We start from the raw sequence: 113,689 nt of genomic DNA on the forward strand, positions 1-113,689 counted from the left end.
GGATCAACGTGCTGTTCGCGATGCTCCGCGACGGCACCTTCTACGAACCCAGAACCCCACGCCTCGCTTGACGAAAGACATAGAGGCACCCCCCCGGCCCCGCCGGACGCGCACGGGTCGCCGCGCGCGAGGCGGCTTTCCCTGACGCGGCAGGGTTTCCGCTGCTGAAGGGGTGGAACAACGCGGCCGCGCCGGACCCGCCCGTACCTGTCACCGCCCGTGCCCCGGCTCGAAGCCCCCTCTTCACCGGATTCGGGCACATAACTGTTACCGGCAGCGGTTGTCTGTCAACATCGTGCAAAGGCGGAGCGAACGGGGCGCGTGGTGTCGCAGTCGATCGAGGACTCATGGCGTGTGCGGATTCTCGGCGCGGACAACACACCGGTGGGATCGGGTGTTCTGGTGGACGGGGGGCGGGTGCTGACGTGTGCTCATGTCGTGCAGGGCGCCCTGGAGTTGACCGGACAGGAGTCTCCCGGGGGGCGGAGTGTCGCCGTCGACCACCCCGGTTCCCTGACCGGTGAGGTGTCGTACGCCTCGGTGCTGCCGCAGGGCTGGGCGCCGCCCGACCAGGAGCGCGCGGACGTCGCGGTCCTGGAGCTGAGCGGTCCGCCGCCCTCCGACTGCGTCCCGGCCCGGCTGCGCCCGTGCGGTCCCGTACGGGAGCGGGCCGTACGGGCCTTCGGCCAGTCCTCGGCCGCCTCCCCCGGCGTCTGGGTCGCCGCGCGGCTGCTCGGCGCGGGCGGGCTGAGCCCGGACTGGATCCAGCTGGACAGCCTGGAGGGCGCCGACGGGCGGGTGCAGGGCGGCTACAGCGGGGCCGGCGTCGTCGACGGGGACGGGGGTGTCATCGGCATCGTCGTCGCCGTGCGCCGTCCGGCCGGGTCCCGAACCGCGTGGATGATCCCCGTCGAGGCCGTGGTGCGCTACTGCCCGCTGCTGGCCGACGCGGTGCTCGGCGAGCCCGCTCCCGGGCCCGCCTGGCCGCGCGGCGCCGACCGGGAACTGACCACCGCGCTGGTGAAGGTGCCCAGCATGCGCGACCCGCAGCGCCGCGAGAGCGTGCTGCGGGACGCCGGGGACGAGATCTTCGACCTCGCCGAGCGGTCGCCGGTCCTGGTGGAGGACGTGCGCGGGGTCGTGGCGCTGTGCCTGCAGTACGCGGACGGCATCGACCGGCTCGCCGCCGCGCTGCGCTGGTACGAGCGGGGCTCGCTGCCGATGCGGGAGTTCGAACGCGTGGTCCTGCGGCTGCGCGGCGACGCGGGGCCGACGGCGTGACCGGAACCGGCGACACACCGCGCACCGACCTGTTCTGGGAACTGGCCGGCCGCATAGCGCGCATCCCCGGACTCGTGCACCCGCTGCCGCTGCGGCGCGCCGCCGAGGCGTTCGCCGAACGGTTCGGGCCGGTGGACACCGAACACTCCGGCATGGTGCGCGAGGACCTCTACGCGACACTGCGCGCCTGCGACGCCTACCCGGAGGGGCTGCGGTTCTACCTGGACCGGCTGGGCAGCGGACGTACCGGGACCCTGGCGTGGGCGGCCGTCGAGCACATGTACCTGCGGCTGTACCCGGAGCGGCTGCTCACGGCCGCCGAGCACGAGGAGTTGTGCGCCCTGCTCGCACAGCGGTCCGCCGCCACGCCCCTCGGTCCGCTCGCGCTGCGCTTCCTGCCGTTCCTGCCGCGGCCCGCGACGGACGAGAGCACCGGGCCGGAGGCGGTCGCGGACCTGCTCGACGCGCTGGAGGACGCCCTCGTCCTGCCGGACGAGGCGCACCCGCTGCTCTGCTTCGTCGAAGCCGTCGCGGCGGGTCAACAGCGTTCGCCGGCAGTCGAGTTGCAGGCGTGGAACGACAAGGTGGCACACCGCATCGGCTGTCCGCCGGAGCTGCTGCGCCGGGTCCGCTCCCGGGAGCGGACCCGCGTGGGACGCCCGGCCGAACCGTACCGGCTGCTCGTGGAGATCGTGGCGCACCCGGCGGCGCCCGACGAGTACCACGTCCGGGGCTGGCTGCTGGCGCCCGACCCGCAACCGCCCACCCTGCTCGCCGACTGCCGGGCGGCCTCCCGGGCCGCGCTCGAGGAGACCGTCGCCGCACTGCACCAGAGCGCGCTGGAGCGGCTCGGGGAGCTGAGCGCCGGACTGAGGGTGGAGTTCCTGCTGCCCCGGCCGCTGCTGTGGCTGGACGTCGACCAGTTCCCGGTCCGGCCGGCCGGTTCGGTGCCCCGCCCGATCGGCGCCGACCACACGGTGCTGGTGCGCAGCCGCGACCGGTTCCACAAGAGGTACTGGTGGCCCGCGCTGCACCGCCGTCTCGCGTGGCTGGAAGCCCACCCCGAGGGCGTCTTCGAGGCACCGGCCGTACAGTACGTCGCGCACGGCCGCGCCCCTGCGCCGTACGACCTGCTGAGCGAACTGCGCGACGGGCAGACGCCGTTCTGCTACGTACTGCTCGACCCCCCGGCGTACGACGGCGATCTGGCGGCAGACCCGGTCTACGTCCTGCTGGAGGTGGGCATTCCCGCCATCGTCGCGCTGCGCCGCCAGGGCCACCACGCCGACGCCCGGCCCCAGTTGTGGAATCTGCTGGCCGGGAGGTTGGACGGGCTGCCCGACCGGGTACGACATCTGCGGGGCGTCAATCCGGGCGGGGGCGGGTCGGCGGTGACGCTGGACCTGCATCGCCACGTCACCCTAGTGTGGGACAGCCAAGACGGACTGGAGGGGGCGGAGGCCGCGCTCGGGCATCCGCGGACCGGGGGTGGCCATCCATGACCGGGGAGACGACCGATCAGCGTGAGGCACGGCAGCCCCGTCCTCCCGCCTGGTGGGTGTTCCGGGACAACGGCGCGCAGCACGCGCCGTCCGAACCGCTGCCCCCGCTGCCCGCCCCGCCGCCCTGGCGGCGCTTCAGGCCGGGCACCGACAGCCCGCCGCTGGACATTCCCGACCCGGGCGACCACTGGGACGTCGAGCGCAAACTCGGCTCGCGCCGCGCGGGCACTCTGGACCACGCCGTCGTCGATGTCATCAACGCCGCGATCCAGCTGCGCCGTCCGCTGCTGGTCACCGGGCAGCCCGGCACGGGCAAGTCCAGTCTGGCCCATCAGATCGCCGCGGAGCTGGGTCTGGGCCGGGTGCTGTGGTGGCCGGTGGTCAGCCGTACGACGCTGCGCGACGGCCTGTACGACTACGACGCGATCGGCCGGGTGCAGGACGCGCCCGTGGGGGCCGGCCCCGGACTCAAACGCGAGCCGCTGCCCGACGTGGGCCGCTATCTGACGCTCGGCCCGCTGGGCACCGCGCTGCTGCCGTGGAAGCGGCCCCGGGTGCTGCTCGTCGACGAGCTGGACAAGAGCGACATCGACCTGCCCAACGACCTGCTGCACATCTTCGAGGAGGGCGAGTTCCGTATCCGGGAGCTGGAGCGGCTGGGCCAGTCCCGGCGTGAGGCGAGCGTCGGCACGGCCGACCACGGCCTGCCGGTCGTGGTGCGCGACGGGCGGGTGCGCTGTTCGGAGTTCCCGGTGGTGGTGATCACCAGCAACGGCGAGCGTGCCTTCTCGCCCGCCTTCCGCCGCCGCTGCCTCGAGGTGGAGCTCGCCGCTCCGGACGAGGCCCGGCTGGCCGCGATGATCGAGGCGCACTTCGGTGCCGGTGGGGACCCGCGGACGGCGGAGCTGATCCGCTCGTTCCTCCAGGAGCGCGGGGACGGTTCGCTCGCGGCGGACCAGCTGCTGAACACCGTGCACATGCTCACCAACGGCGCCGCCGACGCCGACGAGGCGTCCTGGACGCAGTTGCGGGCGGCGCTGTGGCGCAGCCTGGCTACGGACGCCTCGCCATGACCGCTCTGGCGGGCCGGTCGCCGTCGGCGCGCGAATGGGCGGAGGCCATCTGGCTGGCGGAGCGCATCGGGACGGACGGCGGCCGGTGGCCGGACCGGGCCGGGCCGGGGCGCGGGTCCGCGAGCGGCGCCGGGCCGGGCGACGCCGCGCGGGGTACCGCGGGGGCGGAGGACGCCTCCGGGGCGGGCAGTGCGTCCGGGGCCGCGAACTCCTCGCTCGACGGCACCTCACCGCAGGCGCGCACCGCCGCACCGGTCCCGCCCTCCACCGGCCCTCCCCCCGGGCCGCCCGCTCCTCCCTCCGAGGGGCAGCCCGCCGGTGCCGGGCCGGACGGCTCGCCGCTCCGGCCCGCGACGCAGGCGGCGCGGTCCCGCCGTGACGCGGACGGCGACGGCAGCGAGGCGCGGCCCGGACGCCTCTCCCGGGGGCCGCTGACCGACATGGGGCCTCCGGTGGGCGCCGTGGCCCTGTTCGACGCCGACACCCGCCCGGGTGTGCTGCGGGACCCGCTCCGCCTGGCCCGCGCCCTGCGTCCGCTCAACCGGCGGGTCCGCTCGCGCCGCCGGTTCACCCTGGACGACGAGCGGACCGCGATCAGGTCGGCGGAGCTGGGCCGGTGGAGTCCCGTACTGGCGGACGTGCCGGACCGCTGGTTCGAGGTCGCGCTCGTCGTCGAGCAGAGCGTGTCGATGTCGGTGTGGCAGGGGGTCGCGGACCGGTTCGCCGAACTGCTGCGCCGGCAGGGCGCGTTCGCCGACGTACGGGTGTGGTGGCTGGACACCCGCGGCGGGAAGGCGGCACGGCTGCGCTCGCACCAGGGCGGTCCCGCGCGCGCCCCGGGCGAGCTGTTCCACCCGCAGGGGCGGCGGCTGGTCCTGCTGATGAGCGACTGCGTGGGTGACGCCTGGGCGTTCGGCAGCGTGCCCCGGCTGCTGCACCACTGGGCGCGGCACGCGCCCGTCGCGGTGCTCCAGCCGCTGCCCAGCCGCCTGTGGGACCTGTGCGAGGCGGTGCCCCGGGACGTCCGCGTGCGTGCCCTCGCGCCGGGGCTGCCGAACGCGCTGCTGCTCCTGCGCAGCGGCGCGCGCTGGGTGCGTCCGGGTGCGCTGCCCGTGCCGGTGCTCGAGATGGAGGCCTCCTGGTTCGCGGGCTGGGCGCGCATGGTCGCGGGCGAGGCCCCCGCGCACAGCGACGTGGCGGCCCTGCTGGTGGACGAGCAGGGCCTGGCACCGCAGTGCCTGCCGCCGCTCGCCCCGGAGCACCGGCCCCGGCCGGTCTCCCCGGAGCAGGCGGTACGGCGTTTCCTGCGGCACGCCTCCCCGCAGGCGCGCCGGCTCGCCGCGCAACTGGCGATGGTCCCGCTGCGGCCGGAGGTGGTCGGGGCGGTGCAGCGTCTGCTGGGGCGGGCGGCCGGACCGCTGCCGTTCGCGGAGATCCTGCTCGGCGGCCTGCTCGCGGCGGACAGCGGCCCGCACGGTGACGGTCCGCAGGGCGGCGGCCCGCGCCTGGAGTTCCTGGAGGGCGTGCGCGACCGGTTGCTGTACGGCCTCGGGCGCACCGAGACCCTGCGCACCCTCCAGGAGGTGTCGCAGATCGCCGGGCGGGCCATGGGTGCGCGGTCCGGGCTGCTGGGCACACTGGTGGCCGCGCCCGCCGACCTGGACGCGGCCGCGCTCGGACCGGCCGACCACGAACTGCTCTCGGCGGCGGCACCCGCCCTGGCCGCGCTCGGACCGGCCTACGGAGGCGCACTGGCCCGCGCACGGGCGCATTCGTCTTTGGGCGGGCCCGCGGGTGGGGAGGACAGCGGGCGTCGGTCCGCACCATCCGGCGCGGCCGAAACGCCCGCCACTCCACCTCCCAGGGAACCGGCTCAGCGCATGGAGGACGTGTCGATGGATCCCGCCCCTTCCCGTACGACGCCACCGGCCACCGGCGTCGAGCGGCCCGGCCCGCCCGTGGGGAGCACCCACACGCCGGCGGCCGGGGCCCCCCGGCCGGCCCGCCTGCCGCGGACCATGCCGCTGCCCCAGGCCTCCTACTTCACCGGCCGGGAGGAGGAGCTGGACAGGCTGCGGGCCCTGCTGAACTCGGGCGACCAGGTGGCCGTCCTGCCGTACGCGCTGTACGGGATGGGCGGGGTCGGCAAGACCCGGCTGGCCGTGGAGTACGTGCACCGGCACCACACCGAGTACGAGCGGATCTGGTGGATCGACGCCGAGCAGCCCGCGGTGATCCGCCAGCAGCTCGCCTCCCTGGTACCGGACTTCGGCCCGGCGGCCGAGGGCCCCGGCGACCCGGTGGACCGTGTCCTGGCGGCGATGTCGACCGGTGAGCCGTTCCGCCGCTGGCTGCTCGTGATGGACAACGCGGGGGCGCCCGAGGACGTCGTCCCCTACATCCCGTCGCTGCTCGGGGTGGCGCAGGGCGCCGGGCACGTCCTGGTGACGTCCCGGCACTCCGGCTGGGCCGACCGGGTGCACGCGCTGCACGTCGACGTGTTCTCCCGGCAGGAGAGCATCGGTTTCCTGCGCCAGCGCACGCCGTGGGCCAGCCAGGAGGAGGCCGAGCGGCTCGCCGAGTCGCTGGGCGACCTGCCGCTGGCGCTGGAGCACTCGGTGGCGGCGCAGGCCCAGTCGGGCATCGGGACCGGCGCCTACCTGGAACTGCTCGAACACCGCCGGCAGGAGTTGCTGGCGGAACCGCCGTCGTCGGGCGTCCGGCCGGTCGCGGCGACCTGGCGGGCCTCGGTGGACCTGCTGCGCGCGCAGAACCCGCAGGCCCTCGAACTGCTGCGGCTGCTGGCCTTCTTCGGCCCCGAGCCCGTCGCACAGTCGTTCCTGCGCGACGCGCGGCTGCTGAACCTGCCCGACGACCTCGCCCCGGTCGCCCGCGACGAACTGGCCCGGGGCCGGGCGATCCGGGCCATCAACCAGTTCTCGCTGCTGAGCGTCAACGCCGCCACCGGCACGCTCCAGGTGCACCGGCTGCTCAGCGGCGTCCTGCGGGACGAGCTGTCGCAGGACGAGGCCACCCGGCTGCGGCACCTGGTCCACGAGATCATCGCCGCGCACGACCCGGGGGACTCCCAGCGCCCGGAGAACTGGCGCAACTACGCCGACATCCTGCCCCACCTCGAACCGTCCGGGCTGCTGGACTGCGGGGACGGCGAGGCCCGGGACACCGCGCTGAGCATCCTCGGTTACGTGATCGCGCGCGGTGACTTCCGGGGCGCGGCGCAACTGGCCGGGAAGGTCGCCGGCATCTGGCGGACGACGCTGGGCCCGGACCACGTGCAGACGCTGTGGGCACGCCGGCAGCAGGCCAGCGCGCACTGGCAGCTGGCCGAGTTCGAGGAGTCGCAGCGGATCAACGAGGACGTGCTCGCCCGGCTCCGCGCCACCCTGGGCGACGACCACGAGTTCACCCTGACCGTGGCCGGGGCCACCGCCGCCGACCTGCGGGCGGCGGGCCGCTTCCCCGACGCGCTGGCCCTGGACCGCGACGCCTACGACCGCAGCGTCCAACTGCACGGCGCGCGCAGTCCGCACGTCCTGACCGTCGGGCACAACTACAGCGTGAGCCTGCGCGTCAACGGCCTGTACGAGGAGGCGCTGGCCCTCGACGAACGCATCCACGACGCCCGGCTGGAGATCCTCGGCCCCACCGCCCGCTCCACGCTCTTCTCCATCAACAACGTGGCGCGCGACATGCGCGAGTGCGGCCGGTACGCGGACGCGATGATCCTGCAGAGCAGCACGGTGGCCCGCTACCGCGAGCAGTACGGCGACCGGCATCCGCACACCGCGCGCGCCATCAAGAACTTCTCGGTGACCTGCCGCAAGGCCGGTGACTTCGAACAGGGGCTCGCCCTGGCCCGGGAGGCGCTGGAGCTGTACCGGACGCTGTTCGGCCCGGACCACGTCGACACGCTGGCCGCGCTGACGAACATCTCCAACGACCTCAGGCTGACCGGGGACGCTGAGGGGGCGCGCGAGCACAGCGCCGACGCGCTGCACCGCTACCGGTCCGTGCTGGGCCCGGGGCATCCGCTGACGGGCGCGGCCGGTGTCGACCACGGGGCGGCGCTGCGCGCCTCGCACCAGCACGCGGAGGCCCGCCGGGTCGACGAGGAGACGGTGGCCGTGCTGGCCGCAGCCCTCCCGGACGACCACCCATGGCTGCTGCTGGCCCGGGTCAACCTCGCCACCGACCTGACCCACGGGGGCGAGCCGGAGGCGGCGCGGACGCTGGGCGAGGAGTGCGCCCGCGCCCTGGAGGCCCGCTACGGCGACCGCCACCCGGCGACGCTGGCCGCGCTGACCAACGTGGCCCTGGACATGGCGGCCACGGGCGACACCGAGGCCGGCGAGGAGCTGCTGACGTCGGTGCGGCGGCGCTATCTGGCGACCCTCGGCCCGGATCATCCCGAGAGCCGTGGCGCCGCGGCCGGGGTCCGCGCGGAGTGCGACATCGAGCCGCCGCCGATCTGACGCTCCCCGGGCCGGCGGTGCCGGACGAGGTCCGGCCGCGGCCGGGGTCAGAGCGGTGCGGCCGCCCATTCGGCGAGGACGTCCCGCAGGGCGTGCAGGAGCAGGTGGCCGTTCTCGGTGAGCCAGGCGCCGCGCTCCAGTTCGTCGGCGGCCAGACGGGCGGTGCGCCGCCACCGTTCGTACGGGGCGCGGGCGGCCGGGTCGCCCAGGGCGGCCTCGGTGCGCCAGAACGCGGCCGTCACGAGGAACGCCGAGGCGCCCTGCAGCAGGGCCGAGGGCGGCCGGGGCCGACCGCTCCAGGGGGCGTGGCCGCGCGCGCCGGGCGGCGCGTGGAGCAGCCGGGTGAGGTCCTGCAGCGCGTAGAGCAGCGAGTGCTGGGTCTCGTGGACGAGAGCGGCGGCGAGTTCGGCGGGGTCGTCGAGCGGGGCGAGCGCCACCAGGCCGAAGGCGTCGCTGAAGGAGGCGCTCAGCCAGCGGCCGGGCGCGCCGGCGGGAACGCCCGGGTCGAGCGGGACGACGGCGCGGACGGTGCCGCGTACCGCGTCGGCCCGCTCGGGGTGGCGGGTGGCGAGGTGCTGCCAGGCCGCGCCGAGCCGGGCCCGCCACCGGGCGAGTTCGGGCGGTGGCGGCGGGCCCGGGTCGTTCAGGGAGGCGTGCGTGTCGAGGCGTACGCACAGCCGTGGGCCGGGGCCCGCGAGGGTCAGGTGCGGCAGCGGGGTCCAGCCGGGCGCGGTTGCGTGCCGAGCGTCCGGGACGGTGACGGCGGCAGGGGCGGTGGTCCGGGGGCCGAGGGCGGTCACGGTGGTGCCGTGCGGGCCGTGTTCGACGCGCACGGTGCTCATGTCGGGGGCGAGGGCGGCGTGGCCGAGTCCGGGCAGGTGGAGGGCGCCTTCGCGGACCGGGACGTCCAGGCGGAAGGGGAGGCGGGCGCGGTGCCCGGCGGCCGCGGCGAGGGCGGCGACCGTGTCGGGCCTGCCCTCCCGTACCGCCCCGGCGAGCAGGGTTCCGGCGGCGGGGTCGGTGATCAGCGCGTCGAGGACGGCGGGCGAGCGGTGGCGTACGGCGGTCAGGACGGCGAGGGCGTGGTCGCGGACGGGGCCGCCGCGCGGGTCGTCGTTCAGGGCGCGCAGCAGCAGGAGGTTGCGGCTCGCGCGGGCGGTGCGCAGCAGGCGCACGGTGGCGGGGTCCGGTGTGCCGCGCGCGAGCCGGCGCCACAGGCCGGGGGGCAGGGTCAGCGGGGGTGCGGGCGCGGCGGCCCGGTGATCGTGCGTCAACGGCGGGCCCCGGCTGCTCGGGCGAGGTCGGCGCGCAGGACGTCGGCCACGTGCCCGATCAGTGCCATCAGGTCGGGGCAGTACACGGAGGGGTTGAGGTAGCCGTTGTCCGCGCGGTAGCGGTGCGGGTAGTGGCCGCCGCCGCAGACGGCGCCGACCGGGCAGGCGCGGCAGGGCGGGGCCAGGGCGCGGGCGCCGAGCTGGCGGGCCACGACTCCGGGGTGGTCCAGGAGCGCGTCGAAGGAGTGGCGGTGGACGTCGAGGCCGCTGCGGTCGGCTCCCTCGTAGGCGGACTTGAGCTGGTCGGAGAGGGTGAGGGCGCCGTCCGTGTCGACCACGGCGAGCTGGCAGGGGGCGCCGCCTATGGTCTCGGTGCGGGTGACGCCGCCGAGCAGGAGGTCGAGGACCGACTCGAAGAACGCGATGCGCACCGGTGGTCCGGGGGTGCCGTACCAGCGGTCGAAGACGGTGGCGAGCCACTGGCCGTAGGGGGTGTGGGCGGGGTCGGCGGTGCGGCCCGGCGGGCGGGCCGTCCAGTTGCCCAGCGGCAGCAGGAGGCGGAGCGCGGGCGGGGCGTAGGACAGCAGGTGCTCGTAGGTGGCGAGCGGGTCGGCGGTGACGTCGACGGTGCACAGGAGGCCGGCCCACACGTCGCGGTGCTCGGGGGCGGCGAGGCGGCGCAGGGCGGCGGCGACCCGGGCGTGGCTGCCGCGTCCGGCGTGGTCGCGGCGGGCGCGGTCGTGGGTGCGGGCGGTACCGTCGAGGCTGACGGCGATCTTGACGTCCTCCTCGTGGCACAGGCGCAGCACGGCGTCGTCGAGGAGGATGCCGTTGGTCTGGACGACGACTTCGGCCGTGGTCCCGGCGGGGAGCCGGGCGCGCAGGGTACGGGTGAGGGCGCGCAGCAGGTCGGTTCCGGCGAGCAGTGGTTCGCCGCCGTGGAGGATGACGCGCAGGGACTCGGGGCGGTGGTGCGCGGCGTGTTCGGCGATCCGGTGGCACACCTGTGCGACCGTCTCCGGGGACATGGTGTGCGGCTGGGCCCGCCAGTGCTGGTCCTCGGCTTCGTAGACGTAGCAGTACGTGCAGGCGAGGTTGCAGCGGCTGTGCACCTTGACGACGAACTCCCGGAAGGGCAGGGGGCGGGTCCCGGCGGCGCGCAGGGCGGCGACGTCGAGGAGGTCGTCGGGCCAGCGGCCGTGCGGGGCGCGGTCGGCCGGGGTCACGGGGCGGGGGTGGTGAGCCGGCGCGGCCCCTCGGCGGTGTCGCCTCCGGAGTCGTAGGCGGCCACCGGCGCTTCCTCGCCCGCCAGGTGACCCAGGACGCGGCGCAGTGCCGCGGACAGCGCCGAGTCGGTGCCCTCCAGAATGTCCTCCAGGGGCAGCCCTGTCAGATCCGGCATGTCCGCCGTACGCTCACCGGCCCCGCTCGGCATCGGCCTCAGCCCCCTGTCGCCACCGCCTGCTGACTGTCCGTTGATCCGACTTTGAGGATAACCAGAGGAACGTGGGCAGGTCAGCCCGTGATTCGGGCGCGACCGACCGGTTCCGCTGGGGTGTATTGGACGGTTGTGCGATGGGGTGTCAGTACGCTGATGATCCGTCATCCCCCGTTCGGAGCTGCGAGGTTGACCTTGCGACCGGTCTCCCGTCACCCTTGCCGAGGGGGACGGTGTCGGGTGGCGGGAGTATGCGGGTGAAAGCGGGGGCGCGTGGTACGGAGGAACGTGCACGGCGCTGGTCCTTACGGTCTCTGACCGCTCGGCTCCTGCCCGTGGACGGCGCGGACGACTCGCAGGCGCGCTGGGTCGTGCCCGCCGTGCTCATCGGTGCCGTGGCCGGGCTGGGGGCGGCGGCGCTGTTCGGACTGCTCCACCTGTGCACCGGCTGGCTGCTGGAATCAGTGGCCGGTTACCGGCCCTACCGCACGACGGCGGAGGGCGGATTCCTGGAGCTGGAGGCCTCCGACCGGCCCTGGCTCGTGCCCCTGGTGGCCGGCGGGGGCGCCCTGGCCGCCACCGTCTTCGCCCTGTGGCTGGCCCCCGAGGCTCGCGGACACGGCACGGACGCGGCCATCGCGGCGGCCCACCACGATCCGACGGGCATGCGGGGCCGCGTGACGGTGGTCAAACTCGTGGCGTCGGCCCTGACGCTGGGCTCGGGCGGCTCGGGCGGTACGGAGGGGCCGGCTGCGCAGATCTCGGCGGCGTTCGGGTCCGTCATCGCCCGGCGCACCGGCATGTCGCGGGAGCAGGCCAGGACCGCTCTGGTGATCGGGCTCGCCTCGGGGGTGGGCGCGATCTTCCGGGCACCGTTCGGCGGGGCGCTGCTCGGGGCGGAGATGCTGCACCGGCGCGGCATGGACGCGCGGGTGCTGCCGAAGGCGCTGATCGCCTCCGTCTCGGGCTGGCTGATGTTCGGCGCCTGCTTCGGGTTCACCCCCGTGCTGGGCCACCACGCGGGGCAGGCGGTGGGCGGCATGGGCGGGTTCGCCCTGGTGGCCGTGGTGGGTGTGGTGGCGGGCGGCGCCGGGCGGCTGTACACGGCCTGCTTCTACGCGGTGCACCTGCGGGTGGAGGCACGCGCGCGCGGGCTGCTGTCCCGGCTCGCGGCGCCGACGGTCGGGGCGCTGCTCGTGGGCGGGCTCGGACTGCTGGTACCGGGCGTGCTGGGCACCGGTTACGGGCTCATGGAGGCGGTGACGCAGCGGCAGGTGCTGCTGGACCTGCCGCTGGCCGTGGTCCTGGCGCTGCCCCTGGCGAAGATCGTCGGTACGGCGCTGACGGTCGGTTCGGGCGGTTCCGGCGGCATCTTCGGGCCCGGCATGGTGGTGGGCGCCGGTGTGGGGGCCTCGCTGTGGCGGCTCGCCGAGCCGCTGGGCATCGCCCCGCACAGTCCGCTGGTGCCGGTGGCGGTGGGCATGGCGGCCTGTCTGGGTTCGGTGGCCAACGCGCCGCTCGGGGTGCTGGTGATGGTGGCGGAGATGCTCGGGGACGCCGCGCTGCTGGGACCCGGCATCCTCGCCGTGCTGTGCGCGCAGGCCGTGACCGGCGGCACGACGCTGTACCGAAGCCAGCTGGAGCGGGTCGGGGACGTGCCGGACCTGGTGAAGGAGCCGGTGCCTGTGGTGGGCGTGACGGCGCAGACGCAGCGCACGGTGGTGGCTCCCGTGCGCCGGGAGCCTCCCGAGGCGGATGCGGTGGCGGATGCGGTGGCGGACACCGTGCCGGTCAAGTCGACGGATCCGATGGCGCACTGACACCGGGCGCCTGACTGCCACCGGCGCCCGCGCCCGGCCCCGCAGCACCCGCTCCGGCGCCCCCGTCCCGGCCTTCCTCCCCGTCGTCGTCCTCGTCGTCGTCCTCGTCCTGCTGGTGTTGCTGTCCGGGGGTGCTCTTCTCCCAGACCACCTTGACCTTCACGTGGCCCTCGACGCCCGTGCGGGCGATGACCGCGCCCGCCTCCACACTGAACTTCACCCCGAACTCCAGCTCGACCGTGGACGGCGGGGTCGGCATGGCCGTGATCCGCCGCAGGGTACGGCCCGCGACATCGCGGATCTGATCGAGACCGGACTCGAAGCCGTCCACCGGTTCCGTCCGGGTCCCGCCGCCGCGCCGCCGGGCGCGCTCCACCCCGGGATCGTCGTCGGCCATCTCGACGTACACTCCGGCCGACCCCTCACCCAGGTCGAACCGCACCAGTTCGCCGCTCATCGGCTCCCCCTCCGCCAGGCCCTGCCCACGTCCCTTCTGGGCCGTGTCGTCCAGGCCGCCAGGGCGAGCCCCTACCCGCCGGGGACCCGCCCGAAGCGTCGGCGGCAATCGCCGCGCGGGCCGGCTCACACCGTCAGCAGGGCGATCCCCAGCGCGATCAGGACGCCGACCTTGACGATCTCCAGGGCCACGTAGACCAGATGGTCGTGCGAACGCGGGCCGTCCACCGGCTCCGCGCCGGACAGGACCCGGTCGGACCTGCGGTTCAGCCGGGGCCGGACGAAGAGCAGTTGCACCAGCAGGAGCACGGCGACGGCCGCCGTCAGGGCGATGACCGGGACCGGGGCGCCGCCCACGGCCACCGCGACGATCACCACGACCGCCAGCGCGGCCTCCACCAGGTTCAGCGCCCGGAAGACCATGCGGCCGATGCCCAGGCCGATGGGGATGGTCACGCCCGGCGCACGGAACTTCAGGGGCGCCTCCAGGAAGGAGATGCCCAGCACCATGCCGAGCCAGACGAAAGTGACCGCGCTCGCCGTGGCCGCCGAGGTGGTGTTCATCGATGTGCTGCCTTTCCGCCCGGGCCGACGGGCCCGGGTCTGTTCACGTCATCCGGCGGACGTCACGGCCGGGTGGGCGGCCAGGTGCGCCAGGCAGGAGCCGGGGGCGGCGAAGGGCTCCAGGCCGCTCACGGTCAGCGGAGCACCCAGCTCCGTCAACGCACCCTGCATCAGCCCCAGATGGAGCGGGCACACCACCTGGCCGTGCTCCTCGGCCAGTTCCAGGAAGGGGCAGTGCCGCAGCCGGATCCGTTGCGCAGGGCCGCCCCGGTCGCGCCCCTCGGGGGCCGGGTCGAAACCGAGGTCGTCGAGCAGGGCGACCAGCCGGTCCGCCGAATCGGCAGCCGTCGGCCCCGGCACGGACGGCGGAGGCGGCACGGGCGGGAGGGGAGGGACCGGCGGGACGGGCGAACCGGAGGGCGGAGGCGGCTGGGGCAGGAGAGGCTTCGCGAGGCGGCGGCCCCAGGCCCGGCCCGTCTCGACGGCGGCGTCCCGGGCCTCGGGGCCGCGGGAGGCCAACTCGCCGAGCAGCATCCGCGCCAGCAGGCGGTAGCCGCGGGCGCCACCGCGGTCCATGCCGGGCCGCGCGGCGTACACGGTGCGCGGGCGTCCCGGACCCGGGCGGCGGCGGCCCGAGCCGTCGGGGGCCTCGGTGCGCCGCTCGGCCAGCCCCTCGGCCACCAGGGCGTCCAGGTGGAAGCGCACGGTGTTGGGGTGCACGCCGATCCGCTCGGCGGTCTCCGCCGCACCCAGCGGAACGGGGGCCGAGCGCAGCACGTTCAGCACCTCGCGCCGACGTTGACCCACCCGCCTCTCGGGCACCCGAGCGCACCCCTTCCCACCTGCGGTGATTTTTCACCGGTCGAACATGGAACAATCGTAGGCGATGCATCGAAGCCGCAGGGAGAGGGGTGCACCATGGCGTCGTCCGCCGCGCACGACACCGGTCCCGAGGGGGCCGGGCCGCCCGGGCCGCGCGTCCTGTGCGACGCCCGGGCCCTGGCCGAGGACCCGCAGGCAGCGGCGGGCGTGCTGTGGAAGCTGGCGGAGAGCGGACGTCAGCTCGACGCCAATCTCGTGCGTCTCGCCCCGGGCGCGCGGGTCGCGCCGCACGCCGAACCCGACCTGGACGTGCTGGTGTACGTGGTCTGCGGCGGCGGCACTCTCGGCGCGGGCCCGCAGGAGGAGCCCCGGGGCCTGGCCGAGGGCGCGACGGTCTGGCTGCCGCACGGCTCCACGCGCAGCATCGGGGCGGGCCCCGACGGGCTCGTCTACCTGACCGTGCACCGGCGCCGTCCCGGCATGCGGATCCGGTCGCGGGCGGAAGGCTCCTGACGGCCGGTCGGCTCCCCACTCGACGGCACCACTAGGGTGCCTGCGTGACTGCCTTCACCGATGAACCCGACGCCTCCGGCACGGCCGACTCGTCCGACGCGCCCCCCGTTCCCGGCCGTTTCGGCCCCGCCGCCACGACGGAGGCCGACCCGCACGAGGTCGGCCGGGTACGCACGGAGTACGCGCCGGCGCACGACGGCGACCCGGACCCCGGGGAGATCGTCTGGACGTGGGTGCCCTTCGAGGAGAACGACGGCCGGGGCAAGGACCGTCCGGTGCTCGTGGTGGCCCGGGAGAGCGCGGGGACGCTGCTCGCCGTCCAGTTGTCCAGCAAGGCGCATGACGGTGACCGCGAGTGGGTGGGGATCGGCAGCGGCCCCTGGGACCGGGCCGGGCGCGAGTCCTGGGTGGCCGTCGACCGGGTGCTGCGGCTGCACGAGGACGGTATGCGGCGCGAGGCGTGCGCGCTGGACCGGATGCGGTTCGACCCGGTGGTGCGGCGGCTGCGGGAGCGGTACGGCTGGACCTGACGCCGGAGGCCCAGGGCGCGGCGGAGCCGCCTCCGCCGCACTCTCGGCCTCAGGCGAACGCCCGCGCGAACGCGGCCCGGACGGCGCTGCCCGGCGTACGGTCGAGCACCCCGAACACCACGCACTCGAACGCGTCCGCGAACCGCCCGCCGGGCCCCAGCAGCGCCCGGAAGGCCGCCGCCACCTGCGCGGGGTCGTTGCGGAACACCCCGCACCCCCAGGCCCCCAGCACCAGCCGCCGGTAGCCGTGCGCCACGGCCGTCTCCAGCACCCGCTCCGCACGGACGGCCAGGGCGCCCGGGAGCCGGTCCGCCCGCTCGGGCGTGTCGCGCAGGACCACCCCGGCGTTCGGGGCGGCGGCGGTCAGGAAGCCGGCGGTGTACGGCTCGTCCAGCAGCCCGCCGTGGTCGTCGCGGAAGACGGGCACGGCCGGTGAGTGGATCACCCGATCGGAGTAGAACGGGTCCCGGTGCGTCCGGTGATGGTCGTAGAACTCCCTGGCTCCGAGCAGGCACGTGTGGAGCGCGGAGGCACGGCACAGCGCCTCCTCCTGGGCCTGCGCGCCGTTGAGGTAGCCGCCGCCGGGATTGCGCGCCGAGGCGAAGTTCAGGACGGCCACCGGGCCGGTGAGCCGCCGGGCCGCGGCCAGGCTGCTCTCGCCCGTGACCTCGACGGTCGTCCCGGCCGGTGCCCACGGCGGCACGGAAAGGGGGCCGGGCCCGTGCACGCGCGTGCCCGCGCGGGCGGCCTCGACGGCCGCGGCCAGGCACACCTCGCCGCCGTCACCCCGCCGGTAGGCCCCGGCCATGACGATCTGCTCTGTCTGCTGTGCGATGCCGCGCAGGCGCGCGCTCATGGCGCCACCCCCGTGAGCGCCACGACCGCGCCCCGCGCGGCGTCCCCCGTGTTCATGTACGCATCGTGAGCGATCCGGGACCCCCGGTGCAACGGAATTTCCCCGTCCGACAGGTGCCGAACGGTGCCGCGCGGCATGCGGTGAACGCCGTGAAGCATCGGGAAACATCGCGGAAACCGAGATTCCAGGGCACGATTGTCCCGTTCTGCACCCTTGTGCGAATCGGTCTCAGGGACTTGGGTGGGACGGTGCGACGCCGTCCCGGACCATCGCTCCCGGGCCGGTGGCATGGTGGAATCTCAGGAGGATCCCGACATGTCCGATTCGGCAAGTGGCTGTACGGAGCCCCGTACCGCCGTCTCCGAAGCCGAGGTCGAGGCTCTGGTCAGCGGCATCTGCTTCAAGACCGGACCGCCCCGCACCATCGGCGTAGAAGTGGAATGGCTGGTCCACGAGCTGCGTTCGCCGCGGCTCCCCGTGACCCCCGAACGTCTGGAAGCGGCCTACGCCGCCCTGCGGACCGTGCCCCTGGGATCGGCGCTCACCGTCGAACCCGGCGGCCAGCTGGAACTCAGCTCGCCACCCGCCGCCTCCCTGACGGAGTGCGTCGGCACCGTCTCCGCGGACCTCGACCGCGTCCGTGCCGTACTGGCCGCCGACGGGCTGCGTCTGGTCGGTCTCGGCCACGATCCATGGCACACGCCCCGGCGGTTCCTGCGCGAGCGGCGCTACGACGCCCTGGAGGCCTGCCTGGACCGGGGCGGCCCGGCCGGCCGGCACATGATGTGCACCTCGGCCTCCGTGCAGGTGTGCCTGGACGCCGGCCACGAGGAGCCGGGGCCGCTCGGCCACGTGCGGCGCTGGTGGCTCGCACACCAGCTGGGCGCGGTCCTGGTGGCCGCGTTCGCCAACTCCCCGCTGCTCGGCCGGCGGCCCACCGGATGGCGCTCCACCCGGCAACTGCTGTGGACGGAGATCGGCCCGGGGCGGGCGGGCGCTCCCCCGCTCGACGGCTCCCCCCGCACCGCCTGGGCCCGGCACGTGCTGGACGCGCCGGTGATGTGCGTCCGGCGCGACGACGGGCCGTGGCACGTCCCCGCGGGCCTGACCTTCCGTGACTGGATACGCTCCGGCCGGCCCAGGCCGCCGACCAGGGAGGACCTCGACTACCACCTCACCACCCTCTTCCCGCCCGTCAGGCCGCGCGGCCATCTCGAACTGCGCATGATCGACGCGCAGCCCGGCGACGACGGGTGGATCGTGCCGCTCGCGGTGACGGCGGCGCTCTTCGACGACCCGGAGGCCGCGGAGAGCGCGTACCGGACCGTCAAGCCGCTCGCCGAACGGGCGCTCGGCAGGCCCGCGCCGCACAACCCGCTGTGGATCGACGCGGCCCGCTCCGGGCTCGCCGACCCGGAGCTGCGCGAGGCGGCCGTCACCTGCTTCGAGGCCGCCCTGGCGGCCCTGCCGCGGCTCGGGGCCGCCCCCGCGGTCACGGACGCCGTCACGACGTACCTGGACCACTACGTCCGCAGGGGCCGCTGCCCCGCCGACGACCTGCTCGACCGACTGGACGGCCGGGACCGCCGCACCCACGGGAAGGACCTCCGCTCATGACCGACCCCGCGCTCGACCCCGCCCCCCACGCGGCGCCCGGTCCGACGCCCGGCGCCGGGACCGACCCCGAGGCGCTGCGCGCCCGTGCCCTGACCTCGCTCACCACCGCCCGGGACCGCACCACGCTGCTGACCGGCTGCGTGGAGGAGCCCGACCTGACCGCGCAGCACTCCCCCCTGATGTCGCCGCTGGTGTGGGACCTCGCGCACATCGGCAACCAGGAGGAGCTGTGGCTGCTGCGCACGGTCGCCGGACGGGAGGCGATGCGACCCGAGATCGACAGCCTCTACGACGCCTTCGAGCACCCGCGCTCCGAACGCCCCTCCCTGCCGCTGCTGGCGCCCGCCGAGGCCCGCGCGTACGCGTCGGAGGTGCGCGGCCGGGTACTGGACCTGCTGGAGTCCGCCGACTTCCACGGGACCCGGCTGACCGAGGCGGGCTTCGCCTTCGGGATGATCGCGCAGCACGAACAGCAGCACGACGAGACGATGCTGATCACCCATCAGCTGCGCCGGGGCCCGCGGGCCCTGACCGCGCCCGACCCAAAGCCGGCGCCCCGGTTCACCGGGCCGCCCGAAGTCCTCGTGCCCGGCGGCCCGTTCACCATGGGGACCTCCACCGAGCCGTGGGCGCTGGACAACGAACGGCCCGCACACGTACGGGAGGTGGCGCCGTTCTGGATCGACACCACTCCGGTCACCAACGCGTCCTACCTGGCGTTCATCGAGGACGGCGGGTACGAGGAGGCGCGCTGGTGGGCGCCGGACGGCTGGACCCACGTCAAAAGCCACGGCATCACCGCCCCGCTGTTCTGGCGCCGCGACGGCGGGCAGTGGCAGCGCCGGCACTTCGGCGCCACCGAGGCCGTACCGCCCGACGAGCCGGTCCTGCACGTGTGCTGGTACGAGGCCGACGCCTACGCCCGCTGGGCGGGGCGGCGGCTGCCCACCGAGGCCGAGTGGGAGAAGGCGGCGCGGCACGACCCGGCCACCGGCCGCTCGGCCCGCTACCCGTGGGGGGACGCGGACCCGGCGCCGGAGCACGCCAACCTCGGCCAGCGGCACCTGCGCCCGGCTCCGGCGGGCAGCTATCCGGCCGGTGAATCGCCCCTCGGGGTGAGGCAGTTGATCGGTGACGTGTGGGAGTGGACGGCGAGCGACTTCCTGCCCTACCCGGGGTTCGCCGCGTTCCCGTACAAGGAGTACTCGGAGGTGTTCTTCGGGCCGGAGCACAAGGTGCTGCGCGGCGGCTCGTTCGCCGTGGACCCGGTGGCCTGCCGGGGCACCTTCCGCAACTGGGACTACCCCGTCCGGCGGCAGATCTTCTCCGGTTTCCGCACCGCCCGCTCCACCCGGCGGGGAGAGTACTGATGTGCCGTCACCTGGCCCGGCTGGGCCCCGAGGAGCCGATCGGCCGGGCCCTCGTCGATCCGCCGCACGGCCTGTACCGCCAGTCGTGGGCGCCCCGGCGGCAGCGGTACGGCACGGTCAACGCCGACGGTTTCGGGGTCGGCTGGTACGCCGCCGGCGACCCCGTGCCGGCCCGTTACCGCCGGGCCGGGCCGATCTGGGCGGACCTGTCCTTCGCCGACCTCGCCCGGGTCGTGCGCAGCACGGCGCTGCTGGCGGCGGTGCGCGACGCGACCCTGGCGGGCGCGGACGCGGAGGCCGCGGCGGCACCGTTCGCCGCGGGCCGGTGGCTGTTCAGCCACAACGGCGCCGTGACCGGCTGGCCGGGCTCGCTCGCCGGGGCCGCCCGGACGCTGCCGCCCCAGGACCTGCTGACGCTGGAGGCCCGCAACGACTCCGCGCTCGTGTGGGCGCTGGTGCTGGCCCGGCTGCGCGCGGGCGACGCACCCGCCCAGGCCCTCGCCGACACCGTCCTCGAGGTGGCCGGGGCGGCGCCCGGCTCCCGGCTCAACCTGCTGCTCACCGACGGCGAGACGATCACGGCGACCGCCTGGGGCGACAGCCTCTGGTACCTCGCCGAACCCGGGCACGGGTCGGTGGTGGTGGCCTCCGAGCCGTACGACGACGATCCGCGCTGGTGCCAGGTGCCCGACCGCACGCTGCTGGCGGCGCACCGCGCGGACGTGCTACTGACCCCGCTCAAGGACCTCAGCCTCAAGGACCCCGGCAGCCACGACCACGACCCCGTTCTCCAGGACCCCAGCCTCAAGGACCCCGGCCTCGGCGACCCCACCGGGGGCCTGGCGTCCGCCCGAGCCGAGGAGCCCCGTACGTGAGCCCGTTCCACGTCACCCGCATCCTGCCCGAGGACGCCACGGCGGCCGCACTGCGCGCCGACGTCCGGCACGGCCTGACCAGCGATCCGAAGGCGCTGCCGCCGAAGTGGTTCTACGACGCGCACGGCAGTGACCTGTTCGAGCGGATCACCGGACTCCCCGAGTACTACCCGACCCGCGCCGAGCGCGAGATCCTCGCCGGCCGGGCGGGCGAGATCGCCGCAGCCCTGCCCGCCCGCACCCTGGTCGAGCTGGGCTCCGGCTCCTCGGAGAAGACCCGCTACCTGCTCGACGCCCTCACCGCACTGCACACCTACGTCCCCGTCGACGTCAGCGAGAGCGCGCTGCGCCAGGCCGGAGAGGCGCTGGCCGCCGAACGCCCCGGGCTGACCGTGCACGCGCTGATCGCCGACTTCACCGCCGGGCTCACCCTGCCCGACACCCCCGGCCCGAGGCTGCTGGCGTTCCTCGGCGGCACCATCGGCAACCTGCTGCCCGCCGAACGCGCGGCGTTCCTGACCGGGGTGCGCGCGCTGCTCTCCCCCGGCGACGCGCTGCTCCTCGGCACCGACCTGGTCAAGGACGAGGCGGTGCTGGTCCGGGCGTACGACGACGCGGCCGGGGTGACCGCCGCGTTCAACAAGAACGTGCTGGCGGTCGTCGACCGCGAACTGGGCGCCGACTTCGACCCGGACGCCTTCGACCACGTGGCGCTGTGGAACCCCGACGAGGAATGGATCGAGATGCGGCTGCGCTCCCGCACCGCGCAGACCGTGAAGGTGCCCGCCCTCGACCTCGCCGTCGACTTCGCCGCGGGCGAGGAGATGCGCACCGAGGTCTCGGCGAAGTTCCGCCGGGAGGGGGTGAGCGCCGAACTGGCCGCCGCACGGCTGGACCTGACCCGGTGGTGGACCGACCGCGAGGGCCGCTTCGCGCTGTCGCTCAGCGTGGTGCGGTGAGCGGCGCACGCTGAGCGTGTCCTGCGCTGAGCGTGTCGACCGGTGAGAGTGTCCTGCGCCGAGCGTGCCGTGCGCCGGGCCTCGTGCGCTCGGAGTGGGCTGACCGCCCGGGCGGGCGGTCCCGGGCGGGCGGTCCCGGGCGGGCGGTCCCGGGCGGGCCCGGCAATCAGCCCAGGCCGGGCGCCAGTTGTTCGGTGATCCGCTGGGAGGCGCGGCGTGCCTCGGTGCGCGGGTCGCCGCCGGTGAGCACCTTCGTCATGTACCGCTTGATCGGGTTGTCGGCCTCCACTGCGGCCCACTGCGGGGTGCTGGGGGTCGCACGGCCGTGCGCGGCGCCCGCCGCCATGGCCGCGACCCCCTCCTCGCCGGCGACCGCGGAGGCGAGCGTCGTCTTGTTGGGGACGTAGTTCATGGTGCGGGCCAGCTCGGTGTCCCACTTGGCGCCGGTGAGAGCGGCGACGACCGCGACGGCCGCGTCCCGGTCACCGGTGTTGCGCGGCACGATGAGATCGGAGCCGCCGGTGAAGACGGTGCCCGGCCGGCCCGCGCTCTTGCCCGGCACCGGGAAGAAGCCCAACTTGCCCTTGAGGGCGGGGTTCTTCTGCACGACGGCCTGGGCGACGCCCGGCACGGCCACGATCTGCGCCACCTTGCCCGCTGCGAACACCCCGGCCTGCGGCGGGTGTTCCTCGTCGGCGCCGACGGGCCCGTCGCCGAGCTTCTGCAGCCGCTGGTAGAAGTCCATGCCGCGCAGGGCGGCCGCGGTGGCCAGAGTGCCCTTCCAGACGTTGGAGTTCTCCTTGGCGAGGTCGCCGCCCTCCTCCCAGATGAAGCCGGAGAGCGTGTACCAGTCCTGTCCGGCCAGGTAGATGCCCTGGTTGCCGCCGGTGTCGAGCTTCTCGGTGTCGGCGAGCCACTCGGCGCGGGTGCGCGGCGGCGCCTTGATGCCGGCCTTCTCGAACAGGTCCTTGCGGTAGACGACGACGCGGTTGGCGGCGTACCAGGGGATGCCGTACTGGGCGGAGTTGTCCTGTCCCGGCTCGGCCAGGCCCGGCACCCACTGCTGCATGCCCCAGTCCCGCATCGACTCCAGGGTCAGGTTGGTCAGCCGGCCGCCCTCGACGTACTGGGCGACCTGGGTGTTGCCGACCTCGACGACGTCGGGCCCGCCCTTCCCGTCGCCCGAGAGGGCGGCCTGCACCTTCGGGCCGATGCCGGTCCATTCCTGGATGCGGATGTCGAGGCGCAGGTCCTTGTGGGTGTGCTCGAAGTCCTCCGTGAAGCGGCGCAGGAAGTCCTGCGACGCGCTGTCCTTCATCAGCCAGACGGTGACGGTCTGCCGCCCGCCGGAGCTGCTGCCGGGCAGCGCTCCGCAGGCGCTGGCCAGCGCGGCGGGCACACAGACGAGGGCGAGGAGGCGACGTCTCACGAGGGGTCCAGTTCAGTCAGGTGCACAGGAAAGATCCCGACGTGGGGGGCCGAGCAACGGGCTCGTACGGGCGTCTGGGATTTTGGTATGGACCAATGCGCAGGTCAAGTGTCCGCGGGGTCACGATCCGCACACATCTCGCGCGCGGGCGCCGCATGCGGCACCGTGGAGTGAGGTGTGACGCTCCTCTCACGGAGCGTCACCGCCCGACGTGACGTCCCCGCCGCCCGGCGCCCCCGCCGGCGTCGCCCGCGTAAGGAGCACCCGCACCATGACCGACCACGTTTACCGGGTCACCGAGATCGTCGGCAGTTCGCACCAGGGGGTCGACGACGCCATCCGCAACGCCATCACCCGCGCCTCGCAGACCGTGCGCAACCTGGACTGGTTCGAGGTCACGCAGGTCAGGGGCCAGATCGAGAACGGGCAGATCGAGCACTACCAGGTGGGCCTGAAGGTCGGCTTCCGGATCGAGGAGGCGGGCTGAGGCCGAGGCCCCGCACCCGGTCTCAGGTCCGTCCCTCCCGCTCCTGCGCGTCCGCCAGCTCGCCCGAGGGAGCCGTCCACCGGGCGAGCAGGACCCGGAAGCCCGCCTGTTCGGCGTCCTGGCACACCAGTTCGTCGTCGTCCACGAGAACCCGGATCTCCCGGTCCCGGGCCAGCCGCCGCAGGATCTCCAGCTTGGTGCTGCGGGCGGGCCTGCGGTCGTCGTCACCCCGCATGTGGAGGTGCCCTTCGGGCAGTCCGTGGGCGGCGAGCCAGTCGAGCGTGTCCCGGCGGCACCGCTCGGGCCGTCCGGTGAGGTAGACGACCTCGCACTCGACCGCGCTGTCCCGGGCCAGCCGCACGCCCTCGGCGATCGGCGGGTCCTCGGTCGCGGCGGCGAAGAAGGCGTCCCAGTCGCGGGGCCGCCGCTGCAGGAAGCGCTGCCGGTGCGCCGTGTCGGCGAGGGTGTTGTCCAGGTCGAACACGGCCAGGGGCCGCTTGCCGGTGTCCGTCACGCCGTACACCCTAGGGTCTTCCCGGCGGAACGTGGAGGGGTCGGACGGACCGGTCCGGATGCGGGCCCGCGCCTGGCACCCGATGCTGGGTACATGTCCGGAGCACTGCCCGTGACCGTGCACCCGCCCTCCCCCACGGGCGGGCGGCGCGTCCGTGTCAACGGCGAGATCCTGGGGCTGGCGTACAGCGTCGCGGACGTCGCCGAGTTCCTGCGCCGTGCCGGTCTCGACGTCGACCCCGTGGAGGTCTCGGTCTCCCCGCTGATCGACTGGCGCGGGGTCGGCCCGGAGTACTGGGGCCCGGAGCCTGGAGCCCCGCCCGGCTGAGCGGGAATCACGGGCGCTCTGCCGCGTTGAACCGAGAGTGAATGCCCTGATCGAGTCCACCCGTTTCTCCCTCCTGGACCGCTCCCGCACCCGGGAGGGCCGTCCGGCCGCCGAGGCCCTGCGGGACACCGTGCGCCTGGCGCAGGAGGCGGAGCGGCTCGGCTACCACCGGTTCTGGGTCTCGGAGCACCACGGCGTGCCGGGCGTCGCCGGCTCCGCGCCGACCGTCCTGGCCGCCGCCGTGGCCGCCGCGACCCGCACGATCCGGGTCGGCACCGGCGGGGTGATGCTCCCCAACCACCGCCCCCTGGTCGTCGCCGAGCAGTTCGGCGTGCTGGAGTCGCTGTACCCCGGCCGCGTCGACATGGGCCTCGGCCGCTCCGTCGGCTTCACCGACGGCGTACGCCGGGCGCTGGGCCGCGACAAGGACGACGCGGAGGACTTCGCGGCCCAGTTGGCGGACCTGCTCGGCTGGTTCGAGGGCACGTCCGCGACGGGGGCGCACGCCCGGCCCGCCGAGGGTCTGCGCGTGCCGCCGTTCGTGCTGGCCATGGGCGAGGGCGCCGGGATCGCCGCCCGGGCGGGCCTGCCGATGGTCATCGGTGACCTGCGCGACCGCGAGAAGATGCTGCGCGGCATCGACCGCTACCGCACCGACTTCCGCCCCTCCCCCTGGGCGCCGGAGCCGTACGTGGTCATCTCCGGCACGATCGCGGTGGCAGCCATCGAAGCGGATGCCCGCCGGCTCCTGCTCCCGGAGGCCTGGTCGATGGCCCACGCCCGCACCCACGGCACGTTCCCGCCCCTGCCGCCCGCCGGACGCGTCGAGGCAGCACGGATGACCGCCAAGGAGCGCGACTTGTTCGAGACCGGCCTGACCGGGCACCTCGCCGGCACGGCGGACCAGGTCGCGGACGAGCTGGAGACGGTCCTGAAGGAGACGGGCGCCCAAGAGGTACTGGTCACCACGAGCACGTACGACCGCGAGGCGCTGCTCGACTCGTACCGTCGGCTGGCGAAACTCTTCCGGGCTTGACCCTCGACATGGTCGAGGCATGAAGGTCCTCGTGTGGAGAACGACATGTACAGCATCGGGGAGATGGCCCGCACCAGTGGGCTGAGCGTGAGCGCGCTGCGGTTCTACGACCGTGCCGGCGTGCTGGTCCCCGCCTGGGTGGACCCGGTGAGCGGCTACCGCTGGTACGCCGCCGAGCAGTATGCCGAGGCCGCTGTGCTGGCCCGGTTGCGCCGGGCCGGCATGCCGCTCGCCGACATCCGGCTGGTGCTGGCCGGCTGGTCCAGCGCCGACACGGACCTGGTGCGGGGTCTGCTGCAGACGCACCTGCGCCGCCTCGAAGCGGGCCTGTCCGACGCACGCAGCGAGTTCTCCGCGCTCCGGACCCGACTCGACCACCGGGAGAACCCGATGACCTCGCCGCGCACCACCACCGCCCGACTGGCCGTCCCCGCGCCGGACCTGGCCGCCGCGCTGGACGCGGTCCGCTTCGCGGCCGGCACCGACCCGGAGTTGCCGATGCTCTCCGGAGTCCTGTTCGACATCGAGGGCGCGACGCTCCGCGTCGTGGCCACCGACCGCTACCGGATGGCTGTCGCGCAGGCACGCACCACCGGTCACGAAGGCCCCCGCACGCAGGTCATCGCCCCCCTTCCGCTCGTGGACGCGATGCGGGCGCTGCTCGGCGGCGACGAACCCGCCCACCTCGCCGTGGACGCGGGCCGCCTGACGCTGGAGACGGGCGACCGCCAGACGGCAGGCCAGTGCCTCGAGCACGACTTCCCCGACTACCGCCGCCTCGTCGACCTGCCCGCGGGGCGTCGCGCCGTCGTCGACGTGGCGGACTTCCGGAAGGCGCTGGAGACCGGTCCGGTCCACGCGAGCGAGGTCCGCGAACAGGACGGCGTGACCTACGACCTCAGCGTGCTCGGCATGACGGACGACGGCAAGGTGACCCTCTGCGAGGACACCGACGACGCCCACGACCGCATCGCCTTCAACCGCGAGTTCCTGCTCCACGCCCTCACCGCCGGCGCCCGGGACGAACTGCTCCTGGAGTTCAGCGCCCCCACGGCCCCCCTCGTGATCCGCCGCCCCGACGACGAGGACACGTTCTCCCTGCTGATGCCGGTCCGGCTGGACGACTGACGGTCGGCGGTGCGGGCCGTTGAACTCCGCGGGCTCGCAGCCGTGTTCATGTGCGCCCGGGAGCGGGACCGGTGGTCGTACCGGTCCTGCCCCCGGGCCGTGTCAGCGGCTGCCGCGGTAGTAGGTGACGTCCCAGTGCGAGCCCTCGCGGGCGTAGACGTTCCCCGACGGGGACTTGTACTGCTTCGCGCGGTCGCCCTTGCGCTCACCCACGTACTTCAACTTGTGGGTGATGTAGGAGTTCACGCACGACGACAGCTTGAGGTCGACCTTGTAGCCGTTCCAGTGGCTGTACGTGCCGGAGGCGTGCCCCTTCTCCGTGCCGGCGGTGATGGTCACCGCGCACTTGCTCGCCTTCTTGAAGTCGATCACCCCGGCGACCGTGCTCCTGTTGATCTGTTCGAACGAAGTGCACTTGCTGTTCTTCCGGTTGCTGCACCTGCCCGACGACACCCACGTGACACCCGCCCGCTTCAGCGCCTTCTCGGCCGCCGCCTGCGAGTACTTGGCCGGTGCGGCGGTGGCGGTGGGAACGGCCGCCGCCAGCAGGCCCCCGGTCAGCAGCGCGGCGGAGGCGGCGAGTGCGGCGGGACGGGCCATACGTCGACTCATGAGCAGTCGATCCTCTCGTACGGGGTTGAGTTACGCCTGAGTCACTGCCCGTGCGGCATTTCCGGCACCCCTCCGCAATGGGGCGCACGGTGGTGTTCCCGAGCACCGTGATCGCCACCGCGCGCGGTCCCTCACGATTCGGTCGTGGTTGTACGGGGCCTGTACGGCTGTCGTACGGGTCGCATGCCGTGTCTCCCTCTCCGCGGGCCGCGTTGGGCATGTCCCGGGCGACCGGCGCGGCGTGGGCAGGGAAGGGTGTGGGAGTGTGAAGACGGTACGGGGTGCGCGCAGCGATCGCGGAGTGAAGACGAAGGACATGCAGTCCGACCTGCCGGGGGTGTGGTCGGCCTACGGAGTGTTGTCGCAGTACCTGCGGAAGCGGGCGGGGCTGAGCCAGCAGCAGCTCGGTGAGGCCATCGGGTACTCGCTGGAGCAGGTCGCCTCGGTGGAGCAGGGGCGGCGGCCCGCGAAGGCGGCGTTCACTGCGGCGGCGGAGCGGGTGTTGCAGGCGGGCGGGGTTCTGGAGGCGTTGCAGGACGAGGTGGATCGGGCGAAGTTGCCGCGGTTCTTCCAGAACGTAGCGCTCCTGGAGGCCGAGGCGTTGAGCAGGTTCTCGTACGATCCCCTGCTCATCCCTGGTCTCTTGCAGACCGAGGCTTACGCGCAGGCACTCCTCGAAGCCCACTTCCCGCCCCTGGACGAGGAGGTCGTCGAGCAACGTGTGGCGGCTCGACTCGCCCGTCAGGCCTTGCTGTCCCGTAAGAACCCGCCGGTGGTCTTCGTGTTCATCGTGGAGGAAGGCGCACTGCGACGATTCGTGGGCAGCAGCGCAGTCATGCAACGGCAGTTGGAGCACCTTCTGACGAGTGCGCGGTTCCGCAACATCGAGCTCCAGGTGATGCCGGCCGCACGAGGTGTGCACAGTGGACTCAACGGACCGATGGTGCTGCTGGAGTCGATGGACCGCGGGCGGCACGTCTACGTCGATGCGCAGGGCCTGGTGTCCGTCAGGTCCGATGAGGACGAGGTCAGCGAATTCTGGCTGCGGTATGGGATGCTGCGCACGCAGGCCCTCAGCACCGAGGAGTCCTCTCGTCTCATCGAGCGCATGGCAGGGGAGCTATGAGCACCGACCAGCACGCTGAACTGAATTGGTTCAAGAGCAGTTACAGCGGAACGAACGGTGGCGACTGCGTGGAGGTGGCCGCCGGCCCGGCTGCCGTGTACGTGCGGGACACCAAGGCCGCGGGCCGCGGTCCGATGCTGCGGGTCGGTCGTGGTGAGTGGGCGGCGTTCGTGGCGCTCACCGTGGAGTAGGGGGCGTCCGACCGGTGACGTCTGGGGTGTCCGCGTAGAATTGCGGGGTTTGAGTCCGCCCTGTCGCCTCTCCTCGCCGGAGCTCCGCCATGCACACCCCCCACGATCAGTACGTCCGCGTCCGCGGGGCCCGCGAGCACAATCTCAAAGGGGTGGACGTCGATGTGCCGCGCGATGCGCTGGTGGTGTTCACCGGGGTGTCGGGGTCGGGGAAGTCGTCGCTGGCGTTCGGGACGATCTACGCGGAGGCGCAGCGGCGGTACTTCGAGTCGGTGGCGCCGTATGCGCGCAGGCTGATCCATCAGGTCGGCGCGCCGAAGGTCGGGGAGATCAGCGGGCTGCCGCCCGCCGTGTCGCTGCAGCAGCGGCGATCGGCGCCGACCTCGCGGTCGTCGGTGGGCACCGTGACGAACCTGTCCAACTCGCTGCGGATGCTGCTCTCGCGGGCCGGTGACTATCCGCCGGGTGCCGAGCGGCTGGACTCGGACGCCTTCTCGCCGAACACGGCGGCCGGGGCCTGCCCGGAGTGCCACGGGCTGGGGCGGGTGCACCGGACGAGCGAGGAGCTGCTGGTCCCCGATCCGTCGCTGTCCGTGCGGGAGGGGGCGATCGCGGCGTGGCCGGGGGCCTGGCAGGGCAAGAACCTGCGGGACGTCCTGGACGCGCTCGGTCATGACGTGGACCGGCCCTGGCGCGAGCTGCCCGCCGAGCAGCGGGAGTGGATCCTGTTCACGGACGAGCAGCCGGTGGTGACCGTGCACCCGGTGCGGGACGCCGACCGGATCCAACGGCCTTACCAGGGCACGTACATGAGCGCCCGGCGGTATGTGATGAAGACGTTCGCCGAGTCGAAGAGTCCGGCGCTGCGCGCGAAGGCGGAGCGCTTCCTCACCTCCGCGCCCTGCCCGGCCTGCGGTGGCAGCAGGCTGCGGCCCGAGGCGCTCGCCGTCACCTTCGCGGGGCGCACCATCGCCGAGCTGGCCGCGCTGCCGATTGCCGAGCTGGCCGGCACGCTCCGGGGGGCCGTCTCCGAGGCGGCCCGGCTGCTCACCGACGACCTGCGGTCACGAATCGGGCCGGTCGTCGAGCTGGGTCTCGGCTACCTCTCCCTCGACCGGTCCACGCCCACCCTCTCGGCGGGGGAACTGCAGCGGCTGCGGCTGGCCACGCAGCTGCGGTCGGGGCTGTTCGGGGTGGTGTACGTGCTCGACGAACCGTCGGCGGGCCTGCACCCGGCGGACACAGAGGCGCTGCTCACGGTGTTGCAGCGGCTCAAGGACGGGGGCAACTCGTTGTTCGTGGTGGAGCACCATCTGGATGTCGTGCGGGGCGCGGACTGGGTCGTGGACGTGGGTCCGCTGGCCGGGGAGCACGGGGGCCGGGTGCTGCACAGCGGGCCCGTGGCCGGGCTGGCGGAGGTGGCCGGGTCGGCCACGGCACGGTTCCTGTTCGGCCGTGCGGCCGCTGCGCGGCGCCGGGTGCGCCGGCCGCGCGGGTGGGTGACGGTCGGGCCGGTCACCCGGCACAACCTGCGTGCGGTGACGGCCGGGTTCCCGCTGGGCGTGCTCACCGCGGTCACGGGTGTCTCGGGGTCCGGCAAGTCGACACTGATCGGCGAGATCACGGACGAACTGCCCGGCGTCGGGCGGCTGGTGTCGGTGGACCAGCGGCCGATCGGGCGCACCCCGCGCTCCAACCTGGCGACCTACACCGGCCTCTTCGACGTCGTGCGGAAGGTGTTCGCGGGTACGGAGGCGGCCCGTGAACTCGGGTACGGGGTGGGGCGGTTCTCCTTCAACGTGGCCGGGGGGCGCTGCGAGACCTGTCAGGGCGAGGGGTTCGTGAGCGTGGAACTGCTGTTCCTGCCGAGCACGTACGCGCCGTGCCCGGACTGCGGCGGCGCCCGGTACAACCCCGAGACGCTGCGCGTGACGTACCGGGGCCGCACGATCGCCGAGGTGCTGGACCTGACGGTGGAGAGCGCGGCGGATTTCTTCGCCGACACCCCGGCCGTCGCCCGCAGCCTGAACACCCTGCTCGATGTCGGGCTCGGCTACCTGCGGCTGGGGCAGCCCGCCACCGAGCTGTCGGGCGGTGAGGCGCAGCGCATCAAGCTCGCGAGCGAGCTGCAGCGCGGTCGCCGGGGGCACACCCTCTATCTCCTGGACGAGCCGACGACGGGACTGCACCCGGCCGATGTCGAGGTGCTGATGCGGCAGTTGCACGGTCTGGTGGACGCCGGGCACACGGTGGTCGTCGTCGAGCACGACATGGCCGTCGTCGCGGACGCCGACTGGGTCATCGACCTCGGTCCGGGCGGCGGCGACGCGGGCGGCCGGATCGTGGCGGCGGGGACGCCGGCGCAGGTGGCCGGGGCGCAGGGCAGCGCCACGGCGCCGTACCTGGCCCGGGCGGTCGGTGCGGGGTCGCCGCCCGGGGCCGCGGAGCGGCCCTGATCGGCCGCCTCAAGTGGGACTGTCCGTCGCGTATTTCGGGACGAGTGGGCGGATCGGCGGCTCCGGCGGGTCCAGCGGGTCCGGCAGGTCCGGCAGGTCCGGCAGGTCCGGCAGGTCCGGCAGGTCCGGCCGCCGTGCCGTACCCGATGATGGTGGACATGACACACACCTCCCGTCGCGGTCTGCTGACCGCGCTCGCCGCCTCCGCCGCCGCCGTCCCCCTGGGCGCCCTGGCCGCCGCTCCCGCCCGTGCCGCCGTCGCCGACGCCACGGGCGCGGCCGTGGACCCGCTGCCCGCACCGCCCGGCCTGACCTCCGCCCGTTCCTCGGTGACCCTGCCGCCGCTGGACGCCTCCTGGTTCACCCCGGTGACGCTCACCGCCCCGCTCACCACCGCCGTGCTCCCCGGGACACCGGCCCGTACGGAGGTCACCTCCCAGGGCAGACGGGTCGCGCTGCTGACGCACGGTGCCCGGACGGTACTGCTGCCGGGCCCGCGAAGAACGTTCGCGGAGAACAAGCGGCCGTTCGTGGACGACTTCGGGCGCACGCTGCCGGACACCTCGCTGCCGGCGGAGCAGCGCGCCTACTGGGGGACCTCCCCGGGCGGTGGCAGCTGGTCCACGCTCGGCCCCGACGCCACGGACTACTCGGTCGTGCCCGGCACCGGTGTGATCGCGCTGACCACCGACTACGCCAGCCGCCACGCGAGCCTGCGCGACGACGAGATCACCGACGTCGACGTGCGGTCCGTGGCCCGGTTCGACAAGGTGCCCACCGGACAGGCCTGTTCCTACGCGCTGTCCTTCGGCTACCAGGACACCCACAACAACTACCGGGCCCGGCTGTCCTTCCTGACCACCGGCGCGGTGGAGCTGCGGGTGGAGAAGGAGGTCGCCGACACGGTCACCCAGCTCGCCCCGGCCGTCACATCGGCCACCGGCAGCCCGGCGGGCACCGACTGGGCGGTCCGGGTGCGCCGCGAGGGGGCCAGGATCCGGGCCAAGGCCTGGCGGGCGGACGCCGCGGAACCGTCCGCGTGGGCCGTGGACGTCACCGACACGACCTTCGGCAAGGGCCGGGTGGGACTGCGCGCCCTGGCCAACAAGGGTTGTACGAACCTGCCGGTCAAGTTGATGGTGAGCCGTTTCCAGGTGGACGCCGCGAACTGGGCCGCACCGCCGAGCGTGACCCACGGCGACTGGGTGCGGGTGCTGCCGCAGCCCTTCGACGGCACCTGGACGGCGGAACTGGAACAGACCGTGCGCGGCTGGGCCGGGTCCACCGCGCCGGACGTCCTCGCGTACGCCGCCATGTTCCTGGCCGGGGCGCCCGCGGTCACCGCCGGGGACGGCCCCGCGCTGGGCAAGCAGGTGCTGGGCGAGGCCGGTTACGGCTACCTGGATCCGCACGGCTACCGCTACGAGGGCGCCGACTTCCACGAGTACATGAACGTCGGCTGGACCTTCCCCGACGGCGCCTACACGGGCCCGTCGAGCAAGCAGGTGGGCAACCTGGACTGCTCGGGCTACACGCGCATGGTCTACGGCTACCACATGGGCGTGCCGATGGCGGCGGGGGCGGACACCTCCGGGGAGCGGATACCGCGCAAGTCCCGCGACATCGCCGACCACGCGCCCGGGGTCCTCGTCGACCGCACCGACGGGACCGCACCGCCCGCCGCCGCCCAGCTCCAGCCCGGCGACCTGGTGCTGTTCAACGCCGACTCGGGTGACGACGACCCCGCCGGGCAGGTCGTGACGGTCGACCACGTCGGGATCCACCTGGGCACGGACGCGGCCGGCAAGCGCCGCTTCCTGTCCAGCCGCAAGACCGTCGACGGGCCCACCATGTCCGACCTCGGCGGCGCCTCCCTGCTGGACGGCACGGGCACCTACGCCCGCTCGCTGCACACGGTCCGGCGCATCTGAGGCGGCACCGCACGAGGGGCGTCGTACGTCCGGCAGGGGCCGGCGGCCCCGGCCGGCTCGGCGGCCCCGGCCAGTGCCCGCCGGTCGCGGTGGCTGCCCGGCGGGATGACCGGGCGCACCGCGACCTCGGCGACCAGGCCGCGGGCCCGCACCACCCGCCACAGGGAGGCCGCCAGCGTGTCCTCGCCGACGAAGGCGGGTGCGGTGCTGGTCGCTCCTCCGGCGCGGCGGTAGCCGATGGTGACGGGCTGCACCGGTACGCCCGCGTCGAGGGCGGCCTGGAAGACGGCCCGGTGGAAACGGCCCCGGCCGCGCCCGCACCAGGTGCTGCCCTCGGGGAAGGCCGCGACCGCGGCGCCCGCGCGCAGCGTCTCGGCGAGGAGCGCGACGGTGCCGGGCAGGGCCCGCAGCCGGTCCCGTTCGATGAACAGGGCGCCGCCGCGGGCGGCGAGCGGGCCCACGAGCGGCCACCGACGGACCTCCGACTTGGCGAGCATCCGGGCCGGGCGCACGGCGGCCAGCAGCGGGACGTCCAGCCACGAGATGTGGTTGGCCACCAGCAGCAGGCCGCCGGTGGGCGCGGCCGTGCCCGAGATCCGCACCCGCACGCCCGCCGCCCGCGCGATCGCCCGGCACCAGCGTCCGACCCAGCCGGCGGGGATCCGCCCGCCCAGCGGCGACAACGCGATCCCGCCGAGCACCAGGACGGCGACCGCCATGAGCCGCAGGACGGCCCTCGGTACGGCGGCCACCGGCGCCGTGGGGTCCACGCACGCCCGCGGGGTGCAGGGCGCGCCGGACAGCCGGCCGCTCATGAGGCCGGTGCCAGCGCGAGGAAGTGCCGCAGGTAGCGCGGGTCGACACGGCCCATCGGCAGCAGGACGTAGAAGTCCGCGACGCCGAAGTCGGGGTCGTGGGCGGGTTCGCCGCACACCCAGGCGCCCAGCCGGAGGTAGCCGCGCAGCAGGGCGGGCAGTTCGCCGCGGGCGGCGGGGGCGCCGCCGTCCGGCGTCCAGGGCAGCAGGGGGCGTACCCGGTACTCGGCCGGTGCCAGGTGCCGGGCGTTCACCCGCTGCCGGGTGGCGGTGGCCAGGGCACCGCCGTCGGCGAGCGGCACGGAGCAGCAGCCGGCGAGCCACGCGTGGCCCCGGTCGGCCATGTAGCGGGCGATGCCGGCCCAGATGAGACCGATGACGGCGCCGTCGCGGTGGTCGGGGTGCACGCAGGAGCGGCCGACCTCGACCAGAGCGGACCGGATCGCCGAGAGCGGGCTCAGGTCGAACTCGCCCTCCGCGTACAGCCGTCCGGCGATCGCGGCGCGCTCCGGGGGCAGTAGTCGGTAGGTGCCGACGATCCGGCCGGTCACGGTGTCGTGCACGAGCAGGTGGTCGCAGTACGCATCGAACGCGTCGATGTCGTGGCCCGGCTCGGGGGTGGTGAGCAGGGCGCCCATCTCGGCGGCGAAGACGTCGTGGCGCAGGCGCTGTGCCGCGCGTACGTCGGCCTCGTCGCGGGCGAGGGTGACGGTGTAGCGGGTGGGTGCCGTGGGCTGCGGGGGGCGATCGAGTGCGCTGACGCCGGTCATGGCTGCCTCCGTGGTCGCGGGCCGGGCTCGGCGGTGCGGACGGCCGGGCGGTCCCGGCTGCCGGTCCTGTTCTTCCGATGCCGGTTGGCCTGCGCGTGACCGGTGGCAGGAGCGCGGATGTGGTCTCGTTGAACGGCGTGCCGCGCGGCAAGCAGACGGGGCCGGGGATGAGCACCACTCCCGGCCCCGCCCGTCCGCCCCCTCGGCGAACGTCTTCCGGACCTACCTCCTGGCCGCCTTGCGGGTGGCGCGCAGCCACTCCTTGTTCATGCCGGTGATCGACACGAGCGGGATGCCCTTGGGGCAGGCGGTGGCGCACTCCCCGGTCAGGGTGCAGCCGCCGAAGCCCTCCTCGTCCATCTGGGCGACCATGTCGAGGACCCGGGTCTCGCGCTCGGGCGCGCCCTGCGGCAGGACGTTGAGGTGGTTGATCTTGGCGGAGGTGAAGAGCATCGCCGCGCCGTTGGGGCAGGCGGCGACGCAGGCGCCGCAGCCGATGCACTCGGCGTGCTCGAAGGCGAAGTCGGCGTCGGGCTTCGGTACGGCGGTGGCATGGGCCTCGGGCGCGGCACCGGTGGGGGCGGAGATGTAGCCGCCGGCCTGGATGATGCGGTCGAAGGCCGAGCGGTCGACGACCAGGTCCTTGACCACCGGGAAGGCGGCGGCCCGCCACGGTTCGATGTCGATGGTGTCGCCGTCGCTGAAGGACCGCATGTGCAGCTGGCAGGTGGTGGTGCGCTCGGGGCCGTGCGCGTCGCCGTTGATGACCAGGCTGCACGCGCCGCAGATGCCCTCGCGGCAGTCGTGGTCGAAGGCGACGGGGTCCTCGCCGGCGAGGATGAGCTGTTCGTTGAGGACGTCCAGCATCTCCAGGAAGGACATGTCGGGCGAGATGCCGTCCACCTGGTAGGTGGACATGGTGCCGTCGTCGTCGGCGTTCTTCTGCCGCCAGACGCGCAGGGTGAGCTTCATGCGTAGCTCCGCTGGGTGGGGTGGACGTACTCGAAGACCAGGTCTTCCTTGTGCAGGGTGGGGGCCTCTCCCGTGCCGGTGAACTCCCAGGCGGCGGCGTAGCCGAACTCGTCGTCCTTGCGGGCGGCCTCGCCGTCGGGTGTCTGGGACTCCTCGCGGAAGTGCCCGCCGCAGGACTCGGCGCGGTGCAGGGCGTCCAGGCACATCAGCTCGGCCAGTTCGAGGTAGTCGACGATGCGGTTGGCCTTCTCCAGCGACTGGTTGAACTCCTCGCCGGTGCCGGGCACCTTGATGCGCCGCCAGAACTCCTCGCGGATCTGCGGGATGCGCTCCAGGGCCTTGCGCAGTCCGGACTCGGTACGGGCCATGCCGCACAGCTCCCACAGGAGTTCGCCCAGTTCCCGGTGGAAGGAGTCGGGGGTACGGTCGCCGTCGACGGCGAGGAGCAGGTGGAGCCGGTCCTCGGTCTCGGCGAGCACCTCCTGGACGACGGGGTGGTCGGCGCTCACCTCGTCCTTGCGGGGATGGCGGGCCAGGTAGTCGTTGATGGTGGCCGGCAGGACGAAGTAGCCGTCGGCCAGGCCCTGCATGAGCGCGGAGGCGCCGAGGCGGTTGGCGCCGTGGTCGGAGAAGTTGGCCTCGCCGATGGCGAACAGGCCGGGGACGGTGGTCTGGAGGTCGTAGTCGACCCACAGCCCGCCCATCGTGTAGTGCACGGCGGGGTAGATCCGCATGGGCACCTCGTACGGGTTCTCCGCGGTGATCCGCTCGTACATGTCGAAGAGGTTGCCGTACTTCTCCTCGACCTTCCGGCGGCCCATCCGCTCGATGGCGTCCGCGAAGTCGAGGTAGACGCCCTGGCCGCCGGGGCCCACTCCCCTGCCCTCGTCGCACACGTTCTTCGCGGCGCGGGAGGCGATGTCGCGCGGGACGAGGTTGCCGAAGGACGGATAGATGCGCTCCAGGTAGTAGTCGCGCTCGTCCTCGGGTATCTCGCCGGGCGGGCGGGTGTCGCCCTTGGCCCTGGGCACCCAGATGCGGCCGTCGTTGCGCAGCGACTCGCTCATCAGCGTCAGCTTGGACTGGTGGTCGCCGGTGCGCGGGATGCAGGTGGGGTGGATCTGGGTGAAGCAGGGGTTGGCGAAATAGGCGCCGCGCCGGTGCGCCCGCCAGATCGCGGTCGCGTTGGAGTTCATGGCGTTGGTCGACAGGTAGAAGACGTTGCCGTAGCCGCCGGAGGCGAGGACGACGGCGTCGGCGAAGTACGTGTCGATCTTCCCGGTGATCAGGTCGCGGGCCACGATGCCGCGCGCCCGGCCGTCGACGACGATCAGGTCGAGCATCTCGGTGCGCGGGTGCATCTCGATGTTCCCGGCGGCGATCTGCCGGGACAGCGCCTGGTAGGCGCCGAGCAGGAGCTGCTGGCCCGTCTGGCCGCGGGCGTAGAAGGTGCGGGAGACCTGGACGCCGCCGAAGGAGCGGGTGTCGAGCAGGCCGCCGTACTCACGGGCGAAGGGCACGCCCTGGGCCACGCACTGGTCGATGATCTCCACCGAGATCTGGGCGAGCCGGTGCACGTTGGACTCGCGGGAGCGGAAGTCGCCGCCCTTGACGGTGTCGTAGAAGAGGCGGTGGATCGAGTCGCCGTCGTTGCGGTAGTTCTTGGCGGCGTTGATGCCGCCCTGCGCGGCGATGGAGTGGGCGCGGCGCGGGGAGTCCTGGTAGCAGAACTGGACGACGTGGTAGCCCTGTTCGGCGAGGGTGGCGCCGGCTGAGCCGCCCGCGAGGCCGGTGCCCACGACGATGATCCGCTGCCCCCGCCGGTTGGCCGGGTTGACGAGCTTGGCCTCGAACCGGCGCTTGTCCCAGCGCTCCTGGACCGGGCCGGAGGGCGCCTTGGTGTCGGTGACCGGCTCGCCGGTCGTGTAGTCGGCGTAGGAGGTCATGTCAGCTCACCACTCCGGTCATCACGCCCACCGGAACGGCGATGAAGCCGGCCGTGAGCAGCACTGCGAGGACGTCGGCGACGGTCTTCAGGGCGCGATCGCGCCGCCGGCTGCCGACGCCGAGGGTCTGGGCGGCGCTCCAGAAGCCGTGCCTGATGTGCAGGCCGAGCGCCAGCATCGCGACGATGTAGATCACGTCGCCGTACCAGGTGGAGAAGGTGTCCACGACGTTCTGGTACGGGTGGCCCTCCTGGAAGCCGCCGGAGTGCACGGTGCCGGTGGTCAGGTCCAGGATGTGCCAGACGATGAACAGGCCGAGGATGATCCCGCCCCAGCGCATGGTGCGGGTGGCGTAGCTCGCCCGGGGCCGGGCGTGCACGTACTTGGCCGGGCGGGCCCTGATGTCGCGGCGGCTGAGCTGGTACGCCGAGACCGCGTGGGCGACCACGGCGACGACGAGGACGACCCGGACGATCCAGAGCGTCCACTCGTAGTGCATGAACGGTTCGCCCACCGTGCGCAGCCAGTGCGCGTAGTGGTTGAACTCGCCCGCCCCGAAGTAGATCTTCAGGTTTCCGATCATGTGGGCGACCAGGTACAGCAGCATGATCAGGCCGCTGACCGCCATCACGGTCTTCTTGCCGACGGTCGAGTGCCACACCGTGCGCGCCATGGACGGCCGTCGGTCCGTCCGCGTTGCCAGAGCCATGGCCATGACGCTAGAGCCGTGGAGGCCCATCGGTCCAAGACATGGTCCGGCTCGTTTCGATAGGGAAGGGCTATCGTGGCTGGATGCAGTTCCAGCAGCTCCAGTACTTCGTGGCGGTCGCCGAGACGCGGCACTTCACCCGGGCCGCCGACCTGGTCCATGTCGCCCAGCCCTCGCTCTCCCAGCAGATCAAGGCGCTGGAGCGGGAGCTGGGCGCCGACCTGTTCCAGCGGGCGCGGGGCAACATCACGCTCACCGACGCCGGCGAGGCGCTGCTGCCGCTGGCCCGGCGCATCCTCGCCGACGCGGACACCGCCCGGCACGAGGTGCAGGAGCTGGTGCAGCTGCGCAGTGGCCGGGTGCGGCTCGGGGCGACGCCCAGCCTGTGCACGGGCCTGCTGCCGGACGTGCTGCGCGCCTTCCACGACCGTTACCCCGGCATCCGGCTGCTGGTGGAGGAGAGCGGCTCGCACGACCTGGTACGGGAGCTGGCGCGCGGCGCCCTGGACCTGGCGCTGGTCGTGCTGCCGCTGCCCACCCCCTCCCCCGCGCTGACCACGGTGGAGCTGCTGCGCGAGGACCTGGTCGTGGTGTCCTCGCCGGAGGCCGCCCCGCCCGGCGCCCCGGGGCGGCGGACGGTGCGCATCGCGGACCTGGAGGGGGCGCGGCTCGTGATGTTCCGGCACGGCTACGACCTCAGGGAGCTGACGGTCGCCGCGTGCCGCGCCGAGGGCTTCGATCCGGACTTCGCCGTCGAGGGCGGCGAGATGGACGCCGTGCTGGGCTTCGTACGGGCCGGCCTGGGCGTCGCGGTCGTCCCGCGCATGGTCGCCGCCCGCTCCGGGCGCGGCCTGCGCGTCACCCCGCTGGCCCGCCCCGGCCTGCACCGCACGATCGCCCTGGCCCACCGCAGCGACGTGGCCCCGCCCAGGGCGGCCAGGGAGCTGCAGCGGATGCTGCTGGAGCGGTGAGCCGGGCGGGCCGGGACCGTGCGGAAGCGGTGCGACGGGCGGGCCGGGAGCGTGCGGAAGCGGTGCGACGGGCGGGCCGGAAGCGGTGAGCCGGGGACGCGGGGCTGCTGCGGCAGGCCGCCCGGGGCTGACCCCGGCCGGTCGGCCCGGACAGCGCACGGCCGGCCGGCCGGGGTCAGCCGAGGACGGCGGGCTTGAGCACCTCCTCGCACCACTGGCGGAAGGCGGTGGGCGCGGTCTCGGGGGTGCTCGGGGCGGCGGCACCGTAGAAGCCCTGCTCATCGATGGCGCGCGTCATGTCGGCCATGCCCTGCGCCACGGCCTCGCTCGCGCCGCGGCCCAGCAGCGCCCTCCGGTAGTCCTCGATGCCGACCCGCTCCATCCGGACGGGCCGGCCCAGCACCTGCGACACCACCTCGGCCATCCCTTCGGGTGTCAGCGCGTCGGGGCCCACCAGGGGGACGTCCTCCTGCCCGCTCCAGGAGTCCGCGAGCAGCAGCCGGGCCGCCGTGGCGGCGATGTCGGCGGTGGCGCAGGTGCGCAGGACGTGTGCGACGTGTGGGGTGTCGGACGGCATGCGGAACACGCCGCTGTCGCGGATCGAGGGCGCCTGTCCCAGCAGGTTCTCCATGAGGAACGGCGGGCACAGCGCCCGGTAGTGCACGCCGGTGGACATGATCTGCTCGTCCATGGCCAGGGACGCCGAGATCTGCCCGGCGTTCTCGGCGATCTTGCGGCCCAGGGTGGAGACGGCGACCACACGCTGGACGCCCCGCGCCTCGATCACCTCGCACAACGGCTCGGTGAAGGCGCGGAAGTGGCCCGCGACGCTGTCGGTGACCGGTGACGGGGGCACCAGCCAGAACACCCGGTCGGCGTCCGCGCAGGCCGCCCCGAGCACGTCGGGGTCGCTGTGCGAGCCCTGGAACACCTCGACACGGTCCCGCGCCGCCGGCGCGAGGCGTGCGGGGTCACGGACGATCACCCTGAGCGGTCCGGCGTCCGGGGCGTCGAGGAGGCGGTCGAGGAGCTGCCGGCCGATCTGGCCGGTGGGGGTGGTGACGACGATCACGGACACTCCAGGAGAAGGGAGGAACGAGAGAAGGAAGGAACTCGCTCGATCCTGCGTCCGGGGCCCCCGGAACTGAAGGACCGATCCGATCCCGGTTGTTACCCTGGAGGCAATACCGATCGAGGGGGAGCCGTGGAAGCCCTGGACGCCGTGGGAGCCGCGGAAGCCGTGGAGTCCCGTCCGCTGCGCTATTTCGTCGCGGTCGCCGAGGAACTCAACTTCGCCCGCGCCGCCGAGCGCCTGGGCATCTCGCCGCCGCCCCTGTCGCGTGCCGTCCGCCGTCTGGAGGCGGATCTCGGCGTCACCCTGTTCGAGCGGACCACGCACAGCGTCGCGCTGACCCCGCCCGGCGAGGTGCTGCTCAAGGAGGCACGGATCGCGCTGGACGCGTTGCAGGCGGCCGGGCGCCGGGCCCAGCGGGCCGCCGCGCCGCAGGCCGGGCTGGTCCTGGCGATGAAGGCGGACGGCGACGCCGGACTGCTGGAGCCGGTCCTGGAGCGCTTCGCCGCCGACCCCGCCGCCGTGCCGGTCACCGTCCGCCTGTGCGGCCTGGGGGAGGCCCCGGCGCTGCTGCGGCGCGGCGAGGCCGACGTGGCCTTCGCCCACGAGCCGTACGACCGCACCGGCCTGGACGGCGAGCCGCTGGCCACCGAGGAGCGGGTGGCCGCCGTGGCCGCCAGCCACCCGCTCGCCGCCCGCACCCGTCTCACCCTGGACGACCTGGGCCTGGGACGGCGGGACGGGGACCTCGACCGCTTCATCGACGGCTCCCGGCGCCACGGCCAGGATCTCGCGCAGTTGCTGACCCGGGTGGGCCTCGGCGAACTGTTCGCCGTCCTGCCGGCCTCCGTGACCCGGCGCTACCCGCGCCCCGGCGTCGCCTACCGCCCCGTCACGGACGCGCCCCCGGCCGTGATGACGATCGCCTGGCCGCAGCAGTCACGCTCGACGGCCACCGCCGCGCTCGTCCGGATCGCCACCGACCTGGCCGCGGCCCTGGGCGCCGCTCAGGCCGGGGCCGAGCCGGCACCGGCCGCCGGGGTCCACCCCGTGGGGTTGTGAGGGCGAGCGGCACCGAGCGGACCGTACAGGTACAGCGCGCGCGGCCCGGGCCCCGCGGCCCCTTCGGAGCGCCCGCGCGCCTGCGCTTCGGCGGCGCGGCGCGCGCGACCCGTACGGCGATGACGGCGAGGGCCGGCCCGGGCCCTCGCCCCGCTCCTCAACCCGTCGCGTCCGCCAGGGCCAGTTCGTGCAGCCGGTCCGGCGGGCCGGGGCGGGCGTAGTACCAGCCCTGGGCCGTGTCGCAGCCCAGTATCCGCAGCTGTTCCGCCTGGGCGCCGGTCTCCACGCCCTCCACCGTGACGGCGAGGTCCAGGCTGTGGGCCAGGGCGACGATCCCCTCGACGATCTTGAGGTCGACGGGGTCGGCCGGAAACTGCTGCATGCCCTGGGTGAAGGAGCGGTCCAGTTTCAGCACGCTCACCGGCAGCCGGCGCAGGTTGGCCAGGTTGGAGTAGCCGGTGCCGAAGTCGTCCAGGGCGATGTCGACGCCCATCTCGGCGAGCCTGCGCAGCGGTTTGAGCAGGTCGTCGTCCGCGCCGATCAGCGCCGACTCGGTCACCTCCAGGCACAGCGCGTCCGGGGCCACGCCCGTGCGCTCCAGGATGTCGACGGTGTCCTGGACGAGCCCGGGGTGGGTGAGCTGGCACGGCGAGAGGTTGACGTTGATGCGCAGCGCTCCGGCCGCTCCGTCGCCGTGCAGCTCCCGCCACTCGCGGGCCTGGCGCACCGACTGCTCCATGACCCAGCGGCCCAGCGGGACGATCAGCCCGGTGTGCTCGGCGAGCGGGATGAACCGGTCGGGGCCGAGCACGCCGTGCTGCGGGTGCAGCCAGCGCACCAGCGCCTCCGCCCCGCGCACGCTGCCGTCGCCGAGGTGCACCAGCGGCTGGTACTCGATGAAGAACTCGCCCCGGTCGAGTGCGGTGGGCAGTGCCGTGGTGAGCCCGTGCCGGGTGATCGCGCGGGCGTCGGCCTCCGGGTCGGCCAGCTCGAAGCGGTTGCCGCCCGCCGACTTGGCCCGGTACATGGTGATGTCGGCGCTGCGCAGCACCTCCGCCGCGCTGCGCTCCCCCACCGGGCCCTCGACGACGCCGATGCTGCCGCGCACGGTCAGCTCCCGCCCGTCGATGCGGACGGGGGCCAGCAGCGCGTTCATGATGCGGGCGGCGAGGTCGTCGACCTCGGTGCGGCTGTCGGGGCGCGTGGTCAGCGCGACGAACTCGTCTCCGCCGAGCCGGGCGACCATCTCGCCGGGCGCGGTCGCGCACCCCTGGAGCCGGTCGGCGACCTCCACCAGCAGCCGGTCGCCGGCCGCGTGGCCGAGGCTGTCGTTGATGGTCTTGAAGCCGTCCAGGTCGAGGTAGCACAGGCCGAAGCGGCGTCCCTCGCCCGCGGCCAGCGCCTTCTCCAGGCGCTCGAAGAACAGCGTGCGGTTGGGCAGGCCGGTGAGCGCGTCGTGCGTGGCCTCGTAGCGCAGCCGCAGGTTGAGCAGCCGCCGCTCGGTGGTGTCCTCCATGAGGGCCAGCTGGTACTGGGGATTGCCGTCGGGGTCGCGGAGCAGGGAGACGGTCAGGTTGGTCCACAGGACCGTGCCGTCGGGGCGGTTGAAGGCCTTCTCCACGTGGTAGTGCTCGCGCTCGCCGCGCACCAGTTCCTCGTACAGCCGCCAGATCTGCGGCGCGTCGTCGGCGTGCGTCCACTCGCGGACGTTGCGCACGCGCATGTTCTGCTCGGAGCCGCCGAACATGCGCAGCAGCGCGCCGTTGACCTGGAGGACGTTGCCGTCCAGGTCGGCGATCCCGATGCCTATGGCCGCGCCTTCGAAGACCGCGCGGAACCGGGCCTCGCTGGCGTGCAGCGCCTGCGCGACCACGCCCTGGGCGCGCAGCGCGGCCTGTGCGATGGCCTCCTGCTCGGTGAGCGTGCGCTCGCGCAGCGCCCGCGCGAACCCGGCGGCCATCGCGTGCTGGAGCCGCGAGGAGCGGGCCCGCAGGTCCTCCGGGTCGCCGTCCTCGCCGCAGTAGAGCACGAGGTAGGCGTCCACGCAGTCCAGGGAGCGGCTCAGTGCCTCGGGCGCCGTGCAGTGCGCCCCGATCAGCGCGGCGCCGACCGCCTCGCCCTCCGCCGCGTCGAACGCCCTGGCGCGCAGTGCACCGCTCAGCCGGCGGGCCAGCGGCAGCAGTTGCTCCTCGATCTCCGGGCGGGTCAGCGACGTGGAGGTCACCGGGAAGACCGCCCGACTCCAGATCGTCGTCAGCCGGCGCAGTCTGTCCTCCGGCCCGTCCGGCTGCGTGATCACGCCGTACGCCCCACGCCGGCGAAACCGGAGAAGGCATAAGGATCCTCGTCCTCCGGCGCCGTCTGAGGCCGCCAGCGCGCCATCGGCACCAGTCCGGGTTCCACCATGTCGTACCCCTCGAAGAACCGCGCGATCTCGTCGCGCGAGCGCATGATCAGCGGATTGCGGATGCCCTTGTATACGTCGACCGCACCCTCGCTCCGCTCCGGCGGCAACGGGATTCCCTCGTACGAGGCATGCGTGAGGATCAGCAGGCTGCCGGGCGCGAGCGCGTCGCGCAGCTCGGCGACCGCGGTGTACGGGTCGTCCGTGTCTTCCACGAAGTGAAGTATGGCAACGAGAAGCAGCGCCACTGGCCGATTCAGGTCGATCAGCCGCTGCAACTGGGGGCTCGCGAGGATCTCATGGGGCTTGCGCAGGTCCGCCGCGACCACGTCCGCGTCGTCGTTGTCCGCGAGGACGGACTGACTGTGCGTGACGGCCACCGGGTCGTGGTCGACGTAGACCACGCGGGCGCCGGGGCGGGCGCTCTGGGCGACCTCGTGGACGTTGCCGAAGGTCGGGATGCCGGAACCGACGTCCAGGAACTGGGTGATGCCCTCGTCCAGCGCGAAACGCACGGCGCGGCGCATGAACGCCCGGTTCGCCTGCATGATCTTGGGCAGCCCCGGCATGAACTCCATGGCCCTGCGGGCCGCTTCGCGGTCGATCTCGAAGTTGTGCGAACCGCCCAGGTAGTAGTCGTAGATCCGAGCGACGCTCGGCACCGAGATGTCGATGCTCCGTGGGGCCCAGGCGGGACGCTCCATCTTCTCTCCACAACGTAGGCGATCCGGTGTTCGAGCTGAGGCTACTGATCGCCCGCCAAAGGGGCGAGCGGAAACGGAAATTGACCATCCGTTCCCGGTCACCACCTGCGGCGCACGCGCCCGGCGGGCGCCCGCATCACGGTGGATTGCGCCGATGTGCGGGCATGGTGGAGAGTCCCCGCGCGTGTGCTCCGGCACACGCCGGACCGCCCCCTGCGTGGAGCGCGGAGCGGGCGGCCGGGGCCGGCCGGCGCCGTCTCTTCCTGACCGGTACGGCCGCTTCCTGACCGGTATGGTCACTTCCTGGCCGGTGCGGTCACTTCCTGACCGGTGCGGTCACTTCCTGACCGGTGCGGTCACTTCCTGGGCGCGCCGGCGGCCCTTCCGTCGGGGGACACGGCGTACCACGTGCCGCCGACGCCCTGCCCGTAGGTGTCGCCGGGCGCCTTGCCGCCGGAACAGGAGTAGACCGGCCAGCAGTCGACGGTCATCTGCTCCACGCCGTCCGGCCGGGTGAAGCCCATCAGGCCCTTCCTGGCCACGCCCTCGGTGTCCCCCGCCCGGACCGCCGCCACGGCCGGCCACTTCTTGAGGCACGCTCCGGCGCAGGCCGAGACGGACTTCGGCCATGCCTTGTCCTCCGGGAAGCGGTAGACGGTCATGCCGTGCCGGTCGACGACGATGTCGCCCAGTCCGGTCCTGCGTACGGAGAGGCCCGGCAGGCTCGCCAGGGAGGCCTTCTTCCCGTCGGGCGCGAGGGCGTGCCACTTGCCGCCCACGCCCTGGGCGGTTCACCTGTCCGGTCTCGGTGTCCTCGGCGTAGCGGTAGACGGGCCATCCCGCGACGGTGAGCTGACGGGTGCCGTCGGAGCGCGTGACCGCGCCGGGCAGGGCCTTGCCGACGCCGGCACCGGCGGTGGCGTCGTCCGCCGGGACCGGGGGCCGGGCCGTCGCGCAGTCGCCGTCGCAGCGGGACGCGGGCGGTGCGGCGGTGTCCTGGTCGAAGCGGTACAGGACCCTGCCGGCACTGTCGGTCAGGACCTTGCCCAGGCCGGGGTCGGTGGTGACGCCCAGCCGCCCGGCGGTGCCCGTGCGTCCCGCAGCGCCTGCGGTGCCCGTGCGGCCCCCGCTGCCTGTGGAGTCCGCGTCGCCCGCGGGGCCCTGCGGGCCGTCGGCGCCGTAGCCGTGGGCGTCGGCTTCGCCGATGCCCGGACCGTGGCCGGATCCGGCTCCGGATCCGGTGCCGGTGCCGGTGCCGGAGCCGGTGCCGGAGCCGTTGTCGTTGTCGTTGTCGTTGTCGGAGCCGTCGAGGCCGGCGGCCGGGGCCGTCGCGCCGACGTTCTGGCTGCCCGCCGTGGGTGCGCCGTCCTGGCCGCACGCCGTCGTCAGCGCCAGTACGGCCGCGGCCGTCGCCAGGAGTGATGCGTTGCGCCAGGAGGTGTCATCGTCGACTCCCCATCGTTCAGGACGACTTGCGGCACCCTGCTGCGCCGCCGCACGGCCCTGGGTACGCACGGGAGAGACACCCGCGTTCCATCGCGGCCCGACTTCCTCCTCCGTCCGGCGTCACCGCACCGTACGCGTGTGCCCATCGGGGACGGTCGGGGAATCGCCCGGCCAAACCTCGCCCGGCCCCGTTTCCCCCCTTCGGACCAATCCGCCCGGCGCGTCGGAGTGCAGGGGCCCGGAACAGCTCATGATCTCCGTCGTGCATCGACCGAGACCGACCCGATTCGCCCTGGTGCTGCGGGTATTGGCGCCGGCGACCGTGGCGTGGACGTGCGTGGGCGCACCGGCCGCGCCGGCCGCCGCCGACGCCTGCGCCTACGCGTCCACGGGCCCGGGCGGAAACGTGGCGGTGGCGGTGGCAGGAGGCGGCTCCTGGCCGCCGTTCCCCCCGTGCCCGAAACCCACGCCCACGCCCACCCCCACGCCGCCGCCCCGCCCGAGTCCCACACCCACGCCGACTCCGCCGGCCCCGCCGAAGCCCCCGCCCCGGCCGACACCACCGCCGAAGCCGCGGCCGAAGCCGCCGCCCGCCCGCCCGGCCCCCGCTCCCCCGGCACCCCGGCCCACACCGCCCGCACCACCGCCCCCGGCCCGTCGGCCACCTCCCGAGCCGACCCCGACCCCGACGCCCACCCCACCCACCCCCCGCCCGTCCGTGAAGCCGGTCACCTTCCCGCGGTACCAAGCCCGGCCGCACCGGCACGCGCCCCCGCGCGCACCGTCACCGATCACCTACGTCCTGCTCATCGCGGTGCCCGCCCTGGTCGCCGTCGCCGCGCTCCGCCCGCGCTGACCCTGGAGGCACCTGTTGTCGGAATGGCTTGTTCTCGTCCTCGCGATGCTGGCCGCCTGCGCCGTGGTCGTCGTCATCACCCTCGTACGGCACCGCACGGCGACCGAGGACGACGACCCCAGTGAGACGCCGGACGTCATCGAGTACATGACGATGTGGATCGGCGTGGTGTACGCCATCGTGCTGGGTCTGGCCATCGCGGGCGTCTGGGAGGCCCGGGTCGCCGCTCAGGACCACGTCCAGGCGGAGGCGCAGGCCCTGCACGAGATCTCCGAACGGGTCCGGGTCTATCCGCCCGCGGAGCGCGACCTGGTCCGGTCCGATGTCAACGCCTATGTCGGACACGTCGTCACCACCGAGTGGAAGAGCATGGTGGACCACGGCCGGATCACCAAGCGGGGCGACGAGCTGCTGCAGAAGATCCGCGCCGACGTCACCGACTACCAGCCGAAGTCGGACTTCGAGGCGCAGGCCTACCAGCCGCTCGTCGACCAGGTCACCGCCGCCGACCAGGCCCGCGCGGCCCGCGCGGACTCCACCGGGGCGACGATGCCGGGCGTGGTGTGGTTCGGGCTGATCGCCGGGGCCGTGATCACCGTGGGGATGGTGTTCGTGCTGCAGATCCGGCGCACGACACGGGAACTGGTCCTCGCCGGACTGTTCTCCGCGCTGATCGCCTTCCTCCTCTTCCTGATCTGGGACTTCGACGCGCCCTACAGCCGGGGGCTGGCGTCGTCGACGGCGCCCTTCCTGGACATGTTCCCGGGCGTCACCGGCTGACGGGCCCTCACCCGCTGCGCCCCGGCCGGGCTGACGCGCTCCCACCGGCCGCGTCCCCCGGCCGCAGGAACGCCGTCCCCTGTGCGGCCCACACGGTTGCCCCGTTCGCCCGGGTGCGATCGCGCCCGGCCGCACATGTTCTTAGCGTTTCGATCATCGAGGTGCATTTCAGGCGCACGCGGAAGAGGTCCGCAGCTGCTCCTCGGGGACCGGAGGATTCACCATGCGCGTAATACGCGTCGTTTCGGCGGCACTGCTGGGCCTGGGCGCCCTCACCCTCTCCGCACCCGCGGCCGTCGCCAGCGGCGGTGACGGCTCCTACGGCGGCGGGAGCGGTGAGAGCCGTTCCTACGGCGGCGGAGGCGGTGGTGGCCGCTCCGACGACGGCGGTGACGAGGAGGGGGGCCGCGGCGGCCGGGGCGGAGGCAAGCCGGAGCACTTCCAGCACGGCGTCCGCGCCGGCGAGGGCGGCACCATCGCCGGCTTCGACCTGAAGGAGGTCGGCATGGGCACGGCACTCATCGCCGGCTCGGTCGGCGCGGCGTACTACCTCTCGCGCCGCCGCACCGGTGAGGAAGGCGTCGCCTGACACCCCTGCCGGACCGTCGTTCCATGCCTTCGCGCCGGGCCCGTGCGCGGGCCCGGGGCGAAGACGTGACCGCGGGGGCGGCACAGATTTCATGCCCCGGCCACCGCCCAGGTCCACGCGAGGCGGAGCCGGGACGATGGCCGGGGCGGTGGCCGCGGGGCGGGAGCGGTGGCGTCAACCGCGCTTCCCGGCACGGCGGCGCGCCCAGAAGATGCCGCCCCCGACGACGCCGGCCACCAGCAGCCCGGTGCCGATGACGGTGTCCGCCTTGGTGGCGCCGGTCGCCGTGGCGGCGCCGAGACCGGCGCGGACGCCGCCGACCACGGTGAACGCCGCGGGGTGGGTCAGAGTGCGGCCGGCGCAGTCGACGGTGATGTCGTACGTGCCGGGGCGCGCGTCCTGACGGACCGTCACCACTCCCCGGACCGTCCCGCCGGACCCGTCGAACGGGCGCAGCGGTGTCGTCGCGAAGGCGCGTGACGTGGCGTCCCCGCCGGTGCGGCAGCCCTCCACCGTGATCGTCAGCTGCCCGCCGCGGGCGACGGTACCGGGCAGGACCGAGATGTTGCGGAGGCCGGCCGGACCGTCGCCGGGTTCCCCGCCCGGTCCGCCGTCGGGATCGCTGCACTGTGCGCCGCCCGACCAGTCCCCGGGGCCGCTGTCCTCTCCTGCGGCCCCACCCCCATCCCCTCCGGGCCCACCCCCCTCTCCTCCGGGCCCACCCCCCTCTCCTCCGGCCTCACTGCCCTGGCCATCGCCGAACCCTCCGATCCGACCGTTGTCCGGCCCGACGTCCCGACCGACCGGGGCGTCGCCGCCGTTCGCGACGGCCGCGGGGGCGGCGGCCAGGACCACGGCGGTCACGGCGGCCACCAGGACCGCCAGGGGGGTACGAATGATGGACATGTGTTCCTCCGCGGAAGGCGCCCCGGGGGCCCGTACCCGGTCGATCGGCGAGAAAGCACCTCCCGGAAAAACCCTCGGATGCCCGGTACGCGGACGCATTTCGGCACTGGTCCGACCTGGTGAGCCAATGGGCCGGTGAATTCACCCCGTTGGTTGTCGGCGCAGGTCACAGGTTGTCAGGAAGCCCCCGTACGGCTCGCCTCGGATGGCGCACGGAAATACGGTCCGCCACCCGTTCGCTTCCGCCCCGTCGCCGGTTCCGCGCGGCGGACTTAGCGTGCTGCCATGCGCGGATGACGCGGTGACGGCCGCATCGAGAGGGGATGGCGAATGTCTGCGAGCGGGCTGTCCGGGATCACGGAAGAGGAGGAGCCGCAGCCGCGGCGGGGGCGTGCCCCCTGGGGCGTGATAGCGCTGGTCCTGCTCGCCGGGCTCGCCCTCATCCGCAACGGCTCGGGAGAGTTCGACCAAGGTCCGCCGCAGCCCGCGAAGGCGGCGGCGCCGGATGCCGGCCGTCCGCCCTCCGCCCCGCCGTCCACGGCCACGACCGCCGAGCCGTCCCTGGGGCACTCGGAGCCCGACCGCGTCACGATCCCGCTCATCCAGGTCGACGCGCCCGTCACCCCGGTCGGTGTGGACTCCGACGGCTGGGTCGCCGCACCGCCGCCGGACGATCCGAACCTGGCCGGCTGGTTCACCGGCGCCGTCACCCCCGGCGAGAAGGGAACCGCCGTCGTGGTGGGCCACGTCGACAACCACATGGGCCCGGCGGTCTTCTACGGACTGGGTGCCCTGAAGAAGGGGAACCACGTCGAGATCCACCGCGAGGACGGAACGACCGCGGTTTTCGAGGTGTACGGCGTCGAGGTGTTCGAGAAGAGCGACTTCCCCGGCGACCGCGTGTACGGCTCGAAGGGAACGCCGGAACTGCGGCTCATCACCTGCGGCGGCGACTACACCAAGCAGACCGGCTACCAGGGCAACGTCGTCGTCTTCGCCCGCCTGGCCGAGGTCCGCTGAACGGCGGGGGTCCGCCGCCGGCGCGGCGGCGCCGGCGGCCGGGCGGGGCCGGACCGTCTCAGGTGTACTTCCGGCGCGGCACGGTGAAGTGGTAGCCCTCGTCGAGGAGTCTGGGCAGGTAGGTGCGCAGCGCGCGCACGGTCTGTGAGCGGTCGCCCCCCGCGTCGTGGGAGAGCACCACGACCCCGGGGGCGGCTCCGCGTTCGACGCGGCGCACGATGGTGCTGGTGCCGGGCGTCGTCCAGTCGAGGCTGTCGACGGTCCAGGCCAGCGGTTCCATGCCCATCTCGGCGTTGAGCTGGAAGACGTTGCGGTTCCATGCGCCGTAGGGGGCGCGGAACCACAGGGGCCGTTCGCCGTAGGCCTTCTCGATGACGTCGCTGGTGCTCTCGATCTCGTCGCGGATCTCGCTGCGGCTGAGCTGGGTCAGCAGCGGGTGGGTCCAGGTGTGGTTGCCGACGACGTGGCCCTCGTCGGCCATCCGGGCCAGCAGGTCCCGGTTCCAGTCGGCCATCTCGCCGCACACCATGAACGTCGCCCGGATGTCGTACTCGGCCAGGGTGTCCAGGACGTGCGGGGTGTAGTCGGGGTTGGGCCCGTCGTCGAAGGTGAGCAGCATGGTGTTGCCGCGGCCGGAGAAGCGCAGGATGGGGGCGGTGCGCACCTTGGTGGGCAGCGGCCGGGCTCGCTGCGGGACGTCGCCGGTCAGCGGGCGGAGCCGGTAGGTGGAGGGCTTGAGGGCGCTGCGCGCCTGGGGGCCCGCGGCGGGCGGTGCCGCCGCGGTGCCGGAGGAGTCGGCGAGCAGCAGGCCGGCCGTGCCGGCCGCGCCTGCCGCGCCGAGGGCGGCGGCCCCGGCGAGCAACGCCCGGCGCCGCGTGAACAACTGATCCTTCTGCATGACTCATCAGTGACCGGACGGTCACTGCGGCACCGGTACGGCGGCACGAAAACACCCGCCCGGCCCAGTTGGCGGCGGCCGGTGGCCGGGCGGTGCCGTACGGTCCCGGTCAGCGGCGCCGTACCAGCGGGAACGGGAGCGTCTCCCGGATGGTCAGGCCGGTGAGGAACATGACGATCCGGTCGACGCCGATGCCGAGGCCGCCGGTGGGCGGCATGGCGTACTCGAGGGCGTCGAGGAAGTCCTCGTCCAGTTCCATCGCCTCCGGGTCGCCGCCGGCGGCGAGCAGCGACTGCGCGGTGAGGCGGCGGCGCTGCTCGGCGGGGTCGGTCAGTTCGGAGTAGGCGGTGCCGAGTTCGGTGCCGAAGGCGACGAGGTCCCAGCGTTCGGCGAGCCGGGGGTCGGTGCGGTGCTGCCGGGTGAGCGGGGAGACGTCGGTGGGGAAGTCCTTGTAGAAGGTGGGCAGTCGGGTGCGTTCCTCGACCAGTCGCTCGTACATCTCCAGCACGATCTCGCCGGGGCCGTCGTCCGGCCGGTACGGTACGCCGGCGCGCTCGCAGTGGCGGTGCAGCGTCGCCAGGCCGGTGCCGGGGCCGATCTCCTCGCCGAGCGCCTCGGAGATCGCGCCGTGCACGGTCCTGACCGGCCAGGGCCCGGAGATGTCGTACTCCTCGCCGTCGCTGCGGGCGACGGGGCGGCCGAAGGCGGCCTGTGCGGCGCCCTGGACCAGTTCGCGGGTGAGGTCGAGCATCACGTCGTAGTCGGCGTAGGCCTGGTAGGCCTCCAGCATCGTGAACTCGGGGTTGTGCTTGTGGGAGACGCCCTCGTTGCGGAAGGTGCGGCCCATCTCGAAGACCTTCTCCAGTCCGCCGACGCACAGCCGCTTCAGGTACAGCTCGGGGGCGATGCGCAGGTACAGGTCGAGGTCGTAGGCGTTGATGTGGGTGGTGAAGGGGCGGGCGTTGGCGCCGCCGTGGATCCGTTGCAGCATCGGGGTCTCGACCTCCAGGAAGCCGCGGTCCAGCAGGCCCTGGCGCAGGGCCTGGACGGCGGTGGAGCGGACCCGGACGACGGCGCGTGCCTCGGAGCCGGCCAGGAGGTCGAGGTAGCGCATGCGGACCCTGGCCTCCGGGTCGGCGAGGCCGCGGTGCTTGTCGGGCAGGGGGCGCAGGCACTTGCCGAGCAGTTGCCAGGAGGTGACGAAGACGGTCGGTTCGCCCCGGTCGCTGGTGCCCGTGCGGCCGACGGCGCTGATGTGGTCGCCGATGTCCGTGTCGGCGCGGAAGCGGCCCAGGGCGTCCGGGCCGGTGCCGTCGCGGGTGAGGGCGAGCTGGTGGTCGCCCGACCAGTCGCGCAGGACGGCGAAGACGATCCCGCCGAAGTCGCGTACGAGCATGATCCGCCCGGCGACCGTGACCTGTTCGCCCGCGCGGGTGCGGGCGCGGACCTCGGCGAGGGTGCGGGTGCGGGCGGGGGCGCCGACCGGGTAGGGGTCGGTGCCGTCGGCCCGCAGCCTTGCCAGCCGGGCGTGCCGGACGCGGACCTGGTCGGACAGGGCGGCGAGCGGGTCGTCGGGGACGGCGGGGCCGGGCCCGTCGAGGCCGAGGGCGGTGAGCGGGGGCAGGTGGTCGGTGGTGGCGGGACGGGGGCCGGACCGGGCGTGTCCCTTGCCCCAGAGCTTGCGCAGGGAGGGTACGGGCACGAAGCCCTCGGCGATGCCGGAGGCGACGCCGATGCGGGCGAGGGAGGCGGTCTCGCCATAGCAGATGTAGCGCGGGTACCACTCGGGGTGGTACTTGGCGTTGGACCGGTACAGGGCCTCCAGCTGCCACCAGCGGGAGAAGAAGAGCAGCAGCCTGCGCCACAGTCGCAGGACCGGTCCGGCACCGATGCGGGCACCCTCCTCGAAGACGGAGCGGAAGACGGCGAAGTTCAGGGAGATCCGGCGCACGCCGAGCGCGGGGGCGGCGGCGCACAGCTCGGCGACCATGAACTCCATGATGCCGTTGGGTGCGGTGCGGTCGCGGCGCATCAGGTCGAGGGAGACGCCGTGGCGGCCCCAGGGCACGAAGGAGAGCAGCGCGAGCAGCCGGCCGTCGGCGCTCAGGGCCTCGACGAGCAGGCAGCCGCCGTCGGCCGGGTCGCCGAGGCGGTCCAGGGCCATGGAGAAGCCGCGTTCGGTCTCCGTGTCCCGCCAGGCGTCGGCCTTGTCGACGACCTCCTCCATCTCCTCGTCGGTGAGGGCGGCGTGGCGGCGGACGCGGCAGGTGGCCCCGGTGCGGCGGACGCGGTGCACGGCCTGCCGGGTCACCCGCATGTCCCGGCCGCCGAGGTCGAAGCCCGCGATGTGCACGATCGCCTCGTCGCCGAGCTGGAGGGCGCCGAGGCCGGCGCGGACGTAGGCGCGGGCGCCGTCCTCGGAGGCGCCCATCACGGCGGGCGTCCAGGCGTACCGGCGGGCCGCTTCCAGCCAGGCGGCGATGGCGTGCGGCCAGGCCTCGCGGTCGCCGACGGGGTCGCCGCTGGCCAGGCAGACGCCGGCCTCGACACGGTAGGTGACCGCCGCCTTGCCGCTGGGCGAGAAGACGACGGCCTTGTCGCGGCGGGTGGCGAAGTAGCCGAGCGAGTCGTCCTCGCCGTAGGCCCGCAGCAGGGCGCGGATGCGGGTCTCCTCGTCGCCGTGCAGGGCCGCTTCCAGGCGCTGCGAGCGGAAGAGGGTGGCGGCCGCGTTGAGCAGGGCGAGCGCGCCGAGCAGGCCGAGCACGAAGGTGACCGGGCGGGGCGGGCGGCCGTCGAAGTCACGGGCGGAGACCAGGCCGCCCATGACCCGGTTGGCGGACCACGCCAGGTGCAGGCCGGTCGGCAGGGTGCCGGGGAAGAGCGCGACCAGCCCCCAGCCGGCCAGGACGGCGGCGAGGAGTCCGACGGCCAGCACGGCCAGCGCCCGCCACACGGCACCGCGCCGGGAGGCGGCGTAGAACTCGCGGCGGGCGGCGACCAGCAGGAGCAGCGCGAGGCCGCACAGGACCAGGGAGGGCAGCGACTCGGCGTACTCGCCCAGTGTCAGGCCCAGGACGTCGCCGAGGATGACCAGGCCGAGGTAGACGACCACCAGCCACCAGGCGACCTTCTTGCGGGCGGCGGTCGCGCCGGCCAGCAGGAACAGGAACGCGGCGTAGGCGAGGTTGGCGCTGACCGGGACGAGCAGCAGGTCGAGGAAGCGGACGACGGGCCGCAGCAGGCCGCGCAGCGGCGCGATGAGGTCGAGCAGGGCGCACAGCAGGGCGAGGGCCCCGAAGAAGACACCGAACACCTCGGGCACCCGGCCCAGCAGGCCGCTGCCCGGCGGCCGGGCGGGTTCTGTCCCGCCCCGGGGCGGGGCGGCGCCGACGGTGACGGTCATGGCCTTGGGGGGCTGGTACTCATGGTTCCGACTCTAGGAAGACGGCGGCGGGGGCGCCCGTCGGAGGGGGTGGGAAGGAGGCCCGGACGGGGGCGGGGACGGCCGTTCGGTCCGCCCGGGCAGGGGTGACCCGGGGGACGTGGGCGGCGCGTCGGGACACGCGGGTGGCGGCCCGACCGGGAACGCCGGGGCACGGGAGCGGGTCCCGGGGCGCCCGCCGGCCACGGGCCGCCTGCCCGGGGTCCGCGGGATACGCGTGGACGGCGGCGGAGCCGGGTTTTCGGGGCTCCCCGGGAGGGGGGCGGAGGGAAGTCTTCCGATAAGCTACTCAGCGTGACGGAACAGCACGAGGAGCACGAGCGGCAGGCGGACCGGTTCGAGCGGGGCACCGACGGGCCGAAGGTGATCGTGACCGGGGTGGACGGCTCCGACTCCTCCATGCGGGCCGCCGCCTACGCCGCCGGCCTGGCCCGGCGTCAGGGCGCGCGGCTGGCCGTCGTGTACGTGCAGCCGGTGATGTCGGCGGGGGCGGCGATGGGTGCTCCGGTGGCCGAGACGACCGACGAGATCGCCGAGGACCTGGTGCAGCAGATCCGTGCGTCCGCCGAGCGGTTGAAGGGGATATTCGAGGTCCGCTGGGAGTTCCACACCTTCCGCGGCGATCCGTACAACGGCCTGGTGACGGCCGCCGACGAGCTGAAGGCGGACGCGGTGGTCGTCGGAGCCTCCGAGCAGGCCGGCCACCGGATCATCGGCTCGGTGGCGGTACGCCTGGTGAAGGCGGGAAGGTGGCCGGTGACGGTGGTCCCGTAGCGGTCCGCGCCGACCGCCCGCGACCTGCGGGGCTTGCGTGGCGTCTTCCGTACCCGGCGGCCCTGGGCCATCATGATCCGCCGTCAGCCGATTGCCGTCTGCGAAGAGGTGAGGCGCATGGCCGGGCTCCGTATGGGCGAGGGCATTCTCCGCCGTAAACCCATCGAACACATCGAGGAGTCGGAAGCCGGCGAGGGACCGAAACTCGAACGGTCGCTCGGGTTGTGGCAGCTCACCGCGATCGGCGTGGGCGGCATCATCGGCGCGGGCATCTTCACGCTGGCCGGCACGGTGGCCAACGGCACGGCCGGTCCGGCGGTCCTCGTCTCCTTCCTGATCGCGGGCGTGGCCAGCGCGTGCGCCGCGCTGTCGTACGCGGAGTTCGCGGGCCTGATCCCGAAGGCGGGCTCGGCCTACACGTACGGGTACGCGGTCCTCGGCGAGTTCGCGGGCTGGTTCATCGGCTGGGACCTGCTCCTGGAGTACACGGCGATCGTGGCGGTGGTCGCCATCGGCATCTCCGGCTACTTCAGTTTCCTCGTCGAGGACATGGGCGCCCACCTCCCCGCGTGGATGCTGGGCGCGCCCGGTACCGGGTCCGGGCACAGGGTCGATCTGTTCGCGGCGATCCTGTGCCTGCTCATCGCCTGGCTGCTGAACCTCGGCATCCGCAACGCGGCCCGTTTCGAGATGGTCGTGGTGGTGCTGAAGGTCGTCGTGGTGCTGGTGGTGATCGTGGTGGGTGTGTTCCACATCCACGGCGCGAACTACCACCCGTTCTTCCCGTACGGGGTCAGCGGGGCGTTCACCGGCGCGGCGACCGTGTTCTTCGCGGTCTTCGGCTACGACGCCATGTCGACGGCGGCCGAGGAGTCCAAGGACGCCCAGCGGCACATGCCCAAGGCGATCATCTACTCGCTGGTGATCGCGATGGTGCTGTACGTGGCGGCCTGCCTGGTGCTGACCGGAATGCAGAAGTACAAGGACATCGACAAGGAGAGCGGGTTCGCGACCGCGTTCAAGTCGGTGGGTCTGAGCAGGCTGGCGGACGTGATCGCGGTGGGCGCGATCATCGGCATCCTCACCGTGATGTTCACGTTCATGCTGGGCGTGACCCGGGTGTGGTTCTCGATGTCCCGGGACGGGCTGCTGCCGCGCTGGTTCGCGAAGACGCACCCCACCCGGCACGTGCCGACCCGGGTGACGTGGATCGTGGGGGTCGCCTCCGCCGTCATCGCCGGTTTCCTGCCGATCGCGGAGGCGGCCGAACTGACCAACATCGGCATCCTGCTGGCGTTCGTGGTGGTGTGCGCGGCGGTGATCGTGCTGCGCCACAAGCAGCCGGCCCTGCCGCGCGCCTTCCGCACCCCGTGGATGCCGTTCGTGCCGGCCCTGGGGATCGTCTTCTCGATCTGGCTGATCACGTTCCTGCAGTGGCAGACCTGGGTGCGGTTCGTGGTGTGGTTCCTGATCGGGTGCGTGATCTACTTCGGCTACTCGTACAAGCGGTCGGCGCTGGCTCCGCGCCGCGACGAGCGGGGCTGAGCCGGGCGGACCTCCGCGACGCGTGCCCGGACGGTACGTCACCCTTGGTCCCGTCCGGTGCCCTCCGGTCGGGCCTACGGCGGCCTGCCGACCGTTCGTCGCACCGTTCGCCGACGCGATCGACCGTCCGCCGCACAGCGGTGCCCGCGCCCTGTCCCCGCACGGCCCCCTGCGATGCGATACGGCCATGACGGCCGGAACCACCCTCCCGCCCCAGACGGCGCCCGCCCGCACGAGGGCCGCCCCCGCGGCGCCCGCCGGCACGACACCCGCCGCCCCCGCGGCCGCCGCGACGGCGGCCGCCGGTGACACGACCGCCGAGCACGAACTCGCCGCGCTCCAGCGCGAGCACGCCAGGCCGCTGTTCGCGCTGCTGCTGCGCCTGTGCGAGGGCGACCGGCAGCGCGCCGAGGACCTGCTCCAGGAGACGCTCGTTCGTGCCTGGCAGCACCCGGAGGCACTGCGCGCCGACGCCTTCGACTCCGTACGGCCCTGGCTGCTGACCGTCGCCCGGCGCCTCGCCATCGACGCGCGGCGGGCCCGGCAGGCCAGGCCGCCGGAGGTGGGCGACGCGGTCCTGGAGAGCGCGCGGGTGATCGCCGACCACGCCGAACGCTCCGCCGCCGCGCTCGATGTGCGCCGGGCTGTGAAGACGCTCACTCCGCGGCACCGTGAAGTACTGGTGCTGGTGTACTTCCGCGGGGCCAGTGTGGCGGAGACCGCGGAAATCCTGGGCGTTCCGCCCGGTACCGTGAAGTCCCGCGCGTACTACGCGCTGCGCGCCCTGCGCAGGGTGCTCCCGGGCTACGCGGTCGACCTGCGATGAAACGGACTCCCGGGTCAAGCCTCCGTAAAGCGCCTTGCTGTGGACCACGGTTGAGTAATCGGCTGTTCTCATCCGTGTTCCGCACAGGCTCCGTCCCAGGGGCCGGGGCCGGGCGACGCGCACGCACCGGAGGAAGGCAGGAAGGGATGCTGCACAGAGGTCAAGAGAGCACGGACGGCGACGGCGACGGCGGTGAACTGGTCGTTCCGATGGCCTGGTTGTACGCCGAGTACATCGCCGAGGAGCTGCTGCGCACCGGCGACCTGATGCCGCCGGCGTCGGTGGAGTTCCGCGCCGGACGGGACGCACTCGCGCTGACCGTCTTCCTGTCCGACACCGGGGGCGAGCTGTCGGGCATCCGGGTCGTCTCGCAGCTGGAGACGTGGCTGTCACTGACCGCGTACGACCAGCCGTGGCAGGACTGGGTGCGCGAGCGCCTGGCCTGCCTCACGGCCGACGCGTACGCCTGCGGCACGCCCTCGCCCGACCTGGCGCTGGCCGAGGCCGCCTGGCGCTGGCTGGAGGAGACCGAGCTGCTCGCGCCCGACCTGGACGCGGTGCCGGACGGCACCGGCGCGGTCGGCGAGGACGAGGGACCGAAGGTGTGGACGCCCGCCTGGCAGCTCGGCCTGCCCCTGGGACACCTCGCCATCCATCTCTTCTGATCCGCGGCCCGCGTCCTCGTCCGGCCCACGGCCGCCCCGCCTCTTCGCGCAGTGGTTCCGCTGCGTGATTCGGCTGAGTGATTCCGCGCCGCCGCCCCTACGGGTGGGGGCGCGGAATCACCCCACCCGCTCCCCTCGCGAGGATGGAGAGCATGAGGTCCCTGGAACGGCATCGCGACGTCGGTGCGTACACGCTCGGCTGCTGGTCGAGGCGGACGTCTTCCGTTTCGAGGACCACCTCGTGGAGTGCCCTCGCTGCGCGGCGCACCTCAGCGAGTTCGGCCCCACCGCCCGGCAGTTGCTCCTCTACCGGCGGGCCACGCCACGCTCCGTGCCTCCCGTGGCCAGGCCCGGCGCCCTGCTGCCGGAGCGGCCGGCCGCCGAGGTGGCGCGCAGACGGCGGGCCGGGCGCGGGCGTCTGCTGGGCGGGCCGGCCGCCGCGGCGGTGCTGTCCGACGCCCGCACGGCGTGTGGGCCGAGGTCAGCGCCGCCGACCTGCCGTGGGGCAGTGAGGTCCGGCTGCGGACCCGGGACACGACGGGCCCGCACTCCTGCCGGCTCGTCGCGGTCGGCCGTGACGGCTCGCGGCAGACGGTGACCGACTGGTCCGTGGGACCGCGCGAGGGCCGGACGGCCACCGTGGCCGGCGCCGCGGCACTGCGTCCCGGCCGGATCGCCCGCTTCGAGGTGCGCACGGCGGCCGGGCAGCGGCTCGTGACGCTCGACGCGCACTGACCCGCCCGCGCCCGCCGGGGCGCCGCCCGCGCGCTATTTGAGCAGCCGGGAGAGTCTGCGGTCCGCCAGCGGTTTCCCGCCGGTCTGGCAGGTCGGGCAGTACTGCAGCGAGGAGTCGCTGAAGGAGACCTCGCGGATGGTGTCGCCGCACACCGGGCAGGGCTCGCCGGTACGGCCGTGCACCCTGAGGCCGCTCTTCTTCTCCGCCTTCAGCCGGCCGGCCGCGACCCCCCGGGAGCGCTCCACGGCCTCGGTCAGGGTGGTGCGCAGCGCCTCGTACAGTCTTCGGGTCTCCTGCGGGGTCAGGGAGGCGGCCAGCTTGAACGGGGACATGCGCGCCGCGTGCAGGATCTCGTCGCTGTAGGCGTTGCCCACGCCCGCGATCAGGCTCTGGTCGCGCAGGGCGCCCTTGAGCTGCCGCCGCTCCCCCGCCAGGAGCCGCGTGAAACGCTCCTCGTCGAAGCCGTCGGCCAGCGGGTCGGGGCCGAGGCGGGCGATGCCCGGCACCTGACGCGGGTCGCGCACCACGTACACCGCGAGCCGCTTCTGGGTGCCGGCCTCGGTGAGATCGAAGCCCGCGCCGGTCTCCAGGGCGACGCGCAGGGCGAGGGGACCCTTGCCGGGGCGCGGCACGCCGTCTGGCAGGCGGTCCTTCCACTGCAGCCAGCCCGCGCGGGCGAGGTGGGTGACGAGGTGCGGGCCGCCGCCGGTCGCCAGGTCCAGGAACTTCCCGTAGCGGCCGACAGCGGTGATCTCGTGGCCTTCGAGGGCGGTGAGGGGCGGGTCGTAGGTCTTCAGGACGCTGACGGCGACGGGCAGCACCCGGACCACCTCGTGACCGACCAGGTTCTCGGTCAGGAAGTCCTTGAGCGCTTCCACCTCGGGCAGTTCCGGCATGGTTCCAGAGTGCCACCGGCCACTGACATTGATACTCGTACGCGGGCTCCGGCGGTCGTGGCTCTGCGGCCCCGGCCCCGGCCCCCGCCCCGGCGCCCGGCTCCCGGTACGTTCACTTCGTCCGGCCCACGACGAACTCGCACCACAGGCACTTGCCGCCGCCGCGCGCCTCCACGCCCCACACGTCGGCGAGCCGGTCGACGAGCAGCAGGCCCCGGCCGGAGACGCCCTGCTCCCCCGGTTCGCGGCGGCACGGCAGGGCGCTGGAGGAGTCCTCGACCTCGACTCTGAGCCGCCGGTCGGTGCCGGTGAGCACCCGCAGGGTGACCACGGCGGCACCCTCGGTGTGCATCAGCGCGTTGGTGATGAGTTCGTCGGCCACGAGTTCGATCTCGTCGGAGCGTTCGCGGGCGCCCCAGGAGCGCACGGTGGCGCGGATCATGTGCCGGGCTCCGGTGAGCGCCTCGGGGTCGCCGGGGGCGACGTGCTGCTGGAGCCGGCCGACGGGCTGCCGTTCGGTGAGCGCGCGGCGGCGCAGCACGAGCAGGGCCACGTCGTCGTCGCCGCCGCGTTCCTCCGCCATGGCGATCAGCCGGTCGGCGAGGTCCCGTACGTCCTCGGGACCGGCCGCGATGGACGCGACCAGGGCCCGCATGCCGTCGTCGAGGTCGGCGCCGGGCTGTTCCACCAGGCCGTCGGTGCACAGCACCAGGGACTGTCCGGGGTCGAGTTCCATGGCGCAGACCGGGTACTCCAGGCTGCCGAACTCGGCGGACAGGCCGAGTGGCAGGCCACCGTCGACCTCGACCCGGTGGCAGGTGCCGTCGACGTGCCGCACCAGCGGGTCGATGTGGCCGGCGCGGACGACCTGGACGACGCCGGTGGACAGGTCGGCCTCCGCGTACAGGCAGGTCGCGAAGCGGTCGGTGTCCAGTTCGTGCAGGAAGACGGAGGCGCGGGCCATCACGGTGGCCGGGGTGTGGCCCTCGGCGGCGTAGGCCCGCAGGACGATGCGCAGCTGGCCCATGACGGCGGCGGCGTGCGTGTCGTGGCCCTGGACGTCGCCGATGACGGCGCCGACCCGGCCGCCGGGGAGCGGGATGAGGTCGTACCAGTCGCCGCCGATGTCGCGGCCCAGGGAGCCGCCCGCGTACCCGGAGCGGTAGCGCACGGCGACGTCGGCGCCGGGGACGCTGGGGATGGTGCGCGGCAGCATGGCCTGCTGGAGGCTCTGGGCGAGGTCCTTCTCCTGCTCGTAGAGCATGGCCCGCTGCAGGCTCTGCGCGATGCTGCTGCCGAGGGCGACGAGGACGTTGCGCTCCTCCGGGGAGAAGCCGTGCCGTCCGCTGTAGAGCAGGCCCATGCCGCCGATCGGGCGGCCCTGGGCGACCAGCGGGAGGTAGGCGGCCGAGGTGATGCGCAGGTTTGTGATGTGCGGCCACAGGATGGGGTAGCGCTCGGCGAAGTCCTCCGGGGACTCGATGAAGCGCGGGCTGAGGGTGCGGACCGCCTCGCTCATCGGGTAGGGCTCGTCGATCCGGGTGACGCGGGTGCCGGGGACGGAGCTGCCCTCGGGTCCCTCGGCGACGAGCCGGATGCGGCCCGCCTCGACGAGGCCGAGGACCAGGCTGGTGGCTCCGAGCAGGGCGAGTCCGTGGCTGTCCTTGACGACGTCGATGACGTCCTGGACGGTGTGCGCGTGGGCGAGGGCGGCCGTGGTGGCCTGGACGACGTTGGTCTGCTCGCGGCGGGCGGCGGCCCGGGCGACGCGCTCCTGGCGGCCCGCGATGTCGTCGAGTTCGTCGGTGGCGTCCCGGATGATGCCGATGATCCGGTGCGGGCGGCCGGCCCCGTCGCGGCGGATGTAGCCCTGGGTGTGGACCCAGCGAAGGGTGCCGTCACGGCGGCGCACACGCATGTACGTGCCGTAGTTCTCGCTGCCGTCCTTCAGCGCGCGGGCCACCATGGCGTCCAGGCGGCGGCCCTCCTGGCCGGGGATGCGGCGGCCCAGGCTCTCGGGGCGGCCGTCGTACTCCTCGGAGGTGAGATCGAAGATCTTGAGGGTCTGCGCGTCCATGCTGAGCAGACCGGTGTCCAGGTCCCAGTCGAAGCTGCCCATGCGGTTGAGTGCCAGGATCGGATCCGGGTGCGCGGGCCAGTCGTCCGGGAGTGACAGGGCGTGCGCTCCCCGTTCAGCCATGGGGCCACCTTGCCAGCATTTGCCTGATTCTTCGAGTGGGAGGCGGGGGAACCCGAGGAGGACCGGGGGAACCCGAGGAGGACCGGGGAAGCCGCGAGGAGAGGGGCGTGCACGGCCGTGGGATGGTTCACCGCACCCGACTACTGGATGGGCCGGCTGGTGTTCCAGCGGGCGCTGGCCGCCGTGTACCTCGTGTCGTTCCTGACGGCGGCCCTGCAGTTCCGGGCGCTGCTGGGCGAGCGGGGCATGCTGCCGATCCCCCGGTTCGTGGCGCGGGTGCCCTTCCGCCGGGCGCCGAGCCTGTTCCACCTGCGCTACTCCGACCGGCTCTTCGCGCAGGTCGCCTGGGGCGGCTGCGCGGTGTCGGCGGTGCTGCTCGCGGGGCTGGACGGGTGGCTGCCGCTGTGGGGCTGCATGCTGCTGTGGCTGGTGCCGTGGGCGCTGTACCTGTCGATCGTGAACGTCGGGCAGACCTGGTACGGCTTCGGCTGGGAGTCGTTGCTGCTGGAGACGGGGTTCCTGGCGGTGTTCCTGGGCAACGGCGAGGTCGCCCCGCCCGTCGTGGTGCTGTTCCTGCTGCGCTGGATCCTGTTCCGGGTGGAGTTCGGCGCGGGGCTGATCAAGATGCGCGGCGACGCGTGCTGGCGGAACCTGACCTGCCTGTACTACCACCACGAGACGCAGCCGATGCCGGGCCCGCTGAGCTGGTTCTTCCACCATCTGCCCGCCCCGCTGCACAAGGCGGAGACGGCCGCGAACCACGTCACGCAACTGGTGGTGCCGTTCCTGTTGTTCACCCCGCAGCCGATCGCCACGGCCGCCGCGTCGCTGATGATCCTGACCCAGTTGTGGCTGGTGCTGTCGGGCAACTTCGCGTGGCTGAACTGGATCACCGTCGTGCTGGCCCTGTCCGCCGTGCGATGGCCGGGCTCGCCGCCGTCCCCGGTGCCGGCGACACCGCTGTGGTACGAGGTGGTCGTCCTGGCCGTCGCCGTGCTGCTGGCGGGGCTCAGCTACCGCCCCGTACTGAACATGGTCTCCCGCCGCCAGGTCATGAACCGTTCCTTCGACCCGCTGCACCTGGTCAACACCTACGGGGCCTTCGGCAGCGTCAGCCGGGTCCGCTACGAGGTGGTGATCGAGGGCACCCTGGACGAGGTGCCGCGCGAGGACTCCGACTGGCGGGAGTACGAGTTCCGGGGCAAGCCCGGGGACGTACGGCACTGGCCGCGCCAGTTCGCGCCGTACCACCTGCGCCTGGACTGGCTGATGTGGTTCGCCGCGCTCTCCCCCGCGTACGCCGGGCCGTGGTTCGGCGCGCTCGTGGAACGGCTCCTGGAGAACGACCGCGACACCCTCAGGCTGCTGCGCCGCTCCCCCTTCCCGCCCGACCGGCCGCCGCGCTACGTCCGCGCCCGCCTGTTCCGCTACCGGTACACGACCTGGCAGGAACTGCGCGCCACCGGCGCCTGCTGGGACCGTACGTATGTCCGGGAGTTCCTGGCGCCGAGCCGGTTGGCGGGGACGGTGGGGCGGGCCTGACCAGAACCCGCTGTCAGACCGTCCCGCCACGGTCGGTGGCACGAGCGCTGCGGGCACCTTCACCGTGAAGTCCTTCACGCCGGCCGACGTGGAGCCGGACCCCGACGTGAGCACCGGCCTGCCGGTCGGTGTCGCCACCCTGGAGAAGCACTTCGAGGGCGAGATCGACGGCCGCCCGGCGACCCTGTCCACCGCCGCGTACGACCAGGCGACGGGGGTGGGCACCTATGTCGCCATGGAGTCCTTCGAGGGCGGCCTGCACGGGCGGCGGGGCGCCCTCGACTTCGTCCACCCGGCCACGACGACGGGCAGCGACCGCAGCGCGGAGTTCTTCACCGTCGTCCCCGCCGGCGGCACGGACGAGCGGTCCGGGTACGCGGCACCGGCGGCCTGGCCGTGGACGGCACGCACCGCAGCTGGTTCGACTACGAGCTGGACCGAGCCAGCCCGTAGACCCGGGTGGCCGTCCCGTCGAAGACCGCCGCGCGCTCGTGCTCGCCGAGCGCGGCGGTCAATCGGCGGGCGGTGGTGAGGACGTCGGGGTAGGACGCCGCCAGGGTGCACACCGGCCAGTCGGAGCCGAACATCAGCCGCTGCGGGCCGAAGGCGTCCAGCACGGTGTCCGCGTAGGGGCGCAGGTCGGCGGTGGTCCGGCGGGCGGGGTCCGCCTCCGTGAGCAGGCCCGACAGCTTGCAGACGGTGTTGGGCCGCGCGGCCAGCGCGCGGACGGCGCCCGCCCAGGGCTCCGTGCCGCCCGAGGCGACGGGCGGCTTTCCCAGGTGGTCGAGGACGAAGGTCAGCCCCGGATGGCGGGCCGCCGCCTCGGCGCAGGCGGGCAGCTGGCGCGGGACGACGACCAGGTCGTACACCAGTCCCGCGTCCGCCACGGCGGCCAGGCCGCGGCCCACGTCGGCGCGCAGCAGCCAGCGCGGGTCGGGTTCGGACTGCACCTGGTGGCGGACGCCCTTGAGGTACCGGCCGCCGGGCAGCGCGCGCAGGCGGGCCAGTTCGTCGGCGACGTCCGGGCGGGTGAGGTCCACCCAGCCGACGACGCCCGCGATGAGCGCGTGGGCCTCGGCCAGGGCCAGGAACTCCGGGGTCTCCTCGGCCACGGTGACCGTCTGGACGAGCACCGTGCGCTCGACCCCGGCCGCGCGGGCCTGCGGCGCCAGGTCCGCGATCGTGAAGTCGCGGCGCAACGCGAGGAGTTCGGGGCCGGTGATCCAGTCCTGGTCACGTACGGACAGGTCCCAGACGTGGTGGTGGGCGTCGACGGTCACGGCAGTTCCCAGACGACGGGCAGGCCCGCGTCGGTACCGTCGCGGGAGTAGTCGTGCACGACGTCGAGCAGGTCGGCCATCCGCGCCTGCCAGGCCACGTTGACGGGCAGCCTCTCCAGTTCGGCGAGGAGCCGGGCGTAGTCCTCGCACTCCAGGAGGTGGAAGAGGTCGCATCGGCTGCGCCAGATGGTCCAGGAGGTCGCTCCGGCGGCGCGGATGGCCGTGGTGAGTTCCGGCGGGACCTCTCGGTGGGCGGCCTCGTAGGCGGTGACGCGGTCGGCGCGTACCTTGGTGTGCAGGGCGATTCTCATGACGGCTCCTCGGGGGGCAGCAGGCCCGTCTCGCGCAGCTCCTGCCAGAAGGCGGCGGGGACGGGGGCGGCGAACTGCTCGGCGCAGTCGCGTACTTCGGCGGCCGAGCGGGCGCCGACCAGGACGCTCGCGACGGCGGGGTGCGCGGCGCAGTGGGAGAGGGCGGCGGCGCGCAGGGTGATGCCGTGGGCGGCGGCGATCTCCCTCATGCGCAGCGCTCGTTCGATCAACCGGGTGGGTGCCTGCGCGTAGTCGTACGTCGCCCCCGGCCGCGGGTCCGCCAGCAGACCGGAGTTGAAGGCGCCGCCGACGACGACCGACACCCCGCGCCGCACGGCCGCGGGCAGCAGGTCGGTGAGGGCGCTGTGGTCGAGGAGAGTGTGGCGGCCCGCGCACAGCACCACGTCGACGTCGGTGTCGCGGACGAAGCGGGTGAGCATCGCGGACTGGTTCATGCCCGCGCCGATGGCGCCGATCACGCCCTCGGAGCGGAGCTTCTCCAGTGCCGGGTAGCCCTCGCGGAAGGCCTGCTCGGCGTGGTCGTCGGGGTCGTGCAGGTAGACGACGTCGACGCGGTCCAGGCCGAGGCGGTCCAGGCTCGCCTCCAGGGTGCGGCGGACGCCGTCGGCGGTGAAGTCCCAGACGCGGCGGTGGGCGGCGGGCACCGCGAAGCCGGCGCCCAGGTCGTCACCGGTGCCGTCGGCGGGTTCGAGGCGGCGGCCCACCTTGGTGGAGAGGGTGTACGCGGAGCGGGGGCGGGTGCGCAGGGCGGCGCCCAGGCGGCGTTCGGACAGGCCGAGCCCGTAGTGGGGGGCGGTGTCGAAGTGGCGGATGCCGCACTCCCAGGCGGCTGCCACGGCCTCGTGGGCCTGGCCCTCGGTCACCTCGGTGTACAGGTTGCCCAGGGCGGCGGCTCCGAAGCCGAGGGGGCCGACCTCGACGCCGCTGCGGCCGAGGGCGGTCACTGTCCCACCGGGCGCAGCCGCAGGCCCTGCATGCCGCCGTCGACGGCGAGCGCGGTGCCGGTGGTGGCGCCGGAGAACGGGCCCGCCAGGTAGGCGATGGCGGCGGCCACCTCGGCGGCGCTCACCAGACGGCCGGTGGGCTGGCGGGCGTTCAGGGCGGCGCGTTCGGCGGCCGGGTCGGGGGCGGCGTCCAGCAGCCGGCCCACCCACGGGGTGTCCACGGTGCCCGGGTTGACGCAGTTGACGCGGATGCCCTCGCGGACGTGGTCGGCGGCCATGGCCAGGGTGAGGGAGTACACGGCGCCCTTGGTGGCGCTGTAGAGCGCGCGCTGCGGCAGTCCTGCGGTGGCCGCGATCGAGCAGGTGTTGACGATCGCGGCACGGTCGGAGGCGCGCAGGTGGGGCAGGGCGGCGCGGGCGGCGCGGACCATGCCGAGGACGTTGACGTCGAAGACGCGGCGCCACTCCTCGTCGTCGTTGTCCTCGACCGTGCCCTGGGCGCCGATCCCGGCGTTGTTGACGAGGATGTCCACGCCGCCGAGGGCGTCGGCCGCCGACTCGACCGCGGTGCGCACCGAGGCGTCGTCCCTGACGTCGGCGCGGAAGGCGTGCAGCGGTTCGTCCACGGCCGAGGGGTCGAGGTCGAGTACGGCGACCTGGGCGCCGTACTCGGCGAGGAGAGCCGCGGTGGCCCGCCCGATGCCGGAGGCGCCGCCCGTCACCAGGGCCCTCAGTCCGTCGAAGTCGCTCATGCCGCGTGTCCCTTCTGCTGGTCGTGGCGGTCCGGCCGGTTCTGCTGCGCGAGGTCGGCGGCCCAGAAGGTGCCGCCGGGGAAGGTGTAGCGCTCGATGGACTCCGGGCGCATGGCGGCCGAGAAACCCGGTGCGGTGGGGGCCGTGTAGTGACCGTCGCGGATCACGACGGGGTCGAGGAAGTGGTCGTGCAGGTGGTCGACGTACTCGATGACGCGGTCCTCGGTGGTGCCGGTGAGGGCGACGTAGTCGAACATCGACAGGTGCTGCACCAGTTCGCACAGGCCGACGCCGCCCGCGTGCGGGCAGACGGGGACGCCGTACTTGGCGGCGAGCAGCAGGATGGCGAGGTTCTCGTTGACGCCGCCGACGCGGGCCGCGTCGATCTGGAGGACGTCGAGGGCGCCGGCCTGGAGCATCTGCTTGAAGACGACGCGGTTGTGGACGTGTTCGCCGGTGGCGACCTTCACCGGGGCCACCGCCTCGCGGATGGCCGCGTGGGCGAGGACGTCGTCGGGGCTGGTGGGTTCCTCGATCCAGTACGGGTCGAACTCGGCGAGCGCCTTGGTCCAGCGGATCGCCTCGTCCGTGTCCCAGCGCTGGTTGGCGTCGACGGCGATGCGGATGCCGGGCCCGACGACGGCGCGGGCGACCCGGCAGCGGCGTACGTCGTCGTCGAGGTCCGCGCCGACCTTCAGTTTGATCTGGGTGAACCCGTCGGCGACGGCCTGCGCGGCGAGCCGGGTCAGCTTCTCGTCGTCGTAGCCGAGCCAGCCGGCGGAGGTGGTGTAGCCGGGGTAGCCGCGCTCCAGGAGGCGCGCCGTGCGCCCGGGTGCGCCCTGTCTGCCCCGGCGCAGCATGTGCAGGGCCTCCGCGGGGGTGAGGGCGTCGGTGATGTAGCGGAAGTCGATCTGTTTCACCAGCCACTCGGGGTCGGCGTCGGCGAGCAGGCGCCACAGTGGTGTGCCGGCGCGTTTGGCGGCGAGGTCCCACACGGCGTTGACGACGGCGCCGATCGCCATGTGCATCACGCCCTTCTCGGGTCCCAGCCAGCGCAGTTGGCTGTCGCCGATCAGGTCCCGGAAGAGCGAGCCGGGGTCGGCGCACACCTCGTCGACGGGCCGTCCGACCACGTGGTGGCGCAGCGCGTGGATCGCGGCGACCTGGACGTCGTTGCCCCGCCCGATGGTGAAGGTGAAGCCGTGTCCCTCCGGGTCGTCCTCGCCGTCCGTGCGCAGCACGAGGTAGGCGGCCGAGTAGTCGGGGTCCGGGTTCATCGCGTCGGAGCCGTCCAGCTCGCGCGAGGTGGGGAAGCGGATGTCGTAGGTGTCGACCGCGGTGATGCGGGCGGGCGTCGGGGACACGGGGGGCCTTTCGTTCGGTGGCGAGGTGACCTGCGCGGCCGGTGGGACCTGCACGGTCAGTCCTGGGCGCGGCCCGTCGTCACGCGGGCGATCACGAGAGCGACCAGGATGATCCCGCCGTAGATGGCCTGGATCCAGAACGACGGCACCTGGGCGAGGGTGAGCAGGTTCTGCACCACGCCGAGCAGGAGGACGCCGGTGAGCGCACCGAACATGGTGCCCCGGCCGCCGTCGAGGCTGATGCCGCCGATGACCGCGGCCGCGAACACCGTGAAGATCATGTTCTGGCCCTGGTTGGCGCTGATCGCGCCGACGTAGCCGGTCTGCATGATGCCGCCGACGGAGGCGAGGACGCCGGCGACGACGAACACGCCGAGCATGACGCGCTCCACGCGGATCCCGGCGGCGCGGGCCGCCTCCGCGTTGCCGCCGATGGCGTACAGGGCGCGGCCGACGCGGTGGTACTTGAGGACCAGGCCGGTGAGGGCGAAGGCGACGGCGGCCAGCCACACCGACATGGGGATGGTGAGGAAGGTGGTGGTGGCCAGGGAGGTGAAGCTGTCGGGCATGCCGAAGAGCGTCTTGCCCTTGGTCGCGCCGACCAGCAGGCCGCGCAGCACGATCAGCATCGCGAGCGTCACGATGAACGCGTTGAGTCTGAACTTGACGACCAGGAGGCCGTTGAAGGCGCCGACGACCGCGCCGGCGACGAGGATCGCGAACAGGGCTAGCGGGGCGTCCAGTTCGGTGCCCCAGCCCGACTGGGCGGTGGGCAGGACGAGCAGGGCGCCGACAGCGGGGGCGATGCCCACGACCGATTCCAGGGAGAGGTCGAACTTGCCGGTGATCAGCACCAGTGACTCGGCGAGGACCACCATGGCGAGCGCGGCGGACGACCCGAGGATGGAGATCAGGTTGCGTTCGGTGAGGAACGAGTCGTTGACGACCGCACCGAGCACCATGAGCAGCAACAGGGCGGGGACGAGCGCCAGTTCGCGGGCGCGGCGCAGCAGGACGGTCCTGGCCGACCCGGCGCCGGCGGTGTGCGGGGGCGCGAGCGGCGGGGCCGCCTTGGTGTCAGCCATGGTCCACTCCTTCGATGGAGGCGATCAGCTCGTGGTCGCGCCAGCCCGCCCGGTGCTCGGCGACGATCCGGCCGTGGAAGAGGACGAGGACGCGGTCGCAGCGCCGCAGGTCGTCGAGTTCGTCGGAGACGACGAGCACGGCGGTGCCGTCGTCCCGGGCGCTGTCCATGCGCGCCAGCAGGGACTCCTTGGACTTCACGTCGACGCCGGCGGTGGGGTTGACGAGGACGAGGAGGCGGGGGTCGCGGGCGAGGGCGCGGGCCATGACGACCTTCTGCGCGTTGCCGCCGGACAGGTCGGACACGGGCTGCTCGGGGCCCTCGGTGTGGATGCCGAGGCGGTCGATCAGCTCGCGGGCGAAGCCGCGCCGGGCGCCGGTGGAGACGAAGCCGTGGCGGCCGAGGCGGTCGAGGACGCTGAGCGTCGCGTTGTCGCCGACGGTCATCCCGGCCACCAGTCCCTGCTCGTGCCGGTCGCGCGGGACGCAGCCGACGCCCGCCGTCAGCGCTGCCCGCACGTCGCCGAACGGCATTGCGCGGCCGTCGAGTTCGGCGGTGCCGCCGCTGGGGGTGTGCAGGCCCGCGAAGGACTCGGCCAGTTCGATCTTCCCGCTGCCGCTGGAGCCGGCCAGGCCCACGACCTCGCCGCCGCGCACGGTGAGGTCGATGTCCTGGTAGGCACCCGAGGTGAGCCGGTGCGCCGCCAGCACGACGGGGGCGTGGGCGGCGACCGGTTCGCGCGCGAGGTCGCCCTCGGTGACCGTCTCGCCCGCCATGGCCTCGACCAGGGCCGCCTTGGGCAGGTCGGCGACCGGGACGGTGGTGATCCAGCGGGCGTCGCGCAGCACGGTGACCGTCTGGCAGACCTCGTACACCTCCTGGAGGTGGTGCGAGATGAACAGGAAGGTGACCCCGGAGTCCTGCAGGGTCCGCATGCGGGTGAACAGCCGCTCGATCTCGCGGTTGTCGAGCTGGGCGGTGGGTTCGTCCAGGACGATGAACCGCGCGCCGAAGCTCAGCGCCCGCGCGATCTCGACCATCTGCCGGTCCTCGACCTTGAGTTCGCTCGTGCGGGCCTCGGGGTCGACGCGCACGTCCCAGGTGGCGAGGAGGTCGGCGGCCTCCCGGTGCAGCCGCCGCCAGCTGATGAGCCCCCCGCGCCCGGTCGGCTGCCGGTTGATGAACAGGTTCTCGGCCACGGTGAGTTCGGGGACGACGGTCGGCTTCTGGTACACGCAGGCGACCTTGCGGCGCCAGGCGTCGCGGTCGGTGAGCGGGGGCGCGCTCTCGCCGTCGAAGCGGACCTCGCCCGCGTCGGGGGCCTGGAGCCCGGTGAGGAGGGTGACGAGGGTGGACTTGCCGGCGCCGTTGCGGCCGACCAGGGCGTGGGACTCGCCGGTCCGTACGGTGAGCCTGCCGTCGGCGAGGGCGACGGTGGGGCCGTAGCGTTTGGTGACGCCCCGCGCCTCGACCAGCGGGGCCGTGTCGGGGATGCTCATTCGACCGTGTTGCCCCACAGCTTGGGGTCGTCGACGTCGTCCTTGGTGACCAGGGGCGCGGGCAGCTGGTCCTCCAGGGTGCCGTTCGGCAGCTTCACGATGGTGGAGCCGTGGCCGGTCGGGCCGGGCTCGAAGGTCTTGCCCTGCATGGCCGCCTTGACGTAGTACATGCCGTACTTGGCGTAGGCGTCGGCGGGCTGCGAGACGGTCGCGTCGATCTCGCCCTTGCGGATCGCGTCGAACTCCTGCGGGATGCCGTCGTTGGAGACGATCGCGATGTGCCCGGCCGTCCCGGCCTTCTTCAGCATGTTCTTGGACTTCAGGGTCTGCAGGGTGGGCGCGAGGTAGACGCCGCCGGCCTGCATGTAGATGCCCTTGAGGTCGGGGTTGGCGTTCAGGAGCGTGTCCAGTTCGGCGGCCGCGGTGTCGGACTCCCACTTGGCGGGGATCTCAAGGACCTTCAGCTTCGGGAAGTTCTTCTTCACGCAGGCGCGGAACGCCTCCGAGCGCTCACGGCCGTTGACGGAGGCGAGGTCTCCCATGATCTGCACGACCTTGCCGGAGCTGATGTGCGCGCCGAGGTACTGGCAGGCCTTCTGGCCGTAGGCGACGTTGTCCGCCCGTACGACCATGGCGACCTTGCCCTTGTCCGGTGCCACGTCGACGGCGACCACCGGGACGCCCTTGCGCTCGGCCTGGTCGAGGCCGGCCTGGATGGCGGCACTGTCCAGGGGGGCCACGACCAGGCCCTTGACGCCCTGGTTCAGCTCGTTGTTGATGTCGGTGATCTGCTGCGAGGGGTCGCTGTTGGAGTTGACCGTCTTCATCGCGTCGACGCCCTGTGCCGTGGCCATCTTGGGCACGTAGTCGTTGTACGACTGCCAGAACGGCGAGGTCAGCAGGGGCAGGATCACCCCGACCTTGCCGCTTCCGTCGCCCTTGGCTCCGGCGGCGCCGCTGTCCTTGGTGCTGCCGCACGCCGTCAGCGCCAGGGCGCCGCAGGCGGCCACGGCCGTCGCGCGCACCGCCCACGCACAGGTCCGCCTGCCGTGCCGCCGCCTGCCTTGCCGTCCGTTCCGCACTTCTGTGCCGGCCATCTGTCGGCTCCTCATCGAGCGAGATCGAGCAGTTGCCGCATACTTATCAGACCACTTGGCGCGCACAACACCCTTCGGAGCCAGGTTTTCCGTCCTTGCGGCCATAGTGGTCCGACCACATCGGTGGTTAGACTGCGGCGCACGGCGACAGGAGGAGTGGCGTGGAGGAGACCGCGACCGGGCCGGCCCAGCGGGCGCAGACGGAGCCGGACGGCGCGGCGAGCGCCGCGCATGCCGGACCGAAGGGCACGGTGACGCAGCGCGCCATCGAGCAGATCAAGGCGATGATCGCCGAGGGGCGGCTGGAGCCTGGCCAACGGCTGCCCACCGAACGCGACTTGGCCGCCGGACTGGGGATCTCCCGCAGCTCGATGCGCGAGGCGATCCGCGCGCTCACCGTGCTCGGCGTGCTGGAGGCCCGGCACGGCTCCGGCATATACGTCACCCAGCTGGAGGCCGGCGACCTGCTGGAGACGTTCGGTGTCGTGGCCGACCTGACGCGCGGACCGCGCCTGGTGGAGCTGCTGGAGGTGCGCCGCGTCCTGGAGTCGACGGCGAGCGCGCTGGCGGCGGCGCGGATCACCCCGGACCGGCTGGCCGAGGTGGAGAAGCACCTGATGGCGATGAACGCCACCGACGACCCGGAGGAGATCCTCGCCCACGACCTCGCCTTCCACCGGGAGATCGCGGCGGCCGCGGGCAACGAGACGATGGCCGCGATCCTGGACGGCCTGTCCTCGCGCACGTTCCGCGCCCGGGTCTGGCGCGGCTACCAGGAGGAGGGCGCCTTCGCCCGCACCCGCCGCGAACACGCGGCGATCTTCCGCGCCCTGACCGCCCGCGACCCGGAAGCGGCCCGCGCGGCAGCGGCGGCCCACGTCGGCGAGGTGGAGGAATGGCTGCGCGCGCAGACGGGGCAGTAGGGGGCCGGAGCCAGGTGGGGCAGCAGGAGGACGGCTGCGCCCGCGCGCGAGACGCGGCAGGGCGGCCCGGCGATCGCTCGTGGGGCCGCCCTGCGCGGCAGGCTCAGGCGCGCCGCAGCCGCAGCGTCACCAGCTCGAACGGGCGCAGCCGGACCGCGACCCGGCCGCCCTCGCGCTCCACGGGCGCCGCGTCGGCCAGGGGCCGCTCCAGCAGGTCCGTGACCGTCGCCCCGGCGACCTCGAAGCCGGCCGTCAGCGTGGCCCGGGCCCGGCCGCCGTGGGCCTCGTGGAAGCGGACGACCACGTCACCGCTGCCGTCGTCGGCCAGCTTCACCGCCGTCACGACGACCGCGTCGGCGTCGACGCCCACCAGCGGGGCGACCTCCCCGGCGCCGGTCAGCCGCCGCTCGGGGACGTTGATCCGCCAGCCCTCGCGCACCGCGTCGGCGATGTCCGCGCCGGGCACCAGGGCGTGCCGGAAGCGGTGGACGCCCTGGTCGGTCTCCGGGTCGGGGAAGCGCGGCGCGCGCAGCAGCGACACCCGGACGGTGGTGGTCGTGCCCAGGTCGCCGTCGGTGCGGACGGCCCGGGTCACGTCGTGGCCGTACGTCGAGTCGTTGACGAGCGCGACGCCCCACCCGGGCTCGGCGACGTGCACGAACCGGTGGTTGCAGGCCTCGAACTTGGCCGCCTCCCACGAGGTGTTGGTGTGGGTGGGCCGGTGGAAGTGCCCGAACTGGGTTTCGGAGGCGTACCGTTCGGCGTGCACGTCCAGCGGGAAGGCCAGCTTGAGGAACTTCTCCGTCTCGTGCCAGTCGACCTCCGTGTCCACCACCAGCCGCCGCTCCCCCGCCGACAGCGACAGGACCTGGGTGACGCGGGAGGAGCCGAAGGAGCGGACGATCCGCACCGAGGTGCCGTCCTCGCCCGCGGTGACCGAGTCCGCGTCCGTCAGGTCGGTCACGGTGTTGCGGTAGAACTCGTCCACGTCCCAGGCGTCCCACATGTTGGGGAAGTCGGGGTGCAGCTGGAGGAGGTTCGCGGCCCGGCCGGGGGCGACGCTCTCGCGGTCGGCCTCGATGTCGTACGCCGAGACGACCAGGCCCCGTTCGTCGATCTCGACGCGCAGCAGGCCGTTGTCCAGGACGTGACCGCCGCCCGCGCGCGGGCTGATCCGGGTCTCGCCCTCGGCGGCCCGTGCGGCGGCGCCGCCCGCCGGGACCCCGGCGCGGGTGTGCGGGGCCGCGTTGAAGACGAGCGGCGCCGTGCCCTCGCCGGCCAGGGCGCGCTGGGCGCCGTCGATGATCGCGTCCAGCTCGGCGGCGACCCGGTCGTAGGTGGCGCGTGCCTCGCGGTGCACCCAGGCGATGGACGAGCCGGGCAGGATGTCGTGGAACTGGTGGAGCAGGACCGTCTTCCAGATCCGGTCCAGGTCCTCGTACGGGTAGGGGAACCCGGCGCGCACGGCCGCCGTCGCCGCCCACAACTCCGCCTCGCGCAACAGGTGTTCGCTGCGCCGGTTGCCCTGCTTGGTCTTGGCCTGGCTGGTGAGGGTGGCGCGGTGCAGCTCCAGGTACAGCTCGCCGACCCAGACGGGCGGTTCGGGGTACTCGGCCTCGGCCTTGTCGAAGAAGGCCTCGGGGGTCTCCCACACGACCTGCGCGGAGCCTTCGAGGTCGCGCAGGCGGGCGGCCTTGGCCACCATCTCGCGCGTGGTGCCGCCGCCGCCGTCGCCCCAGCCGGTGGGCGCGAGCGAGTGCCGGGCGACGCCCTTGTCCTTGAAGTTGCGGGCCGCGTGCGCGATCTCGCTGCCCTTCATGGAGCAGTTGTAGGTGTCGACGGGCGGGAAGTGCGTGAAGATGCGGGTGCCGTCGATGCCCTCCCACTGGAAGGTGTGGTGGGGGAACTTGTTCGTCTGCGACCAGGAGATCTTCTGCGTCAGCAGCCGCTTGGAGCCGGCTGCCTTGATGATCTGGGGCAGGCCCGCGGCGAACCCGAAGGTGTCGGGCAGCCACGCCTCGTCGTTCTCGACGCCGAACTCGTCGAGGAAGAACCGCTTGCCGTGCACGAACTGGCGGGCCATGGCCTCCGAGCCGGGCATGTTGGTGTCGGACTCCACCCACATGCCGCCGGCCGGCACGAACCGCCCGTCCGCGACCGCCTTCTTGACCCGCGCCCACACCTCGGGCCGGTGCTCCTTGATCCACGCCCACTGCTGCGCCTGGGACATGGCGAAGACGAAGTCGGGCTCGTCCTCCAGGAGGGCGGTCATGTTGGACGTCGTACGGGCCACCTTGCGCACGGTCTCGCGCAGCGGCCACAGCCACGCCGAGTCGATGTGCGCGTGGCCGACCGCGCTGATGCGGTGCGCGGAGGGCACGGCGGGCGCGGCGAGAACACCGGCGAGCTGGGCGCGGGCGCGCTCGGCGGTGCCGTTCACGTCCTGGAGGTCGACCAGGTCGAGGGCCCGGTCCACGGCGCGCAGGATCTCGTAGCGGCGCTGGGAGTCCGCCGGCAGCTCGGCCATCAGCTCGCCGAGCACCTCCAGGTCGATGACCAGCTGCCAGACGGTCTCGTCGAAGACGGCGAGGTCCATCCGCGTCAGCGTGTACTGCGGGTCGCTGCCGGCGGTCTCCTTGTCGCCGAGCTGGGTGGGCAGGAAGGGGTGGTAGTCGAGGATGACGGGGTTGGAGGCGGCCTCGACGTGCAGGCGCACCTCCTCGCCGCCCGCGACGGGGGCGCCGATCCTCACCCACTGGTTGCGCGGGTTGAGGCCCTTCACCGGGGTGCCGTCGGGCCGGTAGACCAGTCCCTCGCACTGGAAGCCGGGCATGTTCTCGTCGAAGCCGAGGTCGAGCAGGGCCTCGACGGTCCGGCCGGCCCACGCCTCGGGCACCGTGCCGGTCACCCGGAACCAGCTGGTGCCCCACGGAGCACCCCAGCGGGCGCCCACCTCGATCGGCTCGGGCGCGGCGGCCAGCCCCTCGGCCACCGGCACGGGCTCGCCGGGCGCGTGCCACACCGCGACGTCCAGCGGGACGGACTCGGGGTACACGGCGGGGCGGATGCGCTCGTCGAGGACGCGCTTGAGGCGGGCTTCGACCAGGCTGCGGTCGTCATGCATGCGGAATGCTCCGTAGGTCGTGCTTGGGCGGGTGGATCGGCGGGTGGTTACCAGGGGTGGGTGACGGTGGCGGCGGCCGAGGAGGTGTACAGCTCCCCCACCGCCCGTACCTCGAACCGTACGGCGCGCTCGCCCGGGGCGGGAGCCAGGCCGGTGACGAAGTGGGCCCGCTGGCCGGTGGCGCCGAGGAAGCGGCGGCTGCCGTCGGGCAGGACGCGGTGCACCGTGTAGTGACGGACCGTTCCCGGTGCCCGGTGGTGCCAGGCCAGACGGAGGTCGCCGCCCGCGGCGGCGGTGACGCGGGCCTTGTCCGGGGCGGCCGGGGTGGCGGCCTTGTCGCGGACGGCGAGGGCGCCGAGCCGCCAGCGCACCGGGCCGCCGCCGGTGCTGGTGAGCCGCACCCCGAGGGCGTGCACGGTGCCGGAGCGGCCGGTGAGCCGTACGGCCGTGGTCCGCCAGCCCTTGCCGGTCCCGGCCGGCAGCGGCAGGTACGTGTACGGCGGCGCCGCCCCGGCCGCGTCCGGCTCGGCGGTCGCCACGGCCAGCTCGACCCGTACGTCGCCCGCGTCGGCGCGGTGGGTGAGTTCGACGACGGTGTTGCGGCCGAGCGGCAGCCGCGTGGCGTACAGGTCCACGACGGCGGGCCGGTCGAGCGCGCCCTCCACCAGGACGCTGCTGCCGCCGTGCCAGGCGTCCGCGAAGTCGAAGGAGACGGCGGGCCGCTGCCCGTCGGTGCGCACGCTCCAGCGCCGCGAGGGCAGCCGGTCCTGGAGGCCGAGGTGGTTCCAGGGGGCGTCGGAGGCGACCTCGCCCCGCTCGTACCAGCGCAGTCCGTGTCCGGTGTTGAAGACGCTGGCGAAGGGCAGCGCGGTGACCGTGGACCGGTCGGCCACGGACAGGGCGGGCGCCCGCCAGCTGTCGGCGTGGTCGGGGCGCGACGGGTCGAGGGAGCGGCCGGTCCAGAACCGGTCGTCGGCGGCGTGGAAGGCCTCCGGTGTGTGGCCCGCGGGCAGGTGGCCGCGGGTCCACTCGGGGCGGTAGAGGCCGAGGGAGGTGGTGTGCGCGGCGCCTGTCGGCACGATCGCGTCCCAGTCCACGGAGGTGTTCGAGCCGTTGGACTCGACGTCGACGCCCGCCCACAGCTCGTAGCGGCTGCGTCCGAGCTGTTCGGCCCTGCGCCCGGACGACGCGAGCGAGCCCGCGCTCCAGCGGAAGTCGACGAACATGTCGTCGGCGGCCTGGAAGAGGGCCTGGTTCCGCTCGTCGAGCGCGCCCTGCCAGCTCACCGACCCGTCCACGGTCATGGCGTCGTACCAGGTGACCCGCTGCCCCCGGGCGGCGGCGAGCGTCTTCAGCTCGCTCACGAAACCGAGCATGCCGGCGCCGAGCGCGCTGTCGCCGCCCCCGGTCTCGGCGTTGACGAACCAGCCGTCGAAGCCGTACGCGGCGGCGACCGCGACGAGCTGGGCGGCGAGCGGGTGGTGGCCGGCCGCGTCCTTCTGGACCAGGTCGCGGGTCCACTGGAGCTGTCCGCCGTAGGCGGCGGGCGGCAGGAAGACGTTGCCGAGGACGGGGACGCCGTGCCGGTGGGCCGCGTCCACGATCGGCGCGTTCGGGGCGAGGATCAGGCCCTCGCCGGACGAGCCGCCCCAGAAGACCAGTTCGTCCAGGTACGCCCAGTGGGTGAGGGCGTAGTAGTCGGCGGTGGCCGAGCCCTGGGAGGGGTTGCCCGCGGTGGGGCCGAAGGAGACCAGGGACTGGATGCGGGCCTGCCCGGTGCGCGCGGTGGCGTTCGCCGGGACCGGGGTGAAGCGGGGGGCGAGCGGGACGGAGGCCGCGTTGAAGGCGAGGTCGGTGTCCGTGCCGGCGCGCCAGGCCTTCAGACTGCGCCAGGTGATGCCGGCGCCCGGACTGCCGGCGGGCAGCGAGTCGGGGTACCAGTAGGAGGCGTACGGCTGGAGGGACGCGGCGGCGCCGGGGGCGGCACCGGCGTCCGGCGCTGCCGCCGCGGCCTGGGCGGGCGGTGCGGTCAGCGCGGGCAGGAACGCCGAGGCGGCGCCGGCGAGCAGGACGGCGCGGCGGCCGGGGCGGCCGTCGGGGTGGGCGGGGCGTCGGGCGGGGTGCTGGCTCACGAGCGGGTGCCTCCTGGTGGGTTGGGGAGTACCTGGTCGGGCGTGACGACGTGCGTGATGCCGCGGGCGGCCAGGTGGTCCTGGTCGGCCGCCCGGGTGTCGAGGACGGTGGTGGGGCGGACGCCGTCGGCGGTCAGCCGGAAGAACGCCTCGAAGACGTCGCCGCCGGGCGCGCAGCGGGAGCGGGCCGCCGGGTCGGCGGGGACGGCGAGGGCGGTGGTGCGCGGGGCCGGGGCGTAGGTGTGCTCGCGGGCGGCGCGCGCGAGCGTGCGGGCGATGTCCTTGGGCCGGCGGTCGTTGGTGAGCAGGCCGAGGCTGTATTCGAGTTCGGGGAAGTCGGCCAGCTCGCGGGAGACGTCGTGGGAGCACCACCAGGTGATGCCCCACAGGTCGGGGCAGTCCAGCGCGCCCGCCACCGTGGCCGCGGTGAAGGCGGCGGCGTGCTCGGCGGGGATCAGCGGGGCGGGTGCGCCGACCTCCTGGAGCCAGACGGGGCGGTGCGGGTCGCCGGCCCAGGCCTTGCTGAGTTCGATCAGGTAGGCGGCGTGGTGCTCGGTGGGCACGGAGGTGCGGCCGTGGCGCTGGGCGGTGCCGTTGAAGACCCACGAGTGGACGGCGGTGAGGGCGCCGTGCCGGGCGGCCTGGGCGGGGGTGAACGGCATGTCGTCCTGGTACCAGGTGGCGTCGTACTCTGCGTGCAGGTGCAGCTTGCCGGGGGCGCCCTTCTCGCAGGCGGCGAGCATGCGCTCCAGCCAGGCGTCGATCTGGTCGGCCGTGGCCCGGTCCGGGTCGGGGTGGGGTCCGGCGGAGAACTGGTTGACCTCGTTGCCGAGGGTCATGCCCAGGAAGTTGGAGCGGTCGGCGAGGGCGGCGGCGAGGGTGCGCAGGTAGGTGGCCTGGCCGTCGAGGACCTCGGGGTCGGTGAACAGGTTGCGGCGGTGCCAGGTGCGGGTCCAGGCGGGCAGGAAGTCGAAGCTGGACAGGTGTCCTTGCAGGCCGTCCACGTTGACGTCGAGCCCGCGTTCCCCGGCCGCGTCGACCAGGTCCACCAGTTGCTCCACGGCCCGGGGCCGGATCAGGGCGCGGTCGGGCTGGAAGTAGGGCCACAGCGGGAAGACGCGGATGTGGTCCAGGCCGAGCGCGGCGATGGAGTCCAGGTCGGCGCGTACGGAGTCGAGGTCGAAGTCGAGCCAGTGGTGGAACCACCCCTGGCTCGGGGTGTAGTTGACGCCGAAGCGCACGGCAGAAGGCATGCGGGGTCCTTGCGGTGGGGGTACGGTGTTCGGCCCTGTCAGGCGCGATGGCGTGCGGCGGGGGGCGGCCCGGGCGGGGCCGCCCCGGTCAGCCCTTGACCGCGCCCTCGCCGACCCCGCGGAAGAAGTAGCGCTGGAGGCAGGCGAAGAGGGCGATCAGCGGGGCCACGGCGATGACGGTGCCGGCGGCGACGAGCCGCTCGTCGTTGGCGAAGGTGCCGTGCAGGTAGTTGAGGCCGATGGTCAGGGTGAACCTGGAGGGGTCGCTGAGCACGATCAGCGGCCACAGGAAGTCGTCCCAGGCGCCCATGAAGGCGAAGATCGCCACGACGGCGAGGGTGCCCTTGACCGACGGCAGGGCGATCCGCAGGAACCGCTGCCAGACGTTGGCGCCGTCGACGTAGGCGGCCTCCTCGATCTCGTAGGGCAGGTTGAGGAAGGCGTTGCGCATCAGCAGCACGTTCAGGGACGCGATGGCGCCGGGCAGCAGGACGCCGACGAGCGTGTTGTTCAGGCCCAGCTCCCGCATGGTCGTGAACTGGGCGATGATGATGCCCTCGGCGGGCACGAGCATGGCCAGCACGAAGACGAGGGTGGCCACCCTGCGGCCGCGGTAGCGCAGCCGGGCCAGGGCGTACCCGGCCAGGGCCGAGCCGACGCAGTTGGTGACGACGTTGGCGGCGGCGACCTTGAGGGAGTTGAAGGCGTAGTCCCAGACCGGGATGGTGTCGGCGACCCGCTCGTAGTTGTGCAGGGTGGGGTGGCCGGGCAGGAACTTCGGCGGGGAGCTGAAGATGTCCTCGGTGGGGCCCTTGAGCGAGGTGGACAGCTGCCACACGAACGGGCCGACGGTCAGGGCGAGGACGGCGAGCAGCAGCACGTAGCGCAGGACCAGTTCCCACACCCGGTAGCGGCGGCCGTTCTCGTCGGTGAAGCGGGGCTTGCGGGGGCGCGCCGGGGTCTTGCCGGCCGGGGTCTCCACGGCGCTCACGCGTCCTCCTTCCGGTCGGCGCGTAGGACGAGCAGCATGAGGATCACGGTGATGACGAAGACGACCAGGGAGATGGCGGAGGCGTAGCCGACGCGTCCGGTCAGGCCGGTGCCGGTGCGCTGGATGAGCATCACGAGGGTGGTGTCCTCGCCGGCCGGGCCGCCGCTCGGGCCGGCCATCAGGTACACCTCGGAGAACACCTTGAAGGCGGCGACCGAGGAGAGCGCGGCGACCAGGACCATGGTGGAGCGGACGGCGGGCACGGTGACGGTGAAGAAGCGGCGCACCGCGCCCGCCCCGTCCACGGCCGCGGCCTCGTGCAGTTCGCGGGGTACGTTGGCGAGCGCCGCGAGGTAGACGATCATGTAGTAGCCGAGGCCCTTCCAGACCGTGACGGCCATGGCGCTGATCAGCAGCAGCCACTGGTCGCTGAGGAAGCCGACCTTGCCCAGCCCGACCGTCTCCAGGAGCGAGTTCACCAGGCCGCGCTCGTCCAGCATCCACACCCAGATCAGGCCGACCACGACGATCGAGGCGACGACCGGGGTGTAGAAGGCGGACCGGAAGAAGGTGATGCCGGGGATGTTCTTCTGCACCAGCATGGCGAGCAGCAGCGGCAGGATCACCAGCGCCGGGACGACGCCGACCATGTACAGCGTGCTGTTGCGCAGGCCGATCCAGAAGGCGTCGTCGTGCAGCAGCTCGCGGAAGTTGGCGAGGCCGACGAAGTGGCCCGGGAGCAGGGTGCGGCGGTCGGTGAAGGCGTTGATCACCGTGGAGACGAACGGGTACAGGATGAAGGCGCCGGTGACCAGCAGTCCGGGGGCCGCGAACAGCCAGGGGCTGGTGGGCAGTTGGCGTCGTACCCGGGTCGCCGGGCGGCCTGTGGCGCGGCGGCCGGGACGCCCGTCCGGGCGCGCGGCGGGCGCCCGGGAGACGGTCGAGGTGGACATGGTGCGTTATCCCTGCTGCTTCAGAAGCTGGTCACACGCCTTGACAGCGTTGTCGAGCGCGTCCTTGGGGCTCTGCTTGCCCTGGAGCGCCTTGGCGACCTCGTTGCGCAGCGCGGTCTTCATCTGGTCGCTGAACTGCACGGGCGTGTAGTTGACCGCGGTCTTCAGGGACTTGGCGGCGGCGATGCGGACGCGGGTCTCGTCGGTGCCGTCCTCCTTGGTGAAGTACGGGTCGTTCAGCGAGCCCGCGGTGCTCGGGAAGATGGCGACCTTCTTGGCGAACGACATCTGGTGCTCGGCGTCCGTGACGAAGTGCGCGAAGGCGACCGCGGTCGGCGTGTTCCTGGTCTTCGCGTTCACCATCAGGCCCTGCACGTACATGTTGACGTGACCGGTGCTGGTGATCTGGTCGGTGATGCCGATGTTCTTGTACAGGTTCGGCGCCTGCTTCTTGAAGTTGTCCAGGTCCAGGGCGCTGCCCGGGTTCATGGCGACGGCACCGGTGAGGAACTTCTTGCCGGTCGACTCCGGGGTGGCGGTCAGCGCCTGCGGGTCGAGGGCCTTGGCGTCGTACAACTGCTTGTACTTGGTGAGCAGTTCGACGCCCTTGGCGTCGTTGAAGGCGAAGCCGGTGCCTTCCTTGTTCGTCAGGGTCGAGCCGTAGCGGCCGAAGTCCTCGATGGTGGGCACGTTGGCGAGGGTGGCGACCTTGCCGCCGGTCTTCTGCGCCAGCCGGAGGGCGTCCGTGAAGAGTTCGTCGTACGTCTTCGGCGGCTTCTCGGCGTCCAGACCGGCCTGCTTGAAGAGCGTCTTGTTGTAGAACAGCGGGCCGGTGTTCAGGTACCAGGGGAAGGCGTACGTGCCGGACAGGCCGGGGACCTGGTGGCTGGCCCAGGCGCCGGGCAGGTACTCGTCCTTGTACTTGGCGGCGGCCTTGTCGAGGTCCATCGCGAGGCCCGCCTTGGCGAGCGGCGCGACCAGGTCCGGGGCGACGTTGACGACGTCGGGCAGGGTGCCGCCGGCCGCGTCCGCGCTGATCTTGTCGGGGTAGCCCTCGGCGGGCTGGTCGACCCACTTGACGTGCGTGCCGGGGTACTTCTTCTCGAAGTCGCCGATCACGCCCTCGAAGTAGTCCTTGAAGTTGGCGCGCAGGTTCCAGGTCTGGAAGGTGATGTCGCCCTCGACCTTGCCGGAGGCGTCCGTCGAACCGGCGTCGTCGCCGCCGGAGCCACAGGCGCTCAACGGCAGGACGAGGGCGGTGATGGCGGCGGCGGCAAGTGCTCTGCGGGATATGGGCACGGTGACACGGCTCCCTTGCGGCGTCGGCGGCTGGTGTCGGCAGTGACGATGCATGCCGAGTTCGTGAAAAGTCAATGGATTCAGCCCTGCTAAAGCAACCTCGGTCACATTAGTGCAGGTCAGGGGGGCATGGGAAGGGACTTGCGAGTGAGGACTAATGCGCTTTAGGGTGCAGGCACTCAAGCGCTTTAGCGATCACCGCTGAGAAATGAGGGGGAACATGCCGGCCAAGCGCTCCCCGGCGCGCCGTCCGACGATGAAGGACATCGCACGCCGCGCCGGTGTCTCGGAGAGCGCCGTCTCCTTCGCGCTCAACGGCCGGCCCGGTGTCTCCGAGGTCACCCGCGACCGGGTCCGCCGCGTCGCCGAGCAACTGGGCTGGCGGCCCAGCACGGCGGCCCGCGCGCTGTCCGGCGAGGGCGCCGCCACGATCGGTTTCGTGCTGGCGCGGCCCGCCGACACGCTGGGCGTGGACTCCTTCTTCCTGCAACTGGTCTCCGGCATCCAGGACGTGCTGGCGGAGCGCCATCTCGGGCTGCTCTTCCAGGTGGTGGAGGACGTGCCCGACGAGTGCGACGTGTACCGCCGGTGGTGGGCCGAGCACCGGGTGGACGGCGTGCTCGTCGTCGACCCGCGCACCGACGACCCGCGCCCCGACCTGCTCGACGAACTCGGCCTGCCCGCCGTGGTGATCGGGGGCGCTCCCGACGAACGGCACCCCGGTCTCTCCACGGTGTGGGCGGACGACGCCGGCGCGATGGCCTCGGTGGTGGACGGGCTCTACGGGCTCGGTCACCGGCGCATCACGCACATCGCGGGCCTGGCCGGCCTCGCCCACACCGAACGCCGGATCCGGACGCTGCGCGCCGAGGCCGAGCGGCGCGGGCTGAGCGACGTGCGGTCGGTGACCACCGACTACTCGGACGCCGAGGGCGCCGCCGTCACCCGCCGCCTCCTCGGCTCCCCCTCCCCTCCCACGGCCCTGATCTACGACAACGACGTGATGGCCCTGGCGGGCGTGGCCGCCGCGACCGAGCTGGGCTTCTCGGTGCCGGCGGACGTGTCGGTGGTGGCCTGGGAGGACTCGGCCCTGTGCCGCATGGTCCGACCATGGCTGTCCGCCCTGTCCCGGGACAGCATGGAGTTCGGCCGCACGGCGGCCCGCGAGCTGACGGCCCTGCTCGACGGCGGCCCCGCCCGCACGGTGCGGGTCCCGGTGCCCCGGCTGATCGAACGGGAGAGCACGGGGGCGGCGCGGGACGCCTGAACGGGGCCGCCGACCGGCTCGGCCGGGGCCGTACCGTCGGCCGGGCACGGGAGGGTCCCCGGACGTTCAGCCGCGCGGCGCCCGATGCAGCAGGGCTGCGTAGCCGGGCACGGGACGCCCGCGCCGGAGGAGGCCCGCCCGCGCGCGGTCCGTGCCGGGCAGGAACGGTACGGCGCACGGCCACGGCCCGGCGGCATGAGCGCGACCGCGGCCCCTGGCCGACTCGACCGCGAGCCGTCCGGGGGCCGTACCGCGGGGACCGGCCTCGGGCCGGGAGCATCCCGGACCGTCAACGGCAGCCCCGACGTAGCAGTAGGGCACCCCGGCTGGTCACCGGACGGCGGACGCCTGCGCGCGGTCCGTACCGCGGGGACCGGGCCCGGGCCCGGGAGCATCCCCGGGCCGTCAGCGGCGCGGCGCCAGGTGCAGCAGTGGGGCGCCGGCCGGGAACAGGTACTTGGCTGCCAGCACCGGGCGACCGGACACGGCGACGGTCTGGGTGACGATGAGCGCCGCTGTCTCCGGCGGACGGGAGGTGGCCGCGCCGCGCTCCTTGCCGAGCGTGGTGGCGCCCAGGGTGCTGCGGGCCGTCATCGACCGGGGCGCGACGGCGAGGAACGCCGCGAGCATGGTGGTCGCCGGTCCCTCGGGTGCGGCGTCGAACACGGCGGCGAGCGCCGGGTCGACGGCTTCGAGATCCGTGCGGTCGGCCGCCCACTCGTGCGCGAAGCACGCCGGGACGCCGTCGACGTCGACGACCGTCTCCCAGAAGCAGGCACGCGCCGAGGGCGCCAGGCGCAGGTGGTAGCCGGAGAAGTCGGTGGGCTCCTCCAGGTCGACGGCGAGCCGCCGGCAGCGTACGGCGCCGGGGCCGAGCAGGTCCTCGACGGGCAGGAGCCGCTCCAGACCGGGGGCGGGGGGCAGTTGGTTCACGGTGCTGCCGGAGCCCTGGCGGCGGGTGATGACCCCGTCCTCCTGGAGCAGGATGAGCACCTCGCGCAGTGCGGGGCGGCTGACGCCGAGCCGCGCGGCGAGGTCCGGTTCGGAGGGCAGCCGGGCCCCCGGCGGGAAGGTGCCGTCGTCGATCGCCGCGACGATGCGCTGGTAGAGCTCGACGCGGGGTGAGTGGCGGCGGTCTCCCTGCCGAGGCATCGAGGCTCCCGATATATGTCTGACATTTGAGGTGACACCGGCTTCCGGCTGGGTCAACCATAGCCCGTGTCCCGGTAAGCCGTCCGGGCGGGTCCGCCGGGGCAGCACAGTGGCATCAACGGTGACCCGACGCACAACCGGCCGACCGAGGGCGGTCCGACGATGTGCGCGGGATCACTCTTGTGTCCGCCGCGACGGCGTGCATACCCTCTCGCCAGCTCTACAAAAGTTGTCAGACAAATAGCGGGGCTTGTTCACCCGGCCGGCGTCCTCTCGCGTCGGCCCCCGCCGCACCCTGAAAGAGACGCCATGTCCGTCACCGCCTCCCGTCCGCTGCTCATGGACTGCGACACCGGCATCGACGACGCCGTCGCGCTGCTGTACCTGTGCCAGACCCCGGGCGTCGATCTGCGCGCGGTCACCACGGTCGCGGGCAACACCAGCGCCGAGCGTGCCGCGCTCAACACCCTCCAGGTCCTGGAGGCCGCCGGGCGTACCGGCGTCCCCGTCGCCGCCGGCGCCGACGCCACCCTGCGCGGCGTCGTGAACGCCGACGCGAGCTTCGTGCACGGCGACGGCGGCCTCGGCGGCGTACACCTGCCCGCGCCCGCCGCCGCGCCGGATCCCCGGCACGCCGTGGACCTCATCATCGACACGGCCCGGAAGGCCGGCGGCGACCTGCACATCCTCGCCACCGCCCCGCTGACCAACCTGGCGCTGGCCCTGCGCGAGGAGCCCCGGCTGCCGGAACTCGTCTCCCACGTCACCGTGATGGGCGGCGCCGTCCACCACCCCGGCAACATCAGCGCGGTCGCCGAGGCCAACATCGGCAACGACCCCGAGGCCGCCGCACTCGTCCTGGCGGCGGGCTGGGACCTCACCCTCGTACCGCTCGACGTGACCATGCGGGAGAACCTCACCGAGGCGCACCGGCAGCGGCTGCTCGCCACGGGTACGCCGGTGAGCAGGCTGGCCGGTGAGATCCTCGACTTCTACTTCGCCTTCCACGAGCAGACGGCGCTGCCCTTCCGGGGCTCCGCCTGCCACGACCCGCTCGCGGCCGGCATCGCCGTCGGCGAGGTCACCCCGAAACTCGCGCCCCGCGTGCACGTCACCGTCGACACCGCCGACGGCGCTGCCCGCGGCGCCCTGGTCGCCGACACCCGCGGCCTGTACCGGGGCTACCCCGAGCAGCCCGGAGCCAACGCCGTCGTCGTCCTGGAGACCGACGGCACCTTCCCCGAGCTCCTCGTCGACCGGCTGTGCCAGGTCCGGAAGTGAGACGGCGCGATGACCACTGACCTGACCACCCGGCCGGCAAAGACGGCGGCCGGAACCGCGGCGCTGATGACAGCGCTGCTCGCCGCGTGCACCGCCTTCCAGCTCAACGCCAGCATGCTCAGCCCGGCCCTGGTCACCATGGCCCGGGAGCTGCACACCGACGAGGCGAACACCGGCCTGTCGCAGACCGTGTTCTTCACCGCGTCCGCGATGTTCTCGCTGTTCCTGCCCCGGTTCAGCGACATCGTGGGCCGCAAGCGCGTGCTGCAGTGGATGCTGGTGCTGATGGCGGCGGGGACGGTGCTCGCCGCGCTGGCCCCGAACATCGCGGTCCTCGACATCGCGCGGGCCGTGCAGGGCGCCTGCGGCCCCGTCGTGCAGATCTCCCTGCTGATGCTGCGCTCCGAGGTCACCGACCCCAAGCGCTTCGGCACGCTGATGGGCATGGTCGCGGCGGTCAACGGCGGCATCGCCGGCGTGGACGCGCTGGCCGGCGGCTGGCTCGCCGGCGCGTACGGCTTCCGCAGCGTCTTCTGGGTGATCGCGGTGGTCGCCGTCCTCGCGGCGGTCCTGGTCCGTGCGGGCTGCCCCGAGTCCCGGCCGTCGGCGGGGACGCCGATGGACTGGGCGGGCGTGGCACCCCTCGTGGTGAGCGTCGTGGCCCTGCTGGTCGCCGTGGACGAGGCGGAGAAGCTGGGCGCGGCGAACTGGCCGCTGGCGATCGGCCTGCTGGTCGTCGCGGCGGCGGCGTTCGCGGTGTTCTGGCGGCTGGAGAAGCGGGAGGCGCACCCCCTGGTGCGGATCGACGACCTGCGCCGGCGGGCCACCTGGGCCCCGCTGCTGACCACCCTGCTGACCCTCATCGGCGTCTTCGCCACCGTCAACGGCGTGCTGATGTCCTTCGCGCAGAACGACACGGTGGGCTTCGGCATGGGCTCCAGCCTCGCCTCGGTGGTCTTCCTGACCCCGTTCGCGCTGGTGGGCTGGCTGGTGGGTCCGTTCACCGGGCGGCTCGCGCCGGTCCTCGGCTACCGGCGGGTGCTGCGCTGGGGCCTGGCCGCCAGCGCCGTGGTGATCGCCGTCATGGCGCTCGCCGGGGTGCACTCGCTGCCGGTGATGGTCGCCTGCACGGTGCTGCTCGGCGTGACGTACGCGGGTGTGGCCAACATCGTCCTCAACCTGCTCGGTGTCGTCCTCGCCCCGAAGGAGAACCCCGGGTTCCTGCCCGGACTCATCTCGGCCGCGTTCGGCCTGGGCGCCGGGCTGAGCTTCGCCCTGCTCTCCGCGGTGCAGGTCGTGGGCAGCCCGGCGGGCAGCGACTCCTCCGGCGGGTACGTGACGGCGATGCTCACCGGTCTGGTCGTCGTCGTGGCGGCGTTCGGCGCGTCCTTCTTCATCCCCCGGCCCGAGGGCGCCGAGGTCGCCTCCTGAGCCCGCCCGGCCCGGCCCCGCGGACGGAGGCCGGGCCGGGCCGCCCCGTGTCCGGGCCTCAGGAGGTGCGCTGGTTCCCCTCGCCCGGCCCGCGGCCGTCGCTGTCGGACTTCGCCGCCGACGGCCCCTGGAGTTCGAGGCGGCCGTTGCCCTGCTCGCCGTGCTCCGAGCGGCCGGCGCCGTTGCCACGGTCGCCGTGGCCGCCGCTGCCGCTGTTGCCGTTCAGGTTCTGCCGGACCGAGTCCAGGATCGTCAGACCCTGCGCGACCAGGCCGGCCGCGATCTCGCCGAGCCCGTCCGCACCGTTCAGGACGTTCACGTTGGCGCCGGCCAGGCCGCCCGCGGCTTCCTTGACGATCTGCGGAAGCTGGTCGATCAGCATCCGGTCGAGCGCGACACGGTCGTACGACGCAGCCGCCTCGGCCTGGATCTTCATCCGCTGCGCCTCGGCGGCGGCCAGGATCCTGACCCGCTCGGCCTCGGCCTCGGCGGGCTTGACGATCTCGGCGACCAGTTCCTGCTGGCGCAGCTTGGCCTGCCGCTGGGCCAGTTCCGTCTGGGCGGCCAGCACCTCCTGCTGGGCGTGTGCCTGCGCCAGCGGGCCGGCCTGGGCGGAGTGCGCCTGCGCCCGGTCGACCTCGGCGGAGTACTCCGCCTTCACCACGGCGGTCTGCCGGGCGTACTCGGCCTGCCTGCGCGCCGCCTCCTGCTCGGCCTCCGCGGCCGCCTGGTTGGCCTGCGCCTGGGCGATCTGGGCCTGGCGCTGGATGGCCGCCTTGTGCGGTGCGGACATCGCGTCGATGTAACCGGTGTCGCCGTCGTCGATCGACTGGATCTGCAGCGAGTCCACGATCAGGCCGATCTTCGCCATCTCCGTCTTGGAGGTGTCCAGCACCTCGGCGGCGAGCTTCTGCCGCTCGGTGACGATCTCCTCGACCGTCATCGAGCCGATGATGGCCCGCAGATGGCCGGCGAAGATCCGGCCGGTCAGCACCGACATCTGGTCCTGGTCGGAGAGGAACCGCTGGCCCGCGTTGATGATGCTCTCGGTGTCGTTGCCGACCTTGAAGGCGATGACGGCGCGCACGTGCAGCGCGATGCCCTGCTTGGTCACGCAGGTCTCGACGACCTCGGACTCGCACATCGACAGGGTGAGGAAGCGGACCTTGCGGAAGACCGGGAGCACGAACTTGCCGTGCCCCGTCACCACCCGGAACGGCGCGCCCCCCAGTCCCCGCCTGCCGCCCGAGATCAGCATCGCCTCGTCGGGGGCGGGAACGCGGTAACCGAACATGGTTTGTTCTCCTTAGCCTGCGTCGGCCGCATCGTCGCGCAACCTGTCCAGGGGGTCGGCCCACTCGATGACGTCGACCTCACGGCATCCGCGGGAGTCCACCACGAGGACCGTCGCACCGATCGGCAACGGTTCCTGCGACCAGGCGAGGAAGGTCTCGGATCCGCCTCTGACCCGCACCAGGATCTCGCCGGGACCGGCGGATCCGCGCGTGCCGATGAGAAGCTCCCCCGTGCAGCCGATCACGGCCTCGTCCTGCGCCATCGCCGACTACTTCCCCTCGTGCTCGTCCTGTGCTTCCGACCTTAGACCCACCCGGGCGAGCCGCCTACGCGTCGGACGCACACCGGTGCTCTCCCGCCGCCCAGGGACACACCGGCACGGGCACCTCCACGACGAGCTTCGCGCCGGGCGGGGCCGGCGAGTGGTTGGTTGCAGGAGGCCTCCTGGCCCAGCGCGACGACGTTGTCGGCGGCTCCGGCGGCGGAGGACGCGAAGAGGGTGGGAACGCCGTCGATCTCGTACCTGACGTCTTGGATACGTACTCACGAGCACTCCCAAATTCATCGGATGTCTGATCACCGAGGCGGCGCCAGTGACTGTCAATGGGGTGCGCGGGCAGGAAAGTTGCGCCATTGATCGGATGACGTCGGATGCCTCTCGACGCGAGTGGTCCCCCACGGGCAGAGTTCGTCGTGTGCGTACTCACGAGTACGCTCCTGCCCCTCCCCTCCCTCTTCTCCCTCCCCTCCCCCTCCCTCTTCGCCGAGGAGCGCCCGTGACCGACTGGGCCGGCCGCAGTGCCGTCGAGATCGCCGCCGCCGTACGAGAGAAGCGGGTCACCGCCCGTGAGGTGGTGGCCGGGCACCTGGCCCGCATCGAGCGGCTGGACGGCCGGGTCGGCGCCTTCCGCACCGTCCGCGCCCGGGCCGCGCTCGACGAGGCCGACGAGGCCGGGTGCCGGCCGGACCTGGCCGAACTCCCGCTGGCGGGCGTTCCGGTGGCCGTCAAGGACAACCTGGCGGTGCGCGGCGAGTCCACCCGGAACGGTTCCGCGGCGACCTCGGACCTGCCCCGGACCGAGGACCACCCCACCGTCGCCCGGCTGCGGGCGGCGGGCGCGGTCGTGGTGGGGCTGACCAACGTGCCCGAGCTGTGCGTCTTCGGGACCACGGAGAGCGTGCACGGCACCGCCCGCAATCCGTGGGACACCTCGCGCACGGCGGGCGGGTCGTCGGGCGGCAGCGCGGCGGCGGTGGCCGCCGGGATGGTGCCGCTCGCGCTCGGCAACGACGGCATGGGCTCGCTGCGCATACCGGCCGCCGCCTGCGGTCTGGTCACCGTCAAGCCCGGCTACGGCGTGGTGCCGGCCGGCATCGGCAACGGCGACTGGTTCGGCATGTCGGTCAACGGGCCACTCGCGACCACGGTGGCGGACGCGCGGCTGATGCTCTCGGTCCTGGCGGACACCGGCGTTCCCCGCGCCACGAAACCCCAGGCGGTGACGGTCGCCGCGTCCGTGCGTACCCCGCTGCGCGGGGTGACGGTCAGCGGCCCGTACGCCACCGCCGTCCGGGAGGCGGGGCGGCTGCTGGCCGGGGCGGGCCACCGGGTGCGGCGCGCCGATCCGCCCTATCCGGCGTCGATCGGGTTCACCGCCCTGCGGCACTGGAGCGCCGGTACGGCCATGGACGCGGCGGGGCTTGATCCACGGCGGCTGGACCGGCGCACCCGGGTGCAGGCGGCCCTCGGGCGGCGGTTCGTGGAGGGGGTCCGGACGGGCGACGCGCGCGAGCGGCTGCGCGGCCGGTTGGAGCCGTTCTTCGCCGAGCACGACGTACTGCTCTGCCCGGCGCTGGCCCGCCGCCTCCCGCGGGCCGCGCCCTGGCACGAGCGAGGCTGGCTGCGCAACGCCCTTGTCAACGGCGCCTGTTCACCGATGACCGGGCCCTGGAACCTGGCCGGCTGGCCCGCGGCGGTGGTGCCGTTCGGCACCCTGCCCTCGGGTACCCCGTGCGCGGTGCAGTTGGTGGGCCGCCCGGGCTCCGAGGCAGCCCTGCTGGACCTGGCGGAGCGGATCGAGCAACTGCGGCCGTGGCCGCGTACGGCCCCTCTCGCGTGAGTCCCCACAGGCGGCCGCCGGCCTCAGAGGCCCCAGCGGCTTCGTAGATCCCGGTAGCTCCAGAGGTCCCGCGGGTTCAGAGGTCCCGGTACATGATGTGCAGCCCGACCAGGCCGTGCCGCGGATGCTCGAACGCCCGCGGCACGGTGCCGAGCACGGTGAAACCGAGGGAGGTCCACAGGCCCACGGCCGGGTTCGTCTCGACGACGGCGTTGAAGACCATGCCCCGGTAGCCGTCGGCGCGGGCCGCCGCGAGGACGTGTTCGCCAAGAGCGCGCCCGGCCCCGCGCCCTGCGTGGTCGGGGTCGACCATGAAGCCGGCGTTGGCGATGCCCGCGGCGGGGCCGCCGTAGTTGGGGGTGACGTAGGCGGAGCCGAGGACGGAGCCGGCCTCGTCCTCGGCGACGAAGACCCGCTTGGCGGGCCCCATCCACAGGGCGCGGGCGTCTTCCTCGGAGGTGTCCGGGTCCCAGGCGTAGGTGTCGGCGGCGGCGACGATGCGGTGCCAGAAGGGCCAGATGCGCGCCCAGTCCTCGGGCGTGGCTTCCCTGATCAGCATGGGCGTGAGTCTGGCACGGCCCATGCCGGTCAGGGCACTGGCGCGGTGCCCGCGGCTCAGCTCACCGCCTGCTTGACGAGCGCGGCGATCCGCGTCTCCACCTCGGGCGTCACCTCGGTCAGGGCGAAACCCGCGGGCCACATCGTGCCCTCGTCCAGGTTCGCCTGGTCGCTGAATCCGAGCGTCGCGTACCGTGCCTTGAACTTCTGCGCGCTCTGGAAGAAGCAGACGACCTTGCCGTCCCGCGCGTAGGCGGGCATCCCGTACCAGAGCTTCGGCGCCAGGACGGGGGCGCCGGCGGCCGTGACGACCGCGTGGACGCGCTCGGCCATGACCCGGTCCGCCTCCGGCATCTCGGCGATCTTCGCGAGCACGTCCCGCTCGGCCGCCGCCTCCTTGTCCGCGCGGGACCGGCGACGCGCCGCCGTCTTGAGTTCCTGTGCGTGGTCCTTCATCGCGGCCCGTTCCTCGGCCGTGAAACCCTCGTACGCGCTGCTGTCGGTGCTCCCCATGAGAAAGGCCCCCCTCGGTGATCTTGCGGTGCGAGATCCTGCGGGGGACCTTGCCTTCGGTCTAGTCCACGCTGGGCAGGATGTGCGGTTCGGCGAGGTCGTCCTCGTAGCCGGCCAGGCGGATCGGGGCGGACCGCGCCCACACGTCGAGGCTGCCGAGGTCTCCGGGCCGTCGGCCCGAGCGCTCCGTGCGTTCCTGGGGGAGCTGGTCGCGCTTCGTCTTCTCCGGTGTCACCGCGCACTCCTTATGTGTCGGTCACCCTCGGGGCGGTCACCGGCAGTCTGCGCTGCGGCACCTGACGCCCACTCGGGTCTGGGTCGAAACAGGTCGGACGCGGTGGCGCCGGCAACTGAGGTCCGAGCAGGCCGTTGGGCACCGGCTCACCCCGGGACGGACCGTGGGTGTGGTGGGAACCCTTTGGTGCTGTCCGCCTACTCCAGATTAACCAAATGAGCGCCCCCCTGCTCGATGGGGCTGCAAAGAGCAGGTAACTATCTGAAGTCAGGCGTGTTCATTGCGCCGCATACAACGTGATTTGTCGCTTTGCAGAGCGCCGGGAGATTCACCCGTTCGGCCTACGGGGCACCGTTCAGGTGCCGTTGGCCGTGCCGCAAGCTCGCCATGATCTGCTGGCGTACCGCAAGGGCCGTCCCGCGGGAGGACTGACGCATGGAGCTGCGCAGTGTCGAGGAGCTGATGGACCTGCTGTACGCCGGCCGGAAAGCCGCCGCCCGCGAGGGGGCCGGGCGCCGTGCCGACCCCTGCGACCATGCCCTGCGCACCGCCGCACTGCTGCGCAGGCGCCGCCCGGCGGACAAGGAGCTGCAGGTCGCGGGGCTGGTACTGGGCGCCGGTGGGCTGCTGGGTCCGGGCGACGGGGCGGGCGCGCGGGCCGCCGTCCGCGCGGCCCGCGCCGCGGACGCGGTGCGCGGCCTGCTCGGTGAGCGCGTCTTCCGGCTCGTACGGCAGCAGGCGTCCGCCGGGGACGGCCGTGCCGTGCGTGCCCTGGACGAGGACGCCCTGACCCTGCGCCTCGCGGAGGAGGAGGCCCGCGCCCGCGGCGTCGGCGACACCGCGGGCGCCGGGGTGCTGGAGGACTGGCGCACCGTCCTGGAACTGGTCGCGGCCCGCAACGCCCCGCTGGGTGCCGTCGACTGACACCCCGCCGGCACGTCAGGTCCGGGCGCTCACCACTTGCCGGGCGCGTAGTCCTTCAGGAAGACGCCGTACAGGTCCTCCCCCGCCTCGCCGCGCACGATCGGGTCGTAGACGCGGGCGGCGCCGTCGACCAGGTCGAGCGGTGCGTGGAACCCGGCCTCGGCGAGGCGGACCTTGTCGGGGTGCGGGCGCTCGTCGGTGATCCAGCCGGTGTCCACGGCCGTCATCAGGATGCCGTCCTTGTCGAACATCTCCTGGGCCGCGGTACGGGTCAGCATGTTCAGGGCGGCCTTGGCCATGTTGGTGTGCGGGTGGCCGGCGCCCTTGTAGCCGCGGTCGAAGACGCCCTCCATGGCGGAGACGTTCACGATGTACGTCCGCCGGGCCGCCGCGGCGGACATCGCCGGGCGCAGGCGGCTGATCAGGATGAACGGCGCCGTGGAGTTGCACAGCTGCACCTCGAGCAGCTCCACCGGCGTGACCTCGTCCACCGTCTGGATCCAGCTGTTGCTGTCGTGCAGGTCGGGCACCAGGCCGCCCGCGTCGATGGCCGTGCCGGCGGCGATGCGCTCCAGGGAGGCCGAGCCGGAGACCAGGGCGAGGTCGGTGACGTCCTGGGCGGTGAGCGCGCCGGAGCCCGCGCCGGGCAGCGCGGCGACCGCGCCGGAGCCGAAGGTGCCGATCACCTCGGCCGCGGGCAGCTCCCCGGCGGGCAGCGGGGCCGACTCCGCGGTGACCAGCTCGCTGTAGGCCTGCGGGGAGCGGCGGACGGTCTGGGCGGCGTTGTTGATCAGGATGTCCAGCGGACCCTCGGCGGCGACCGAGTCGGCGAGGGCGACCACCTGGGCCGGGTCGCGCAGGTCGATGCCGACGATCTTCAGCCGGTGGATCCAGTCGGCGCTGTCGGGCTGGGCCTTGAAGCGGCGGACGGCGTCGTTGGGGAACCGGGTGGTGATCGTGGTGTGCGCGCCGTCGCGCAGCAGCCTGAGCGCGATGTACATGCCGATCTTGGCCCGGCCGCCGGTCAGCAGGGCCCGCTTGCCGGTCAGGTCGGCGCGGGCGTCGCGGCGGGCGCGGTTCTCGGCGGCGCACTTCTGGCACAGCTGGTGGTAGAAGTAGTCGACCTCGACGTAGCGCTGCTTGCAGACGTAGCAGGAGCGCGGGCGCCGGAGTATGCCGGCGATCTGCCCCTCCTCGGTGCGGGAGGACGGCAGGATGCCCTCGGTCTCGTCGTCGATGCGCTCTGCCGAGCCGGTGGCCGTGGCCTCCGTGACCGCCTTGTCGTGGGCGGTCTTGGCGGCCCGGCGCTCCTGGCGGCGGCGCTGCTTGACCATGCGGTAGATGTGCGAGGTGGCCCGCCGCACGGCGACGGCGTCGGGGTGGTCGACCTCGATGCCGTCCAGCTCCCGGAGCACGTCGAGGCAGACGGCGAGGCGCTCCGGGTCGATGCCGGGCCCGTACGCGATCTCCTCGCCGGGCGCGTACACCACCTCGTCCATGGCCGTGGGGCCCTCGTCTGTCACCGTCATCGCGCTGCCGCTTCCCTGGTCCTCGTGCGGCGCGCCCACTCGCGCCCGCTGTCCGAACGGGGGATTTTACGGCAGCGCCACGGCCTACCGCCAAACGCGTGATGATCGACGCCGGGGACCGGTGTCTCAGGGGCCGCAGACGGTGATGAGGGTCTCCACCTCCTCGGACACGGCGCGGGCCAGCCGGCCGAGGTCCGGTACGGCCTTGGCGTCGGCGACGAGACCGTAGTGGACGTGGCCGCGGTAGGTGGAGATCGCGACGGCGAGGGACTGGCCGCGGGCGAGCGGCGCGAAGGGGTAGACCGCGGTGAGCGGGTGGCCGCCCAGGCGCAGGCCGAAGCCGGGCAGCGGGACGCTGGTGACCAGGATGTCGAACCAGAGGCGGGCGGCCTGGCCGACCAGGGGACCGCCGAGCCGGTGGCCGAGGGCGGGCACGTGGTCGGCGAGCAGGGCGACGGCGCCGGCGCCCCGGTCGGGTCCGGCGTCCTTGTTGCGGTCCATGGCGGCGCGGACGGCGGCGAGGCGGCGCAGCGGGTCCGGGACGCCGACGGGCAGTTCGGTCAGATAGCCGGAGAGCCGGTTGCCCTGTGGTTGGGCGGTGCGCGGGCGGCGCCGGGAGACCGGGATCAGGGCGCGCGGCGCGAGGCCCTCGCAGGATTCGCCCCGCTCCTGGAGCCAGCGGCGCAGGGCGCCGGCGACGACGGCGATCAGGACGTCGTTGACGGTGCCGCCCACGGCCTTGCGCACCAGGTGCACGTCGTCGATGTCGACGACCACACCGGCGGTGCGGCGGGTGCCGGTGGATGCGGCGGTGAGGGCGGGCGTGGTGCGGGTGACGAGGGTGGAGCGGGCGACGCTGGCACCGATGTCCAGGGCCCGCCCCACGTCGCCGAGCGCGCCGCGCACGAGTGCGGGCAGCCTGCGCATGTCGGGCAGCGGGCCGCGCGGCGGCTGGACGGGCCTGGGGCGCCGCTCGGGCAGCTCGACCGGGTCGAGGATGGCGGCGGCCAGGGTGAGGGCGCGCAGGCCGTCGGCGAGGGCGTGGTGGAACTTGAAGAGGACCGCGAAGCAGGCGCCGTCCTCGCCGGGCAGTACGTGGGCCTCCCAGGGCGGCCGGTTGCGTTCCAGGGGGCGCTGCATGAGCCGTCCGGCGGCGGCTTGGAAGTCGGGGGCCGGGGTGTGCAGCCGGACGTGGTGGAGCGGGTCGAAGCAGGGGTCGGGTTCGCGGGCGGCGCCGCCGAAGCCGAGCGGCCGGCGCAGGCCGTGCGCGAGGGAGTGGCGCAGGCCGTCGGCGAGGGGGCGCCGCAGGTCGAGGGGGCGCCACACGTCGCGGATGCGCATGCGCAGTCCGGGGACGCCGGCGGCGCGGGCGGCGAGCAGGTCGGCCGCGTGCGCCCCGGCGCTGGGCGAGGGTGCGGAGAAGATCCCGAGCGCGCCGAGGTGCATCGGGTGGTCGGCGGACTCGATGTTCCAGAACGCCAGGTCGAGGGGGGCGAGCAGGTCGGGACTCAATGGGTGCCTCGCGTCAACGGTGAGTGGGGCTGCAGTCAACAGTCTGTAACCGATTACGGTCAAGTACGATCAAGCTACGCTCAGTTAACATCAGATGAAGTCCCGCCCCGGCAGGTGGGGCGGGACGCGGGCGTCACCCGGGCCGGCCGGCGGGGGTCATCTCAGGGCGGGCGGCGCCGCCTGCGCCGACGTGCCCCACGAGGAGGGCCGCGGGCCCACGGTGTAGCGGAGCGTCCTGATGCGGCGCAGGTCGGCGGTGGTCAGGTAGGTCCGTTCGCGGGTCACCCCGTCGGCGCTGACCGACTGGGTGTAGCGGTCCTCGCGGGAGGTGCCGGGCGCCGTGATCGTGAGGGCGCCGCGGGGGTGGTGGCGGGGGTCCAGCCGCAGGTCCACGCGGTCGAACACGGGCGTGGACAGGCCCCAGGTGGCGTAGCCGGGCTGCACCGGGTACAGGCCGATGGACGACAGCACGTCCCACGCGGACATGGTGCCCAGGTCGTCGTTGCCGGTGATCCCGGTCGGTTCGTCGGTGAACAGGGTCAGCGCGGCGTGCACCACGTCGGTCGTCTTCCACGGCTGCCCGGTCGACAGGTAGGTGTACGGGGCGAGCAGGTCGGGCTCGTTGAGCGGGTTGTAGCGGTCGGTGTCGTAGTAGGCGTACGGGTCCTTGACCCACACCTCGCGGGCGGTGCGCGCGGGGTCCGCGAGGAGCTGGTCGTAGGCGAAGAACTCGTCGAGCCGTTCGTTGGTCAGCCGTTCGCCGCCGATCAGGTCGACCAGGCCGGGCAGGTCCTGCGGCACGAGCCACTGGTACTGCCAGGCAGTGCCCTCGTGGAAGCCGGCGCTCTGGGCCGGGCTCCACGGCCCGGTGAAGGCGCCGGAGGTGTCGCGGGCGCGGAAGAAGCGCGTCGAGGGGTCGAGCAGGTGGCGGTAGTTGCGGGAGCGGGCCGCGTAGCGGTCGGCGTCCTCGCGGTGGCCCAGGGTGCGGGCCATCTGGGCGAGCACGGCGTCCGACAGGGCGTACTCCAGGGTCGCCGAGGCACCGAAGGCGTAGTCGGAGTGGCCGGCCTTGGCGGGCTCGTGGCCCTTGATGTAGGGGGCGTAGCCGCGCGTGAGGTAGTCCTCGTTGGCGTCGCGGCCCACCGCCGGGGAGTCGGCGGGCGGCACGCCGTCGGCGTTCTTCCTCAGGGCGCGGTAGGCCCGCTCCTCGTAGCCCTTGAGCAGGCCCTGCTGGAAGGCGTTGGTCAGGAACGGGGTGACCGGGTCGCCGGTCATGACGTTCGTCTCGACCGTGCCGTAGCCCCACTTGGGCAGCCAGCCGCTCTCCTCGGCCACCTTGATCACCGAGATCGCCATGTCACGGGACTCGCGGGGCGCGAGCAGCGCGAGGAGCTGGGACTGGGTGCGGTAGGTGTCCCACAGCGACCAGTTCTGGTAGTAGGTGAAGCCGTCGCTGCGGTGGACGCGCCGGTCCCAGCCGGTGTAGCGGCCGTCGGCGTCCTCGCCGACGTTCGGCGCGAGGAAGGACCGGTACAGGGACGAGTAGAAGGTGCGGCGCCGGGTGGGGTCGCCGCCGGTGACGCGCACGTCCGCCAGCCGCTCCTCCCAGGCCCGCCGGGCCGCCCGCCGCACGGTGGCGAAGGAACGGCCGCCCTCGGCACGCAGGTTGCCGGCCGCGCCGGCCGCATCGACGTACGACAGCGCGGTGGTCGCCTCCACCGTGCGGTCGTGGGTGGTGTCGAACCGGAGGTACGCGCCGCCGCGCCCGGTCCGCGCGCCGGGGGCGAGGGCGGCGCCGTCCCAGGTGCCGTAGGCGGTGAAGGGACGGTCGAAGCGGGTGATCGTGTAGACGGTGTACGGGAGGGTGTCCTTGCAGAAGCCGCGGCCGGTGATCGCGGTGCGCACGGTGCGCTCGTCCAGGATCTCCACCGTCGACGCGACCATGCGGTGCAGCGCCTGGCCGGCGTCGAGCAGGACGTTGGCCTTGTCGGTGGCCGGGAAGGTGTAGCGCTGGACGCCGGTCCTGGCCGTCGCGGTCAGTTCGGCCTCGATGCCGGAGTCCAGCGCGACGCGGTAGTAGCCGGGGCTCGCCCGCTCGTCCTCGTGGCGGAAGCCGGCCGCGTACTTGGCGTAGTCCGTCCGTGTGACGTCACCGGTGGTGGGCAGCACCGGCAGGTCGCCGCCGATGCGGCAGCCGACGCCGGAGAGGTGGACCAGGGAGAAGCCGCGGATGCGGCTCTGGGCGTAGTCGTAGCCGGTGCTGTGACCGGTGTCCGGCGAGAACTGCACCATGCCGAAGGGCACGGTCGCGCCGGGGAACGTGTTGCCTTCGTTCGCGGTGCCGATGAACGGGTTGACCAGGTCGGTCAGCCGGACGTCGCGGGGTTCGGCGGCCCGTGCGGGGGCGGGGGCGGTGGACAGCGCGGACGCTGCCACCGCCGCCGCTCCCACGCACAGGCGCAGGCGCATGCTCCGGGTCCAACTCATGCAGGAAGACCTCCAGGGAGACGTCATTGCCTGCATGATCACGTCTGATGGTCAGTCAGCCGGGCATCCCGCGGGTGTCGCGCGCGACGCGTCGCGGATCAGCGCCTGCTGCGCGGCCCGCACCCGGGCCGCGTCCGGCTTGAGGACCCGCCGGTCGTAGGTGAGCAGACCGTTGAGTTCGCCCTCGACATCGCTGATCTGGGTGTAGACCGCGCCGTTGCTGCCGCGGCAGGCCAGCGCCCGCACCTCGCCGAGTTTGGTGAGGTAGTCGTCGGTGTAGGCGGCCGGGTCCACGTCGACGTAGCTCTGCTGCACCGGCCAGGCGTGTCCGGGCACCGCGAGGCCGAGGCCGCCGTACTCGCCGCTGACCAGGGCCCGCTTGCCGTCGGGGTGCGGCGGCAGCGCGGGAGAGGGGTAGCCGTGCTCGTCGATGATGTCGCCGGCGCCGCCGTCGGTCCCCAGGTTGATGCCGGACATGCCGTTGACCAGCCGCGTCGGGTCCCAGTCCTTGGCCTGCCGGGCGATGCGGGCCTCGTCGTACTGGCCCCAGCCCTCGTTGAAGGTGACCCACATGACGACCGACGGGCTGCTGATGTGCTCGTCGATCACCTCCTTCATCTCGCGCTCGTACTCGGCCCGCGCGGCGGCGGACGGGTCGACCCCCGCGGTCATGGCGGGCATGTCCTGCCACACCATCAGGCCCAGCCGGTCGGCCCAGTAGAACCAGCGGTCGGGCTCGACCTTGATGTGCTTGCGCACGGCGTTGAAGCCGAGCTGCTTGTGCGCCTTCAGGTCGTACGCCAGGGCCTCGTCGGTGGGCGCGGTGTACAGGCCGTCGGGCCAGAAGCCCTGGTCGAGCGTGGCCATCATGAAGACCGGCTTGCCGTTGAGGACCGTGCGGGGGACGCCGTTCACCTGCTCCACCGCGATGGAGCGCATGCCGAAGTAGCTGCCGACGTCGTCGGCGCCGACGCGCACCTTCAGGCCGTACAGGAAGGGGTCGTCGGGCGACCACAGGTGCGGGTCGTGGATCGTCAGGGTGAGCGGGGAGCCGGTGCGGCCGTGCGCGGTGGCGACCTTGCGCCGGCCCGCGTACGCCGTCGCCGTGACCGGTACGCCGTCGCGCACGCCCTGGGCCTGGACGGTGAGGCGGCCGTGCGGGACGTCGGGGGTGAGCGTGAGGGAGTCGACGTGGTCGCGGGCGACCGGCTCCATCCACACGGTCTGCCAGATGCCCGAGGTGGGCGTGTACCAGATGCCGCTCGGGTCGAGGCGCTGCTTGCCCAGCGGCGGGTTCTCCCCGCCGGCCGCGTCGGTCGGGTCGTACACGCCGACGATCAGCTCCTGGGTGCGGCCGGGCTTCAGCGCGTCGGTGACGTCGGCGCTGAACTTGTCGTAGCCGCCCTGGTGCGCGGCGACCTTCGTGCCGTTGACGTAGACCTCGGCCTTCCAGTCGACCGCCCCGAAGTTGAGCCGCAGCCGCTTGCCGTGGCCGACGTGCCAGTTCGCGGGGACGGTGAAGGTGCGGCGGTACCACATGCGGTCCTCGTGCCGTTCGATCCCGGAGAGCTGGGACTCGACGGGGTAGGGGACGAGGATCCGCTCGGGCAGCGACTTGCCCACGGGCGGCTGCTCGCCCGCATGGGCGGCCGCGAACTGCCAACTCCCGTTGAGGTTACGCCAGTCGGAGCGGGTCAGCTGCGGGCGCGGGTACTCGGGCAGGGCGTTGTCCGGCCCTGCCTGCCCGGCCCACGGCGTACGCAGTTCGTACGTCGACCGGTTGGGTCCGCTGCTCCAGAACGCGCCGACCGCCTTGCCGTCGGCGCCGGTGAGGCCGCCCTGACCGTCGTAACGGACGTCGGCCGTGCCGCGTGCGGTGCCGCTCTTGTCGCCGACGACGGGCTGCTGGAGGGAGACCAGCAGGGCGCGCGGGTCGGCCGGGTCCGTGCGGGCGGCACCGAGCGGCCAGGTGGCGCCGCCGACCACGGCCTTCAGGTGGTCGGTGAGGCTCGCGGGGGGCGCGGTGAGCCGCTGGGCGAAGCCGAGTCTCAGGGTGCGGCCGTCACCGAGGACGGTGCTGGAGAGCGCGCCGTCGTAGGCGTAGCCGTCGGGCAGGCGGAACGCGGACTGCGGCACCGGTTCCTTCGTGCCGCCGGGCTCGGTCCAGCGCACGTGGAGGTTGGAGCCACCGTAGTGCTCGAAGTACTCGACCTTGATGTCGTAGTCCTTGCCCGCGGTCAGCTCCACGGGGGCGGAGTTCTGCTCGCGGTCCCAGTCGTCGACCCAGTGGTCGATGACGAGGTTGCCGCCGATCCAGAGGCGGAAGCCGTTGTCGCCGGTGATCGAGAAGGTGTGGGCGCCGGTCTTCTCCGGGACGAGGCGGCCGGTCCAGCGGACGCTGACGTCGTCGGAGCGCCCGGTGGTGGCGGCCAGCCGGGGTTCGAGGTTGTCGAAGTCGAGTGCGGGGTCGAACGCGGTGGCCTTCAGCTGGTCGAAGTCGAAGGCTCCGGGGGCGGACTGGGTGTAGTAGTCGCCCTTGAGGCCGTGGGCCTCCACGGGGTCGTCGGCGGGGGTGGCGGTCGCGGTGGGGGCCGCGGTGAACGCGGCGAGACCGAGCGCTGCGGCGAGCAGCAGCGCGAGTCGGTCCCTGAAGCGGCTGGTGCGCACGATCCTCCTCGTGGCGAAGGAAACTGGCGTCTCTTGTGCGCTGCCCGAGTGCGGGTTTGTTCGGTCCGGTGCGGAATAACGTTGTCATGGGCAGCCGACGGCATGACAGCATGGATCTCGCCCACAGTCCAGGGACATGACAAAAGAGCGGGGCGCCGGGCGGTTGCCGGGTCCTGCCGGGCGGCGGCGGGGCGGGGCGAGATCCAAGTGGACCGGACGCCCGCGGGGCGCGCACCATGGGGGCGTCGCTTCCGTGCCGTGCCGATCCGTACGGCTCCCCCTCCCGCGGAAGGGAAGTGAACCGGATGCCCAAGGTCTCCCGGCGCACCGCCACCCAGGGCGGCGACTACGGACCCGTCGTCGAGCAGTCCGAGGACCTCGACCCCTACACGGTGGACTTCCGCATCTTCCGCGAGGACGTCGATCTCACCCCGCTGCTCAAGGAGCTGCCGGACGGCCGCTGCCAGTGCCCGCACTGGGGTTACGTCTTCAAGGGCGAGCTGCGGCTGCGCTACCCGGACCACGACGAGGTGTACCAGGCCGGGGAGGCGTTCTACGCGCCCCCGGGCCACGTCCCGGTGCACACGGCGCCGGGCACCGAGTACGTGCAGTTCTCCCCGGCCGACGACGCGCGCCGGGCCAGCGCGATCACCCTGAACCACTTCCCGCCACTGACGGGCTGACCCGCCCGCCACGCCGGGGTAGGCAGGCCGGGTCCCACGGGGCCAGGAGCATGGCCTCGGGGTCCGGGCCCTGGCCCAGGCTACGGCACGCGCTGGCCCTTGCCCAGGGCGATCACCCCGCCCCGGGACACGGTGTACAGCGCGGCGTCCCGCTCCGGGTTGACGCCGATCGTCGCACCGGGCGGCACCTCGACGTTCTTGTCCAGGACCGCGCCGCGCACGACGGCCCCCCGGCCGACGTGGACGTTGTCGTGCAGCACCGAGCCCTGCACCACCGCGCCGGGGTCGACCCGGACGCCCGGGGAGAGCACGGAGCGGGTGACCTGTCCGCGGATCAGGCAGCCCGCGCTGATGATGGACTCCCCTGCGATGCCGCCCGCGTTGAACCGGGCCGGCGAGAGCTGGTTGGAGTGGGTGTAGACCGGCCAGTCGCGGTTGTACAGGTTGAACGCGGGACGCTCGGCGATGAGATCCATGTGCGCGTCGTAGTACGCGTCGAGCGTGCCCACGTCGCGCCAGTAGCCCTGGTCGCGGCTGGTCTCGCCGGGCACGTGGTTGGCGCTGAAGTCGTACAGCTGGGCCTCGCCGCGCCCGGTGAGCTCGGGCAGGATCGAACCGCCCATGTCGTGCACCGACCGCTCGTCCTCGGCGTCCCGGTGCAGCGCCTCCACGAGCGCCTTGGTGGTGAAGATGTAGTTGCCCATGGAGGCGAAGACGTAGTCGGGGTCGTCGGGCAGGCCCGGGGGGTCGGCGGGCTTCTCCAGGAACCGTTCGACGGTCTGCCCGTCCGAGGCCGGCGTGATCACGCCGAACGACGAGGACTCCGTGCGCGGCACCCGGATGCCGGCGACGGTCACGCCCGCACCACCCTCGACGTGCTGCCGGAGCATCTGCCGCGGGTCCATGCGGTAGACGTGGTCGGCGCCGAAGACGGCGACGTACTCGGGCTGTTCGTCGTGGACCAGGTTGAGCGACTGGAGGATCGCGTCGGCGCTGCCCAGGTACCAGCGCGGGCCCAGACGCTGCTGCGCGGGCACGGGCGTGACGTAGTTGCCGAGCAGGCTGGACATGCGCCAGGTGGTGGTGATGTGCCGGTCCAGCGAGTGCGACTTGTACTGGGTCAGCACGCAGACGCGCAGGATGTCGCCGTTGACCAGGTTGGACAGCACGAAGTCCACGAGGCGGTAGGTCCCGCCGAAGGTCACCGCGGGCTTGGCGCGGTCCGCGGTCAGGGGCATCAGGCGTTTGCCCTCGCCGCCCGCCAGGACGATTCCGAGGACCGAAGGTCCACCACGACGCATGGCCGCTCCCCTCACCCGGTTGAACCACTACTGCCCTGGCCCGAAGCGGCCCAAGCCTGACCGAGGACCTCCTCGTACAGCCGCACGGTGCGCCGGGCGACGGCGTCCCAGCCGAACTCCGTCACCGCCCGCCGCCGCCCCGCCTCGCCCATGCGGCGCGCCGCCGCCGGGTCGGCGAGCACGGCGTCCAGGGCGCGGGCCAGGCCCGCCTCGAAGGCATGGTCCCGGCCGTCGTCCGGGTCGTCGTCCCGGCCGTCGTACCGTTCCTCGTCCTGCCCTCCGGCCCGTCCACCCCGGTCACGGCCGCCGCCCAGGTCGACGAGGATCCCCGTGCGGCCGTCGTCGACCACCTCCGGGATGCCACCGACCCGGGAGGCGACGACGGGCGTGCCGCAGGCCATCGCCTCCAGGTTGACGATTCCGAGCGGCTCGTACACCGAGGGGCAGACGAAGACGGCCGCGTGGGTGAGCAGCTGGATCACCTCCGGGCGCGGCAGCATCTGCGGGATCCAGTGGACACCGGCGCGGACCTGGCTCAGCTCCCGGTACAGGTCCCGGAACTCGCGGTCGATCTCCGGGGTGTCCGGGGCGCCCGCGCACAGCACGACCTGGGCCGCCGGGTCGATGTCCCGGACGGCGCGCAGCAGGTGCGGAACGCCTTTCTGACGCGTGATCCGGCCGACGAAGAGCACGTAGGGCCGGTCCGGGTCGAGGCCGACGCGGGTGAGGACGTCGGTCTTCGGATCGGGACGGTACAGGGCGGTGTCGATGCCGTTGTGGACGACGTGGACGCGGGCCGGGTCCAGGCCCGGGTAGCAGCCGAGGATGTCCTCGCGCATGGCACCGGAGACGGCGACCACGGCGTCGGCGGCCTCCATCGCGGTGCGCTCGGCCCAGCTCGACAGCGCGTAACCGCCGCCGAGCTGCTCGGCCTTCCAGGGACGCAGGGGCTCCAGGGAGTGCGCGGTCAGCACGTGCGGCAGGCCGTGCAGGAGCTTGCCGAGGTGCCCGGCGAGGTTCGCGTACCAGGTGTGGGAGTGCAGCAGGTCGCAGCCCTCGGTGGCGGCGGCCGCGGCGAGGTCCACGGAGAAGGTCCGCAGGGCGTCGTTGGCGCCGTCCAGCGCGGGCCACGGGCGGTGGCGTACGACGCCGGCCGCCCGCTCCGCCGAGGAGGCCTCGCCCCAGCAGTGCACCTCCAGGTCGACCAGGGGGCGCAGCTCTCGCGCCAGGAACTCGACATGGACGCCCGCACCGCCGTACACGTCCGGCGGGTACTCCCGGGTCAGCAGTCCCACGCGCACCCGCAACCCCCTGAGTCCGGCGGCAAGTCCCTTTCATGGTCACCCGGATGCGGCCCGCGGGGAAGAGCGCGGGACTCGTGTGAAGCAACAGTCCCCGCAGACACCGCCGCCGGGTACCCGGTAGTAGAGACAGCAACTGCGCCGCCGGAAGCCGGTGGTGCCCCTGGCGCCCCTGGCGCCCCAGGTGTCCAGGGTGCCCGCTCCGGCGAGCGCGGGGTGCGCGAGCAGGCGTACGGCCAGGTCGTGGGCCTGTTGAGCGGCCTCGGGCCGGCCGTCCGCCCGTGCCCATCCGCCGAGCTGCCGCGCCGCGCCCGCCAGCGCGGAGGCGGCGTTGCCCCGCAGCAGCCCCGGCGCGAGGCGGTACCGGGCGCGCAGGGCCGCGGCCAGGGGTTCCAGGTGGGCGAGCAGGACGACGCGGGCGAGCGCGGCGACGGCAGCGGCATCGGCAGCGGCGCCGGAATCCGCATTGGTGCCGGATTCGGCATCGGTGTCGGATTCGGCATCGGTGTCGGATTCGGCATCGGTGTCGGATTCGGCATCGGTGTCGGAGGCGGAGACGGTGTCGGGCGCGGGGGCGTTGCCGGTCGGGCGTACCTCCGTGAGCCACAGGTCGTCGGGGGCGCCGGCCGTGGGGTCCCAGCGGAGCAGGTCCGGTGCGAGGTCCGGGAGTTGTCCGTACCGTACGGTGCAGCCGAGGGCCACCGACCACAGCCGGGCGGCGAGCCCCTGGTGGGCCACCGAGGCGGCAACTCTCGCCTCGGGGGCGCGGATGCCCTCGGCGACCCGGCGCACCCGGACGGTGAGCGGGTCTGCGGCGTGCCCGCAGGACGGGTCGGCGTAGACCTGCGCGAGGGTGGGCAGCGACCCTCGGGGCGGCTCGCCCGTGCGCAGGGCGAAGAAGCCGCCGAGCGGGCGGAGGGCGGCGAGTTCGGCGTCGGGTTCCACGAGGAGCAGTAGTACCAAGCGGCCGGCGGCCGACGGGACCCTAGGGGTGGGCTCGGGCGGTTTCTCAGGGGGTGCCCCTCGTAAGTCGCCCACCTTGGGGAGGACATCGGGGGACGAATACTCCATCGGCAGTATGACCCATTGACTGCTCAGGAACGACGACGGGAAGCGATCGGCACGGCAAGGTGTTGAACCATGGAAGCCGCCTGTTCGCCGCGCCGGGCCCGCCGCCCCCGCCTCCCGCAGAGGACCAGCTCATGAGCGCCCTCGCGCTGTCCGTGCTGCTGTCACTCGTGTCCGCCGTCGCGTACGCGGGCGGCGCGATCGTGCAGGAGCAGGTCGCGGTGTCGGCCCCCGATGAGCAGTACGCGCCGCTGCGCCGGCCGGCCTGGTGGGCGGCGGTCGCCCTGAACGGCCTGGGCGCGCTGCTGCACGTGGTGGCCCTGGCCTGCGGACCGCTCAGTCTTGTCCAGCCGCTGGGCGCCCTGACCATAGTGTTCGCGCTGCCGATGGCCGCGCTCCTGGTCGGCCGCCGGGCGGGCGCCGCCGCGTGGCGCGGCGCGGTCATGGCGACGGTGGGTCTGGCGGGCCTGCTCTCCCTGGTGGGCGCCTCCCACACGCACTCCCTGAGCGGCGCGCAGCGCGTCGCCCTGGCCGCCTTCACCGGCGGTGCGGTGGTCGCGCTGACGGTGGCCGGGCGCGCCGCGCACCGGCATCCGGCGGTGCGCAGCGTGCTGCTCGCCATCGGTTCCGGGATCGCCTTCGGCATGTCGTCGGTGTTCACCAAGGCGGTCGCGGTGGACTGGACCACCGGGATCACGGCGTCGGACCTGCCGTCGCTCGCGGTGATCGGGGTCCTGGCGACCGCGGGCATGCTGCTGTCGCAGGCGTCGTACCGGGGCGGTGGCCTCGCGGCGCCGCTGGCCACGCTCACGGTCGTGAACCCGATGGCGGCGGCAGCGGTCGGGATCACGATGTTCGGCGAGACCTTCCGCTACGGGACGACGGGCACCGTGCTCGCCCTGGGCTGCGGCGTGGTGGCCGCCGGTGGCCTGATCCTGCTGACGACCGAGCGGATCGGGCGCACGGCGGCGGTGACGCCGGAGGGGGCGGCGGCTCCGGAGGTTTCGGTGACTCCGGCTCCGGTGACTGTGGAGGGAGCGGTGACTCTGGAAGGGCCAGGGGCTCTAGAGGGATCGGTGGCTCCGGTGACTCTGGAGGGAACGGTGACTCTCGAGGGAACGGTCCTGGATTCCCCGCGGCTGCCCGCCGTGGTCCCCGCTCCCCCGGCACCACGGGAGGCGGCCCCGGGAGCCATACCGGTACAGGACGAAGCGCCGCTGGAGGTGGGGACGTTGTACGGCGGACCGCTCTGCGGCCTCGTGCACGGCCTGCCCTACGTCCCCGTCCCCGTGCTCGTCCGGCACCGGCCCCGGGTCAGATCCTGACGCCGTGTGCCCGGAGGTAGCCGACCGGGTCGATGTCCGAACCGAAACCGGGCCCCGTCCGCACCTCGAAGTGCAGATGCGGGCCCGTGACGTTCCCGGTGGAACCGGAGCGGCCGATGCGCTGCCCGGCGGTGACCGACTGTCCGGCCCGCACCGAGATCGCCGACAGGTGCGCGTACTGGCTGTAGCGGCCGTCGGCGTGCCGGATCACCACCTGGTAGCCGTAGGCGCCGCCCCAGCCGGCGGTGACCACCCGCCCGGCCCCGGCCGCGTGCACGGAGGTGCCGGTGGGAACCACGAAGTCGACGCCCGTGTGGTAGCCCTTCGACCAGTGGGAGCCGGACGCCCGGTACCCGGTGCCGATGGGGCCGTGCACGGGGGCGACGAGGGTGTGCGAGGTGGTGTGCGGGCCCGTGTGCGGCCGCCCGGTTGTTCTGCTGCTCCCGGTCCGGGCGGCGGGCTTCGGCTTCGCCGCGGTTTTCTGCTTCTGCGTCTGCTTCTGCGGCTGTTTCTGCGGCTGCTTCTGCGTCTGCTTCTGCTCGGGTCCGGCCTTGGTGCCCGGCCGTGCGGCCGGGGTGCGCTCCTCGTGCGGGGCCGGCGCCTGGTGCGGCGCGTGCAGGGAGAGCCGCTGGCCGGGCAGGATCAGGTCCGGATCGTCCCCGACGACGGTCCGGTTGTCGGCGTACAACCGATGCCAGCCGCCCCGGACGTCACGGTCGTCGGCGATGCCGGAGAGGGTGTCGCCGCGGACCACCGTGTACATCTCGGCGGTGCCCGCGCGGGACTGCGGCGTGGTCTGCGGCCGGACGTCGTGTACCGGGGTCGCGGTGCCGGTGCGGGTGGTGTGCGTCTGCGCGGCTGGTGACCGCGCCGTGTGCGACTGCTTGGTCTGCGAGTGCACCGCGTGCGTCTGCGGGATATGTGTGTGCGGGTGCGCCGCCTGGGCGTGGGTCAGTCCGGCGCGCGGGGCGCACACCGGCCAGGCGCCGGGGCCCTGGCCGCCGAGCACCTTCTCCGCCACCGCGATCTGCTGGTCCCGGGTGGCCAGGTCGGCCCGCGGGGCGTATCCGGTCCCGCCGTACGCCGCCCACGTGGACCGGGTGAACTGCAGCCCGCCGTAGTACCCGTTGCCGGAGTTGGTGTTCCAGTCGCCGCTCGACTCGCAGGCGGCCACCTTGTTCCAGGTGGCCGCGTCGGCCGCGTACGCGGTGCCGGCGCCGATCAGCGGGATGGCCATACCCGCGCCGCCCACCGTGACGGTCAGTGAGGCGCGGTTGATCCTGTTCGGCTGGTACCGGCGGTGCCGGCCGCGTGCGGCCATGTCCGTTCCCCCTCGCCATGCGTCAGGAGGGGCAAAAGTAGACGCCGCGAACGAGCCATGACAAGACGGCAATCGGCCGCTTGCATATTTCAAGTGGCGCGTATCGTACGTGCGTTGGCCGGATCAAAAACGAGGGGCAGACGGCCCCGGGAGACCGCCGGGGCAGAGCGGGCCGGGCCGGCCGCTACGACGGGGGCCGGCAGGCTGCGCCGATACGTCAGGCACCCGCCGCGCGTGAGGCAGCCGTGCGGGGAGCTGGCGGCAGCCGGTACGGATGTGCGGCCGACGTGTCGGCGGGCCAGGATGGTCGCAGGGCGGGGAAGCCTGCCCAGGGCCCCCGGAAGGCCCCGGGCACCCCGGGAAGACCGGCCGGCCCCACTAACGGACCACATGACGCGGCGATCCATCGGACCTTTGAGGAGCAGGCGGTATGAGCACTACAGCCCAGATCGGCGTCACGGGACTCGCGGTCATGGGCCGCAACCTCGCCCGGAACTTCGCGCGCAACGGCTACACGGTCGCGCTGCACAATCGCACGGTGTCCCGGACGACGTCGCTGGTGGAGGAGTTCGGCAGCGAGGGCGCCTTCGTGCCGGCCGAGACCGCCGAGGAGTTCGTGGCGGCACTGGAGCGTCCGCGCCGGCTGGTCGTCATGGTCAAGGCGGGCGAGCCGACCGACGCGGTGATCCGGGAGTTCGCGCCGCTGCTCGAACCCGGCGACATGATCATCGATGGCGGCAACGCGCACTTCGCCGACACCCGGCGCCGCGAGCGGGAGCTGCGCGAGCAGGGCATCCACTTCGTCGGTACGGGCATCTCCGGGGGCGAGGAGGGCGCGCTGCACGGTCCGAGCATCATGCCGGGCGGTTCCACCGAGTCGTACGCGTCGCTCGGTCCGATGCTGGAGAAGATCTCCGCGAAGGCGGCCGACGGAGCGCCGTGCGTGACGCACGTCGGCCCGGACGGCGCGGGCCACTTCGTGAAGATGGTCCACAACGGCATCGAGTACGCCGACATGCAGCTGATCGGCGAGGCCTACCAGTTGCTGCGTGACGTGGCCGGATACTCGCCCGCGCAGATCGCGGAGGTCTTCCGCACCTGGAACACCGGCCGTCTGGACTCGTACCTCATCGAGATCACGGCGGAGGTCCTGGCGCATGTGGACGCGGCCACGGGCGAACCGTTCGTGGACGTGGTGGTGGACCAGGCCGAGCAGAAGGGCACGGGCCGCTGGACGGTGCAGATCGCGCTCGACCTCGGGGTGCCGGTGTCCGGTATCGCGGAGGCGGTCTTCGCGCGGTCCCTCTCCGGGCACGCGGCGCTGCGCCAGGCCTCGCGGCAGCTCGCGGGTCCGAAGGCGGAGCCGCTGTCCGAGGCCGAGGCGGCGGCGTTCGCGGACCGCGTCGAGCAGGCGCTGTACGCCTCGAAGATCGTGTCGTACACGCAGGGCTTCCACGAGATCGCGGCGGGCAGCGAGGAGTACGGCTGGGACATCGACCTGGGCGCGGTCTCCTCGATCTGGCGGGGCGGCTGCATCATCCGGGCGGCCTTCCTGGACCGCATCCGGGCCGCGTACGACGCCCGTCCGGACCTGCCGAGCCTGCTGTCCGACGACACCTTCGCGCAGGAGATCGCAGCGGCCCAGGACGACTGGCGCGAGGTCCTCGTCGCCGCGACCCGGCAGGGCGTGCCCACCCCCGGCTTCGCCGCGGCGCTGGCCTACTACGACGCCCTGCGCGCCGAACGCCTGCCGGCCGCCCTCACTCAGGGGCAGCGCGACTTCTTCGGCGCGCACACCTACCGGCGCGTGGACCGCGACGGCTCCTTCCACACGCTGTGGGGCGGGGACCGTACGGAGGTGACGGCGTAGCGGGCACGGGCGGCGTGTCCGCGGCAGGAACGGGCCGGGCGGGCCGCCGTCAGGACAGCGGCGGCCCCGGCTCGGGATTCGGCACCGGTTCCGGGCCCGGCGGGATCGGGGACGGAGAAGGCTCGGGCGGCCCCGGGGGTGGTCCTGGGGCCGGCGGCGTGGGCGGCGGGCCGGGGAGCGGCCCCGGCGGCACGGGCCCGGGCGGCGGCGTCGGTCCGGGCCCCGGCGGCGGTCCGGGGACCGGCGGCGGCTCCGGGGCCGGATGCGGTTCGGGGGTGGGCACGGGGTCCGGCTGCGGTTGCGGACGCTGGGGCTCCGGGCCCGGCGCGGGCCCGGGTCCGGGTCCGGGAGTGGGCGGGGGCTGTACGGGGTCGGGGTACGGGTCGGTCATGGCGTCCTCCGGCCAGTCGGTCGACACGGGCTCTGGACTACTCCCCCGCCTACCCGGCACCCGCCCGGCCAGTCACCCGGGGGCAGCACGGCGAGGACCCGGCTGGGCTCATCCGCGACGCGTTCGTCCGGGGTGCCCGCCGCCTCCCGTCCCCGGCACCGGCGATCCGATAGGGCCGACGCCCCTGCCGGCCCTGTCGCCCGCCGCCGCGATCTGACTCCGCCGCCCGTACCGGCCCTACCGCCCGCCGCAGACCCCGGTGATCGCCGCCCGTACCAGCCCTACCGCCCGCCGCAGACCCCGGTGATCGCCGCCCGTACCGGCCCTACCGCCCGCCGCAGACCCCGGTGATCGCCGCCCGTACCGGGCCTACCCCTCGGCACAGCCATCCCGTCCCGCCGCTCGTACCGGCCCTACCGCCCGCCGACGCGGTCCGGCCCCGCCGCCTCTCCCGGCCCTACCGCCCGCCGCCGACCCCGCCGCTCCGCCGCCCGTCTCGGCCCTACCGCGCGCCGCCATCCGGCCCTGTCGCCCGTTACTGCCCTACCGTCCGGGCCCGCCGCCCGGCACCGACCCCGGTGATCCGCTACCGCAGTCACCGCCGTCGACTCCGCCCGCGCCCTACCGCCCTGCGCCGCGATCCGGCCCCGCCGCCCCCGCCGCCCGTGCCGCCCGTGCCGCCGCCGTGAGTCCGAGGCGGGGGCTGGCCAGGACCGGGACGGACGTCGTCGTCAGGTTCCTCGCCCGGGCCATGGAGGCCTGGGCGAGGACGATGGCGTCGGCGTCCGTGACCGCGTCGGCGGCTGCCGCGACGTCCCGTACGTACCCGTCGGTGTCACCGGCCTCGAAGCGTGCCCAGGCGCCGGGCACGAGGAGGGGACGGACTCGGACGCGGCGACCGGCGCGGTCCGCCTCCTCGGACAGGAGCGCGACGGTGGGGGCGAGGGTGCTCTCCACCGCCGCGACGACCACCACCCGCGGGCCGGCGGCCACCGCCTCGGCCGCCATCGGCCGGTCGACGCGCAGCACGGGCAGCGCGCGCCCGGCGCCGGCCGCCTCCGCGACCGCGCCGATGGTCGAACAGGTGCACAGGACCGCGCCCGCGCCCTCGGACACGGCCCGGTCCAGCACCGCCGCCACGTCGTGCGCCACCGCGTCCGGGCCGTCCCTGCCGGCCCTGCGCAGCAGGTCCTCGTCGACGAAGTGCCGCAGCCGCAGGCCCGGGTGGTCCTCCGCGCGCAGGGCCTCGAAGACCGGGACGTGGACGGGCGAGGTGTGCAGCAGCGCGAGCACGGCGGGCACGGCCGACGCGGCCGGACCTGCCGGCGCGCGCGGCTCTGGCGACGGGGGCGGCACGGCACGGCCCCCGGTCGTGCTCAGAACCGCCCCGGGTGCGCCGCCAGCCACTCCTTGGCGGCCTGCCGCAGCCCGGGGCCGGGCGCGGGGGCCTCGTCCGGGTGGCGCGCGGCCCACTTGGTGACGTACGGGCACAGCGGGGCCACGACGACGCCCTCGCGCCCGGCGGTGGCGTACAGTTCGCGCGCCAGGGAGCCCGCGATGCCCTTGCCCTCGTGGGCCGGTTCCACGATCGTGTGGACCGGAACGAGGGCGCGCCCGGGCGTCTCCAGGACGAAGTACTCGATGCGGCCGACCACTTCGCCTCCCGACACGGCCTCCAGCCGGCCGGCCTGCCGGTCGTCGCGGATCTCGATGCCACTCATGGGCGATCTCCTCGCGGTGTGCGGTCAGGCGGGCACGGACAGCGGGCTGCGCTGCTGGTCCGAGGCCGGTACGGGGGCGGACGGGTCGGCGCCCAGCTCCACGATCCGGTTGTCCGCGTCCACGTGGACCACCCGCGGCTCCAGGGCCCGTGCCTCGGCGTCGTCGACCTGGACGTAGCTGATGAGGATCACCAGGTCACCGGGGTGCACGAGGTGGGCCGCGGCCCCGTTGATGCCGATGACCCCCGAACCGCGCTCGCCTTCGATGACGTACGTCTCCAGCCGGGCGCCGTTGGTGATGTCGACGATGTGGACCAGCTCTCCGGGCAGGAGGTCGGCGGCGTCGAGCAGGTCCGCGTCGATGGTCACCGAGCCGACGTAGTGCAGGTCGGCGTGGGTGACGGTGGCACGGTGGATCTTCGACTTGAGCATGGTGCGCAGCATTCAGCACTCCTAGAAGACGGCTCCCTGCCTGCTTTGTGCAGGTCAAGGGCGTTCTTCACTGTACACCGGCACCCGTCGGACTGACGTCACGTCAGGTACGTCGGCGTCCTGCCCCCGGACGACGGCGGGGGTGGCGGAGCGGGACGGGCCGTCCGCCACGTCCTGGCCACCGTGCGACGTGGCCGGCCGGACGCCTAGGCCGGAATGCCGGTGCAGCGGCGCCATCGACCCGCGCCGACCGCCATGGGGTCATTCCTGCAGGCGAGCACCCCGTTGCACCTCACCCGCAACGCGCACATGGCATGCGCACGTTGCGGGCCACGGCACCGGGCCGGCGAGTGGTCGGCGCGCGGCCTGCCGGTCCTGCGGCCGGACCGCGGGACCGGTCGACTCAGCCGCCGCTCTTGCGCCTGAAGGACCGCTGGCTCGCGGCCGGGCCGTGCGCCGCACGCACCTTCGACGCATCCGGGTTGGCCGCGGCATCGGCTGCGTCCGCCTGCGCGCCGCGCTTGCGCGCCAGGGCTTCGCGGAACTTGCGCTTGAGGTCGTAGTTGCCGTCGTTGTCCGGCGCCAGAGGGGGCGTCTCGGCGTCGGCCGGCTCCGAACCTTCCGTAGTCACGGGCTCTGCGGTCATGATGACCTCCTGGGTTCGGGGATGGGGCAAGCACAGCTTGTCATGCCGGACGCGGTGCGTGGCGCCGGCAGCATCATCCCGCTTCGTTTCGGGCGGGGCCCCCGTCGCGGTCGAGGGCGTTCGCTTCGTGGGCGGGGGCGCGCAGGACGGCTTCGGGCCGGGCCGAGGGGGCCGGCCCCGTGGCCGGGAGATCCGCCGGCAGGGCGACGGCTCTCAGCCGTTGCGGCGCACGCGGGCGGCCTTGCGGGCCTCGGCGAGCTTGCGGGCCTCGCCGGCCTTGCGGGACTTGCCGCCGGCGGCGCGGGAGGGGTCCTTGCCGGTGCCGAGGCCGCGGAAGGGAGCGTTGGTGTTCTTGGGCCGCAGGGCGGCGGGCCCGCCGTCGAGCGGGGTGCCGGAGGGGGCCTT

The 113,689-nt window shown here is 73.6% G+C and carries 96 protein-coding genes and 2 pseudogenes (1 of these 98 cut by a window edge); 41 read left to right on the forward strand and 57 right to left on the reverse strand.

Features of this window, described 5'->3' with window-relative positions; translation table 11 throughout:
* The first annotated feature begins 324 nt into the window (after window positions 1–324).
* Genes AB0G56_RS21130 through fxsT form a run of 4 tightly spaced genes read left to right on the forward strand, consistent with a single transcriptional unit; the run spans window position 325 to window position 8,349 of the window.
* Window positions 325–1,281, forward strand: coding sequence for a trypsin-like peptidase domain-containing protein (locus AB0G56_RS21130; protein WP_360971455.1), 957 nt, complete (start codon window positions 325–327; stop codon window positions 1,279–1,281).
* Entirely contained in the window at window positions 1,278–2,783 is a 1,506-nt protein-coding gene (locus AB0G56_RS21135; protein ID WP_360971458.1) for a hypothetical protein, read from the forward strand. Before AB0G56_RS21130 ends, AB0G56_RS21135 begins: the two co-directional genes overlap by 4 nt.
* Window positions 2,780–3,856 (forward strand): MoxR family ATPase, encoded by a 1,077-nt coding sequence (locus AB0G56_RS21140; RefSeq protein WP_360971460.1) that lies wholly within the window; start codon window positions 2,780–2,782, stop codon window positions 3,854–3,856. The genes AB0G56_RS21135 and AB0G56_RS21140 overlap by 4 nt, the downstream gene beginning before the upstream one ends.
* The gene (gene fxsT, locus AB0G56_RS21145) at window positions 3,853–8,349 is read left to right on the forward strand and encodes an FxSxx-COOH system tetratricopeptide repeat protein (protein ID WP_360971463.1); all 4,497 of its coding nucleotides are present in this window, start codon (window positions 3,853–3,855) and stop codon (window positions 8,347–8,349) included. Before AB0G56_RS21140 ends, fxsT begins: the two co-directional genes overlap by 4 nt.
* A gap of 47 nt (window positions 8,350–8,396) precedes the next feature.
* Here the strand turns inward: fxsT and AB0G56_RS21150 are convergent, their stop codons facing one another.
* From AB0G56_RS21150 to fxsA, 3 genes are read right to left on the reverse strand one after another with little or no spacing between them, the layout of a single operon-like run.
* Entirely contained in the window at window positions 8,397–9,623 is a 1,227-nt protein-coding gene (locus AB0G56_RS21150; protein WP_360971466.1) for an HEXXH motif-containing putative peptide modification protein, read from the reverse strand.
* Window positions 9,620–10,849 (reverse strand): FxsB family cyclophane-forming radical SAM/SPASM peptide maturase, encoded by a 1,230-nt coding sequence (locus tag AB0G56_RS21155; RefSeq protein WP_360971469.1) that lies wholly within the window; start codon window positions 10,847–10,849, stop codon window positions 9,620–9,622. Before AB0G56_RS21155 ends, AB0G56_RS21150 begins: the two co-directional genes overlap by 4 nt.
* Window positions 10,846–11,025 carry an FxSxx-COOH cyclophane-containing RiPP peptide gene (gene fxsA / locus AB0G56_RS21160; RefSeq protein WP_360971472.1) on the reverse strand — a complete coding sequence of 60 codons (180 nt, stop codon included), beginning with the start codon at window positions 11,023–11,025 and terminating at the stop codon, window positions 10,846–10,848. The genes AB0G56_RS21155 and fxsA overlap by 4 nt, the downstream gene beginning before the upstream one ends.
* 371 nt (window positions 11,026–11,396) lie before the next feature.
* Here fxsA and AB0G56_RS21165 point away from each other — a divergent pair, with 371 nt between their 5' ends.
* On the forward strand, window positions 11,397–12,881 hold the full coding sequence (locus AB0G56_RS21165; protein WP_360971474.1) for a chloride channel protein: 1,485 nt from the start codon (window positions 11,397–11,399) through the stop codon (window positions 12,879–12,881).
* On the opposite strand, the gene AB0G56_RS21170 is transcribed toward AB0G56_RS21165, so the two are convergent.
* The 3 genes from AB0G56_RS21170 to AB0G56_RS21180 form a co-directional block, all read right to left on the reverse strand.
* A complete protein-coding gene (locus AB0G56_RS21170; protein ID WP_360971477.1) occupies window positions 12,853–13,338 on the reverse strand; it encodes a CU044_2847 family protein in 486 nt (161 codons plus the stop codon). The two genes, AB0G56_RS21165 and AB0G56_RS21170, sit on opposite strands and share 29 nt — an antisense overlap.
* A 125-nt stretch (window positions 13,339–13,463) precedes the next feature.
* The gene (locus AB0G56_RS21175) at window positions 13,464–13,901 is read right to left on the reverse strand and encodes a hypothetical protein (RefSeq protein ID WP_360971480.1); all 438 of its coding nucleotides are present in this window, start codon (window positions 13,899–13,901) and stop codon (window positions 13,464–13,466) included.
* A gap of 48 nt (window positions 13,902–13,949) precedes the next feature.
* Window positions 13,950–14,723, reverse strand: a complete 774-nt coding sequence (locus tag AB0G56_RS21180) for a helix-turn-helix domain-containing protein (protein WP_360971483.1) — start codon at window positions 14,721–14,723, stop codon at window positions 13,950–13,952.
* A 96-nt stretch (window positions 14,724–14,819) separates the two neighbouring features.
* On the opposite strand from AB0G56_RS21180, the gene AB0G56_RS21185 reads away from it, so the two are divergent.
* Together AB0G56_RS21185 and AB0G56_RS21190 are read left to right on the forward strand one after the other, a co-directional pair.
* Window positions 14,820–15,236, forward strand: coding sequence for a hypothetical protein (locus AB0G56_RS21185; protein WP_360971486.1), 417 nt, complete (start codon window positions 14,820–14,822; stop codon window positions 15,234–15,236).
* A 44-nt stretch (window positions 15,237–15,280) separates the two neighbouring features.
* Entirely contained in the window at window positions 15,281–15,766 is a 486-nt protein-coding gene (locus AB0G56_RS21190) for a type II toxin-antitoxin system PemK/MazF family toxin (RefSeq protein WP_360971489.1), read from the forward strand.
* 49 nt (window positions 15,767–15,815) lie between these two features.
* On the opposite strand, the gene AB0G56_RS21195 is transcribed toward AB0G56_RS21190, so the two are convergent.
* Window positions 15,816–16,622, reverse strand: coding sequence for a TIGR02452 family protein (locus AB0G56_RS21195; RefSeq protein WP_360971492.1), 807 nt, complete (start codon window positions 16,620–16,622; stop codon window positions 15,816–15,818).
* 315 nt (window positions 16,623–16,937) lie between these two features.
* Here AB0G56_RS21195 and egtA point away from each other — a divergent pair, with 315 nt between their 5' ends.
* From egtA to egtD, 4 genes are read left to right on the forward strand one after another with little or no spacing between them, the layout of a single operon-like run.
* Window positions 16,938–18,239, forward strand: a complete 1,302-nt coding sequence (gene egtA, locus AB0G56_RS21200; protein WP_360971494.1) for an ergothioneine biosynthesis glutamate--cysteine ligase EgtA — start codon at window positions 16,938–16,940, stop codon at window positions 18,237–18,239.
* Window positions 18,236–19,609 carry an ergothioneine biosynthesis protein EgtB gene (gene egtB, locus AB0G56_RS21205; RefSeq protein ID WP_360971496.1) on the forward strand — a complete coding sequence of 458 codons (1,374 nt, stop codon included), beginning with the start codon at window positions 18,236–18,238 and terminating at the stop codon, window positions 19,607–19,609. The genes egtA and egtB overlap by 4 nt, the downstream gene beginning before the upstream one ends.
* Window positions 19,609–20,484 carry an ergothioneine biosynthesis protein EgtC gene (gene egtC / locus AB0G56_RS21210; RefSeq protein ID WP_360971499.1) on the forward strand — a complete coding sequence of 292 codons (876 nt, stop codon included), beginning with the start codon at window positions 19,609–19,611 and terminating at the stop codon, window positions 20,482–20,484. Before egtB ends, egtC begins: the two co-directional genes overlap by 1 nt.
* Window positions 20,481–21,443 (forward strand): L-histidine N(alpha)-methyltransferase, encoded by a 963-nt coding sequence (gene egtD, locus AB0G56_RS21215; RefSeq protein ID WP_360971502.1) that lies wholly within the window; start codon window positions 20,481–20,483, stop codon window positions 21,441–21,443. The genes egtC and egtD overlap by 4 nt, the downstream gene beginning before the upstream one ends.
* A gap of 166 nt (window positions 21,444–21,609) precedes the next feature.
* On the opposite strand, the gene AB0G56_RS21220 is transcribed toward egtD, so the two are convergent.
* Complete coding sequence (locus AB0G56_RS21220) at window positions 21,610–22,872, reverse strand: extracellular solute-binding protein (RefSeq protein ID WP_360971505.1); 1,263 nt, start codon at window positions 22,870–22,872, stop codon at window positions 21,610–21,612.
* Window positions 22,873–23,143: 271 nt separating this feature from the next.
* On the opposite strand from AB0G56_RS21220, the gene AB0G56_RS21225 reads away from it, so the two are divergent.
* The gene (locus AB0G56_RS21225; protein ID WP_037859267.1) at window positions 23,144–23,359 is read left to right on the forward strand and encodes a dodecin; all 216 of its coding nucleotides are present in this window, start codon (window positions 23,144–23,146) and stop codon (window positions 23,357–23,359) included.
* Window positions 23,360–23,381: 22 nt separating this feature from the next.
* On the opposite strand, the gene AB0G56_RS21230 is transcribed toward AB0G56_RS21225, so the two are convergent.
* A complete protein-coding gene (locus AB0G56_RS21230) occupies window positions 23,382–23,873 on the reverse strand; it encodes an HAD family acid phosphatase (RefSeq protein WP_360971508.1) in 492 nt (163 codons plus the stop codon).
* A gap of 93 nt (window positions 23,874–23,966) precedes the next feature.
* On the opposite strand from AB0G56_RS21230, the gene AB0G56_RS21235 reads away from it, so the two are divergent.
* From AB0G56_RS21235 to AB0G56_RS21245, 3 genes are read left to right on the forward strand one after another with little or no spacing between them, the layout of a single operon-like run.
* Complete coding sequence (locus AB0G56_RS21235) at window positions 23,967–24,200, forward strand: hypothetical protein (protein ID WP_360971511.1); 234 nt, start codon at window positions 23,967–23,969, stop codon at window positions 24,198–24,200.
* A gap of 37 nt (window positions 24,201–24,237) precedes the next feature.
* A complete protein-coding gene (locus tag AB0G56_RS21240) occupies window positions 24,238–25,236 on the forward strand; it encodes an LLM class flavin-dependent oxidoreductase (protein WP_360971514.1) in 999 nt (332 codons plus the stop codon).
* A gap of 33 nt (window positions 25,237–25,269) precedes the next feature.
* Window positions 25,270–26,364: a MerR family transcriptional regulator gene (locus tag AB0G56_RS21245; RefSeq protein ID WP_360971517.1), complete on the forward strand. Its 1,095-nt coding sequence runs from the start codon at window positions 25,270–25,272 to the stop codon at window positions 26,362–26,364.
* 102 nt (window positions 26,365–26,466) lie between these two features.
* On the opposite strand, the gene AB0G56_RS21250 is transcribed toward AB0G56_RS21245, so the two are convergent.
* The gene (locus AB0G56_RS21250; RefSeq protein WP_360971520.1) at window positions 26,467–26,976 is read right to left on the reverse strand and encodes a hypothetical protein; all 510 of its coding nucleotides are present in this window, start codon (window positions 26,974–26,976) and stop codon (window positions 26,467–26,469) included.
* A gap of 316 nt (window positions 26,977–27,292) precedes the next feature.
* On the opposite strand from AB0G56_RS21250, the gene AB0G56_RS21255 reads away from it, so the two are divergent.
* From AB0G56_RS21255 to AB0G56_RS21270, 4 genes are all read left to right on the forward strand, one after another.
* Window positions 27,293–28,102: a helix-turn-helix transcriptional regulator gene (locus AB0G56_RS21255; protein WP_360971878.1), complete on the forward strand. Its 810-nt coding sequence runs from the start codon at window positions 27,293–27,295 to the stop codon at window positions 28,100–28,102.
* Entirely contained in the window at window positions 28,099–28,293 is a 195-nt protein-coding gene (locus AB0G56_RS21260) for a DUF397 domain-containing protein (protein WP_360971523.1), read from the forward strand. The genes AB0G56_RS21255 and AB0G56_RS21260 overlap by 4 nt, the downstream gene beginning before the upstream one ends.
* Before the next feature lie 89 nt (window positions 28,294–28,382).
* Entirely contained in the window at window positions 28,383–30,749 is a 2,367-nt protein-coding gene (locus AB0G56_RS21265) for an excinuclease ABC subunit UvrA (RefSeq protein WP_360971526.1), read from the forward strand.
* A 158-nt stretch (window positions 30,750–30,907) separates the two neighbouring features.
* Window positions 30,908–32,680, forward strand: coding sequence for a hypothetical protein (locus AB0G56_RS21270; RefSeq protein WP_360971529.1), 1,773 nt, complete (start codon window positions 30,908–30,910; stop codon window positions 32,678–32,680).
* Here AB0G56_RS21270 and AB0G56_RS21275 read toward each other — a convergent pair.
* The 5 genes from AB0G56_RS21275 to AB0G56_RS21295 form a co-directional block, all read right to left on the reverse strand.
* Window positions 32,644–33,495, reverse strand: coding sequence for a lysophospholipid acyltransferase family protein (locus AB0G56_RS21275; protein ID WP_360971532.1), 852 nt, complete (start codon window positions 33,493–33,495; stop codon window positions 32,644–32,646). The two genes, AB0G56_RS21270 and AB0G56_RS21275, sit on opposite strands and share 37 nt — an antisense overlap.
* Window positions 33,492–34,265 carry a GNAT family N-acyltransferase gene (locus AB0G56_RS21280; protein ID WP_360971535.1) on the reverse strand — a complete coding sequence of 258 codons (774 nt, stop codon included), beginning with the start codon at window positions 34,263–34,265 and terminating at the stop codon, window positions 33,492–33,494. Before AB0G56_RS21280 ends, AB0G56_RS21275 begins: the two co-directional genes overlap by 4 nt.
* Before the next feature lie 222 nt (window positions 34,266–34,487).
* A complete protein-coding gene (locus AB0G56_RS21285) occupies window positions 34,488–35,237 on the reverse strand; it encodes a succinate dehydrogenase/fumarate reductase iron-sulfur subunit (RefSeq protein WP_360971538.1) in 750 nt (249 codons plus the stop codon).
* Window positions 35,234–37,183, reverse strand: coding sequence for a fumarate reductase/succinate dehydrogenase flavoprotein subunit (locus AB0G56_RS21290; protein ID WP_360971540.1), 1,950 nt, complete (start codon window positions 37,181–37,183; stop codon window positions 35,234–35,236). Before AB0G56_RS21290 ends, AB0G56_RS21285 begins: the two co-directional genes overlap by 4 nt.
* A gap of 1 nt (window position 37,184) precedes the next feature.
* Window positions 37,185–37,856, reverse strand: coding sequence for a succinate dehydrogenase (locus tag AB0G56_RS21295; protein ID WP_360971880.1), 672 nt, complete (start codon window positions 37,854–37,856; stop codon window positions 37,185–37,187).
* 119 nt (window positions 37,857–37,975) lie between these two features.
* On the opposite strand from AB0G56_RS21295, the gene AB0G56_RS21300 reads away from it, so the two are divergent.
* Entirely contained in the window at window positions 37,976–38,863 is an 888-nt protein-coding gene (locus AB0G56_RS21300; RefSeq protein ID WP_360971543.1) for a LysR substrate-binding domain-containing protein, read from the forward strand.
* A 175-nt stretch (window positions 38,864–39,038) separates the two neighbouring features.
* On the opposite strand, the gene AB0G56_RS21305 is transcribed toward AB0G56_RS21300, so the two are convergent.
* The gene (locus AB0G56_RS21305) at window positions 39,039–39,935 is read right to left on the reverse strand and encodes an NAD(P)H-binding protein (RefSeq protein ID WP_360971546.1); all 897 of its coding nucleotides are present in this window, start codon (window positions 39,933–39,935) and stop codon (window positions 39,039–39,041) included.
* Window positions 39,936–40,103: 168 nt separating this feature from the next.
* Here AB0G56_RS21305 and AB0G56_RS21310 point away from each other — a divergent pair, with 168 nt between their 5' ends.
* Window positions 40,104–40,997 (forward strand): LysR family transcriptional regulator, encoded by an 894-nt coding sequence (locus AB0G56_RS21310; RefSeq protein ID WP_360971882.1) that lies wholly within the window; start codon window positions 40,104–40,106, stop codon window positions 40,995–40,997.
* 157 nt (window positions 40,998–41,154) lie between these two features.
* Here the strand turns inward: AB0G56_RS21310 and AB0G56_RS21315 are convergent, their stop codons facing one another.
* The 3 genes and pseudogenes from AB0G56_RS21315 to AB0G56_RS21325 form a co-directional block, all read right to left on the reverse strand.
* Window positions 41,155–43,296 (reverse strand): EAL domain-containing protein, encoded by a 2,142-nt coding sequence (locus AB0G56_RS21315; RefSeq protein ID WP_360971549.1) that lies wholly within the window; start codon window positions 43,294–43,296, stop codon window positions 41,155–41,157.
* Window positions 43,293–44,105, reverse strand: a complete 813-nt coding sequence (locus AB0G56_RS21320; protein ID WP_360971552.1) for an SAM-dependent methyltransferase — start codon at window positions 44,103–44,105, stop codon at window positions 43,293–43,295. Before AB0G56_RS21320 ends, AB0G56_RS21315 begins: the two co-directional genes overlap by 4 nt.
* Before the next feature lie 356 nt (window positions 44,106–44,461).
* Window positions 44,462–45,500: pseudogene (locus AB0G56_RS21325) on the reverse strand (SCO0930 family lipoprotein).
* Window positions 45,501–46,269: 769 nt separating this feature from the next.
* Between AB0G56_RS21325 and AB0G56_RS21330 the strand changes: the two are divergent.
* The 3 genes from AB0G56_RS21330 (at window position 46,270) to AB0G56_RS21340 (ending at window position 47,776) form a co-directional block, all read left to right on the forward strand.
* The gene (locus AB0G56_RS21330) at window positions 46,270–46,407 is read left to right on the forward strand and encodes a hypothetical protein (RefSeq protein WP_360971555.1); all 138 of its coding nucleotides are present in this window, start codon (window positions 46,270–46,272) and stop codon (window positions 46,405–46,407) included.
* Window positions 46,408–46,422: 15 nt separating this feature from the next.
* Window positions 46,423–47,187, forward strand: coding sequence for a DUF4239 domain-containing protein (locus AB0G56_RS21335; RefSeq protein ID WP_360971558.1), 765 nt, complete (start codon window positions 46,423–46,425; stop codon window positions 47,185–47,187).
* Between the two features lie 223 nt (window positions 47,188–47,410).
* Window positions 47,411–47,776 (forward strand): hypothetical protein, encoded by a 366-nt coding sequence (locus tag AB0G56_RS21340; protein ID WP_360971561.1) that lies wholly within the window; start codon window positions 47,411–47,413, stop codon window positions 47,774–47,776.
* A 174-nt stretch (window positions 47,777–47,950) separates the two neighbouring features.
* Here the strand turns inward: AB0G56_RS21340 and AB0G56_RS21345 are convergent, their stop codons facing one another.
* Complete coding sequence (locus tag AB0G56_RS21345) at window positions 47,951–48,682, reverse strand: hypothetical protein (protein WP_360971564.1); 732 nt, start codon at window positions 48,680–48,682, stop codon at window positions 47,951–47,953.
* A 330-nt stretch (window positions 48,683–49,012) separates the two neighbouring features.
* Between AB0G56_RS21345 and AB0G56_RS21350 the strand changes: the two genes are divergently transcribed.
* Window positions 49,013–49,702, forward strand: coding sequence for a class F sortase (locus AB0G56_RS21350; protein ID WP_360971567.1), 690 nt, complete (start codon window positions 49,013–49,015; stop codon window positions 49,700–49,702).
* Window positions 49,703–49,760: 58 nt separating this feature from the next.
* Here the strand turns inward: AB0G56_RS21350 and AB0G56_RS21355 are convergent, their stop codons facing one another.
* Together AB0G56_RS21355 and lysX are read right to left on the reverse strand one after the other, a co-directional pair.
* Complete coding sequence (locus AB0G56_RS21355) at window positions 49,761–50,600, reverse strand: polysaccharide deacetylase family protein (protein ID WP_360971570.1); 840 nt, start codon at window positions 50,598–50,600, stop codon at window positions 49,761–49,763.
* Between the two features lie 109 nt (window positions 50,601–50,709).
* Window positions 50,710–54,003, reverse strand: coding sequence for a bifunctional lysylphosphatidylglycerol synthetase/lysine--tRNA ligase LysX (lysX, locus tag AB0G56_RS21360; protein WP_360971573.1), 3,294 nt, complete (start codon window positions 54,001–54,003; stop codon window positions 50,710–50,712).
* Between the two features lie 333 nt (window positions 54,004–54,336).
* On the opposite strand from lysX, the gene AB0G56_RS21365 reads away from it, so the two are divergent.
* The 5 genes and pseudogenes from AB0G56_RS21365 (at window position 54,337) to AB0G56_RS21385 (ending at window position 58,587) form a co-directional block, all read left to right on the forward strand.
* A complete protein-coding gene (locus AB0G56_RS21365) occupies window positions 54,337–54,816 on the forward strand; it encodes a universal stress protein (protein ID WP_360971576.1) in 480 nt (159 codons plus the stop codon).
* Window positions 54,817–54,933: 117 nt separating this feature from the next.
* On the forward strand, window positions 54,934–56,361 hold the full coding sequence (locus AB0G56_RS21370) for an amino acid permease (RefSeq protein WP_360971579.1): 1,428 nt from the start codon (window positions 54,934–54,936) through the stop codon (window positions 56,359–56,361).
* 187 nt (window positions 56,362–56,548) lie between these two features.
* Window positions 56,549–57,187 carry a sigma-70 family RNA polymerase sigma factor gene (locus AB0G56_RS21375; RefSeq protein ID WP_360971582.1) on the forward strand — a complete coding sequence of 213 codons (639 nt, stop codon included), beginning with the start codon at window positions 56,549–56,551 and terminating at the stop codon, window positions 57,185–57,187.
* 146 nt (window positions 57,188–57,333) lie between these two features.
* Window positions 57,334–57,852, forward strand: coding sequence for a hypothetical protein (locus tag AB0G56_RS21380; RefSeq protein WP_360971585.1), 519 nt, complete (start codon window positions 57,334–57,336; stop codon window positions 57,850–57,852).
* Window positions 57,853–58,004: 152 nt separating this feature from the next.
* Window positions 58,005–58,587: pseudogene (locus AB0G56_RS21385) on the forward strand (hypothetical protein).
* Between the two features lie 33 nt (window positions 58,588–58,620).
* Here the strand turns inward: AB0G56_RS21385 and AB0G56_RS21390 are convergent.
* Window positions 58,621–59,484: a DNA-formamidopyrimidine glycosylase family protein gene (locus AB0G56_RS21390; protein ID WP_360971587.1), complete on the reverse strand. Its 864-nt coding sequence runs from the start codon at window positions 59,482–59,484 to the stop codon at window positions 58,621–58,623.
* Between the two features lie 112 nt (window positions 59,485–59,596).
* Entirely contained in the window at window positions 59,597–61,684 is a 2,088-nt protein-coding gene (locus tag AB0G56_RS21395) for a SpoIIE family protein phosphatase (RefSeq protein WP_360971590.1), read from the reverse strand.
* 117 nt (window positions 61,685–61,801) lie between these two features.
* Between AB0G56_RS21395 and AB0G56_RS21400 the strand changes: the two genes are divergently transcribed.
* Both AB0G56_RS21400 and AB0G56_RS21405 read left to right on the forward strand, forming a co-directional pair.
* Window positions 61,802–63,226: a lipase maturation factor family protein gene (locus tag AB0G56_RS21400; protein WP_360971593.1), complete on the forward strand. Its 1,425-nt coding sequence runs from the start codon at window positions 61,802–61,804 to the stop codon at window positions 63,224–63,226.
* A gap of 64 nt (window positions 63,227–63,290) precedes the next feature.
* Complete coding sequence (locus tag AB0G56_RS21405; protein WP_360971595.1) at window positions 63,291–63,758, forward strand: DUF3224 domain-containing protein; 468 nt, start codon at window positions 63,291–63,293, stop codon at window positions 63,756–63,758.
* On the opposite strand, the gene AB0G56_RS21410 is transcribed toward AB0G56_RS21405, so the two are convergent.
* Genes AB0G56_RS21410 through AB0G56_RS21445 form a run of 8 tightly spaced genes read right to left on the reverse strand, consistent with a single transcriptional unit; the run spans window position 63,652 to window position 71,578 of the window.
* The gene (locus tag AB0G56_RS21410) at window positions 63,652–64,506 is read right to left on the reverse strand and encodes an amidohydrolase family protein (RefSeq protein WP_360971598.1); all 855 of its coding nucleotides are present in this window, start codon (window positions 64,504–64,506) and stop codon (window positions 63,652–63,654) included. The genes AB0G56_RS21405 and AB0G56_RS21410 overlap by 107 nt on opposite strands.
* A complete protein-coding gene (locus tag AB0G56_RS21415) occupies window positions 64,503–64,817 on the reverse strand; it encodes an L-rhamnose mutarotase (RefSeq protein ID WP_360971601.1) in 315 nt (104 codons plus the stop codon). Before AB0G56_RS21415 ends, AB0G56_RS21410 begins: the two co-directional genes overlap by 4 nt.
* Window positions 64,814–65,782 (reverse strand): aldo/keto reductase, encoded by a 969-nt coding sequence (locus AB0G56_RS21420; RefSeq protein ID WP_360971603.1) that lies wholly within the window; start codon window positions 65,780–65,782, stop codon window positions 64,814–64,816. The genes AB0G56_RS21415 and AB0G56_RS21420 overlap by 4 nt, the downstream gene beginning before the upstream one ends.
* On the reverse strand, window positions 65,779–66,534 hold the full coding sequence (locus tag AB0G56_RS21425) for an SDR family oxidoreductase (RefSeq protein ID WP_360971606.1): 756 nt from the start codon (window positions 66,532–66,534) through the stop codon (window positions 65,779–65,781). The genes AB0G56_RS21420 and AB0G56_RS21425 overlap by 4 nt, the downstream gene beginning before the upstream one ends.
* Window positions 66,531–67,898 carry an L-fuconate dehydratase gene (locus AB0G56_RS21430; RefSeq protein WP_360971609.1) on the reverse strand — a complete coding sequence of 456 codons (1,368 nt, stop codon included), beginning with the start codon at window positions 67,896–67,898 and terminating at the stop codon, window positions 66,531–66,533. The genes AB0G56_RS21425 and AB0G56_RS21430 overlap by 4 nt, the downstream gene beginning before the upstream one ends.
* Window positions 67,899–67,954: 56 nt before the next feature.
* Window positions 67,955–68,983 carry an ABC transporter permease gene (locus AB0G56_RS21435; RefSeq protein ID WP_360971612.1) on the reverse strand — a complete coding sequence of 343 codons (1,029 nt, stop codon included), beginning with the start codon at window positions 68,981–68,983 and terminating at the stop codon, window positions 67,955–67,957.
* Window positions 68,976–70,481 carry a sugar ABC transporter ATP-binding protein gene (locus tag AB0G56_RS21440; RefSeq protein WP_360971615.1) on the reverse strand — a complete coding sequence of 502 codons (1,506 nt, stop codon included), beginning with the start codon at window positions 70,479–70,481 and terminating at the stop codon, window positions 68,976–68,978. The genes AB0G56_RS21435 and AB0G56_RS21440 overlap by 8 nt, the downstream gene beginning before the upstream one ends.
* On the reverse strand, window positions 70,478–71,578 hold the full coding sequence (locus tag AB0G56_RS21445) for a sugar ABC transporter substrate-binding protein (protein ID WP_360971618.1): 1,101 nt from the start codon (window positions 71,576–71,578) through the stop codon (window positions 70,478–70,480). The genes AB0G56_RS21440 and AB0G56_RS21445 overlap by 4 nt, the downstream gene beginning before the upstream one ends.
* A gap of 251 nt (window positions 71,579–71,829) precedes the next feature.
* On the opposite strand from AB0G56_RS21445, the gene AB0G56_RS21450 reads away from it, so the two are divergent.
* Entirely contained in the window at window positions 71,830–72,501 is a 672-nt protein-coding gene (locus AB0G56_RS21450; RefSeq protein WP_360971884.1) for a FadR/GntR family transcriptional regulator, read from the forward strand.
* Window positions 72,502–72,604: 103 nt separating this feature from the next.
* Here AB0G56_RS21450 and AB0G56_RS21455 read toward each other — a convergent pair whose 3' ends face one another.
* The 6 genes from AB0G56_RS21455 to AB0G56_RS21480 all read right to left on the reverse strand — a co-directional run bounded on the left by AB0G56_RS21455 (window position 72,605) and on the right by AB0G56_RS21480 (window position 82,253).
* Window positions 72,605–75,625, reverse strand: a complete 3,021-nt coding sequence (locus AB0G56_RS21455) for a glycoside hydrolase family 38 C-terminal domain-containing protein (protein WP_360971621.1) — start codon at window positions 75,623–75,625, stop codon at window positions 72,605–72,607.
* A 47-nt stretch (window positions 75,626–75,672) separates the two neighbouring features.
* On the reverse strand, window positions 75,673–77,757 hold the full coding sequence (locus AB0G56_RS21460) for an endo-beta-N-acetylglucosaminidase (protein WP_360971624.1): 2,085 nt from the start codon (window positions 77,755–77,757) through the stop codon (window positions 75,673–75,675).
* Window positions 77,754–79,010 carry a glycosyl hydrolase gene (locus tag AB0G56_RS21465; RefSeq protein ID WP_360971627.1) on the reverse strand — a complete coding sequence of 419 codons (1,257 nt, stop codon included), beginning with the start codon at window positions 79,008–79,010 and terminating at the stop codon, window positions 77,754–77,756. The genes AB0G56_RS21460 and AB0G56_RS21465 overlap by 4 nt, the downstream gene beginning before the upstream one ends.
* Before the next feature lie 88 nt (window positions 79,011–79,098).
* A complete protein-coding gene (locus tag AB0G56_RS21470; protein WP_360971630.1) occupies window positions 79,099–80,001 on the reverse strand; it encodes a carbohydrate ABC transporter permease in 903 nt (300 codons plus the stop codon).
* Complete coding sequence (locus tag AB0G56_RS21475; RefSeq protein WP_360971633.1) at window positions 79,998–80,954, reverse strand: sugar ABC transporter permease; 957 nt, start codon at window positions 80,952–80,954, stop codon at window positions 79,998–80,000. Before AB0G56_RS21475 ends, AB0G56_RS21470 begins: the two co-directional genes overlap by 4 nt.
* 6 nt (window positions 80,955–80,960) lie before the next feature.
* On the reverse strand, window positions 80,961–82,253 hold the full coding sequence (locus AB0G56_RS21480) for a sugar ABC transporter substrate-binding protein (RefSeq protein ID WP_360971636.1): 1,293 nt from the start codon (window positions 82,251–82,253) through the stop codon (window positions 80,961–80,963).
* A 220-nt stretch (window positions 82,254–82,473) separates the two neighbouring features.
* On the opposite strand from AB0G56_RS21480, the gene AB0G56_RS21485 reads away from it, so the two are divergent.
* A complete protein-coding gene (locus AB0G56_RS21485) occupies window positions 82,474–83,520 on the forward strand; it encodes a LacI family DNA-binding transcriptional regulator (protein ID WP_360971639.1) in 1,047 nt (348 codons plus the stop codon).
* Window positions 83,521–83,925: 405 nt separating this feature from the next.
* Here AB0G56_RS21485 and AB0G56_RS21490 read toward each other — a convergent pair whose 3' ends face one another.
* Window positions 83,926–84,672: a GntR family transcriptional regulator gene (locus tag AB0G56_RS21490; protein ID WP_360971642.1), complete on the reverse strand. Its 747-nt coding sequence runs from the start codon at window positions 84,670–84,672 to the stop codon at window positions 83,926–83,928.
* A gap of 309 nt (window positions 84,673–84,981) precedes the next feature.
* Between AB0G56_RS21490 and AB0G56_RS21495 the strand changes: the two genes are divergently transcribed.
* Complete coding sequence (locus AB0G56_RS21495; protein ID WP_360971644.1) at window positions 84,982–85,953, forward strand: nucleoside hydrolase; 972 nt, start codon at window positions 84,982–84,984, stop codon at window positions 85,951–85,953.
* 9 nt (window positions 85,954–85,962) lie between these two features.
* Window positions 85,963–87,384, forward strand: a complete 1,422-nt coding sequence (locus AB0G56_RS21500; protein ID WP_360971646.1) for an MFS transporter — start codon at window positions 85,963–85,965, stop codon at window positions 87,382–87,384.
* A 58-nt stretch (window positions 87,385–87,442) separates the two neighbouring features.
* Here the strand turns inward: AB0G56_RS21500 and AB0G56_RS21505 are convergent, their stop codons facing one another.
* Together AB0G56_RS21505 and AB0G56_RS21510 are read right to left on the reverse strand one after the other, a co-directional pair.
* Window positions 87,443–88,678: an SPFH domain-containing protein gene (locus tag AB0G56_RS21505; RefSeq protein ID WP_360971648.1), complete on the reverse strand. Its 1,236-nt coding sequence runs from the start codon at window positions 88,676–88,678 to the stop codon at window positions 87,443–87,445.
* Between the two features lie 12 nt (window positions 88,679–88,690).
* On the reverse strand, window positions 88,691–88,942 hold the full coding sequence (locus tag AB0G56_RS21510) for a hypothetical protein (RefSeq protein WP_360971650.1): 252 nt from the start codon (window positions 88,940–88,942) through the stop codon (window positions 88,691–88,693).
* Between the two features lie 514 nt (window positions 88,943–89,456).
* On the opposite strand from AB0G56_RS21510, the gene AB0G56_RS21515 reads away from it, so the two are divergent.
* Window positions 89,457–90,800: an amidase family protein gene (locus AB0G56_RS21515; RefSeq protein ID WP_360971652.1), complete on the forward strand. Its 1,344-nt coding sequence runs from the start codon at window positions 89,457–89,459 to the stop codon at window positions 90,798–90,800.
* 76 nt (window positions 90,801–90,876) lie between these two features.
* On the opposite strand, the gene AB0G56_RS21520 is transcribed toward AB0G56_RS21515, so the two are convergent.
* From AB0G56_RS21520 to AB0G56_RS21530, 3 genes are all read right to left on the reverse strand, one after another.
* Entirely contained in the window at window positions 90,877–91,359 is a 483-nt protein-coding gene (locus AB0G56_RS21520) for a GNAT family N-acetyltransferase (RefSeq protein ID WP_360971654.1), read from the reverse strand.
* A gap of 56 nt (window positions 91,360–91,415) precedes the next feature.
* The gene (locus tag AB0G56_RS21525; protein ID WP_360971656.1) at window positions 91,416–91,871 is read right to left on the reverse strand and encodes a hypothetical protein; all 456 of its coding nucleotides are present in this window, start codon (window positions 91,869–91,871) and stop codon (window positions 91,416–91,418) included.
* Between the two features lie 61 nt (window positions 91,872–91,932).
* On the reverse strand, window positions 91,933–92,106 hold the full coding sequence (locus AB0G56_RS21530; RefSeq protein WP_360971658.1) for a hypothetical protein: 174 nt from the start codon (window positions 92,104–92,106) through the stop codon (window positions 91,933–91,935).
* A 435-nt stretch (window positions 92,107–92,541) separates the two neighbouring features.
* Here AB0G56_RS21530 and AB0G56_RS21535 point away from each other — a divergent pair, with 435 nt between their 5' ends.
* Window positions 92,542–93,030: a hypothetical protein gene (locus AB0G56_RS21535; protein ID WP_360971660.1), complete on the forward strand. Its 489-nt coding sequence runs from the start codon at window positions 92,542–92,544 to the stop codon at window positions 93,028–93,030.
* Window positions 93,031–93,059: 29 nt separating this feature from the next.
* Here AB0G56_RS21535 and AB0G56_RS21540 read toward each other — a convergent pair whose 3' ends face one another.
* The 4 genes from AB0G56_RS21540 to AB0G56_RS21555 form a co-directional block, all read right to left on the reverse strand.
* The gene (locus AB0G56_RS21540; RefSeq protein ID WP_360971662.1) at window positions 93,060–94,559 is read right to left on the reverse strand and encodes an SDR family NAD(P)-dependent oxidoreductase; all 1,500 of its coding nucleotides are present in this window, start codon (window positions 94,557–94,559) and stop codon (window positions 93,060–93,062) included.
* Window positions 94,560–94,685: 126 nt separating this feature from the next.
* The gene (locus AB0G56_RS21545; protein ID WP_360971664.1) at window positions 94,686–96,071 is read right to left on the reverse strand and encodes a wax ester/triacylglycerol synthase family O-acyltransferase; all 1,386 of its coding nucleotides are present in this window, start codon (window positions 96,069–96,071) and stop codon (window positions 94,686–94,688) included.
* Between the two features lie 156 nt (window positions 96,072–96,227).
* Window positions 96,228–98,558, reverse strand: coding sequence for a GH92 family glycosyl hydrolase (locus AB0G56_RS21550; protein WP_360971666.1), 2,331 nt, complete (start codon window positions 98,556–98,558; stop codon window positions 96,228–96,230).
* A 51-nt stretch (window positions 98,559–98,609) separates the two neighbouring features.
* Window positions 98,610–101,225: a PA14 domain-containing protein gene (locus tag AB0G56_RS21555; RefSeq protein ID WP_360971668.1), complete on the reverse strand. Its 2,616-nt coding sequence runs from the start codon at window positions 101,223–101,225 to the stop codon at window positions 98,610–98,612.
* Window positions 101,226–101,530: 305 nt separating this feature from the next.
* Between AB0G56_RS21555 and AB0G56_RS21560 the strand changes: the two genes are divergently transcribed.
* Window positions 101,531–101,908, forward strand: a complete 378-nt coding sequence (locus AB0G56_RS21560) for a hypothetical protein (RefSeq protein WP_360971670.1) — start codon at window positions 101,531–101,533, stop codon at window positions 101,906–101,908.
* An 80-nt stretch (window positions 101,909–101,988) separates the two neighbouring features.
* Here AB0G56_RS21560 and glgC read toward each other — a convergent pair whose 3' ends face one another.
* The 3 genes from glgC to AB0G56_RS21575 are packed head-to-tail and all read right to left on the reverse strand — an operon-like array spanning window position 101,989 to window position 105,473.
* Window positions 101,989–103,209, reverse strand: coding sequence for a glucose-1-phosphate adenylyltransferase (gene glgC / locus AB0G56_RS21565; RefSeq protein ID WP_360971672.1), 1,221 nt, complete (start codon window positions 103,207–103,209; stop codon window positions 101,989–101,991).
* An 11-nt stretch (window positions 103,210–103,220) separates the two neighbouring features.
* Window positions 103,221–104,510, reverse strand: coding sequence for a glycogen synthase (gene glgA, locus AB0G56_RS21570; RefSeq protein WP_360971674.1), 1,290 nt, complete (start codon window positions 104,508–104,510; stop codon window positions 103,221–103,223).
* A 39-nt stretch (window positions 104,511–104,549) separates the two neighbouring features.
* Window positions 104,550–105,473 carry a (2Fe-2S)-binding protein gene (locus AB0G56_RS21575; RefSeq protein WP_360971676.1) on the reverse strand — a complete coding sequence of 308 codons (924 nt, stop codon included), beginning with the start codon at window positions 105,471–105,473 and terminating at the stop codon, window positions 104,550–104,552.
* A gap of 239 nt (window positions 105,474–105,712) precedes the next feature.
* Between AB0G56_RS21575 and AB0G56_RS21580 the strand changes: the two genes are divergently transcribed.
* Entirely contained in the window at window positions 105,713–106,903 is a 1,191-nt protein-coding gene (locus AB0G56_RS21580; RefSeq protein WP_360971678.1) for a DMT family transporter, read from the forward strand.
* Here AB0G56_RS21580 and AB0G56_RS21585 read toward each other — a convergent pair.
* Window positions 106,893–108,224: a transglycosylase family protein gene (locus AB0G56_RS21585; protein WP_360971680.1), complete on the reverse strand. Its 1,332-nt coding sequence runs from the start codon at window positions 108,222–108,224 to the stop codon at window positions 106,893–106,895. The genes AB0G56_RS21580 and AB0G56_RS21585 overlap by 11 nt on opposite strands.
* A 430-nt stretch (window positions 108,225–108,654) precedes the next feature.
* Here AB0G56_RS21585 and gndA point away from each other — a divergent pair, with 430 nt between their 5' ends.
* Window positions 108,655–110,094, forward strand: coding sequence for an NADP-dependent phosphogluconate dehydrogenase (gene gndA / locus AB0G56_RS21590; protein WP_360971682.1), 1,440 nt, complete (start codon window positions 108,655–108,657; stop codon window positions 110,092–110,094).
* Between the two features lie 1,012 nt (window positions 110,095–111,106).
* Here gndA and AB0G56_RS21595 read toward each other — a convergent pair.
* From AB0G56_RS21595 to AB0G56_RS21615, 5 genes are all read right to left on the reverse strand, one after another.
* Entirely contained in the window at window positions 111,107–111,778 is a 672-nt protein-coding gene (locus tag AB0G56_RS21595; protein ID WP_360971886.1) for an aspartate/glutamate racemase family protein, read from the reverse strand.
* A gap of 83 nt (window positions 111,779–111,861) precedes the next feature.
* Window positions 111,862–112,206: a GNAT family N-acetyltransferase gene (locus AB0G56_RS21600; RefSeq protein ID WP_360971684.1), complete on the reverse strand. Its 345-nt coding sequence runs from the start codon at window positions 112,204–112,206 to the stop codon at window positions 111,862–111,864.
* 24 nt (window positions 112,207–112,230) lie between these two features.
* Window positions 112,231–112,650 carry an aspartate 1-decarboxylase gene (gene panD, locus AB0G56_RS21605; protein ID WP_360971686.1) on the reverse strand — a complete coding sequence of 140 codons (420 nt, stop codon included), beginning with the start codon at window positions 112,648–112,650 and terminating at the stop codon, window positions 112,231–112,233.
* Between the two features lie 391 nt (window positions 112,651–113,041).
* Window positions 113,042–113,284, reverse strand: a complete 243-nt coding sequence (locus AB0G56_RS21610) for a DUF5302 domain-containing protein (protein ID WP_360971688.1) — start codon at window positions 113,282–113,284, stop codon at window positions 113,042–113,044.
* A gap of 213 nt (window positions 113,285–113,497) precedes the next feature.
* Window positions 113,498–113,689, reverse strand: partial view of a DEAD/DEAH box helicase gene (locus AB0G56_RS21615; protein WP_360971690.1) — the 3' portion only. It continues 1,224 nt past the right edge of the window; only the last 192 of its 1,416 coding nucleotides appear in the window; the start codon falls outside the window, past its right edge; it ends in the stop codon at window positions 113,498–113,500.

This window comes from Streptomyces sp. NPDC021356 (assembly GCF_040641015.1).
In the GTDB taxonomy this organism is placed as follows: domain Bacteria; phylum Actinomycetota; class Actinomycetes; order Streptomycetales; family Streptomycetaceae; genus Streptomyces.

Bases quoted from the DNA above. Each gene is read 5' to 3' on its own strand.
- glgC (WP_360971672.1), bottom strand. From the start codon at position 103,209: ATGCGTCGTGGTGGACCTTCGGTCCTCGGAATCGTCCTGGCGGGCGGC.
- egtA (WP_360971494.1), top strand. From the start codon at position 16,938: ATGTCCGATTCGGCAAGTGGCTGTACGGAGCCCCGTACCGCCGTCTCC.
- AB0G56_RS21465 (WP_360971627.1), bottom strand. From the start codon at position 79,010: ATGCCTTCTGCCGTGCGCTTCGGCGTCAACTACACCCCGAGCCAGGGG.
- egtB (WP_360971496.1), top strand. From the start codon at position 18,236: ATGACCGACCCCGCGCTCGACCCCGCCCCCCACGCGGCGCCCGGTCCG.
- AB0G56_RS21290 (WP_360971540.1), bottom strand. From the start codon at position 37,183: ATGACCTCCTACGCCGACTACACGACCGGCGAGCCGGTCACCGACACC.
- AB0G56_RS21475 (WP_360971633.1), bottom strand. From the start codon at position 80,954: ATGTCCACCTCGACCGTCTCCCGGGCGCCCGCCGCGCGCCCGGACGGG.
- AB0G56_RS21265 (WP_360971526.1), top strand. From the start codon at position 28,383: ATGCACACCCCCCACGATCAGTACGTCCGCGTCCGCGGGGCCCGCGAG.
- AB0G56_RS21485 (WP_360971639.1), top strand. From the start codon at position 82,474: ATGCCGGCCAAGCGCTCCCCGGCGCGCCGTCCGACGATGAAGGACATC.
- AB0G56_RS21505 (WP_360971648.1), bottom strand. From the start codon at position 88,678: ATGTTCGGTTACCGCGTTCCCGCCCCCGACGAGGCGATGCTGATCTCG.
- AB0G56_RS21550 (WP_360971666.1), bottom strand. From the start codon at position 98,558: ATGAGTTGGACCCGGAGCATGCGCCTGCGCCTGTGCGTGGGAGCGGCG.
- AB0G56_RS21390 (WP_360971587.1), bottom strand. From the start codon at position 59,484: ATGCCGGAACTGCCCGAGGTGGAAGCGCTCAAGGACTTCCTGACCGAG.
- AB0G56_RS21425 (WP_360971606.1), bottom strand. From the start codon at position 66,534: ATGAGCGACTTCGACGGACTGAGGGCCCTGGTGACGGGCGGCGCCTCC.
- AB0G56_RS21320 (WP_360971552.1), bottom strand. From the start codon at position 44,105: ATGGAGCGTCCCGCCTGGGCCCCACGGAGCATCGACATCTCGGTGCCG.
- AB0G56_RS21295 (WP_360971880.1), bottom strand. From the start codon at position 37,856: ATGGCGCGCACGGTGTGGCACTCGACCGTCGGCAAGAAGACCGTGATG.
- fxsT (WP_360971463.1), top strand. From the start codon at position 3,853: ATGACCGCTCTGGCGGGCCGGTCGCCGTCGGCGCGCGAATGGGCGGAG.
- AB0G56_RS21225 (WP_037859267.1), top strand. From the start codon at position 23,144: ATGACCGACCACGTTTACCGGGTCACCGAGATCGTCGGCAGTTCGCAC.
- AB0G56_RS21490 (WP_360971642.1), bottom strand. From the start codon at position 84,672: ATGCCTCGGCAGGGAGACCGCCGCCACTCACCCCGCGTCGAGCTCTAC.
- AB0G56_RS21340 (WP_360971561.1), top strand. From the start codon at position 47,411: ATGCGCGTAATACGCGTCGTTTCGGCGGCACTGCTGGGCCTGGGCGCC.
- AB0G56_RS21435 (WP_360971612.1), bottom strand. From the start codon at position 68,983: ATGGCTGACACCAAGGCGGCCCCGCCGCTCGCGCCCCCGCACACCGCC.
- lysX (WP_360971573.1), bottom strand. From the start codon at position 54,003: ATGACCGTCACCGTCGGCGCCGCCCCGCCCCGGGGCGGGACAGAACCC.
- AB0G56_RS21525 (WP_360971656.1), bottom strand. From the start codon at position 91,871: ATGGGGAGCACCGACAGCAGCGCGTACGAGGGTTTCACGGCCGAGGAA.
- AB0G56_RS21175 (WP_360971480.1), bottom strand. From the start codon at position 13,901: ATGAACACCACCTCGGCGGCCACGGCGAGCGCGGTCACTTTCGTCTGG.
- AB0G56_RS21560 (WP_360971670.1), top strand. From the start codon at position 101,531: ATGCCCAAGGTCTCCCGGCGCACCGCCACCCAGGGCGGCGACTACGGA.
- AB0G56_RS21345 (WP_360971564.1), bottom strand. From the start codon at position 48,682: ATGTCCATCATTCGTACCCCCCTGGCGGTCCTGGTGGCCGCCGTGACC.
- AB0G56_RS21610 (WP_360971688.1), bottom strand. From the start codon at position 113,284: ATGACCGCAGAGCCCGTGACTACGGAAGGTTCGGAGCCGGCCGACGCC.
- egtC (WP_360971499.1), top strand. From the start codon at position 19,609: ATGTGCCGTCACCTGGCCCGGCTGGGCCCCGAGGAGCCGATCGGCCGG.
- AB0G56_RS21495 (WP_360971644.1), top strand. From the start codon at position 84,982: ATGTCCGTCACCGCCTCCCGTCCGCTGCTCATGGACTGCGACACCGGC.
- AB0G56_RS21235 (WP_360971511.1), top strand. From the start codon at position 23,967: ATGTCCGGAGCACTGCCCGTGACCGTGCACCCGCCCTCCCCCACGGGC.
- AB0G56_RS21445 (WP_360971618.1), bottom strand. From the start codon at position 71,578: ATGGCCGGCACAGAAGTGCGGAACGGACGGCAAGGCAGGCGGCGGCAC.
- AB0G56_RS21455 (WP_360971621.1), bottom strand. From the start codon at position 75,625: ATGCATGACGACCGCAGCCTGGTCGAAGCCCGCCTCAAGCGCGTCCTC.
- AB0G56_RS21350 (WP_360971567.1), top strand. From the start codon at position 49,013: ATGTCTGCGAGCGGGCTGTCCGGGATCACGGAAGAGGAGGAGCCGCAG.
- AB0G56_RS21585 (WP_360971680.1), bottom strand. From the start codon at position 108,224: ATGGCCGCACGCGGCCGGCACCGCCGGTACCAGCCGAACAGGATCAAC.
- AB0G56_RS21540 (WP_360971662.1), bottom strand. From the start codon at position 94,559: ATGACGGTGACAGACGAGGGCCCCACGGCCATGGACGAGGTGGTGTAC.
- AB0G56_RS21380 (WP_360971585.1), top strand. From the start codon at position 57,334: ATGCTGCACAGAGGTCAAGAGAGCACGGACGGCGACGGCGACGGCGGT.
- AB0G56_RS21510 (WP_360971650.1), bottom strand. From the start codon at position 88,942: ATGGCGCAGGACGAGGCCGTGATCGGCTGCACGGGGGAGCTTCTCATC.
- AB0G56_RS21370 (WP_360971579.1), top strand. From the start codon at position 54,934: ATGGCCGGGCTCCGTATGGGCGAGGGCATTCTCCGCCGTAAACCCATC.
- AB0G56_RS21580 (WP_360971678.1), top strand. From the start codon at position 105,713: ATGAGCGCCCTCGCGCTGTCCGTGCTGCTGTCACTCGTGTCCGCCGTC.
- AB0G56_RS21535 (WP_360971660.1), top strand. From the start codon at position 92,542: ATGGAGCTGCGCAGTGTCGAGGAGCTGATGGACCTGCTGTACGCCGGC.
- AB0G56_RS21355 (WP_360971570.1), bottom strand. From the start codon at position 50,600: ATGCAGAAGGATCAGTTGTTCACGCGGCGCCGGGCGTTGCTCGCCGGG.
- AB0G56_RS21440 (WP_360971615.1), bottom strand. From the start codon at position 70,481: ATGAGCATCCCCGACACGGCCCCGCTGGTCGAGGCGCGGGGCGTCACC.
- gndA (WP_360971682.1), top strand. From the start codon at position 108,655: ATGAGCACTACAGCCCAGATCGGCGTCACGGGACTCGCGGTCATGGGC.
- AB0G56_RS21140 (WP_360971460.1), top strand. From the start codon at position 2,780: ATGACCGGGGAGACGACCGATCAGCGTGAGGCACGGCAGCCCCGTCCT.
- AB0G56_RS21170 (WP_360971477.1), bottom strand. From the start codon at position 13,338: ATGAGCGGCGAACTGGTGCGGTTCGACCTGGGTGAGGGGTCGGCCGGA.
- AB0G56_RS21275 (WP_360971532.1), bottom strand. From the start codon at position 33,495: ATGAGCGGCCGGCTGTCCGGCGCGCCCTGCACCCCGCGGGCGTGCGTG.
- AB0G56_RS21270 (WP_360971529.1), top strand. From the start codon at position 30,908: ATGACACACACCTCCCGTCGCGGTCTGCTGACCGCGCTCGCCGCCTCC.
- AB0G56_RS21185 (WP_360971486.1), top strand. From the start codon at position 14,820: ATGGCGTCGTCCGCCGCGCACGACACCGGTCCCGAGGGGGCCGGGCCG.
- AB0G56_RS21600 (WP_360971684.1), bottom strand. From the start codon at position 112,206: ATGAGTGGCATCGAGATCCGCGACGACCGGCAGGCCGGCCGGCTGGAG.
- AB0G56_RS21260 (WP_360971523.1), top strand. From the start codon at position 28,099: ATGAGCACCGACCAGCACGCTGAACTGAATTGGTTCAAGAGCAGTTAC.
- panD (WP_360971686.1), bottom strand. From the start codon at position 112,650: ATGCTGCGCACCATGCTCAAGTCGAAGATCCACCGTGCCACCGTCACC.
- AB0G56_RS21285 (WP_360971538.1), bottom strand. From the start codon at position 35,237: ATGAAGCTCACCCTGCGCGTCTGGCGGCAGAAGAACGCCGACGACGAC.
- AB0G56_RS21255 (WP_360971878.1), top strand. From the start codon at position 27,293: ATGCAGTCCGACCTGCCGGGGGTGTGGTCGGCCTACGGAGTGTTGTCG.
- AB0G56_RS21415 (WP_360971601.1), bottom strand. From the start codon at position 64,817: ATGAGAATCGCCCTGCACACCAAGGTACGCGCCGACCGCGTCACCGCC.
- AB0G56_RS21395 (WP_360971590.1), bottom strand. From the start codon at position 61,684: ATGGCTGAACGGGGAGCGCACGCCCTGTCACTCCCGGACGACTGGCCC.
- AB0G56_RS21375 (WP_360971582.1), top strand. From the start codon at position 56,549: ATGACGGCCGGAACCACCCTCCCGCCCCAGACGGCGCCCGCCCGCACG.
- AB0G56_RS21250 (WP_360971520.1), bottom strand. From the start codon at position 26,976: ATGAGTCGACGTATGGCCCGTCCCGCCGCACTCGCCGCCTCCGCCGCG.
- AB0G56_RS21195 (WP_360971492.1), bottom strand. From the start codon at position 16,622: ATGAGCGCGCGCCTGCGCGGCATCGCACAGCAGACAGAGCAGATCGTC.
- AB0G56_RS21520 (WP_360971654.1), bottom strand. From the start codon at position 91,359: ATGCTGATCAGGGAAGCCACGCCCGAGGACTGGGCGCGCATCTGGCCC.
- AB0G56_RS21280 (WP_360971535.1), bottom strand. From the start codon at position 34,265: ATGACCGGCGTCAGCGCACTCGATCGCCCCCCGCAGCCCACGGCACCC.
- fxsA (WP_360971472.1), bottom strand. From the start codon at position 11,025: ATGCCGGATCTGACAGGGCTGCCCCTGGAGGACATTCTGGAGGGCACC.
- AB0G56_RS21300 (WP_360971543.1), top strand. From the start codon at position 37,976: ATGCAGTTCCAGCAGCTCCAGTACTTCGTGGCGGTCGCCGAGACGCGG.
- AB0G56_RS21500 (WP_360971646.1), top strand. From the start codon at position 85,963: ATGACCACTGACCTGACCACCCGGCCGGCAAAGACGGCGGCCGGAACC.